This window comes from Shinella sp. HY16 (genome assembly GCF_028534175.1).
Lineage (GTDB): Bacteria > Pseudomonadota > Alphaproteobacteria > Rhizobiales > Rhizobiaceae > Shinella.
The window spans coordinates 3,340,001-3,450,434 of the sequence record NZ_JAHYXL010000001.1 but is presented as its reverse complement, the minus strand read 5'-3'; the positions used below and the strand labels follow the sequence as shown (position 1 = coordinate 3,450,434).

Genomic DNA, 110,434 nt, shown 5'->3' with positions numbered 1-110,434 from the left:
GGCGATGGCCGAATGCCGCTCTGCGAGCGCTGCTTTCACCGCATCGAGGTCGTGTTCGGGCTTCGACAGCGGCAGGCAGGCGGTCTCGTGGCCCAGCGCCGCGAGCTTGCGGGCGGTCCGGGCCGCCGCCTGTTGCGGGCGAAGGACGAGAACGCGCACGGATCAGCCCCAGCTTTCGAAGAAATCCGCTCCCGCCTTGTCGCGGATCGCCTGCCCCGCCGCTTCGCCGAGCCGGCCGGCTTCGGTTGCCAGGCCGCTCGTCTCGATCTCGTGGAACCGGCTGCCGTCAGGCGTCAGGATCATGCCGCGGAACTGGAGATGTTCGCCCTCGACCGTCGCATAGCCGGCAATCGGCGTGCGACAGGAGCCGTCGAGCGTGGCAAGGAAACCGCGTTCGCAGGAGACGGCCGCGCGCGTCGCGCGGTCGTCGATGGCTGCAAGCAGGCTTTCTGTCTGCGCATCGCCGATGCGGCTTTCGATACAGATCGCGCCCTGTGCCGGAGCGGGGGGGAAGGAGACGGGATCGAGGATTTCCGTCGGCACGTCCAGCTTGCCGAGGCGCTTCAGCCCGGCATAGGCGAGCAGCGTTGCGTCCGCCTGGCCTTCGGCGAGCTTGCCGAGGCGGGTATCGACCTGGCCGCGGAAGACGATGACATTGATATCGGGCCGAAGACGGCGGATGAGCGCCTGGCGGCGAAGCGAGGCGGAACCGACGGTCGCGCCCTGCGGCAGGTCGAGGAGGCGGGCGGCGCTGCGGCCGATGAACGCATCGCGCACGTCCTCGCGCGGCAGGAAGGCCGAGAGATGCAAACCCTCCGGCAGCTTCGTCGGCATGTCCTTGGAGGAGTGTACGGCGAAATCGAGCTCGCCGGAGGAAAGCTGCGCCTCGATCTCCTCTGTGAACAGGCCCTTGCCGCCGATCAGCGCCAGCGAACGGTCGGTGATACGGTCGCCCTTCGTTGAAAGCACGACGATCTCGAACATGTCTTCCGGCAGGCCGTGGGCAGCCATCAGGCGTGAGCGGGTCTCGTAGGCTTGGGCGAGCGCCAGCGGGCTACCCCGTGTGCCGATCCTGAAAGGTTTTGTTTGCATCCGCCTTGATCCGTTGTTACCGGGATGTCTCGTAACCGGGTTTCCGGCCCATCGCAATCAATTCCCAAGTGCTACATGTCGTCCCATCTGACCATTCTGGGCATCGAAACGAGCTGCGACGAGACCGCGGCGTCCGTCGTCGTGCGTGATGCCGAAGGCCGGGGCGCGATTCTTGGCGAGGTGGTGCTGAGCCAGCTCGAGGAACACAGCGCCTATGGCGGCGTGGTGCCGGAGATTGCCGCGCGCGCCCATGTGGAAGCGCTGGACAGCCTGATTTCCGAAGCCTTGCTACGGGCCGGCCGCTCGCTCGAGGATGTCGATGCCATTGCCGCGACCAGCGGTCCGGGGCTGATCGGCGGCCTCATCGTCGGGCTGATGACCGGCAAGGCGATCGCCCGGGCGACGGGCAAGCCGCTCTACGCTGTCAACCATCTCGAAGGTCATGCGCTGACGGCGCGGCTGACGGACGGGCTCTCCTTTCCCTATCTCATGCTGCTCGTTTCCGGTGGTCACACGCAGCTCGTGCTGGTGCGCGGCGTCGACGACTACGAGCGCTGGGGCACGACGATCGACGATGCGCTCGGCGAAGCCTTCGACAAGACGGCCAAGCTGCTCGGCCTGCCCTATCCCGGTGGGCCAGCGGTGGAGCGCATGGCGAAGGCGGGCAATCCGGAGCGCTTCACCTTCCCGCGGCCGCTCGTCGGCGAAGCGCGGCTCGATTTTTCCTTTTCCGGCCTCAAGACGGCTGTGCGGCAGGCCGCGCAGTCGATCGAACCGGTGACGGAGCAGGACATCGCCGATATCTGCGCCTCCTTCCAGCGCGCCGTCTCGCGCACGCTGAAGGACCGTATCGGCCGCGGTCTCGAGCGCTTCCGCACGCTGTTTCCGGATGCCGGGGCACCGGCGCTGGTCGTTGCCGGCGGGGTGGCGGCCAATGCAGAGCTGCGTGCGACGCTGCAGGCGCTGTGCGACAAGCAGAAATTCCGCTTCATCGCGCCGCCGCTGGCGCTGTGCACCGACAATGCGTCCATGATCGCCTGGGCGGGGCTGGAGCGTATGGCGGCCGGTTTTCCGCCCGATGACCTTGCTGTTGCGCCGCGTTCGCGCTGGCCGCTTGACCGCGAGGCGGCAACCGTTCTCGGATCCGGCAAACGGGGAGCCAAGGCATGAGCACCAGTCCGAGGATTGCCGTCGTTGGTGCAGGCGCCTTCGGGACGGCGCTGGCGAGCGTGGCCGCGGCAAGCGGCGGTGACGTCACCCTGATCGGCCGCGACAAGGCGGCCGTCGATCTGATGTGCACCTCGCGGCGCAACGAAAAGGCGCTGCCCGGCATCGACCTGCCGCCGGCGCTTTCCTTCAGTGCCGATGCGGAGGCGATCCGCGGTGCGGGTATCGTGCTGTTCGCCATGCCCTCGCAGGCCCAGCGTGATGCGGCGCGGTCCCTTGCGCCCCTGCTTGCGCCGGGTGCGGCTGTGGTGATCTGCGCCAAGGGCATGGAAAAGGGCACCGGGCGGTTGCTGACGGAGGTTCTGGAGGAAGAGCTTCCCGGCCGCGAGATCGCCGTGCTTTCCGGCCCCGGCTTTGCAGCCGACATCGCGAAAGGCCTGCCGACGGCGATGGTGGTCGCCGCGCGTACCGCGGAAACCGGCGCGGCGCTGGCGCAGGCCCTTTCGGGACCGACATTCCGGCTCTACCCTTCGACCGATCGCATCGGCGTTCAGCTCGGCGGTGCGCTGAAGAATGTGCTGGCGATCGCCTGCGGCATCATCGAAGGCGCCGAACTCGGCGATTCGGCACGGGCGGCGCTGATTTCGCGTGGACTTGCGGAGCTGTCCCGCTTCGTCGCGGCCCATGGCGGGGAGGGCATCACGGTCACCGGGCTCTCTGGCCTCGGCGACCTCGTGCTGACGGGAACGAGCCACCAGTCGCGCAATTTGCGTTTCGGCATCGCGCTCGGCCGTCATGGCAACGCCGCCGGCTGGTCGGGCGATCTCGTGGAAGGCGCCTTTGCCGCCTCGGTCGCATCCGGTGTTGCCGCTGAAAAGGGTATCGACATGCCGATCACCGATGCGGTCGCCCGCATCATCGACGGCAGCCTCGACGTGAAGACCGCCATAGGGCAGCTGATGACGCGCCCGATCACCCAGGAATGACAGAGCGGCCAGGAACAGCCCGGAACAGAAAAAGGATCGTTTCATGCATTTCGCATTTCTCTGCCAGGACAAGCCCGGTGCGCTGCAGGTGCGCCTCGATACGCGCCCGGATCACCTCGCCTATCTGAACGGCCTGAATTCCGACGGCAAGCTCGCCTTCGCCGGTCCCTTCCTCGGCGATGATGGCAAGCCGACCGGCAGCCTGGTGGTGGTCAAGGCGGAGACGATCGAAGAGGCCCGGCAGATCGCCGAAAACGATCCCTACGCCAAGGCCGGCCTTTTCGCCTCTGTCGAGGTAAAGGCCTGGAACTGGGTCTTCAACAGTCCGGAGGCCTGATTTTCCATGGCATACTGGCTCTACAAGTCCGAACCCTTCAAATGGTCCTGGCAGATGCAGAAGGATGCCGGTGAGGCGGGCACCGAATGGACGGGCGTACGCAACTATCTCGCGCGCAACCACATGCGGGCGATGACGATCGGCGACAAGGGCTTCTTCTACCACTCCAACGAGGGATTGGAGATCGTCGGCATCACCGAGGTCTGCGCGCTTTCGCATCCCGATTCGACGGCCGGTGAAGATCCGCGCTGGGATTGCGTCGATATCCGCGCCGTGCGCGACATGCCCAAGCCCGTCTCGCTGAAGGACGTCAAGGCCAACCCGAAGCTGGCCAACATGTCGCTCGTCACCTCCATGCGTCTTTCGGTGCAGCCGGTGACCGAGGAAGAGTGGATCGAGGTCTGCCGCATGGGCGGTCTCGACAAGCCGCCGCGCTGATGGTTCGGCCCTTCGCCCGCCACATTGCTTTCCTTAGAGGCCGACGCCGCGGAGCGATGTTTCCGTGAAGACGGATCCCGAGGTCTTCATTCGCGACAACACCGACGTGCTCTCTCCGCCGCATGTGCCGGAGGTGAGGCTGCGGCTTGCCACGGAGGCGCATGACCTCTGGCTGAAGACCGAGGAGGAACTGCAGGAGATCGGCCTGCCGCCGCCCTTCTGGGCGTTCGCCTGGGCGGGCGGACAGGGGCTTGCCCGGCACATTCTGGATCATCCCGCCCTGGTGACCGGAAAATCGGTGCTGGATTTTGCCAGCGGCTCCGGCCTTGTCGGCATCGCGGCGCGGCTCTCCGGTGCCTCATCCGTGCTGGCGGCCGATATCGACCCCTGGAGTGAAGCAGCTGTTCGCCTGAACGCGGTCCTGAATGGTGTCGACCTCATCCACACTGCGGAAAACATGATCGGCCGGGACGAGGGCTGGGACGTCGTGCTGGCCGGCGATGTCTTCTATGACCGCGGTTTTGCGGATGTGCTCATTCCCTGGTTCTCGACGCTAGCGGCACAGGGCGCCATGGTGCTCGTCGGCGACCCCGGCCGGGCCTACTGCCCGCGCGAGCGCATGGAGGCGCTCGCCATCTATACGGTGCCGGTGACACGGGCGCTGGAGGACAGCGAGGTCAAGAAGACGACGGTCTGGCGCTTTGGCGTAATCCCGCAAAAGGCGTAATGCTTTGCCCGGCCTTCAAAGGCCCGGGCGGATGACGCAGACGCCGGCTTCCCACGAGCAGCCGTTCTGGCCTGGCGTCACCACAATGACTTTCGGTCCGTGGCTCTCGGCCAGGGGAGCATCGAACAGGTCGTCATAGTAACGCTCCCGATCGATATAGAAGTAGATACTGTTGCCCTTGTCGCGATAGGCGGAGATGGCGCCGCCGTAGAAATTGCGGTCCTTGCGCCAGTGGCGATCGCGATGCCGCTCGACCCGGCGGTCGTCGCGGTAGCGATCGCGTGGCCGCCATTGGCGGTGCTCACGCCGTTCGATGCTGCGGCCGATGAAGCTGCCTTTCGACCAGTCCGCGTCGGAATTGTCCGACCAGCCGGTATCGGGGGTACGGTCGCGGGCCGCGACGGGCGTCATGCCGCCGGCCGCAAGGGCGACCGCAAGTGCTAGAACTTTGGTCGCATGGGGCGCTGAAAACAGAGTCATTCTGTCGTGCCTTCCGGATTACGCTTAACAGATCCTTAATGGCAAGATGGGGCAGCGCCCGGCAAAAGTCACGGATTTGGTTATGATTTTTCCGGTTATCGTTAATTGGCGGAGCATGTCCCGGAATGGCACAAAAGCGGCAGGCGCTTAATCGATTAAATTCATTTTGCACTGCAAGAAGGCTTGTGGTTCCGCTTTCCGGTGATTAAACGTCGCAATCACTGCATTGTGCACAACATACTGCAATTCCGGAGAAATTCTGTCCAGTTTATGGCTCTCCGGGGTTCCGTGAGGTTCAGATGGCGAATGTCACTCGAAGCCGGCCGCTCTCGCCGCATCTCCAAGTCTACAAGCCGATCCCGACGATGGTCATGTCCATCGTGCATCGCATAACCGGCGCCGCCCTTTACTTCGGCACGGTGCTCGTTGCCTGGTGGCTCATCGCCGCCGCTTCGGGCGAAGCCTATTTCGATTGGGTCAACTGGTTTTTCGGCACGCTGATCGGGCGCCTCGTGCTCTTCGGCTACACCTGGGCGCTGATGCACCACATGCTGGGCGGTCTTCGCCACTTCATGTGGGACATGGGGCGCGGCTATGAAAAACACTTCAATACAAAGCTCGCCATCGCCACCCCGATCGTCTCCGTCGCCCTGACGGTTTTGATCTGGATCGTCGGTTACCTGGCGCGCTGAGGAGAAACCCATGGACATGCGCACTCCCCTCGGCAAGGTTCGTGGTCTCGGCTCGGCCAAGGATGGCACGGAGCATTTCTGGCGCCAGCGCCTGACGGCCGTTGCCAACGTTCCGCTTCTCTTGTTCTTCGTCGGCTTCCTGATCTGCTACAACGGCGCGTCCTATGCGGAAGTCACCGCGGCGCTGTCGAACCCGATCGTCGCCGTGCTCATGGGCCTTGTCGTCGTCTCCGGCCTCATCCACATGAAGCTCGGCATGCAGGTCATCATCGAGGACTACGTGCATGCGGAAGGCGTGAAGATCGCGCTCCTCATGCTCAACACCTTCTTCGCGATCCTGGTCGGCGGGCTCTGTCTTTTCGCCGTCCTCAAGATCGCCTTCGCAGGATAATCCATCATGGCAGCGAACTCCTCCCCGGCGGCCAACGGCAAGGCCTATACTTATGTGGACCACTCCTTCGACGTGATCGTCGTCGGTGCCGGCGGCGCGGGCCTGCGCGCCACGCTCGGCATGGCCGAACAGGGGCTCAAGACCGCCTGCATCACCAAGGTTTTCCCGACACGCTCGCACACGGTCGCTGCCCAGGGCGGCATCGCGGCCTCGCTCAGGAATATGACGCCGGACAGCTGGCAATGGCACCTCTACGACACCGTCAAGGGTTCCGACTGGCTCGGCGACGTCGATGCCATGCAGTATCTCGCCATGGAAGCGCCGAAGGCGGTCTATGAGCTGGAGCACTACGGCGTACCCTTCTCGCGCAATGCGGAAGGAAAAATCTACCAGCGGCCGTTCGGCGGCCACATGCAGAATTACGGCGAAGGCCCGCCGGTGCAGCGCACCTGCGCTGCCGCCGACCGGACCGGCCATGCCATCCTGCACACGCTCTACGGCCAGTCGTTGCGCAACAATGCGGAATTCTTCATCGAGTATTTCGCGCTCGACCTGATCATGTCGGCCGACGGCCGCTGCACCGGCGTCGTCGCCTGGAACCTTGATGACGGCACGATCCACCGTTTCGCTGCCAAGATGGTGGTGCTGGCGACCGGCGGCTACGGTCGCGCCTATTTCTCGGCCACCTCGGCGCACACCTGCACGGGTGACGGCGGCGGCATGATCGCCCGCGCCGGCCTGCCGCTCCAGGACATGGAATTCGTCCAGTTCCACCCGACCGGCATCTATGGCGCCGGCTGCCTTATCACCGAGGGCGCGCGCGGCGAAGGCGGCTATCTCGTCAATTCGGAAGGCGAGCGCTTCATGGAGCGCTATGCGCCGTCGGCCAAGGACCTGGCGTCTCGCGACGTCGTCTCGCGCTGCATGACGATGGAGATCCGCGAAGGCCGCGGCGTCGGCAAGAACAAGGACCACATCTTCCTGCATCTCGACCATCTCGACCCCGCCGTGCTGCACGAGCGCCTGCCGGGCATTTCCGAGAGCGCGAAGATCTTTGCCGGCGTCGATGTGACGCGCGAGCCGATCCCGGTCCTGCCGACCGTGCACTACAACATGGGCGGCATTCCCACGAACTACTGGGGCGAAGTGCTGAACGCCGACAGCCAGAACCCGGAGCGCCTGGCGCCCGGCCTGATGGCGGTGGGCGAGGCCGGCTGCGCCTCGGTGCACGGCGCCAACCGCCTCGGCTCCAATTCGCTGATCGACCTTGTGGTCTTCGGCAGAGCCGCCGCGATCCGCGCCGGTCAGGTGATCGACCGCGCCGCCCCCGTTCCGGCACTCGACATCGCTGCCTGCGACAAGATCATGGACCGCTTCGATCGCCTGCGGAACGCCAATGGCGGCACGCCGACGGCAATCCTGCGCGACAAGATGCAGCGCACCATGCAGGACGACGCGGCCGTGTTCCGCACCCAGGAATCGCTCGAAAGCGGCTGCCGCCGCATGAGCGAGATCTGGAAGGAAATGCCCGACATCAAGGTCACCGACCGCTCGATGATCTGGAACTCCGATCTCGTTGAGACGCTGGAACTGGAAAACCTGATGGCCAACGCCATCACGACCGTCTACGGCGCCGAGGCCCGCAAGGAAAGCCGCGGCTCGCATGCCCGTGAAGACTATGTCGACGGCCCCTTCGCCGGCCGCGACGACGTCAACTGGCGCAAGCACACCCTGGCCTGGGTAAGCGAGGCGGGCGACGTCAAGCTCGACTATCGCCCTGTTCACACCGACCTTATCGCCGACGGCATCGATCCCCAGAAGATCGCGCCCAAGGCCCGCGTCTACTGATCCCGAGGAGAACAGGACATGGTTGAACTCGCTCTCCCGAAAAACTCGCAGATGACCGAAGGCAAGGTCTGGCCGAAGCCGGCCGGCGCCGCGAACACCCGCGAGTTCCGCATCTATCGCTGGAACCCCGACGACGGCAAGAACCCGTCGATCGACACGTTCTACATCGACGTCGACGATTGCGGCCCGATGGTGCTCGACGCGTTGCTCTACATCAAGAACAAGATCGATCCGACGCTGACGCTGCGCCGCTCCTGCCGCGAGGGTATCTGCGGTTCCTGCGCCATGAACATCGACGGCACCAACACGCTCGCCTGCACCAAGGGCATGGACGAGGTGAAGGGTGCGGTGAAGGTCTATCCGCTGCCGCATATGCCGGTCGTAAAAGATCTCGTTCCCGATCTCACCAACTTCTACGCCCAGCACCGTTCGATCGAGCCCTGGCTGAAAACCGTCTCGCCGACGCCGGCCAAGGAATGGAAGCAGAGCCATGAGGACCGCCTCAAGCTCGACGGCCTCTATGAGTGCATTCTCTGCGCCTGCTGCTCGACCTCCTGTCCGAGCTATTGGTGGAACGGCGACCGCTATCTCGGCCCGGCCGTCCTCCTCCAGGCCTATCGCTGGCTGATCGACAGCCGCGACGAAGCCACCGGCGAGCGCCTCGACAATCTGGAAGACCCCTTCCGTCTCTACCGCTGCCACACGATCATGAACTGCGCCCAGGCTTGCCCGAAGGGGTTGAACCCGGCGAAAGCGATCGGTGAAATCAAGAAGATGCTGGTCGAGCGCCGGCTCTGACCCATATGATAGGCATTCACGAAACGTGAGGAGGCGGCTCGACTATTCGGGCCGTTTCGTCTTGATTCGTGCGGGCGATTCACGTTAATTCGGCGGAAATTGCTGCATGGCAGCAGTATCGGGCAGATATCAGGAGTAACGACATGCGGATTCACCATGTGGCAGGCGGGCTGATGATGGCGCTTGCTCTGGCCGGTTGCCAGCGCACGTCGATGGACAGCGTCAACACGCAGCAGAATATTACGCCGCTGCAGGCCCAGCCGATCGGCAGCGTTTCCTCCAGCCAGCTGCCCGACCCGACGACGGACACGTCGCAGTTCCCGGAAAAGCCGACGACCGACACGGCCATGGCGACCGGAACGGGTGTTGCCGGCGGCGCGGCGGATGCGGCAGCTGCGACGGCGCTCGACGTCACCAAGGAATCCATGGTCGGCAACTGGCGTGTGGCAAGCGGCCCGTCTTCCTGCGACATGTTCCTGACGCTCACCAATCTCGGCAGCGGCTCGCGCGGCGGCACGCGTGGTTGCGCCGGCGAGCTGACGACGATGGGCTCCTGGGAAGTTGCCGGCAAGCAGGTCGTGTTGAAGGACCGCAACGGCAATTCCATTGCCCGCCTCTACAAGTCTGCAGACGCTCGCTTTGACGGCACGACCAATTCCGGCCAACCCGTCAGCCTTTCGCGCTGATCCCGTCCTTCCGACACCGACACGGATAAAACCCGCCCATGGGCAAGGACTGGGACAGCGGATCGACACATCCGGACCATGGCGTTTCGGATAGGCTGCAGGCCCTTGTCCAGAGTGGCGAGCTGAAGCCGGACCCGGCGCAGAGGGCCATGGCCGCGCGCTTCGACCGGCTGCTTCTCGACCTGCACGCCCAGCGCCCGGCGCGCAAATCCAGTGCGCTCGGCTGGCTCTTCGCCTCTCGCAAACCCGAAACCGTCAGCGCCCCCAAGGGCCTTTACATCTATGGCGGCGTCGGGCGTGGCAAGACCATGCTGATGGACATGTTCTTCGAGCTGGCGCGGGTGAAGCGCAAGCGTCGGGCGCATTTCCATGAGTTCATGGCCGACGTGCACGATCGCATCCACAAGCACCGCCAGAAGCTGAAGGCCGGGGAGACCAAGCAGGCCGATCCCGTACCGCCGGTGGCCGCAAGCCTCGTCGAGGAGGCGCGGCTGCTCTGCTTCGACGAGTTTTCCGTGACGGATATCGCCGATGCGATGATCCTCTCGCGCCTGTTCGGCGAACTCTTCCAGCGCGGCTGCATCCTGGTGACGACATCGAACGTCGAGCCCGACAATCTCTACAAGGATGGCCTCAATCGCGGCTTGTTCCTGCCCTTCGTCGATCTCCTGAAACAATATGTCGAGATCGTTCCGCTGGATTCGCTGACGGATTACCGGCTGGAAAAGGACAGCGGCCTGCCGGTCTTCCGCTATCCGCTGACGCCGGAAGCCGACATGGCGATGGATGCGGCCTGGCGGCGCGAGGTGGCGGGCAAGCTGGTCGGTGCCGAGACGATCGCCTTCCGCGGCCGCAGTATAACGGTGCCGCAGGCGTCAGCCCGGGCGGCGCGCTTTTCCTTCGCCGATCTCTGCCAGCGTCCGCTGGGGGCCGCCGACTATCTTGAAATCCTGTCGCGCTACGACACGCTGTTCGTCGACCACATCCCCTTGCTCGGCGCCGATAAGCGCAACGAGACCAAGCGCTTCATCAATCTCGTGGACACGGTCTACGACCATCGCGTCCGGCTGTTCGCCTCCGCGGCCGCCGCCCCGGAAGAGCTTCTGGTGACCCGCAAAGGCACCGAAGGTTTTGAATTCGATCGCACCGTCTCGCGCCTCATCGAGATCCGCAGCACGGAATATCTTGCAGATCATACGGCCCGATATGGCGATGACGTGACGAAAGCGTGACAAGAATTCTTACGTTTACGTAAGATTTTTTGCATCTAACCGATTGAAAAATTTCGATACAAAAGTATGTGTTGAATTTTTAACCCGAGGGGCGTAAGCCCTTGCGCCGAAAGGTCCCGCAATTGCGACATTGGGGGCCTGTTGATCGGAGCAAGAGGAAGCTTTTCATGGCCCGCAAGAAGATCGCACTTATTGGTTCTGGAATGATCGGTGGCACGCTGGCGCATCTCGCCGGCCTGAAGGAGCTGGGCGACATCGTCCTCTTCGACATCGCCGACGGCATTCCGCAGGGTAAGGGCCTCGACATTGCCCAGTCCTCGCCGGTCGAAGGCTTCAATGCCTCGCTGACGGGCGCCAGCGACTACGCCGCCATCGAAGGCGCTGATGTCTGCATCGTCACCGCCGGTGTTGCCCGTAAGCCCGGCATGAGCCGCGATGACCTGCTCGGCATCAACCTCAAGGTCATGGAACAGGTCGGCGCGGGCATCAAGAAGTACGCGCCGAACGCCTTCGTCATCTGCATCACCAACCCGCTCGACGCGATGGTCTGGGCGCTGCAGAAGTTTTCGGGCCTGCCGAAGAACATGGTCGTCGGCATGGCCGGCGTGCTGGACTCGGCGCGCTTCCGTCTTTTCCTCTCGGAAGAATTCAAGGTTTCCGTGCAGGACGTCACCGCCTTCGTTCTCGGTGGCCATGGCGACACGATGGTGCCGCTCGCCCGTTACTCCACCGTTGCCGGCATCCCGCTGACCGACCTCGTCAAGATGGGCTGGGTCACCAAGGAGCGCCTCGAAGAGATCATCCAGCGCACCCGTGACGGCGGCGCCGAAATCGTCGGCCTGCTCAAGACCGGCTCGGCCTACTATGCTCCGGCCGCTTCGGCGATCGAGATGGCCGAATCCTTCATCAAGGACAAGAAGCGTGTCCTGCCCGTCGCCGCCCATCTCTCGGGCCAGTACGGCGTCAAGGACATGTATGTCGGCGTTCCCACGGTCATCGGTGCCGGCGGCGTCGAGCGCATCGTCGAAATCGACCTCAACAAGGCCGAACAGGAAGCCTTCGACAAGTCGGTCGCAGCCGTTGCCGGCCTGTGCGAAGCCTGCATCAACATCGCGCCCGCGCTGAAGTAATCCCGGCTCTTTTGTTTCACGCAATTCCAGCAGGTCCTGCTGGAATTGCTCAGACAGGATTTATCCCATGAACATTCATGAATATCAGGCCAAGGCTCTGCTCAAGAGCTTTGGCGCACCGGTCGCCGAAGGCGTCGCGATCTTCTCCGCCGACGAGGCGGAAGCGGCTGCCAAGTCGCTCCCCGGCCCGCTCTACGTGGTCAAGAGCCAGATCCATGCCGGCGGCCGTGGTAAGGGCAAGTTCAAGGAGCTTGGCCCGGACGCCAAGGGCGGCGTTCGCCTCGCTTTCTCGATCGACGAAGCCAAGGCCCACGCCAAGGACATGCTCGGCAACACGCTCGTCACCGCGCAGACCGGCGAAGCCGGCAAGCAGGTGAACCGCCTCTACATCGAGGACGGTGCCGACATCGACCGCGAACTCTATCTCTCGCTGCTCGTCGATCGCTCGGTCGGCCAGGTTGCCTTCGTCGTTTCGACGGAAGGCGGCATGGACATTGAAGCCGTCGCGCATGACACGCCGGAGAAGATCCTCACCGTCGCGATCAACCCGGAAGCCGGTGTCACCGCCGACGATCTGGCAAAGCTCACCTCGGCGCTGAAGCTCGAGGGCGAAGCCAAGGCGGATGCCGAAAAACTCTTCCCGATCCTCTACAAGGCCTTTGTCGAGAAGGACATGAGCCTGCTCGAGATCAACCCGTTGATCGTCATGAAGAACGGCCGCGTGCGCGTTCTCGACGCCAAGGTGTCCTTCGACGGCAACGCGCTGTTCCGCCACGACGACATCAAGGCGCTGCGCGACGAGACCGAAGAAGACGCCAAGGAAATCGAAGCCTCCAAGTGGGACCTCGCTTACGTGGCGCTCGACGGCAACATCGGCTGCATGGTCAACGGTGCCGGTCTTGCCATGGCGACGATGGACATCATCAAGCTCTACGGCAAGGAGCCGGCGAACTTCTGCGACGTCGGCGGCGGCGCCGGCAAGGAGAAGGTCGCGGCCGCCTTCAAGATCATCACGGCCGACCCGAAGGTCGAGGGCATCCTCGTCAACATCTTCGGCGGCATCATGAAGTGCGACGTCATCGCCGAGGGCGTGGTCGCAGCCGTGCAGGAAGTCGGCCTCAAGGTTCCGCTGGTCGTTCGTCTCGAAGGCACGAATGTCGAACTTGGCAAGAAGATCCTGAACGAATCCGGCCTGGCGATCACCGCCGCCGACGATCTGGACGATGCTGCCAAGAAGATCGTCGCCGCGATCAACGGCTAACCTGAAGGACCAGACCTCATGTCGATTCTCGTCAACAAGAACACCAAGGTCCTCGTTCAGGGCCTGACCGGCAAGACCGGGACCTTCCACACCGAACAGGCGCTCGCCTATTACGGCACGCAGATGGTCGGCGGCATCCACCCGAAGAAGGGCGGCGAAACCTGGACCGGCTCGAAGGGCGAAAGCCTGCCGATCTTCGCTTCCGTCGCCGAAGGCCGCGAGAAGACCGGTGCCGATGCATCCGTGATCTACGTTCCGCCGGCAGGCGCCGCGGACGCGATCATCGAGGCGATCGAAGCGGAAATCCCGTTCATCACCTGCATCACCGAAGGTATCCCGGTTGCCGACATGGTGCGCGTCAAGGCTCGCCTCGACCGCTCCTCCTCACGTCTGCTCGGCCCGAACTGCCCCGGCATCCTGACGCCGGAAGAATGCAAGATCGGCATCATGCCGGGCTCGATCTTCCGCAAGGGCTCGGTCGGTATCGTCTCGCGCTCCGGCACGCTGACCTATGAAGCGGTCTTCCAGACCTCCAACGAAGGCCTCGGCCAGACCACGGCCGTCGGCATCGGTGGCGACCCGGTCAAGGGCACGGAATTCATCGACGTGCTGGAGATGTTCCTGGCGGACGACGCCACGACCTCGATTATCATGATCGGCGAAATCGGCGGTTCGGCCGAAGAAGATGCGGCACAGTTCCTCATCGACGAAGCCAAGAAGGGCCGCAAGAAGCCGATGGCCGGCTTCATCGCAGGCCGTACCGCTCCGAAGGGCCGCACCATGGGTCATGCCGGCGCTGTCGTTTCCGGCGGCAAGGGTGACGCGGAATCCAAGATCGCGGCAATGGAGGCAGCGGGCATCCGCGTTTCGCCTTCGCCGGCGCGTCTCGGCAAGACGCTGGTCGAAGTCCTCAAGGGCTGAGAAACGAAACTGGGATTGGCCGGCTGAAAACGCCGGCCGATCCGTCTCTTCCTGGCGCTGGATAGAGCGCTGGGCGGCAAGCCGGGGAAAGCCCGGTCAACACGATCGTTCGGGAGGCGGGCGCGGCGCCCGCAAAACACCATGGCACGACTAGACGCCAACGAACAATTTCTGGCCACGTCCTTCCTCGATGGAGCGAACGCGGCCTATATCGAACAGCTCTACGCCAAGTATGAAGCGAACCCCGCCTCTGTCGGTGAGGAATGGCAGGCCTTTTTCAAGGCCCTCGAAGACCAGCCCTCTGACATCGTGAAGGCCGCCAGGGGCGCCTCGTGGCAGCGCGCCAACTGGCCGATCGCCGCCAATGGCGAACTGGTCTCGGCGCTTGATGGCAACTGGGGCGTCGTCGAGAAGGTTCTTGAAAAGAAGGTGCAGGCGAAGGCCGAGGCCGTTGCCGTGCAGACCGGCACGCCCGTCAACCAGGCGGACGTCAATCAGGCGACGCGCGATTCTGTTCGCGCCATCATGATGATCCGTGCCTACCGCGCCCGTGGTCACCTGCATGCCAAGCTCGACCCGCTCGGCCTTGCGGCGCCGGTTGAGGATTACAACGAGCTCTCGCCGTCGAACTACGGTTTTGAGGAGAAGGATCTCGACCGCAAGATCTTCATCGACAACGTGCTTGGCCTCGAATACGCGACCGTGCGCGAAATGGTCGAAATCCTCGAGCGCACCTATTGCTCGACGATCGGCGTCGAATTCATGCACATCTCCAACCCGGAAGAGAAGGGCTGGATCCAGGAGCGCATCGAAGGTCCGGACAAGGGCGTCGATTTCACGCCGGAAGGCAAGAAGGCGATCCTGCAGAAGCTGATCGAGGCGGAGGGCTTCGAGCAGTTCATCGACGTCAAGTACAAGGGCACCAAGCGCTTCGGCCTCGACGGCGGTGAAGCGCTGATCCCGGCGCTGGAGCAGATCATCAAGCGCGGCGGTCAGCTCGGCTTGAAGGAAATCGTTCTCGGCATGGCGCACCGCGGCCGCCTCAACGTTCTGACGAACGTGATGGCCAAACCCCACCGCGCCGTCTTCCACGAGTTCAAGGGCGGCTCCTACGCGCCCGACGAAGTGGAAGGCTCGGGCGACGTGAAGTATCACCTCGGCGCTTCTTCGGACCGCGAGTTCGACGGCAACAAGGTGCACCTGTCGCTGACCGCCAACCCCTCGCATCTCGAGATCGTCAACCCTGTCGTCATGGGCAAGGCCCGTGCCAAGCAGGACCAGATGGCGAAGGTCTTCGAGGGTGACATCATCCCGCTCTCCGAGCGCGTCCAGGTCATGCCGCTGTTGCTGCACGGCGATGCGGCCTTTGCGGGCCAGGGTGTGACGGCCGAAATCCTCGGTCTGTCGGGCCTGCGCGGCCACCGCGTTGCCGGCACGGTGCACGTCATCATCAACAACCAGATCGGCTTCACCACGAACCCGGCCTTCTCGCGCTCCTCGCCCTATCCGTCGGATGTGGCGAAGATGATCGAGGCGCCGATCTTCCATGTGAACGGCGACGATCCGGAAGCGGTGACCTACGCTGCCAAGATCGCGACCGAATTCCGCATGAAGTTCCACAAGCCGGTCGTGCTGGACATGTTCTGCTACCGTCGCTTCGGCCACAACGAAGGCGACGAGCCGGCGTTCACGCAGCCGAAGATGTACAAGGCGATCCGCGCCCACAAGACCGTGGTCAACCTCTATGGTTCGCGTCTCATTGGCGAAGGCGTGATCAGCGAGGGCGAGTTCGAGAAGATGAAGGCGGATTGGCGCGCCAATCTCGAGCAGGAATTCGAGGCTGGCCAGTCCTACAAGCCGAACAAGGCCGACTGGCTGGACGGCGCCTGGTCGGGCCTGCGCTCGGCCGACAACCAGGACGAACAGCGTCGCGGCAAGACCTCCGTGCCGATGAAGCAGCTCAAGGAGATCGGTCGCAAGATCGCGACGATCCCGGAAGGCTTCAAGGCCCACAAGACCATCCAGCGGTTCATGGACAACCGCATGCAGATGGTCGAGACGGGCGAGGGTATCGACTGGGCGATGGCGGAAGCGCTTGCCTATGGCACGCTCTGCGTCGAGGGCACGAAGATCCGTCTCTCCGGCCAGGATTGCGAACGCGGCACGTTCTCGCAGCGCCACTCGGTTATCTACGATCAGGAGACCGAAGACCGCTACATCCCGCTTGCCAACCTCTCGCCCACGCAGGCGCGCTACGAGGTCATCAACTCGATGCTCTCGGAAGAGGCCGTGCTCGGCTTCGAATACGGCTATTCGCTGGCCCGTCCCAACGCGCTGACGCTCTGGGAGGCCCAGTTCGGCGACTTCGCCAACGGTGCGCAGGTCGTCTTCGACCAGTTCATCTCGTCGGGTGAGCGCAAGTGGCTGCGCATGTCGGGCCTCGTCTGCCTGCTGCCGCACGGCTATGAGGGCCAGGGTCCGGAGCACTCCTCCGCCCGCCTTGAGCGCTGGCTGCAGATGTGCGCCGAAGACAACATGCAGGTCGCCAACGTCACGACGCCGGCGAACTACTTCCACATCCTGCGCCGCCAGGTGAAGCGCGACTTCCGCAAGCCGCTGATCATGATGACGCCGAAATCCCTGCTGCGCCACAAGCGTGCCGTTTCCTCGCTGTCGGAAATGGCGGGCGAGAGCTCGTTCCACCGTCTGCTGTGGGACGACGCCGAGGTGATCAAGGACGGTCCGATCAAGCTGCAGAAGGACGCCAAGATCCGCCGTGTCGTGATGTGCTCGGGCAAGGTCTACTACGACCTTCTGGAAGAGCGCGAAAAGCGCGGTATCGACGACGTTTATCTCCTGCGCCTGGAACAGCTCTATCCGTTCCCGGCCAAGGCGCTGATCAACGAGCTGTCGCGCTTCCGCAATGCCGAGATGGTCTGGTGCCAGGAAGAGCCCAAGAACATGGGTGGCTGGGCCTTCATCGATCCGTATCTCGAATGGGTGCTCGCCCATATCGACGCCAAGTACCAGCGCGTGCGCTACACCGGTCGTCCGGCCGCAGCCTCGCCGGCGACGGGCCTGATGTCGAAGCACATGGCGCAGCTCGCTGCTTTCCTCGAGGACGCGCTGGGCGGTTGATCCGCCCGGCTTCCCAGTAACCACGATAAGAATCACGAACGGAACACACTCATGGCTACCGAAATCCGCGTCCCGACTCTGGGCGAATCCGTCAGCGAAGCGACCGTCGGCACTTGGTTCAAGAAGGTCGGCGACGTCATCAAGGCCGACGAGCCGCTCTGTGAGCTCGAAACCGACAAGGTGACGATCGAAGTGCCGGCGCCGGCCGCCGGCGTCCTGTCGGAAATCACGGCCGCCGCCGGCGAGACCGTCGCCCCGGGTGGTCTGCTTGGCCAGATTTCTGCCAGCGGTTCCGCCGGTGCGAGCGCGCCCGCTGCTGCCGAAAAGGTCGAGAAGGTTGCGGCCGCTCCGGCTGCCGAAACCAAGCCCGCCGCGGCTGCGTCTTCCATGCCGGCTGCACCCTCGGCCGCCAAGCTGCTTGCGGAAAACAACATTTCTGCCGACCAGGTTGATGGTTCCGGCAAGCGTGGCCAGGTGCTGAAGGGCGACGTCATCGCAGCCGTTGCCAAGGGCATTACGGCGTCTACCGCTGCTGCCGCCGAACCGGTCAAGATTGCAGCCCGCGTTCCGTCCTCCGAGGCGGACGCGCCGCGCGAAGAACGCGTGAAGATGACACGTCTGCGCCAGACGATCGCCAAGCGCCTCAAGGATGCGCAGAACACCGCCGCCATGCTGACCACCTACAATGAGGTGGACATGAAGGCCGTGATGGACCTGCGCAATCGCTACAAGGACATTTTCGAGAAGAAGCATGGTGTGAAGCTCGGCTTCATGGGCTTCTTCACGAAGGCCGTCACGCATGCGCTGAAGGAACTGCCGGCCGTCAACGCCGAGATCGACGGCACCGACATCATCTACAAGAACTACTGCCATGTCGGCGTCGCCGTCGGCACGGACAAGGGTCTTGTCGTACCGGTCGTGCGTGATGCCGACCAGATGTCGATCGCCGAGATCGAGAAGGAAATCGGCCGCCTCGGCAAGGCCGCTCGTGACGGTGCGCTTTCCATGGCCGACATGCAGGGTGGTACCTTCACCATCTCGAACGGCGGCGTCTACGGCTCGCTGATGTCCTCGCCGATCCTCAACGCCCCTCAGTCCGGCATTCTCGGCATGCACAAGATCCAGGATCGCCCGGTCGTCGTCGGTGGCCAGATCGTCATCCGTCCGATGATGTATCTCGCGCTCTCCTACGACCACCGCATCGTCGACGGCAAGGAAGCCGTGACCTTCCTGGTGCGCGTCAAGGAAAGCCTGGAAGATCCGGAACGCCTCGTTCTCGATCTGTAATGAGACTGGCGGCGGGTGCTCTCTTCGGGCACCCGCTCCGTGCTCGTCGCCGACCGGCGGCGGGCTTCCCGTGATCGAGCCTGCGCCGGGATGTGCGAGGGGTGATGGAAGCAGCAGCAGCGTCGACGGAAATCTGGGTGCTCGGCTGGAGTGTCGTGCTTCTTATCGTGCACATCCTTGTTCAGGCATTGTCGCTCGATCTCGCCGGTGATCTCAGCGTCAAGTACCTGCTCGGCCCGCGCGACGAACAGCGCACGACGAAGAGCATCATGGCAGGGCGCCTGCTGCGCTCGCTGAACAACATGCTGGAGACCTATCCGGCCTTCATAGCACTGGCGCTTGCGCTGGCCGTGACGGGCAAGACCGGAGGGCTCGGTGCGGCGGGGGCCGTGACCTGGATCCTGGCGCGCCTGGTCTTCACCTTCTTCTATGTTGCGGGCATTCCGATCCTGCGCACGGCTGCCTGGTTCGTCTCGATCATCGGGCTCGTCCTGATGGTCCTGCGCCTGATGCTGTGACAAGCGCGGCCCGATGGCTTTCTCTCCTTCCACTATTCGGATGTCCGGCCGCACGCGTGACGGCGTGCCTGGTTCCTTGCCGCAGTGTGGAAGATCGACAGCGGCCGAACCGCAGGATACCCTCCGGCCAGCGCCCCTGATGCGCATGCAGCAACCCGCGGGTACCGATAGGGCCCTCAACGCACCGGTGACGATCGTATGAGCCAATATCTCCTGGAACTTGCCTCGCTGATGGCGATCTTCGCCTTCGCCATCGTCTCGCCGGGTGCGGATCTCGCCATGGTCATGCGCCAGTCGATCGTGCATGGCCGGCGTGCGGCTGTCGTCACGTCCTTCGGCATCGGCACGTCGCTGATGTTCCACGTCACCTATACGATCCTCGGCCTCGGCCTTATCATTTCCCAGTCGATCTACCTCTTCAACATCGTGAAGTGGTGCGGCGTCGCTTACCTTGTCTATATCGGCATCAAGGCGTTGAGGGCCGGCAAGGCCGACCTTTCCGTGGAAGCGGTGAAGGGTCACGAAGAGGGCAGGGGCGGGCAATCGGCCTTCCGCGCCTTCGGCCTCGGTTTCCTTGCCAATGCGCTGAACCCCAAGCCGGTCTTCTTCTTCCTGTCGATCTTCTCGACGGTCGTCAGCGCCCATACGCCGATCGCGGTAAAATTCGGCTATGGCGTCGTCATGGCCGCCTGCCTCATTGCCTGGTTCGTCGGCGTCTCGCTGTTCATGACGACGCCAAGGATGCGCGCCGCCTTCGCGCGCATGAGCCAATGGATCGACCGGGCGAGCGGCCTCGTCTTCATCGTGCTCGGCATCAAGCTCGCCACGGAAAAGGCTCACTGAGCCATGCGCGCCGCCCTCGTTGTTGCCGGATTGTTTGCCGCGACCGCCGCTTCTGCGGCGGAGTGCCGGCAGGACCGCGCGCTCTATGCGGATCGCGACGGGGGCTATGAGCTGGCATTCGAACCTGTCGGCTCGAATGCGGCGGCGACGAGCCATCATTTCAAGCTGAAGGTTCTGGCAAGCGGCGTGGTGCTTGACGGCGTCGTCATGCCGGGCGAACCCGCCCGCTCGAACGGCATGGCCATGTACAACTGCCCGGAAGGGGACGTCACCGGCGAGGAGATCGCCGCCTGCACGGTGTGGGAAGGCGTGATCTACGCGTTTGACGGCGCGGGTGATGCCGGCCTCCTGCCGGAGGAGGGGGCTGTGGCAGCCGAAAGCCTGCTTCTTTCCGGCTTCGGGCCGTCGGTCCGCTATTCGAAGCTGTGGGATGACGGCAAGGCGAGCGTTGCGCCCTGGGACGTCTTCATACGGAAGGGGTGTGCGGCATGACGGAGGCCCCCGTTCTTCTCGTTACCGGCGGCAGCCGCGGCATCGGTGCCAGTGTCTGCCGCATGGCGGGCGCCGCGGGCTGGCAAGTGGCGGTGAACTATGCCGCCAATCTCGAGGCAGCCGAGGCCGTGGTCGCCGATATCCGGGCGCTTGGCGGCTCGGCGATCCCGGTACAGGGGGATGTCGGCACGGAACTTGGCCTTGCCTCCATCTTCTCCACGATCGACGGCACCTTCGGTCGGCTCGATGGGCTGGTCAACAATGCGGGTATCGTTGCGCTGCCGCAGCGCGTCGACGAGATGTCCGCCGAGCGGCTGGAGCGTATGTTCGCCGTCAATGTGATGGGCTCGATCCGTTGCGCCCAGGAGGCTGTGCGCCGCATGTCGACCCGTCACGGCGGCAAGGGCGGATCGATCGTCAACATCTCCTCCGTCGCTGCGCTGCTCGGTGCGGCCGGGCAATATGTCGATTATGCCGCCAGCAAGGGCGCCATCGAGAGTTTCACCGTCGGCCTCGCGCGCGAGGTCGCGGCGGAGGGCGTACGCGTCAATCTCGTGCGACCCGGCATCATCGACACCGACATCCACGCCTCCGGCGGCCTGCCGGACCGGGCGCGTGACATGGCATCGCTGATCCCGATGCAGCGGCCGGGCACGGCCGATGAAGTCGCTCATTCCATTCTCTATCTTCTCTCCGATGCGGCATCCTATGTGACGGGTGCCGCCCTCAACGTCAGCGGCGGGCGCTAGGCCCCCGCGCAGGAAGGACTTGTCATGGCATATGATCTCATCGTTATCGGTTCCGGCCCCGGCGGCTACGTGTGCGCCATCAAGGCGGCCCAGCTCGGCCTTAAGGTCGCCGTCGTCGAAAAGCGCGCCACCTATGGCGGCACCTGCCTCAATGTCGGCTGCATCCCCTCCAAGGCGCTGCTGCATGCGTCCGAAACCTACAGCCATGCCGCCCACGGCATGGACGCGCTCGGTATCGAGGGCGTCACGCCCACGCTGAACCTCGGCAAGATGATGGCGCACAAGGATGCGACGGTGAAGTCGAATGTCGACGGCGTCGCCTTCCTGTTCAAGAAGAACAAGATCGACGGCATCCAGGGCATCGGCAAGGTGCTCGCCGCGGGCAAGGTTTCCGTCACCAGCGACAAGGGTGAGGAGCAGGTTCTCGAGACGAAGAACATCGTCATCGCCACGGGCTCCGATGTCGCCGGTATTCCGGGCGTTCCGGTCGAGATCGACGAGAAGGTCATCGTCTCCTCCACCGGCGGTATCGCCCTCGACAAGGTGCCGGGTCACCTGATCGTCGTCGGCGGCGGTGTCATCGGCCTCGAGCTCGGCTCCGTCTGGGCTCGCCTCGGCGCCAAGGTCACCGTGGTCGAGTATCTCGACACCATCCTCGGTGGCATGGACGGCGACGTCTCCAAGCAGTTTCAGCGCATGCTGGTCAAGCAGGGCATGGAGTTCAAGCTGGGCGCCAAGGTGACGGGTGTCGAGAAGGCGGTTTCCGGTGCCAAGGTAACCTTCGAACCCGTCAAGGGCGGCGACGCGACCACGATCGAAGCCGATGTCGTGCTGATCGCTACCGGCCGCAAGCCCTATACCGAGGGCCTCGGCCTCAAGGAAGCCGGCGTCGTGCTGGACAACCGCGGCCGTGTCGAGATCGACAACCACTTCCAGACCAATGTTGCCGGCATCTATGCCATCGGTGATGTGGTGCGTGGCCCCATGCTTGCTCACAAGGCGGAAGACGAGGGTGTCGCCGTTGCCGAAATCCTTGCGGGCCAGGCCGGCCATGTGAACTATGACGTCATCCCGGGCGTCGTCTATACCCAGCCGGAAGTCGCCTCCGTCGGCAAGACGGAAGAGGAGCTGAAGGCCGCGGGCATCGCCTACAAGGCCGGCAAGTTCCCCTTCACCGCGAATGGTCGCGCCCGCGCCATGCTGGCGACGGACGGTTTCGTCAAGGTGCTGGCGGACAAGGAGACGGACCGTGTGCTCGGCGTGCACATCGTCGGCTTCGGCGCTGGCGAGATGATCCACGAGGCAGCCGTGCTGATGGAATTCGGCGGCTCCTCGGAAGACCTCGGCCGCACCTGCCACGCGCACCCGACCATGTCGGAAGCCGTCAAGGAAGCAGCGCTCGCAACCTTCTTCAAGCCGATCCACATGTGATCCGGTCAGGCGGCTGCGACAACCGGCCGCCTGTCTTCATCCGGGGAAGCGGGGCACCATGGAAGCCTTAAGGATGGCCTTCATGTCGCCCGTTTCGAGACCCGTCTCGCTTCCACATCCGCTTCTGCCTGCCGCCGACTGGGCGGATCGCTTTACGTTGGGCCTGCCGGTCGAGCACCTCACGGCGCGGGAGGCGGCGCGGCTGGCGCTCGAACATCCTCCCGGCTGGGTGCGCCGCCTCATGGTGCTGCGCAATGCGCTCGTCCGGCCTTTCGGTCTGAAAGGGGCGGCGGAGAGGGTCGCGACGTCGGAGACGGAGATCGGCGGCTTTCCCGTGGTCAGCGCAAGCGACGACCGGGTGGTGCTCGGCTTCGACGACCGGCACCTCGACTTTCGCATCGTCATCGATGTCCGGCAGGATCGGCCGAGCGGCCAGACGCTCAGCGTCATGACGCTCGTCCATCGCAACAATCTCCTCGGCCGGCTCTATCTTGCGGCCGTGATGCCCTTTCACAAACTGATCGTGCGCACGATGCTGGCAGGCATCGGCCGAAGGGTCTCGACCGTCCGGAAGCCCTGAGGCTCAGGGCACCGCCGTGACGGTGAAGCCTTGCTGGCGCAGCAGTTCGACGACCCCTTCCGGGCCGGCGAGGTGCAGCGCACCGACGGCGATGAAGACATTGCCGCCGGCCAGGATCGGCGCGGCGCGCTCTGCCATCGTGCGGTTGCGGTCGATGATGATGCGCTGTTCGAAATCGGCATAGGCCTTGGCGTCCGTATCCGTCTCGGGCGCGGCGGCGCGCATCATCGGCATGATCATGCCGGTATCACCGGAAAGGTAGAGCTGGCTCATCGTCTCGATGACGTCCGTCAGCGTATCGCCGAGTTCCAGCGTCTGGACGAGGCCCTGGACCTGCGGCTCGAGCGGCAGGGAATCGAGGGCGGAAATCTGCTCGACGAGCGTTTCGAGCCCCTTCAGCGTCTTGCCTTCGGTGAGCGCATCCTTGGCGAGGCGCTGGTCGAGGAAGGCCGCGCCTGCTGTCTTGCGGGCGATCTCGCAAGCGGGCAGCGCCACGAAGCTTGCGATCATCCACGGTTTCATGCGGCCAACGGCAGCGAGCGAAAGCCCACGGTTCTTCAGGCCCTCGGCCAGTTTCTCGGCGCCCTCCTTGTCGAGGAAATCGGTGATGGACTTGCCGTCGGTGAACATGGTGAGGTCGGGGCGCGTGAGTATCGCCGCGCCGGCCTTCTTCTCGTCGGCGATCTCGTCCGACTCGACCACGACAGTGGTCGCTGCAGCAAAGGCGGCGCGCGCGGCCTCCGGCATGGCCAGCACGCGCGGATCCGTCACATGCATGGTGCCGAGCAGCCAGGAGCTGGGCTGGCCGTCCTTCTCGATCTTCCAGAAGATGCCCTTGCCGTTTTGCACACCATCGGCTTCGGCGCGCAGTTTGGCGTAGCCTGCCGGATCGTCCTTCTCGAACTTCTCGAGCAGGTTGATGCCGCCGCAGGCCGGCGGTTCTTCCGCACGAGCCGGTGACAGGGCGGCGAGCACGAAGAGAAAGGAGAGCGCGACCAGCACATGGACGACCGCCACGCCCCAGAGGCCGGCTTCGGCCAGCCGGTCGGCAAGCGCCGCGCGCTGTTTGCGAAGAAGGACTGTCATGGTCGAACTCCCTGTCTTTTCGGTGACCCTGAAGCGCGTTGCGATCCTTGAGAATCGCCCCTCGTGCTTTCGACATTGGTTTTACGCATGTCGTTCTCACAATCCCTTAACAGGCCAGCGCCCTTCGACATCGAAGGGGTCTTATGCCCGCGGGTGGGCGCGGTCGTAGATTTCGAGCAGCCGGGCGGAATCGACGCCGGTATAGACCTGCGTGGTGGAAAGGCTGGCATGGCCAAGCAATTCCTGGATGGTGCGCAGATCGCCGCCGCCGGCAAGCAGATGCGTGGCGAAGGAATGGCGCAGCGCGTGCGGCGTCGCGCTGTCCGGCAGGCCGAGCGCGCCGCGCAGCTTCTGCATCTCGCGCTGGAGGATCGCCGGCTGCAGGGGGCCGCCGCGGGCACCGCGGAAGAGCGGACTGCCCTCCGCCAACGAGAAGGGGCAGAGTTTTACATAATCCCTCACGCCGGCAAGGGCCGGTGCGATCAGCGGCACGATGCGGGTCTTGTCGCCCTTGCCGGTGATGCGCAGCGATGTCGGCGTGCCGGCAAAGTCGGCCGGCGTCAGCGACAGCGCCTCGGAGATACGCACGCCGCAGCCGTAGAGGAGCGTCAGCACGGCGGCGTTGCGCAGGCGGATCCATGGTTCCTCCGCCAGCTGCTCGCCAGCATCGACGACGGCGATCGCCTGCCGGTCGGAGAGCGGTTTCGGCAGGGATTTCGGTTGTTTCGGCGAGCGCACGGCCGCGGCGCCGGCGGCGTTGGCAAGCCCCTTGCGCTCCAGATGGCGCAGGAACGAGCGTAGCCCTGCAAGGCCACGGCCGAGCGTGCGGGCGCCTGCGCCGTCGCGGCGGCGGGCGGCGAGAAAACCGCGCAGGTCCGCCGGCCGCAGTTCGCCGATGTCCTTCAGTCGCGCGGGGGCGGCAAGGTGCTGTGTCAGGAAGGCGAGGAATTGCCGGGTGTCACGTTCATAGGCATCCAGCGTGTTGCCGGAAAGCCGCCGCTCCTCCGCGAGCGTGGCAAGCCAGCCCTGGCGCTCGGCCATCAATGTCGGGTCGGCGATGATGAGAAGATCGGTCATGGGCGGCCCCTTGGCGTTTGTCGGAGCATCGGCGATTTCCGCTTAAGGTTTTGCTAACGTTCGCGTCGGGGCTGGGCAAAGCGGTCTGCCTTCCTCTAGACACGGTGGCTGGTATAGAGAGGGTCTTCCTTCATTCCGGGGCCATCATGCTTTTGCGTTCCATGTCCGCCGAAAACTATCGTTCGCTGCGCTCGATCCGCATGGATCTCGGCCGCGTGAACCTGTTCGTCGGTGAAAACGGAGCGGGCAAATCGAATCTCTATCGATCGCTCCAGCTGGTGCAGGCCGCGGTGCGCGGAAACTTCGCCCATGAGATCGCCGCGGAAGGCGGCATGGCCTCGGCGCTCTGGACGGGCCGGCGGCGGGCGAACGAGCCGGTGCGTATCCGCCTCGAAACCGAGCTCCTCGACGAAGAACGGGCGATCACCTTCCGCTACCGTGTCGAGGCCGGTTTGCGCCCGCCGAAAGCCGCGGCGGGTTTCGCCTTCGAGCCGCAGGTGAAGGCGGAGGAGCTGACCATCGAGACCGGCCGTCGGCCGGTGACGGTGATGAAGCGCACCGGGCCGGGCATACTGGTGCGCGACGAGACCGGCCGCATGGTCGAGCATCCCGAGCAGGCACTGACTTCGGAAACGGCCATCGCGCTGCTGGGTGATGCCGGCCATTATCCTGAGATCGGCACCTTCCGCCGTGCCGTCTCGCAATGGCGCTTCTTCCACGGCTTCCGCTCCGATCGGGATTCGGCGCTGCGCCAGCCGTGCCTTGCCGTTACCGCGCCATTGCTCGACCAGGACGGAGCGAACATGGCGGCGGTCTTCGCGACGCTCACCTGGACGCGGGAGGATACGCTCGATCTCGACCGAGCGGTGTCGGACGCCTTCGGCGGGGCGCGGCTTTCCGTACCGGAGCCGGAGGAGTTCGCGTCCTACGGTCTGGTGTTCCCGCAGTTTCCGCAGCGTGTCTTCCAGCCACGCGAGCTTTCCGACGGGCAGATCCGTTTCCTGGCGCTCGCCGCTGCCCTTCTTTCCTATCGTACGCCGCCCTTGATCGCGCTCAACGAGCCGGAGGCAAGTCTCCATCCGGACATGCTGCCGCCGCTGGCCGAAATGATCGCCCGGGCGGCGCAATCGAGCCAAATCTGGATCGTCACCCATTCCGAACGATTGGCGCTGGAGGTGGAGACGCGCTGCGGCGTCCGGGCGAAGCGTGTCATCCGCAATGACGGGGCGACCTGGATCGACGGCATGCGGTTGACCGGCGAAATGGCCGAGGACGACGAATGAGCGGGACGGCGATCTTTGCGGTTTTCTTCGCGCGGCGGTGGGGGCATCTTCGCGAGCGATGAGCAGCGATTCGATCGACCTTTTCGGGGAGAAACTCTTTCCGCGCACGGTGCCCGTGATGGTGCCGGTGCCGACGCCCGCGCCCTATTCCTATTCCGTGCCCGAGGGTATGGCGGTGGAACCGGGTTCTATCGTGCAGGTGCCGCTCGGGCCCCGGCTGGTGCCCGGTGTCGTCTGGGACGGTAGCGATGATGGAAGGGTCGATCCGAAGAAACTGCGGCCGATCGAAAAGGTGTTCGATTGCCCGCCGCTTTCGAAGGAGATGCGCGATTTCCTCGATTGGGTTTCCGCCTATACGGTGACGCCGCCCGGCCTCGTCGCCCGCATGGCGCTGCGCGCGCCGACCGCCTTCGATCCCGAACCCATGATCGAGGGGCTGCGTTTCACGGGCCATCGGCCGGAGCGGCTGACGAGTGCACGCGAGCGCGTGCTCGAGTTGATCGAGGACGGCATACCCTGGACGCGCTCCGGCCTTGCGCATGCCTCCGGCACGTCGACGAGCGTCATCGACGGACTGGTGAAGCAGGGCACCTTCGAGACGGTCTTCCTGCCGCCGCCGCCGGTGGTGGCTCTGCCGGACCCGGACTACGTCGCACCGCGGCTGGAAGGGCCGCAGACGGAGAGCGCTGCGGAACTGGTCGAGAGCGTGCAAAAGGGGGAATTCTCCGTCTCGCTGATCGACGGCATCACCGGCTCGGGCAAGACCGAGGTCTATTTCGAGGCGATCGCCGAGACGCTGCGACGGGGCAAGCAGGTGCTTATCCTGCTGCCGGAAATCGCGTTGACGGCAAGTTTTCTCGAGCGGTTTCATGATCGTTTCGGGGCAAAGCCCGCGGAGTGGCATTCCGATCTCGCCCCGCGCACCCGCGAACGCGTCTGGCGGCAGGTGACGACGGGCGATGTGCGGGTGGTGGCCGGTGCGCGGTCGGCACTGTTCCTGCCCTTTGAAAATCTCGGCCTCATCATCGTCGACGAGGAGCATGACCCGGCCTACAAGCAGGAGGACCGCGTCTTCTATAATGCCCGCGATATGGCGGTGGTCAGGGCGCGCATCGGTGATTTTCCGGTCGTGCTCGTCTCGGCGACGCCTTCGGTCGAAAGTCGCGTCAACAGCGATGTCGGGCGCTACCGCAAACTACATCTGCCGACGCGCTACGGCGATGCGGCGCTGCCGGATCTGCATCTCGTCGACATGCGGCGCCATCCACCGGCACGCGGCGGCTTTCTCTCGCCGGTCATGCTGCGCGGCATCCAGCGCACCATCGAGAAGGAACAGCAGGCGCTGCTCTTTCTCAATCGCCGGGGCTATGCGCCGCTGACGCTTTGCCGGGTCTGCGGTCATCGGTTCCAGTGCCCGCAATGTTCGAGCTGGCTGGTCGAGCACCGGTTCCGCGGGCAGATCCAGTGCCACCATTGCGGCCATGCCGAGCGCACGCCCGAGGCCTGCCCGGAATGCGGCACCTTCGACCACCTTGCCGCCTGCGGGCCGGGAGTGGAGCGTATCGCCGAGGAGGTGGAGCGGCACTTTCCGGAGGCGCGCACCATCGTGCTTTCTTCCGATCTGATGGGTGTAAAGCGGCTCAGGCTGGAGCTGGAGGCGATCGCGCGCGGTGAGGCGGACATCGTCATCGGCACGCAGCTTGTCGCCAAGGGGCACAATTTCCCGCTGATGTCGCTGGTCGGTGTGGTGGATGCGGATCTGGGACTCTCGAACGGCGATCCACGCGCGGCGGAGCGGACCTTCCAGCTCCTCTCGCAGGTGACGGGGCGTGCGGGCCGCTCGGGCCTCAAGAGCCATGGTCTTATCCAGACCTACCAGCCGGCGCATCCCGTCATGCAGGCCATCGTCTCGGGCGACGCGCAGGCCTTTTACGATCGCGAGATCGGCGAACGGGAAAAGGCGCTGTTGCCGCCGTTTGGCCGGCTCGCCTCGGTCATCGTCTCCGCTGACACGCGCGGCGAGGCGGAGGCCCATGCTCGCGGGCTGCGGCAGGCGGCACCGCAGGTCACCGGCATCTCGATCCTCGGCCCTGCGGAGGCGCCGCTGGCGTTGATCCGTGGCCGCCATCGTTTCCGTCTGCTGGTGCATGGGCGGCGCAACAGCGACATGCAGACTTTCCTGCGGACCATGCTCGCCAACGGGCCGAAGGAGCGGGCCTCGCTTCAGGTGCAGCTTGATATCGATCCGCAGAGTTTCCTCTAAGGCCGAGGGTTAACAAAGAGTTGTGCGAATGTTTCCGACACGCTTCTGCCTGTCGGTTGCCTGTGCGATAGAGGGCGACGGGCACTGACGGGAGAAACGCTGCGATGGAATTCTATATCCCCACCGAGACGGGCGAGTTCCTGGCCTTCTGTGCAGCCGCTGTGACCGTGCTCTTCGGCCTTTTCGCTCTGTTCGCGCCGGGTACTGCGTTGAAGCTTGCAGGGCTCCAGATGCGGGATGGAAGCCGCGAGGGATATGCCTTCGCCCGCTCGGCCGGCGGCTTCTACGCGGGGATCGCCATCGTCGCGCTGTTGATGGCGCAGAGCTGGATCTACATGGCGATCGGCGGTGGGTTCGCACTGGCCGCTTTCGGCCGGATTCTCTCGTTGATGTCGGACGGTTCCTTCACAGCCAAGAACCTCCTCGTTCTCGCGGTGCAGGCGGTACTCGCCGCGCTGCCGCTCGGATATGCCTTCGGCTTCCTCTGAGCGCAAAAAGCGGCTTCTTACGCTCAAAGGTGAGAGAACATAGTCCGCGCAGTCAACTTTTGCCCCGACTGTGGCCGACTTATGGCGCATTCCTGCGCCCGGCGTGTTGCGAGTCCCGGTTTCCTATGCTAGACGAACCGCGAAATTCAGAAAAAGCGGGCGCCAAAGCCTGTAGGAACTGAAGATTACCGCAACGATTTCAGGTGGTTAGGACCGTAGCTCAGCTACTGCCCTGCCTCTTGAATGAAAAGAAGAGAAGCTTGTGCCCGTGGCAGACACATCCCAGCTTGTTTCCGGTGTTGCAGAAAGATACGCGTCTTCGCTTTTCGACCTCGCTCAGGAAGCCGGTTCGGCTGACAGTGTCGGTGCCGATCTTGCCCGTTTCCAGGCGATGATCGACGAAAGCGACGACCTGAAGCGGCTGATCGCCAGCCCCGTCTTCTCCGCCGAAGATCAGACCAAGGCCATTGCTGCCGTTGCCGCCAAGGCCGGCATTACGGGCCTCGTGGCAAACTTCCTCAAGGTGGTTGCGTCAAATCGCCGCCTCTTCGCCGTTCCGGGCATGATCAAGGCATACCGCGTCATCGCGGCCCGCGCCCGCGGTGAAATCACGGCCGAGGTCACCTCGGCCCATGCGCTGACCGCAGCGCAGGAAGCAGAATTGAAGGCGGCGCTGAAAGGCGTCACCGGCAAAGACGTGGCGATTGCCGTCACCGTCGATCCGTCCATTCTCGGTGGTCTGGTCGTCAAGGTGGGATCCCGCCAGATCGACACGTCCCTTCGCACCAAACTCTCTACTCTTAAGCTTGCACTGAAAGAGGTCGGCTGATGGATATCCGCGCCGCGGAAATTTCCGCAATTCTCAAAGATCAGATCAAAAACTTCGGCAAAGAGGCGGAAGTCTCGGAAGTCGGCCAGGTGCTCTCCGTCGGTGACGGTATCGCCCGCGTTTACGGCCTCGACAATGTCCAGGCCGGCGAAATGGTCGAGTTTCCCGGCGGCATCCGCGGCATGGCGCTGAACCTGGAAAGCGACAACGTCGGTGTCGTTATCTTCGGTTCCGACCGTGACATCAAGGAAGGCGACACCGTCAAGCGGACCGGCGCCATCGTGGACGTGCCGGTTGGTCCGGAGCTGCTCGGCCGCGTCGTTGACGCGCTTGGCAATCCGATCGACGGCAAGGGCCCGATCAATGCCAAGCAGCGCGCCCGCGTTGACGTCAAGGCTCCGGGCATCATTCCGCGCAAGTCGGTGCATGAGCCGATGTCGACCGGCCTCAAGGCCATCGACGCCCTCATCCCGGTCGGCCGCGGCCAGCGCGAGCTGGTCATCGGCGACCGCCAGACCGGCAAGACCGCCATCATTCTGGACACGATCCTGAACCAGAAGGCGATCCACGACAACGGCCCGGACGGCGACAAGCTGTACTGCGTCTACGTCGCTATCGGCCAGAAGCGCTCGACCGTCGCCCAGTTCGTGAAGGTTCTCGAAGAGCGCGGCGCTCTCCAGTACTCGATCATCGTTGCTGCTACCGCCTCCGACCCGGCGCCGATGCAGTACCTCGCACCGTTCGCCGGCTGCGCGATGGGCGAATACTTCCGCGACAACGGCAAGCACGCCCTCATCGGTTACGACGACCTGTCCAAGCAGGCTGTATCCTATCGCCAGATGTCGCTCCTGCTGCGCCGCCCGCCGGGCCGCGAAGCCTATCCGGGCGACGTCTTCTATCTGCACTCGCGTCTCCTCGAGCGCGCTGCAAAGCTCAACGACGAGATGGGCGCCGGCTCGCTGACGGCTCTGCCGGTCATCGAAACCCAGGGCAACGACGTTTCGGCGTTCATCCCGACCAACGTGATCTCGATCACCGACGGCCAGATCTTCCTTGAAACGGACCTGTTCTACCAGGGTATCCGCCCGGCCGTGAACGTCGGCCTGTCGGTTTCCCGCGTCGGCTCGTCCGCTCAGATCAAGGCGATGAAGCAGGTCGCCGGCTCGATCAAGGGTGAGCTCGCCCAGTACCGCGAAATGGCAGCCTTCGCCCAGTTCGGCTCGGACCTCGACGCCGCAACGCAGCGCCTGCTCAACCGCGGTGCCCGCCTGACCGAACTCCTGAAGCAGCCGCAGTTTTCGCCGCTGAAGACGGAAGAGCAGGTCGTCGTGATCTTCGCAGGCGTCAACGGCTACCTCGACAAGCTGCCGGTCGCCCAGGTCGGCAAGTTCGAGCAGGGCCTGCTCGGCTACATGCGTTCCGAGGGCAAGGCGATCCTCGACACGATCCGCACCGACAAGGCGATCAGCGACGACACCAAGGGCAAGCTCAAGGCTGCTCTCGATGCCTTCGCCAAGAGCTTCGGCTGAGACCTAACGGTTCGAGCCCTGCGCGCCTCCGGCGCGCAGGCAGCCCGGGAACTTTGATTGACGCATGATCCGCTGAGGGAACCTTCTCCCGGATCGTGTTACAGGACGGAAAACGGATGCCTTCACTTAAGGATCTGAAAAACCGGATCGCCTCCGTCAAGGCGACGCAGAAGATCACCAAGGCGATGAAGATGGTCGCCGCGGCAAAGCTTCGGCGTGCCCAGGAAGCGGCCGAGGCCGCCCGGCCCTATTCGCGGCGCATGAGCGCCGTTCTCGCCAACATCGCCCAGGCTGTCGGCCAGGACGATTCGGCGCCGCGCTTGATGACCGGTACGGGCAAGGACCAGGTTCATCTCCTCGTCGTCTGCACGGCCGAACGTGGCCTTTGCGGCGGCTTCAACTCGCAGATCGCGCGTCTGGCGCGTGACCATACCCGCAAGCTTCTGGCGAGCGGCAAGACGGTCAAGATCATCTGCGTCGGCAAGAAGGGTTTCGATATCCTGCGGCGCGAATTCGCCTCGCTGATCATCGACCGTGTGGACTTGCGTGAAGTCAAGAAGATCGGCTTCGCCAATGCAGACCAGATCGGCCACAAGGTCATCGGTCTGTTCGAGCAGGGCGAATTCGACGTCTGCACGCTCTTCTATTCCGAGTTCAAGTCGGTCATCGCGCAGATCCCGACAGCGCTCCAGCTCGTTCCGGCGTCCGCTCCTGCAGTTGCTGCCGAGACGACGGGCGCGACGGCGATCTACGACTACGAGCCGGATGCTGGCGCGATCCTCGGGGATCTCATCCCGCGCAACATTTCCGTCCAGATCTTCCGGGCCCTGCTCGAGAACGTCGCCGGCGAAATGGGTGCCAAGATGAGCGCCATGGACAACGCGACCCGCAATGCTGGTGAGATGATCAACAAGCTGACGCTCAACTACAACCGTCAGCGTCAGGCTCAGATCACCAAGGAACTCATCGAAATCATCTCGGGCGCTGAAGCGCTCTAAGGACCAGGACAAAGAGGGTAAGATACATGGCTAAGGCAGCTACCCCGAAGGAAACCGCCGCAGTAGAAAAGAAGCCGGCAGCTCGCAAGCCGGCAGCAAAGACGGCTGCTGCAACCAAGGCGGCGGCTCCGGTCGCAGCCGGTGCAACCGGTCGCGTTACCCAGGTTATCGGCGCCGTTGTCGACGTCGCCTTCGACGGCGACCTGCCGCTCATCCTGAACGCGCTGGAAACCGACAACAACGGCAACCGCCTCGTTCTCGAAGTCGCCCAGCACCTCGGCGAGAACACGGTTCGCACGATCGCCATGGACTCGACCGAAGGTCTCGTTCGCGGCCAGCCGGTCACCGATACCGGCGCTCCGATCACAGTTCCGGTCGGCGACGAGACGCTCGGCCGCATCATGAACGTCATCGGCGAGCCCGTCGACGAAGCCGGCCCGCTGGTCACCTCCGGCCGCCGCGCCATCCACCAGGACGCACCGGCCTATGTCGAGCAGTCCACGGAAGCGCAGATCCTCGTCACCGGCATCAAGGTCGTCGACCTGCTCGCGCCTTACGCAAAGGGCGGCAAGATCGGCCTCTTCGGCGGCGCAGGCGTCGGCAAGACCGTTCTCATCATGGAACTGATCAACAACGTCGCCAAGGCGCACGGTGGTTATTCGGTGTTCGCAGGCGTGGGTGAACGCACCCGCGAAGGCAACGACCTCTACCACGAAATGATCGAATCCGGCGTGAACAAGCACGGCGGCGGCGAAGGCTCCAAGGCTGCCCTCGTTTACGGCCAGATGAACGAACCGCCGGGCGCCCGCGCTCGCGTCGCCCTGACGGGCCTGACGATCGCCGAAGACTTCCGCGACAAGGGCCAGGACGTTCTGTTCTTCGTCGACAACATCTTCCGCTTCACCCAGGCAGGCTCCGAAGTGTCGGCTCTGCTCGGCCGTATCCCGTCGGCCGTGGGCTACCAGCCGACGCTCGCCACGGACATGGGCCAGATGCAGGAACGCATCACCACCACGACCAAGGGCTCGATCACCTCGGTTCAGGCCATCTACGTTCCCGCCGACGACTTGACCGACCCGGCGCCGGCAACCTCGTTCGCCCACCTGGACGCCACGACGGTTCTGTCCCGTTCGATCGCCGAAAAGGGCATCTACCCGGCCGTCGACCCGCTCGACTCGACCTCGCGCATGCTTGACCCGATCGTTGTCGGCGAAGAGCACTACGAAGTCGCCCGTAAGGTCCAGACGACCCTGCAGCGCTACAAGGCCCTCCAGGACATCATCGCCATCCTCGGCATGGACGAACTGTCGGAAGACGACAAGCTGGCCGTTGCCCGCGCCCGCAAGATCGAGCGCTTCCTGTCCCAGCCGTTCTTCGTCGCCGAAGTCTTCACCGGTTCGCCGGGCAAGCTCGTCGCTCTCGAAGACACGATCAAGGGTTTCAAGGGCCTCGTTAACGGCGAGTACGATCACCTGCCGGAAGCCGCCTTCTACATGGTCGGTTCCATGGAAGAAGCGATCGAGAAGGCCAAGAAGCTGGCTGCTGAAGCCGCTTGATGAACTTAGGGCGCCCGTCAAGGGCGCCCTCTCATATTCCCGCAATTCCGGATGGAAAGCCGTCTCGCGCTTTTCCTGGAATTGCTCTGCTGACCGGATTAGTCAAAAAGAAGTGAATGGTCATGGCCGACAGTTTCAACTTTGAACTCGTTTCTCCCGAGCGCCTGCTGGTTTCCGGCAGTGTGAGCGAAGTCGTCATCCCGGCGACCGAGGGCGAGATGACAGTCATGGCCAACCACGCGCCGACCATGACGACGATCAAGCCGGGTATCGTCACCGTGAAGTTCGCGGACGGCAAGAAGGACCGCTACGTGGTCTTCGGCGGTTTCGCCGACATCATCCCGACCGGGTGCACGCTGCTGGCCGAATCGGCCGTGCATGTCGACGACTTCAAGAGCGACGACATCGTTCGCCGCATCGAAGCTGCGCGTGCCGAGCTTGATCACGCCAAGTCCGACGACCAGAAGTTCGGTATCGAGACCTATCTCGCCGAACTCACCACCCTGCAGGGCATCGTCGTACCGGTCTGATTGCTGTTAGCAGTCCGGCCTACCAAACCCGCCGTTTTGGCGGGTTTTTTGTTGCTCGCGATTTACTGCTTCCGGAGAAGGTCCTCTTTACCTTATCCGCAACATTGCGTACCCGACCGGAACGTCAGGTTGTGGTAGTTTGCTGTTTCTTTACGACGCCGGGCGAGAGTGGCGCGCAAAGCGTGCGCCATGACGGCGGACCAACGCATCAGGACGAGCAGGATGAGCAGCAAGATCGTACCCGTCATCATGGCCGGCGGTAAGGGCACCCGCCTCTGGCCTCTGTCGCGCGCTTCCGCGCCGAAACAGTTCCTCGAATTCCTGGGGGAAACCACGCTCTTCCAGAAGACGCTGGCGCGTGTCGCCGATGCAGGGCTCTATGCGGCGCCGATCGTCGTCACCAACAGCGATTTCCGCTTTCTCGTTGCCGAACAGGCCCGGGCCGCCGGTGTCGCGCTGACCTCGATCCTGCTTGAGCCCGTTGCCCGCAACACGGCGCCGGCGCTTGCGGCGGCCGCGACCTTCATCGCGCGCCTCCACGGCGATGACGCGATCATGCAGGTGCTTGCCTCCGACCACGAGATCGATGCCAACACCACCTATTTCGATTGCATCGCCAAGGCGGCCGCGGCCGCCCAGGCTGGTCGTCTCGTGACCTTCGGTATCACGCCAAGCGAGCCGGCAACCGGCTACGGCTATATCGAGATCGGCGAGGACCTTGGCAACGGCGCCAATGCTGTGCGCCGGTTTGTCGAGAAGCCCAATCATGAGAAGGCGACAGCCATGCTGGCCGCCGGCGGCTATCTCTGGAATTCAGGCATGTTCATGCTGCCGGTCGGGCTTTTCCTGCGCGAGCTTCGTCAATATGCGCCCGAAGTGCTGGACGCTGCGGGTGAGGCCGTCGCCAGGGCACAGCACGACCTCGATTTTGAACGGCTCGACGAGGCAGCGTTTTCGCGGGCCCCCGATATTTCCGTCGATTATGCGATCTTCGAGAAAACGCCGATCGCCGCGGTCGTGCCTTCGCCGATCACCTGGTCCGACCTCGGCAGTTGGGATTCGGTGTGGAAGACCGGCCGACAGGACGAGGCCGGCAACGTTGCCGATGGCAGCACGACGGTGCTCGATACCCGGAATTCGCTGGTCATCTCGCGGGATATCCATGTTGCCGTGCAGGGCCTCGACAATGTCGCGGTCATTGCCAGCGAGGACGCCGTCTATGTCGGCCGCATGGAGGACAGCCAGAATGTCGGCAAGCTGGTGAAGCATCTGGCCAGTCTGCCGAAGACGGCCAAGCTGACCGAGACACACCCGACATCCTACCGGCCCTGGGGCGGCTACACGTCGGTGCTGAACGGCGAGCGTTTCCAGGTCAAGCGCCTGTTCGTGACGCCGGGCAAGCGGCTGTCGCTGCAAAAGCACCATCATCGCTCCGAACACTGGATCGTGGTGCGGGGCACGGCCGAGGTGACGATCGGCGACAGGACGATCCCTTTGCGCGAGAACGAGTCCGTCTACATTCCGCAGGGCGAAGTGCACCGTCTCGCCAATCCGGGAAAAATCCTGCTCGAACTGATCGAAGTGCAGACCGGTTCCTATCTCGGCGAGGATGATATCATCCGCATCGAGGACGAATTCGGGCGGGGGTGACGATCCCTAAACCAGGTCCGCGCCCGCAAGGGTCACCCTGAGGGCGGTCAAGCGGCCGGTGGCGTAGCAGGTCGTATCGATGCAGATGCGGCCCTTGCCGAAGACCGGCTCGCGCCCCGCGGTATGGCCATGGATGACCGTCAGCGGCAGGCCGGGACCTTCGCTGAGGAAGGGTTCGCGGATCCAGATCAGATCGTGGTCTTCCTGGTGGGCGAGTGGGATGCCCGGCATGATCCCCGCATGCACGAAGAGCCGGTCGCCGCTGGCCAATGCGATCGGCAGGTTCTGCAGGAAATCGACATGGTGCTGCGGAACCGCCCGGCGCAGATCTTCGCCGAGTGTGTACATCGCCGCGTCGCGGTCCGGATAATCCGCAAGATCCAGCCCGTAGGAGCGCAGTGTGGCGTCGCCGCCGTAGTCCAGCCAGCGCAGGTGCTGGTGCGGATTGAAGATGAACTTCAGGAATGTGTCGTCATGGTTGCCGCACAGCGCGATGCGCGCGATGCCGTCGCCATGATCGGGCGTTGCCAGATGCTCGACCACCGCCGCGGAAGCCGGGCCGCGGTCGACATAGTCGCCGAGATAGAGGATGAGCGGCTGCTCGGACATCCGGCCCGCGGCGTCGCGGCGAATCCGCTCTTCCAGCGCCAGCAGGGCGTCGAGGGAGCCATGCACGTCACCGATGGCGTAGATCAGCGGCCGTTCGGCGGAAAGGGTGAGGCGCTGACGAAGGATGGGCTGGGCAGGAAGGGTCATAGGCCCGTCATAGCGGGGATGGGTCGGGGAGGGAACCGACAAAGTGGCGCATCAACGTCAGCGCCGCCCGGCCGATGGGCATCGTCCGCGCGCGCGGCATTCCGCGTCCATCCAGATGCCGGCCTTCCGCTGCATGGCGTCTTCCTGGACGCGAACAAGCCGCGGCGTGGCGGCCGAAGCCGCACCGCTCGCGACAAGCGTTTCGGCGAGATCCCTGCCGCCGGCCGAGCAGGTGACGAACGATACGCCGGCAAACCGGATATCTTCCTTGCAGGTCAGGCCCTTGCCGGCAACCAGCCGCTTGAGGGCGATGCGCGCCTTCTGGCCGCAGACGGCGACCGAGCCGTCTGTGTCGCGGCAGAAGCGTTTCGGATCGACGGGCACGGCGTCCGTCAGCACATAGAGCCGCCCGCGGTCCGCAAAGGAGGCGCTGTCGAAGGCTGTGGCGCGGGTGGTTGGATGAAGGCGCAGCGGCACCAGGACCGGCTCGACGGCCAGCCGCTCATAGGCCTGTGTCTTCCGGTCGATGCGCACGGGCTTGTCGGTCCAGATCGGGTCGTCCGAAACCGGGCCGGGTTCGAGGCCGGTGGCATGGGCGGCGGCGACTGCAAGGAGGAGTGCAAAGATCGCGGTCCACCGTCCCGTACCCTTTCTGACCTTTATCGACCTCCTGCGCGTCATAATTTGTCGGGCAGCGGCAGCCAGCGGCCGCGGTCGAAATAATCCGGCAGATAGGATCCGCGGTTTCGCGTGCGGTCCGGCGTGATGATGAAATTGTAACGTGGCGTCTCGCTGAATTCCTTCTTGAGCTGGATGCGGTTGCCGAAGCGGATGATGTCGAACTCCTTGAGGGCCCGGATATCGGCGACGATGTCGGGCGCGTCTTCCCAGCGCAGCTCGTCGAGGAAGACTTCGATCGCCGCGATGACGGCGTCGGTCACGCGGTTCTGTGTCGCGGTGTTCTCGATGTTGAGCTTGATGCGGAAGGAGGAGACGCGGGTTTCCGCATTACCCTTGATCGACAGGAAGGCGGAGGAGGACGGATTCGGGCCGTCGTTTGCATCCACAAATTCGCGATAGGACTGGCATTCCCAGCTCTGCTGGTCGAACAGCCCGGCCTTCCAGCCGGCCGTCTCGAAGCCGCTGCGGCGCAATGCCTCGCAAAGCATTTCCGGTGCCTTGCGGATAGAGCGGACAAACTGGGTCTGCATCGGCGTGACGGGCGTCAGGAGTCGTTCGGAAATGAGGCCCTTGGGGCGCGGCACGCGGTTGCCCTTCAGCTCATAGGGGCGCAGCGCGCGTGTCTGCGGCGTTGCCGTGACGGGAGCGTAGCCGAAGCGGTCGAGCAGCCGGTTGAGATTGCGGTAGTTGTTGGCCAGGAGAACGGTCGCGCCGATCGCTCCGAGCAGCACGATGGCCAAAAGCCCGAAGACAACCAAGCCGGATCTGCCTTGCTTCCGCTCCGTCATGCTGAACCGCGCCGTTGCCCGTGTCGATGCGGTGATGCCGGACCCCTTCACACTGGGCCGGATCCATCGATCTCCCGCTCCTGATAGGCTACTCCCCGGATGCCTGCAAGCGCACGGTCCTATGGTGCGGTGCGGCTGGCAAGCAGGCTTTCGTGCAGCCGGACCGCCTCTGGGGGCGAGGTGCGGAATTTCGGCAGGCCGAGATGATAACCGTAGCCTGTGACGAGGCGCGCGTCCCCAAGCTGCACCAGCGTACCCTCGGCAAGCGGGGCGGCGAGGAGGTCGAGGCTGCCGAGCGCCACGCCGTCGCCGCTGAGGGCTGCATCGATGGCGAGCGCATAGGTGGAAAAGGTGAGGTGCGGCCGCGGCGCCGCCTTGCGAAGCGCCTGTGGCGCGACCCGCTCCAGCCAGGGCCGGAAGGAGATCCAGTTGGCGTTGAAGCGCTCGTAGTCGATGAGATCGAGGGCGGCGAGATCGGTTGGCGTGATTGCAGTGGCATCAAGGCCTTTGCGGGCGATGTAGTCTGGCGCGGCGACAGGGGCGAGCGTTTCGGAGAGCAGTGGCGTCAGCGTCCAGCGGGGGTGCTCACCCGCGCTGTAGAGGATAACGAGATCGTTGTTTTCCGAGGCGAGGTCTGCCGGGCTGTCCGAGGTGACGAGGCGGAGCGCGACGTCGGGATTGTCGCGAGCGAAATCGCGCAGACGCCTGCCGAGCCAGAGATGGGAGACAGATCCGCTGGCGGCGAGCGAGATACTCTGTGCCGCGCCGATGCGGAACGGCTCCAGGCTTTCCTCCAGATAGTCGAGCGAAGCGCGCACGCGCTGGAACAGCTTTTCGCCGCGCGGCGTCAGTGCCAGGTTTTTGCCGCTGCGGGTGAAGAGCTGCGTGCCGAGATGATCCTCCAGTCCCTTGATGCGTCGGCTGACGGCTGCCTGGGTGATGTTCAGTTCCCGCCCGGCGCGTGAAAAATTCATGTGCCGGCAGGCGGCATCGAGGACACGGAAGGCCTCAAGGGGAATATGGGCGAGCAGGGCGTCTTTCATGATCTCATGTTATCAAAAAGGCCGAATAATCCCAGTATTTGAAAATCTGAAATTGTGATGCACGGTTCGGCAAATCCATTCGGGAGGTTCCGTGCGGTTCACAACGTCTTTCGTGCCCGAGATCCGTTTCGGCGAAGGGGTTCATGAAACCATCGCCGCATCCGCGCGTGCACTTGGTGCCCGCGCCGTGCTTGTCGTCATGGACGGGTTTCTTGCTGCCGGCGGGCTCGGTGAGCGGTTGGCCGCCCAGTTTAATGCCGAAGAGGTAACGGTGGAGTTCTTCTGCGGATTTTCCGGCGAGCCGAAGCTGGCTGCCGTCGAGGCCGCCACGGCCGCAGCTCGCGGCAAGGACCTTGTCGTCGGTCTCGGCGGCGGCTCGGCGCTGGATATCGCCAAGATTACCGCCTGTGTGGCGGCGGATGCGCATGGCCCGATGCACTATGCGCTTGCCGCCCATCCGCTGCCTTGCCGGCCGCTGCGCAAGATCCTGGTGCCGACGACGGCGGGCACCGGCTCTGAAACCTCTGCGACGACCATCTTCACCGGGCCGGAAGGCAAGAAACTGTGGATCTGGGGGCCGGAAACCAAGGCGGACCTCGTGCTTCTCGATCCGGCGTTGACCGTAACGCTTCCGCCAAACCTTACCGCCTGGTGCGGTCTCGATGCCTTCGTGCACGCCTTCGAGGCAACGACCAACCGCAACGCCCATGCCGGCGCCGCGCTCTATGCCCACGCCGCTCTCGGTCTCCTCGTGGAGGCGCTGGAAACGGCGGTGAAGAACCCGGCGGACAGGGAGGCACGGGGCAAGGTGCTGCTCGGTGCCTGTTATGCCGGTATCGCGATCGACAATTGCGGTACGGCGATCGCCCATACAATCAGTCACGCGCTTGCGGGGCTTGCGCCGGTGCATCATGGGCTCGCCACGGCGCTCGGCTTCGAGGCGACGCTCGCCTGGCTCGTCGAGGCCGACACGACCGATCTCGCCGCGGCGGCACGGGCTTGTGGCTTGCAGGACGCGGCGATGCTGCCCGGGTTCGTTGCCGACCTGATGGATCGCTGCGGCATCGTCCGCGCCTTGCCGGCCGCCTTTGCGGCCTTCACCGCCGACGACCTTGCCCGTGAAATGCGCGCGCCGGAGAACCAGCCGATGCGTCGCGCGACGATCCGGCCGGTTTCCGATGCCGATATCGATGCCTTCGCCACCATCATGATGGCCCTGCCCCGGGCGCTCTGAGGACGACCATGACCAATCAGCACAGCCGCGCCTATTGGGAAGAACGCCTTGCCGGCCTCTTGCTTGCCCGTGGGCATTTCATCGATGGCAGGGGGCAGCCTGCTGTTTCCGGCCGGACCTTTACCCGAACGCGGCCCATGGACGGTCAGTCCGGCGCTGTGCTGGCGCGCGGCGACGCGGCCGATGTCGACCGTGCTGTTGCCGCTGCCCGCACGGCCTTTGCCAGCGGCGTATGGCGTGGCAAGGAGCCGCTCGAGAAGAAGCGGATCATGCTGCGCTGGGCGGAGCTGATCCGGGTCCACGGCGAAGAGCTGGCGCTTCTCGAAACGCTCGATGTCGGAAAGCCGGTGCAGGCCTCGCTCGGCGTCGACGTGCGCCTCTGCGCCGAGGGCATCCAGTACTACGGCGAGATGATCGACAAGATGTATGATGAGATCGCGCCGACCGGGCCGAAGGCGCGCGCTCTCGTCCGCAAGGTGCCGCTCGGTGTCGTCGCGGCGATCACGCCATGGAACTATCCGATGATCATCGACGCGTGGAAGCTGGGGCCGGCGATCGCCGCCGGCAACTCCGTGGTGCTGAAGCCGGCGGAGCAATCCTCGCTCTCGGCGCTGCGGCTCGCCGAGCTTGCCATCGAGGCGGGCTTGCCTGGGGGCGTCTTCAACGTCGTCACGGGCTTCGGCGAGGAGGTCGGCAAGCCGCTTGCGCTGCACATGGACGTGGACATGGTCGCCTTCACCGGCTCGGCCGAGGTGGGCAAGCTGATCATGGGCTATGCCGCCCAGTCGAACCTCAAGCGCGTGGCGCTGGAGCTCGGCGGCAAGTCGCCGCTCGTCGTCTTCGCCGATGCGGACCTCGACGCGGCGGCGAGTGCGGCCGCCTGGGGGTGCTTCTACAATTCCGGCGAAACCTGTCATGCCGCGACGCGCCTTCTCGTGCAGCGCCCGGTGCAGGACGCACTGATCGAAAAGATCGAGGCCGTGGTGAGGCGCGAGATCGTGCTGGCGCATCCCTTCGAGCCGTCTGCGCAGATCGGAGCCTTGATCGAGGCGGAGCACATGGACAAGGTCCTCGGCCTCGTCGCGGCGGGCGAGAAGGACGGTGGACGCCGCGTCTTCGGTGCGGAGCGGGTGCTGTCCGAGACGGGTGGATACTATGTCTCGCCCGGTGTCATCACGGATGTGACGAACGACATGCGTATCGCCCGGCAGGAGATTTTCGGGCCTGTGCTTGCGGCCATCGCCTTCGACACGGAGGAGGAAGCGCTCGCCATCGCCAATGACACGATCTACGGGCTTGCCGGCGCCGTCTTCACACGCGACATGGACCTGGCGCACCGTTTTTCCGAGGGCATCCATGCCGGAACGGTCTGGATCAACACCTATGACATGTCGAATTTCGCGACGCCCTTCGGCGGCTTCAAGCAGTCGGGCTTCGGCCGGGACCGCTCGGTGCATGCGATCGACAAATATTGTGACTACAAGACGATCTGGCAGCAGTTCGGCTGAGGCTCTTGGTTTGGCAAACGCTCTGGAAGAAGGCTGTGCGCCGTTCCAGGAATTGCTCTCGGGGAGGGGCACATGAGCAAGATCGTTTCCATTGGCATCAGCCATCACCGGCTGCCGCTCGATCCGCCGTTCAAGGCAAGCTGGGACGGGCGCCCGCGCCGGTATTTCGATGTGACGATCGTGCGTGTGCGCGATGAAGACGGCCGCGAAGGGGTCGGCTCGGGTGATCTGATGAAGGGGTTCGAGGGGCATGAGGACCTGTTCATCGGCGAGGATCCGCGCCATCTCGAACGGCACTATGAAGTGCTCTCGCACATCAATTTCCACTATGGCCGCTGCTGGCCGCTCGATCTGGCGCTCTGGGACCTTGCGGGCAAGGTGACGGGCGAGCCGGTCTGGCGCATGCTGGGCGGCCGCGCCGACCGGGTACGGCTCTATGCCTCTTCCGGCGTGCTGCGTGCGCCTTCCGCCATGGCCGACCAGGCCGAGCGCTACCTCGCGGAGGGCTTTCCGGCGATGAAGGTGCGCTTCTCTTCCTCCGCCGGTGGTCGCGATGGCTGGCGGGCGGACGTGAAGGCACTGGAGGCGATCCGTACGCGGGTCGGCGACCGGCTGGAGCTGATGGTCGACTGCAACCAGGGTTGGCGCATGCCCTGGGACACGACGCTCCCCTGGAGCTTCAAGGATGCGCTCGTTGTTGCGCGGGAGCTGGAACGGCTCGGTGTCTACTGGATGGAGGAGCCGCTGCACCGCTCCGACCGCAAGGGCATGAAGGCCTTGAAGGAGGCGACGAGCGTGCGCATCGCGGGCGGGGAAATGACGCGTGAGCTCTATGAGTTCCGCGACATTATCGAGGAGCGGGCCTTTGATGTGATCCAGCCGGACGTGGCGCTGGTCGGCGGCATCACGGGATGCAGGCGGCTTGCCTTCCAGGCGCGCGAGGCGGGTGTCGCCTTTACCCCGCATTCCTGGACGAACGGCATCGGCGTGCTTGCCAATGCGCATCTGACGGCGGGCGCAGGCGATGCTCCCTTTCTCGAATATCCCTATGACGGGCCGGAATGGAGCGAGGCACGCCGCGATTATCCGCTGCGGGCGCCGCTGCAGCACGAGGGGGGATGGCTGGTGCTTGGCGATGCGCCCGGCCTCGGTGTCATCCTCGACGAGGATAGGCTCCGCGCGACGCGGCTCGGCTGAACCGCTTCACTTCGTCTCCCTCGGCATTCAACCCTTGACATCTGTGCCGGGGAGGCCGACTTCACGGGGGACACGGACGCGAAGGAGACGAGCCATGAGCGAGGCAGCCCGCACGACGATCGACCAGGCGGAAGTCGACCGCTTTTCGGCGATGGCGGCTGAATGGTGGGATCCGGCCGGGAAGTTCCGGCCCCTGCACAAGTTCAATCCGGTCCGCCTCACCTATGTCCGCGATCTCGTTTCCGCACAGTTCGGCCGCGACCCCACGGCGCATCGCCCGCTCGAGGGCCTGCGTATACTCGATATCGGCTGCGGCGGCGGCCTGCTCTCCGAGCCGATGGCGCGCATGGGAGCGGATGTGCTCGGTGCGGATGCCTCGGAAAAGAACATCGGCATCGCCAGGGCCCATGCGGCTGGCAGTGGCGTTCCGGTCGACTACCGCGCCGTGACCGCCGAGGCGCTGGCGGAAGCCGGCGAGACCTTCGATGTCGTGCTCAACATGGAAGTGGTGGAACACGTTTCCGACGTCGATTTCTTCCTTACCACCTGCGCCTCCATGGTGCGCCCCGGGGGCATGATGTTCGTCGCCACGATCAACCGCACGCTGAAAGCGGCGGCGCTGGCGATCTTCGCCGCGGAGAACGTGCTACGCTGGCTGCCGCGCGGCACCCATCAATACGAAAAGCTGGTGCGTCCGGAGGAAATCGAAAAGCCGCTGACGGCCTCGGGGCTGACGGTGACGGATCGCACCGGCGTGTTCTTCAATCCACTGTCCAACCAGTGGAACCTGTCGAAGGACATGGATGTGAACTACATGCTGGTGGCACGCCGCGCCTCTGCCTGAAGGCGGAGCGGAGGAAAGTCTTCGGTTCAGGCCTTCAACGTTTTCGCGACGGCCAGCAGGTCCTCCTGCCCGGCCGCATTGCGTGCGGCAATCGCCTTCACGCCTTCCCGGTCGATGCCAATGGCCTTGCCGTCGGGGCAGAAGGGTGTCTTGAAAGTAAAGGCGCGGGGCGTGGGGCCGTGATCGGCAAGATGCTCCAGCCGTTCGGCGCCATCGGCCCAGACCGGCCGGTCGCCTTCCGCCACCCACCAGAGCACGAGGGCGGGCCAGGCCTGCCGCTGGTTCCAGTTGCGGGCGTGTTTCAGGGCATCGGCATGCACGCCATTGTAGCTGAAGGCCATCAGTGCCTCGAGGCTGACCCACAGTGAAAGTGAGGAAGGGGCATCCAAAAAGCCGCTGCCGGCGATAAACCGCGGATAGACCTTTTCGCCCCAGCTTTTCGGCCCCGGCTCGCCGTCATAGCCGGAACGGCCGGCAAATCCTTCCGCCCGGTTCGCGGCCTCGAAATTCAGCGGCTCGCGCAGACGGAAGCCTTCGACGCGCGGGCTTTCGTAGTCGTCGATATGCAGGCCGAAATTGTAGATTGCGAGATGATGGCCGCGCATCAGTTGGTTTCGTCGGGCAGGACGGGAAGGGGCGCGACCTCGACGCCTTCCTCCAGCAACTCGCGCACCTCTTCCGCGGAGGCCCGACCGATCAGACCGCGCTGCTCGGCCTCGCCGTAGTGAATCTTGCGGGCTTCCTCGGGAAAGCGCTCACCGACATCCTCCGAATTGGCGCGGATGGTCGAGACGATTTCGCGAAGCTTGTTCATCATCTCCTTCTGGCCGGCCTGCACCACGAGCTCCTGGCGGCGCTCTTTCTTGCGGGCGGTCGAGACGGAGGGCGCCATCAGGCGCTTGGCGACATGGCTGGAGCCGCAGGTGGGACAGGAGACGAGCGCCTTCTTCTGCTGGCGGTCGAAATCGTCCGCCGAGCCGAACCATCCTTCGAAGGTGTGCCCGTTGTCACAGGAAAGCTCGTAGCGGATCAAGCGGCAACGCCTCCCTTCGCGGGGGCCTTCGCCGCTTCAAGCGTGAAGGTGCGCCCGTTGCGCAGGTTGGGGATCTTGTCATGCGCGGCCTTGACGGCGGCGCTGTCGATCTCGGCAAGCACGATGGCCTCGCCGGTGCCGCCGGCGCAGGCCAGGACGCGACCCCAGGGATCGATGATCATGGAATGGCCGAAGGTCTCGCGACCATCCTCGTGCACGCCGGCCTGTGCGGCGGCGATGATGTAGACGCCGTTTTCGATGGCGCGGGCGCGCAGCAGCGTTTCCCAATGGGCTTCGCCGGTCTGGCGCGTGAAGGCGGCGGGAACCGAGATGATCTCCGCACCGGCCTGGGCCTGCAGCTTGAAGAGCTCAGGGAAACGCACGTCGTAGCAGATGGCGAAGCCGAGCTTTGCGAAGGGAAGCTCGGCCATGCGCGCGACGGAACCCGGGGAATAGACAGCGCTTTCGCGCCAGCTCTCGCCGTTGTCGAGATCGACATCGAACATATGGATCTTGTCGTAGCTGCAGACCTGCCCGCCATCAGGGCCGAACAGGAAGCCGCGATTGGCGACCTTGCCGTCGGCGAGCGCGATGGCGGTGGAGCCGACATGCAGGTGAATGCCGAGTTCAGCGGCAAGCTCGGCTGCAGCGGCGACCACGAGATCATCGGCCTCCATGCGCAGAATGGCGCGCAGTCCCGCGCGGTCGCGCTGGAGTGCGCCGGTCATTTCCGGCGTCTGGACGTAGACGGCGCCCTTGGCGGCCGCCTCGCGCACGAGGCGCCGCATTGCCTCCACGTTGCGGACGGGATCCGTCCCGGAACACATCTGGAGGGCGGCGATCGTGACGGTCATGGGATGCTCCTCAGGCGGCGAGCAGGGCGTCGAGTTCGCCGGCGCGCTCCAGGGCATGCAGGTCGTCACAGCCGCCGACATGGCGTTCGTCGATGAAGATCTGCGGGAAGGTGCTGCGGCCGTTGGCGCGCTTGATCATCTCCTGGCGGATCTCCGGCGCATAGGTCGCGTCGTGCTCCTCGTAGGTCACGCCCTTGGTTTCGAAAAGTTTCTTGGCGGCGCTGCAATAGCCGCAGAACTGACGCGTATAGATGACGACCGAAGCCATATTCTCCTGCTCCAAAGCTTGGAAAACCTTATCTTTCATATAGGTCCGGGAAGCGCCCTTGCAAAGGTCAAAACGGTGATGTCGGCAGCACCCGCCCGTTTCAGCGCGCGCGTGACGGCCGAAACGGTGGCTCCAGTGGTATAGACGTCATCGATGAGCACCACGCGGCGGCCGAACAGCGCCTCGCGGCCTTCGGGCGTAACGGTGAAGGCACCGCGCACGTTCTCCTCGCGGGCGCGGGGCCCGAGGCCGATCTGACGGCGGGTGCGTTTCGTCCGTCGCACGGCATCGATGAGCACGGGCGTGCCGGACAACTCGCCGAGTGCGCGGGCAAGCTCCGACGACTGGTTGAACTTGCGCCAGAGGAGACGGAAGCGATGCAGGGGAACGGGAACGATGGCGTGTGCGGCCTCCACGGTGCCGTCGCCGGCGCGTAGCATCCACCTCGCCATCATCGGCGCGAGATCGGTGCGGTCGCGGTATTTCAGCGCGTGGACGAGTACACGGGCAAGGTCGTCGTAGAGGGCGACGGAGCGCAGCCGGTCGAAGGGCGGCGGGCTGGCGATGGCGTCGGCGCTGAGGATCCCCGGGCCGAGATCGTGGGAGAAGGGAGTGCCGAGCACCTCGCAATAGGGGCGTTCGATCAGGGCGAGCTTCGACCAGCAGTGCGGGCAGAGGCTTGCGCGGCTGCCGAGCAGCACGCCGCAGCCGGCGCAGGCCGGCGGATAGACGAGGTCGAGGGCGCCGTCCGCAAGATCGCGCAGCCGACGGACGAGGGCCAGCCGGAGCGGGACTGCCGGCGTTGTTTCGGCCTCGATTTCGCCCATGCGGTTGACAATAGTCGGTGCAAGCGGCCAAAGCGAATGGAATTGCGAACTGGACCTCTCCCATGGAAACGCTCTTCGACCAATCCCTGATCGACACGAACCGGCGGCGCGCGCTTGCCGGCCAGCCGGCGGATTTCCTGCTCGACGTGGTGGCGCGGGAACTTGCCGAAAGGCTCAGTGTCATCGAGCGCCGGTTCGAGCGGGCGGTCGAGCTGCACGGCCACACGGGGGCTACGGCGCGGGCGATCGTCGCGACGGGTAAAGTGGACGCAATGGAGCGGGTGGAGAGCGATGCACGGTTTGCGGCGCCGGACGAGGCGCTGATGGTCTCCCCGCTCGAAACGGTGCCGCTGGAGCCGCAATCGGCCAACCTCATCGTCTCGCCGCTGGCGCTGCACCTCACCAACGACACACCGGGCGTCTTCGTGCAGATCCGCCGCGCGTTGAAGCCGGACGGGCTGTTTCTTGCGGCCATCCCGGGCAGTGGCACCCTGCAGGAACTGCGCGAGGTGCTGCTTGCGGCGGAAAGCGAAATCATGGGTGGGGCGAGCCCGCGGGTCATTCCCTTCCCGGATGTGCGCGATGTCGGCGCGCTTCTGCAGCGTGGTGGCTTCGCCCTGCCGGTGACGGACCGGGAGACCTATACGGTGCGCTACGACTCGATCTTTCCGCTGATGAAGGACCTGCGGGCCATGGGCATGGCCAATCCACTCGCCGGCCGCAGCCGCCGGCCGCTGACGCGCGGCACGTTCCTGCGCGCGGCGGAGCTTTACGCGGAACGGTTCTCCGATCCGGACGGGCGTATCCGCGCGAGTTTTTCGATCATCTACGTATCGGGCTGGGCACCGCACGAAAGCCAGCAGAAGCCGTTGAAACCCGGTTCTGCGACGATGCGCCTCGCCGATGCTCTGAAGCAAGGCGGTTCTGACTGATCCGGCTAGCCCTTGCCGGCGGAATCCATACTGTTCGAGATCGTGGTGAGGGTGTTCGAGAGGCCGCCGCTGAAGGCTTCGAGACCTGCCAGCAGGCCAATCGAGATTAGCGTCAGCAGGAGCCCGTATTCGATAGCCGTGCCGCCGGCGCGGTCGGAGCAGAATGATCTCAGCAATTTCAGCACCATTCCACTCTCCCGCGCCCGTCGCGCATTTGTATCGCCCGTTCAGCAGCCGTTGCTGACACCGTTACCGTTCACGATGCACACGGCGCCGGGCATTTCCTGCAGGACGCTGCGGCGCACCGTATAGCGTTTTCCACCTTCCGACGGGATCGAGCCCGTCGAGATCATGTCGAATTCATCGGGCACATTCGCCATCATGCGCTTGTCGGTCTTGGCGGACAGGACCGGGGTCAGAACCAGAGCAAGCGCGATGACGGCGGTGCCGAAGAGCAGGGCGAGGTTGAGCGCGCCGGTCCGGCTATCGCCGGCCGGCGTGAAATCCTTCTCCTGAACGGTTTTCCAGAAGTCTTCGTCACGCATCTGAGGGTCTCGTAGGCATTCATTGCAACATTAGGCCCAATCTTTGAACCATGGTGCTAAACGATTGCTTAACGGAGACTGAAAAATACGGGGTAAATCCCTGCCGTTCCGTTCAGAGAAGGTCCATCAGGAAGGGAATGAGGGGCTCGTCGGCCGGCGGCATGGGATAGTCGCGCAGCGCCTTCGGGCGCACCCATTTGATCGCTTGCCCCTCGCGGCCATGGGCGGTGCCCTCGAAACGGCGGCAGATGTAGAGCGGCATCAGGAGATGAAAGTCGTCATAGGTGTGGCTGGCGAAGGTCAGCGGGGCCAGGCAGGCAACCTTCGTGCGGATGCCGAGTTCCTCGTCCAGTTCGCGGATCAACGTCTCCTCCGGCGTCTCGCCGGGTTCTACCTTGCCACCCGGAAATTCCCAGAGACCGGCGAGCGTCTTTCCCTCCGGGCGCTGGGCCAGAAGGATGCGGCCATCAGCGTCGACGAGCGCGCACGCGGCGACGAGCAGAATGCGGCGGGGTTTCGCTTCGATTTCGCTCATGCCGCGGCAGGCCCCCTGTAGCAATACTGGTAGACGTCCTTGAAGCCGGCGCGGCGGTAGAGTGCGATGCCGGCCGCATTGTCGGCCTCGACCTGCACCCAGGCCTGCCGGGCGCCCTTGAGCTTTGCCCAGCGCAGGGCGGCGTGAAGGACGGCAGTGCCGAGGCCGCTGCCGCGCTTCTCCTTTGCGACGCCAAGCTGGAGGACACCGACAAGGTCGTTGTCATGCACGGCGATCGCCACCGCTGCAGGGCCGAAATCGGGCTCCTCGAAGATGAAGAGGCCGGTTTCCGGCTTGATGGCGTTGATAATCTCGGTGAGGCCGGGCTTCAACGCCGGGTCGTCGCCGGCAACGCGGATGCGCGCATCGACGAAACGGCCGACGTCGCGGCTCGGCAGATGGTCGAGGCCTTCGTCGCGCGGAAGGGTCGCAAGGTCCGCCATCATGACGATGGTGCGGCCCGCCTCCGTCCAGCCGGCCTCGTCCATATGGGCGACGAGTTTCGGTGGGGTCAGCGGCGTCTGGCGCACCAGCAGCGGGCGCCCGTAGTCGGAAAACTTCTTTGCCGCCTTCTGGAGGCGGATATCGAGATCGCGGGTGTCGGACGGGTCGAGCGGGTTCACCGAGTTCAGCCGGCGTGAGGGGTGGCCGGCGGTCAGCCGGAACAGCCAGCTTCCATCATAGTGCACAGAGGCGGCCGGCCACGCGCGGAAGCCGACGGCTTCGAGCCGGCGGACTTTTGGCAGATCGCTGGTGTTTTCTTCTGATGGCGTCACGCAAGAAGGCCTTTAGCTGCGGTAGTCGCCGTTGATTTCGACATATTCCTTGGTGAGGTCGCAGGTCCAGACCGTCGCCTTGCCGGTGCCGAGACCGATCTCGACGCGGACGGGGATATCCTGCCGCTCCATGACCGCGGTGGTCGCCTCTTCGGAGTAGGCGGGGTCGCGTTCGCCATCGACGGCGACGCGCACGTCGCCGAACCAGATGGCGAGGCGGTCACGGTCGGCCATCTCGCCGGACTTGCCGACGGCCATGACGATACGGCCCCAGTTGGCATCCTCGCCGGCAACCGCGGTCTTGACCAGCGGCGAATTGGCGATGGAAAGCGCGATGCGCTTGGCTGCCGCGTCGCTTTCGGCGCCCTCGACGGTGACTTCCACCATCTTGCGCGCGCCCTCGCCGTCGCGCACGACCTGGAGCGCCAGGTCGCGCAGGAGGTCGGTGAGCGCCGCACGGAAATCGTCGAGCGCGGCATCGTCAGCGGTGACAGGGGACTGGCCCTCGGCTGCACCGGTTGCAAACAGCATCAGCGTGTCAGAGGTCGAGGTGTCGCTGTCGACGGTGATCGAATTGAAAGTCGGGCCGACACCGCCGGAGAGCAGCGATTGCAGAACCGGTGCCGGGATGTCGGCATCGGTCACGACGAAGGAGAGCATGGTCGCCATGTCGGGCGCGATCATGCCCGCGCCCTTGGCGATGCCGTTGATGCGCACGGTGACGCCACCGAGTTTTGCGGTGCGGGTCGCGACCTTCGGATAGGTGTCCGTCGTCATGATCGCCTTGGCGGCTTCAAACCAGAAATCTTCCGTGCCGGATGCGGCAAGGGTGTCGAGCACACCGGAAAATTTGGCGGCGTCGAGCGGTTCGCCGATCACGCCGGTCGAGGCGAGGAAAACCTCGCCCTCCTGGCAGCCGATCGCCCTTGCGGCGGCTTCCGCTGTCATCCTGGTCGATTCGCGGCCTTTGCGGCCGGTGAAGGCATTGGCATTGCCGGAATTGACCACCACGGCACGGGCGATGCCGCCAGGCAGGTTGGCACGGCAGAAATCGACCGGCGCCGAGGGGCATTTCGAGCGGGTGAAGACGCCCGCGACGGCCGCGGGGCGGTCGAACACCATCATCAGCACGTCTGTCCGGTTCTTGTACTTGATCCCGGCGGCAGCGGTCGCCATGCGCACGCCGCGTACTGGCGGCATTTCGGCATAGGTTTTGGGAGCGAGCGGGGAGATGGAACCGGACATCGTACTTTCCTGTTTCAAGAATGGCCCGACAGTCGCCGGGCCGTTGTCTGTTACTGCTGGCCTTCGGTTGCCGGTGCGGCTTCGCCTTCACCCGCGGCTTCCGGCTTGTTGACCGCGTCATAGGCGGTCTTCAGTGCGGCATCCTGGATGTCGACCGGGGCTGCAGCCTTGGCCTTTTCCAAAAGTTCCAGATACTTGTCGCGCATGACAAGCTGACGAACCTGGCTTTCGACCTGGTCGAGCGCCGGGGGCTGCTGCTTGCGCTTGTCCTCGATCTTGATGATGTGGAAGCCGAACTGGCTCTTCACCGGCTCCTTGGAATAGGCGCCCTTTTCCAGTGCGAAGGCGGCCGCTTCGAATTCCGGAACCATGCGGCCCTTGCCGAAGTAGCCGAGGTCACCGCCTTCGGATTTGTTCGGGTCGGTCGACTTTTCCTTGGCGATTTCGATGAAATCCTTGCCGGCATCGAGATCCTTGATGATGGCCTTGGCCTCTTCCTCGGTCTTGACGAGGATGTGGCGGGCGCGGATTTCATCTTCCGGCTCGATGGCAGCGACTTCCTTGTCGTAGCGGGCCTTCACCTCTTCCGGGGTCACCGCATCGACGACATGCTTCTTGAAATAGGCATTGTGCAGTTCGCGATCGGTGAGGAAGGCGAGGCGCTGCTTGAAGTCGGGCGTATCCTGCAGGCCTTCCTTGCCGGCATCGGCGGCGAGCAGCTTCACGTCGATGATCGAGGAGAGGGCGGCAACGCGCTTCTGTTCGTCCGGCAGGTTGGCAAGCTGCGGGTCTAGGCCGGCAATGGCGAGCTTCAGTTCCGATTCGTGGATCTCGAGCGTGCCGACCTTGGCGATGACTGGATCGGCGGCGGCATCCTGGGCGCGGACGCTGGTGCTTGCGGCGGCAATCGCAATAAGGGCGACTACTGCGAGCTTGCTGTACTTGAACATATTGAAAAAGACCTTTCAAATCCTCGCCGGAATCGGGCCGATATCCGGTGCCAGACGGCTCAACACCACCAGAATGTGGCAGTTGTGCAACCGCCTGAGCCGTTGACATCATTCGACCCCCCTCTTATCTGTCACGCAATCCCGCGTCCAGAACAGTTTCCGGGCGTCTCAAGGCTTTGCGCGCAAATATCGTGCGACCTGTCACGCGCCGGGCGCCCATGAAGAAAGGACCATCCTGATGGTCAGCCTCGGCGGCATAGCCCGCAAGTTGTTCGGTTCCTCGAACGATCGTCGCATCCGCTCTTACAAGCCGCGCGTCGATGCCATCAATGCGCTTGAACCGCAGATGAAGGCGCTCTCAGACGACGCGTTGCGGGCGAAGACCGTGGAATTCCGCGAGCAACTTGCTAGCGGCAAGACGCTCGATGACATTCTGGTGCCGGCCTTTGCGGTTGCCCGCGAGGCGGCCCTTCGTGTTCTTGGCCTGCGTCCCTTCGACGTCCAGCTGATCGGCGGCATGATCCTGCACGAAAAGTCGATCGCCGAGATGAAGACCGGTGAAGGCAAGACGCTGGTGGCGACACTTCCCGTCTACCTCAATGCGCTTGCCGGCAAAGGCGTGCATGTCGTGACGGTCAACGACTACCTCGCGACACGCGACAGTGCGCTGATGGGCAAGATCTACAGCTTTTTGGGGCTTTCCACCGGCGTCATCATGCACGGTCTCGATGATGACCAGCGCCGCACCGCCTATGGCTGCGACATCACCTACGCGACGAACAACGAACTCGGCTTCGACTATCTGCGCGACAACATGAAGTACGAGCGCGGCCAGATGGTGCAGCGCGGCCACTTCTTCGCCATCGTCGATGAAGTGGACTCGATCCTGGTCGACGAAGCACGCACGCCGCTGATCATTTCCGGCCCGCTCGACGACCGGTCCGACCTCTATACGACGATCGATGCCTTCATCCCGATGCTGGACGAGGCGGACTACGAGATCGACGAGAAACAGCGCTCGGCCAACTTTTCCGAAGTCGGCACGGAGAAGCTGGAAAACCTCTTGCGTCAGGCGGGCCTGCTCAAGGGCGAATCGCTCTACGATGTCGAGAACGTCGCGATCGTCCACCACATCAACAACGCGCTGAAGGCCCACAAGCTCTTCACCCGCGACAAGGACTACATCGTTCGCAACGACGAGATCGTCATCATCGACGAGTTCACCGGCCGCATGATGCCGGGCCGCCGCTATTCGGAAGGCCAGCACCAGGCGCTGGAAGCCAAGGAAAAGGTGACGATCCAGCCGGAAAACCAGACGCTGGCTTCGATCACCTTCCAGAATTATTTCCGCATGTACTCCAAGCTCGGCGGCATGACCGGTACGGCTTCGACGGAAGCCGAGGAATTCGGCAACATCTACGGCCTCGACGTCGTGGAAGTGCCGACCAACCTGCCGATCAAGCGTCTGGACGAGGACGACGAGGTCTACCGGACGGTCGAGGAGAAGTACAAGGCGATCATCCAGGAAATCAAGGACGCGCGCGAGAAGGGCCAGCCGGTCCTCGTCGGCACGACCTCGATCGAGAAGTCGGAATATCTTGCCGAACGCCTCAAGATGGCAGGTTTCCAGGATTTCCAGGTGCTGAACGCCCGCTACCACGAGCAGGAAGCCTATATCGTTTCGCAGGCCGGCGTGCCGGGCGCTGTCACGATTGCCACCAACATGGCTGGCCGCGGCACGGACATCCAGCTCGGCGGCAACCTTGAAATGCGCCTCGAGCGTGACCTTGCCGAGATGGAGCCGGGTCCCGAGCGGGATGCCAAGCGTGAGGCGATCATCGCCGAGGTGAAGAAGCTGAAGGAGCAGGCGCTTGCCGGCGGCGGCCTCTATGTTCTCGCCACCGAGCGCCATGAAAGCCGCCGCATCGACAACCAGCTGCGCGGCCGTTCCGGCCGTCAGGGCGACCCGGGCCGTTCGAAATTCTTCCTGTCGCTGCAGGACGACCTGATGCGCATCTTCGGCTCCGAGCGCATGGATTCCATGCTGCAGAAGCTCGGCCTCAAGGAAGGCGAGGCGATCGTCCATCCCTGGATCAACAAGGCTCTGGAGCGTGCGCAGAAGAAGGTCGAGGCGCGCAACTTCGATATCCGCAAGAACCTCCTGAAGTATGACGACGTGCTGAACGACCAGCGCAAGGTCATCTTCGAGCAGCGCATCGAGCTGATGGATGGCGAGAACCTCTCGGAAATCGTTGGCGACATGCGTCACGAAGTGGTCGAAACCCTCGTCCGCCTGCACATTCCGGAAAACGCCTATGCCGAACAGTGGGATGTCGCGGGCCTCAAGAAGGGTGTTCTCGAACAGCTCAACCTCGATCTGCCGATCGACGCCTGGGCAGCCGAGGAAGGCATCGACGAGAAGGACATCCTGGAGCGCCTGCACAAGGCGACCGACCAGGCTGCTACCGACCGTGCGGAGCGCTTCGGCCCCGAGATCATGACCTATGTCGAGCGCTCCGTGCTGCTCCAGACGCTGGACCATCTCTGGCGCGAACACATCGTCAACCTCGACCATCTGCGCTCTGTCATCGGCTTCCGCGGCTATGCCCAGCGCGACCCGCTGCAGGAATACAAGGCCGAGGCTTTCGAACTCTTCCAGGCTCTGCTCGCGAACCTTCGCCAGACCGTGACCGCGCAGCTCATGCGCGTCGAGCTGGTGCGCCAGGCTGCCGACGCCCCGGCGCCGGTGCCGCCGGAGATGGAGGGCCATCATATCGACGGCACGACCGGCGAGGACGACTTCGGCGAAGGCAATGGCGGCGGTTTCATGGCCGTCGGCGTGTCGCCGGAAGATCGTGATCCGGCCGACCCGGCGACCTGGGGCCGCGTGTCGCGCAACGAGGCCTGCCCATGCGGCTCGGGCAAGAAATACAAGCACTGCCACGGCGCTTTCGAGCAGGCCTGACCGGCTGCAGGAGTAAATGGCGCATCGTTCACATGAACCGTTGCCCCACCGTCAAACGTCATCTCCGGGCTCGATCCGAGGATGCCGGAAGAGAGATATGCGGATATTGATCCGCTCCCATTGAATGCCGCCCCCGGGCGGCATTTTCTTTGGTGGGCGCTGCACCGTTCACGGCCGACCCAACCGTTTGTTAACCCTGATCTGACAAGACTGATCCTGGTTCAGTTCTGCGTTGCGTACGGGTTCCTGTGTTGATGGCGGTCATTCAGTCGGCGGAGAAATTGCTGCCATCGGCCCTGCGCGGCAAGGCGGAACCGCTGGTGCGCGCGCTCGGAACGATCCTCGTCAGCGACGACCCTCGCAACCTTGCGCAACGCATGGCGCTCATCACCTTCGCCATTCGCGTGATCAATGCGGCAATCGCCTTCCTTTCGCAGATCATCCTCGCCCGCGTGATGGGCGAGTTCGAATACGGCATCTTTGTCTTTGTCTGGGCACTCGTCGTCATCTTCGGCGACATGTCCTGTCTCGGCATCCACACCACCGTGGTACGCTTCCTGCCCGACTATGCAGGACGCAGCGCGCACGCAGAAATCCGTGGCCTCACCTCGACGGCGCGCGTCTTCGCCATGCTGTCCTCGACGGTGCTGGCGACCATCGGCCTGCTCGTGCTGTGGTTCTTCCATGACAGTTTTGCCGACTACTACGTCGTGCCGCTCTTCGTTGGCCTCTTCTGCATGCCGATGATTGCGCTCGGTGACGTGCTCGACAGCACGGCGCGGGCTCATAGCTGGGCGGTGGTGGCCCTCAGCCCGACCTACATCATCCGCCCGCTGCTGATCCTCGTCTTCATGGTTCTGGCGGTTTTGCTGGACGCGCCCCACACGGCGCTGACCGCCATGGTCGCGGCGCTCGCCGCCACCTATCTTACGACCGTCGTGCAGTTCTTCAACATCCTGCGGCGGCTCAGCAAGCGCTACGTCAAGGGCCCGCGCAAGCTGGAATTCTCCCTCTGGATCAAGGCGGCCTTGCCGATCTTCCTCATCGAGGGGTTCGGCTTCCTTCTGACCAATTCCGACGTCATCGTGGTCGGCCTCTACCTCGATCCGGAAAGTGTCGCCATCTACTTCGCTGCGGCGAAGACCATGGCGCTCGTGCACTTCGTGTTCTTCTCGGTGAAGGCTGCTGCGGCGCCCCGCTTTTCTGCGCTCTTTTCGGCCGGCGACCGGCTGGCATTGGCGCGCTTTGCCGGCGAGACGGTGCGCTGGAGCTTCTGGCCGTCGCTGGCCGTCGGGCTCGGCGTGCTGGCGCTGGGCCATTTCCTCCTGTCCCTGTTCGGTACCGCCTTCACGGCGGGCTATAGTCTGATGTTCATCCTCTTCGTCGGCATTCTCGCCAAGGCGCTGATCGGGCCGGGCGAGGTGCTGCTCACCATGGCAGGCCAGCAGAAACTCTGCGTTCTCGTCTATGCGGTGGCCTTGGCCGCCAACATCAGCTTCAACGTCACCCTCATTCCGCTCTTCGGTCTGACGGGTGCGGCGACGGCCACCGCCGGCGCCATGATCCTCGAGGCGCTGCTGCTGCACCTCGTCGTGCGTAGAAAACTCTCCATCATTCTCTTCGCCTTCGCCAATCCGGTGACGGCAAGCCTTGCCAACGGGGTGGACCGCCATGACCGATAGCCACGGCTTAGACCACACGATCGTGACCGGCCGTGCCCAGGCCGCCATTCCGCCTGCCTTGCCGCATGCGCCGCCGGCGGACCAGCGCTTCCTTGTCGGCCGGCCCGGCCGCTCGCTGGCGCTCTATCCGGCGACAGCCGGCTACGAACTGCAGCAGGAACTCGATTTCCTGTCGAACCGCGTCATGGAGCCGAACGTCTTCTTCACGGGGCGCTTTCTCGCTCCTGCCATGCCGCGCCTTGAGGATCGCACCGTGCGCCTTTCCGTGTTGCGCGACGAGGGCGCCGGGCGCAGCCGCATGCGCTTCCTCATGCCCTTTTCCGTCGAGAAGCCGGGCTTTTCCATCGGCTCGAGCATCCTGCGCGCCTGGGCAAATCCGTTCGGGCCGCTCGGGACGCCCCTCGTCGATGCTGAGGATGCCGCCGAAACGCTGGACAACGTGCTGGAAGCCCTTGGCGGTGCCGGCAGCGGCCTGCCAGGCATCCTCGTCCTGCCGGACCTGCGCCTCAACGGTGCCTTCGCGCAGCTGATGCGTGCCGTCGCCATCGGCCGGAACCTTCCCGTCACCGTCACCGATACCTATCGCCGCCCGATGCTGGAGAGCCTGCTCGACGGTCAGACCTATCTGCAGCAGGCGATCTCGCCGGAGCACTTCCGCGAGTTGCGCCGGCAATGGCGCAAGCTCGATGCGATGGGCGCACTTTTCTACAACGTCGCCCGCCAACCCGCTGACATCCGGTTGCGCATGGAGGAATTCCTGCTGCTCGAAGCCTCGGGCTGGAAGGGGCGCGGCCGCACGGCGATGATCAACGATCGTTACCGTGCCGCCTTTGCCCGCGAGGCGATCAGCAATCTTGCCGAGACCGACGGCGTGCGCATCCACACGCTCGACCTCGACGGCCGGGCCATCGCCTCGATGATCGTCTTCATGATGGGCGGGGAGGCCTATACGTGGAAGACCGCCTATGACGAGGAGTTCGCCAAGTTCTCGCCCGGCAAGCTGCTGGTGGCGGAACTGACGGAGTGGCATCTCGACGACGCCAATATCGCCCGGTCGGATTCCTGCGCGGTGCCGGATCACCCGGTCATGAGCCGCTTCTGGGAAGAGCGAGAGGACATGGGCACGCTCGTCGTCGGCCTGCAGCAGAATCGCGACCGTGACGTGCGCCAGGTGGCGACGCAGCTTCACCTCTATCGCAACACGCGCAATGTCGCGCGGCTGCTCCGCGAGAAGATCCGTGCGCTCGCGCGCCGCTGAGGCCTTTCCGGTCCAGTCGGCGGCTTGCCGTTCCGAGCCTCTGAAAAACTAGGCGGCGAAGGGTGTTTCTTCCGCTGCGCGCTTGCGCAGGATATGGCGGATGACCTTGCCCGAGGTCGTCAGCGGCAGGGCATCGACGAAGTCCACCTCGCGTGGGTATTCGTGCATGGAAAGACGTGATTTCACCCAGTCGCGGATATCGTTTGCAAGGGCGTCCGACGGCGCGTTTCCGGGGCGCAGCATCACATAGGCCTTGACGATTTCCGTGCGCACCGGATCAGGCTTGCCCACGGCAGCAGCGAGCTGCACGGCCGGATGTCCGGCAAGGCAATCCTCGATCTCGCTCGGCCCGATGCGGTAGCCGGAGGAGGTGATGACGTCGTCGTCGCGGCCGAAGAAGGTGACGTAACCCTCTTCGTCCATGCGGCCGAGGTCGCCGGTCGTCATCCAGTCGCCAATGAATTTTTCCGTCGTTGCCTTCTCGTTCTTCCAATAGCCGAGGAACATGACGGGATCGGGTCGCCTTACTGCGACCTGGCCGACGGTGCCGCGCGGCACTTCCCGGCCGTTCGCATCGATGATGGCAACGACATGGCCGGGCACCGGCTTGCCGATCGGCCCGGGTCGCGACACGCCGAGCTTGCCGATCGAGCCGAGCACGATGTTGCACTCCGTCTGGCCGTAGAACTCGTTGACGGTGACGCCGAGCGTGTCGCGCACCCATTCCCAGGTCTCGCGGCCGAGCGATTCACCGGCCGAGCCGATGGTACGCAGGTTCAGCCGGTATTTTTCGCGCGGATTGGCGACTGTTTTCATCAGCCGCAGCGCCGTCGGCGGGATGAACGCATTGCGTACATTCATGTCCTGCATGATGCGGTAGGCCATGTCGGGGTCGAATTTCTGGCCCGGCGAGGAGACGACGGGCACGCCGAGCAGCAGCGCCGGCAGGAGCACGTTGAGAAGTCCGCCTGCCCAGGCCCAGTCCGATGGTGTCCAGATGCGGTCGCCTGGCTGCGGCAGGAACTCGTGATGCATCTGAAAACCCGGCACATGACCGAGCAGCACGCGGTGGCCGTGCAGTGCCCCCTTCGGCGGCCCCGTCGTGCCAGACGTGTAGATCATCATCGCCGGGTCGTCCGGGCCGCTGTCTACGGCTGCGAAAGGGCCGGCATGGCGAGCGATGAGCTCTTCGAACGATTTTGCCGAGGCGTCCTTGCCCGGCTCGGTGGTGATCACCAGATCCAGCGTCGGCAGCTCGGCCCGGATCGGCTTCAGGCGTTCCAGGCCGAAGCGATTGGTGACGATTGCCTTTGCCTCGGCATTCTTCAGACGGAAGGACAGCGCATCGGCGCCGAAGAGAAGGGCAAGCGGCAGGGCGATGGCGCCGAGCTTGTAGATTGCCAGATGCGCTATGACCGTCTCGAAACCCTGCGGCAGCAGGATGGCGACACGATCCCCAACCGTTACCCCTTCTGCCGCTAGGGCGGCGGCAAAGGCGTCCGACTGCTCGGCCAGCTGGCCATAGGTGAGCGCGCGCGGCGGGGCATCGGGCAGGAAATGCTCAAGGCAGACCCGGTCGGGGGCATGCGCCGCCCACGCATTGGAAACCGCGGTGCCTATATTGAAGCGCCCGGGGATCTGCCAGCGGAAATCCCGGTAAAGCGCATCATAGGTCGGTCTCTCGGCGAGCATCCGGCGTCACTCCAGTTTGCTGCATTGCACCTAGCATTCCGGAGGGGCCGCCGGCAATGGCGGCTTTTCGCGTATGTCAGAGCCAGGAGAGGCGGTTGTCCACTTCACGGACCTCCTTGACGGCGGCGGCAATCGCGACGGCCCTGCCCGCCTCTTCCGCGGAGCCGATGCTGCCGGAAAGAATGATGCGCGTGCCCTTGCAGGTCACGGTGACGTCGGAGGCATCCACGTCGCCCGCGATGGACAGTGCGTCCGCTACCGCCGTTTCCAGCCAGGCCGGGTGGGGACCATCGAAATGTTCGGGCGGTTCGCCCTTGAAGGTACCTTCCTTGAAGACCATGTCGCACTCCTCTTGCTCGGCGTCTGCAGGAAAACGCGGGATGAACCTGTTTGTTCTTTGCGGCTGAAGGAAAGATGGGCCTTGCTCGCTATCGGCGGCCTTGCCCCCAAAATGGTTGAGACCCAAGAGCGTGCACATCGCTCTCGGGTCCCCCTCCGCAACCACATCCGGGGGTGTCTGTCGTTGCACGGGGTAAATGCGGTTCTGCAAAATTTGTTCCCGCTAAAAAGCAAATTTTTTGAAGGACTAGATGAAAACCTGATTCTATCGATTGCGCACAACTGACTGTTGAGGGCGGTGGATATCTCGCGCTCCTCGCCGATGCAGGGCGGCAGAACGCCTTCTGCCGGCATTCGTCGGCCGCCTGTTGGTCGAGCCCCCAGGCCAGCACATCCAGCAGCTTGGGGGCGCAGCCGGATTGTGGCTATCGGGCTTTGGCGTAGATCATGAGCGCGAAGCCCGCACCCATGCCGATATAGCAGATCCAGGTCAGGATTTCCTGCCAGCGCTTCGGGCGCAGGCGATCGATCTCCTCCTCGCCCGGCCCGCCATGGCGTGTCTGAAGCCCGAACAGGCCGAGCGTACGATGCGTCGCCTCATGGTCGATCCGGGTGTTTCGTATTGTGCCACCCAGGATGCGCCCCAGGAGGTAGCGCTTCATGCCCGCGACGAATGAGCCGAGGAAGAACGTGTTCAGGGTGAAGGAGAACGCCAGGACGATGGCAAGCCCTATGATGAACAAGGTCCAGTCGCCCATATGCCCTCCATTCCGCGCGGTTGTCGGGCCTGAACGTGCGAAAATCCTCGCGTGTTCCTTCCCGGTTGTCTAAGGAACACGGCTGATCCAGTCGGCCTATTCACTGGCACCAGGTACTTTCTTCCCGGAATAGGAGGCGACCTTGAGCCATGGTGTGTACGCGTATGCGTTGAGGTCATTAGACTTTATCAACGAGACGAAGCAACGTTGCTTGTCGGGGCGTGCCCCGTGTGATTTCCTTCTCCAATCTGAACGGGGAGGGGACGATGCCGGTACCGGACGATCTCGACAACGATCATCACAAGCTCATTTTCACGATTCGCCAGGACATCGCCGTCAATCAGGGGCAGGCAAACCGGCGGCAGGCGGTCAGCAAAAATTTTCACGTCTACCTGGAACTCTATTTTCAAGGGAAACACGATCAGGCCGTGCGCGCCTATTGCGCTTCTAAGCGCATCGAGACCCGCCGGTCTGACGGGTCGCAGGTCGATCCGAGAAATGGCAATTCCGACGATCCCTGCATCTATTACCAAGAACATGCGGCCACCATGGTGAATGAAGTCTGCGGGCAGATGCGGCAGCGCTGGCAACGCAACAACAACAACAATACCGTCTTCATCGCCGGGCATCAGAATATGGCGAACATCCAGGGAAGGCGCATCGACGGATATTCGTATGAGATGTCCTATTGGTACGACTATGGCGACATCTACATCGCCTTCCATTGTTATCCCAACTAGTTGGAGCGGGGGGCTGCATCCGCCAGGGCTCTGAAAGGTACCGGTGGCGGATATCGCCAGACCGACATTCGCAAGGACGGCACGGGCCTGTGGGGCGGTCTGTGATGTTTTCACGGGGATGACGGCGGAGATAAACGGGGAACCGCAAGACGGGCTGGGAATAGAGCGGGCCGATAGCCTGGTTCACCTGTTGAACGCCGAATATAGTGCTACGCACAAGGGGACGACACATTGAGGAACATCATTGCCATCGCCTGCATCTTGATTGCCACCGCGTCACTTGCGAGCTGCGCTGGGCGCCAATGCAGCGATTGGCCGGGGACGTGCATCATTCAATGATGGTAGCCTTAAGGGCACGACATGCTGAGTGGCTAGGCGCGGCGGTGCATGAAAGACTTCTTCAAGTGGATACCTGAGAGCGGCTTGGAGCCGTGGTTTGAAACGGCTCCCTATCAACCCAGGCGCCTGGTGCCGGTTGCTCCTGAGGGGGGCGCCCGCTTGTTGTTCCATGACGTTCGCAGCAGGAGAGGTGCTGAGCTCGTCGTTAGCTCACCGGTCACCGCCAAACGTTCTCCGACGAATCTGTCTTTCTTTTGGTCTTCGTTGTGGCGTCAGTGGAGGCGCGACGGTAAGGCCGGCACTCCAGAGCAAAGTGCGTCACGGGCGATGCAGGGCAATATCTGATCTTATGAGTGCGCACTGCATTGAGCATCTTGTCTTCCTCAACCAGATGCTCATAGGTCTCCATGATTGCATTTTCAGGACGGGCATCAAATTTCATGAATGACAAAACCCGCGATGCCTTAACCGGCATGTACTTCACGGTCGATGATCTCGACGGGACCTATGGTACCGGACAAGTCGTTCGGCTTGCCGCCGATGGCATCTATTTCGTACGCTTTGACGGCAACGAGGTGACCTTGCCCTTGGAACTCGCGTCTCTTGGCGAGATGCTGGAAACAACGGATGAGGGCTACAAACTCTGGCGGTTCTTCGACACAATCGATGAACGAGGAAAATGGATTGAGTGGCTGGACGCGCCGTCGAAGCCGAGAGTGGTTTCGCTTGTGAAGCCCGTTAAAGATTAAGCGGTGAGCTCATAGATGCGAATATCTGGGGCGAGCCGGTTTGTGCGTAGCCCTTAAGTGGACACCTAGCCATCGGCGTTGCACAAAAACGCGGCCATCACGCCACGCTTGCCCTTCAATTTGGAGGCATCCGATACGTCATGCCGCCATGCTTCGCCTTGTACTTGCAGAAGGTCGCATCCGAGATCTCGTGCTTGCGGCATACATCGACCGTCTTCGTGCCCGCCTCCTGCGCCTTCAATATCCCGATGATCTGTTCTTCCGCGAAGCATGAACGCTTCATTCGTTCGTCTCCTCGTTGTGACGAACGAGGCCGCCACAATGCAGCGCTCACGGCCTGCGGAAGGTTGCAGCAACTCGATTGGCGAGGAGTGTCATTGGCATGCTGTCGAAGCCGGCTGATTCGCTCGACGATGAAGACGAAACTGAGAACAAAAGTGTCCAAGAAAATCGGCTGAGAGATTTTCTCGGGTGTTTAGGCCAATTTTATATAGGAAAAACAATGAAAAAAAATGCTTATGGTGCCCCATGCCGGAATCGAACCAGCACTCCTTTCGGAACTCGATTTTGAGTCGAGCGCGTCTACCAGTTCCGCCAATGGGGCACGGCACTTGCAGCCATCGCCGTTTACACGAAGCGCTCGCGGGCGGCAACCGGCAAATCCCCGTATGCGGACGATCACTTGTTTGTGCGGGTGATTTACAAAGCCGCCTCACCTGATAGAACTCGGCGCCGTTTCGCCGGTACCCCGCTGGCCCGATTGGACGACCCTGATGACGGCATCTCTCGACCTTTCCCGCAAGGCATCCGCAGGCCTCCTGACGCTCGGCATGGCGGCGACCGTCGGCGGGGCGCTCGCTTTCGAACATATCGGTGGCTATATTCCCTGTGCGCTCTGCCTGCTGCAGCGTGACCCCTACTACTACGGTATCCCGGTGGCGGTCGCCGCCCTCCTATCGGCCCTCTTCGGTGGCCCAGCCTGGCTGACGCGGCTGCTGCTCGCGATCGCCGGTATCATGATGCTCGTCGGCGCGGGCATGGGTGTCTATCACGCGGGCGTCGAATGGGGATTCTGGGAGGGGCCTGCGACCTGCGCGACCTCCGCGCAGGGCGTTACGCAGAATGCCGGCGATCTCCTCTCCGATCTCAACGCCAAGCACGGGCCGTCCTGCACGGAAGCCTCCTTCCGGCTCCTCGGCCTCTCCTTTGCCGGGTGGAATGTGATCGCAAGCCTCATCCTCGCCGCGATCTCCTTTTCAGGCGTGCGGTCGGCGAAAGCGTGATATACCCGCAGCCCGGGCGCAAATGCCTGTTGGTGCCGCAAAAACGCCAGGCGTTTCTGCGGTTCCGGCATCAGGGCTGCAGTTCGACGTCCCAGTAGAGATAGTCCATCCAGCTTTCGTGCAGATAGTTGGGTGGAAACAGTCGCCCGTTGTTGTGCAGATCCTGAACCGTCGGCTGGTAGGGCTTCTGATGCGGGTGCATGCCCGCCTGCTTCGGCAGCTTGCTGCCTTTTCTCAGATTACACGGGGAGCAGGCCGCGACCACGTTGCACCAGGTCGTCTCGCCGCCATGGGCACGCGGGATGACATGGTCGAAGGTCAGGTCGTCCGGCGACCCGCAGTACTGGCATTCGAACCTGTCGCGCAGGAACACGTTGAACCGGGTGAAGGCCGGATGACGTGACGGCTGCACGTATGTTTTCAGGCACACGACGCTTGGCAGGCGCATCGTGAAACTCGGGGATGACACCGAATGCTCGTATTCGGCGATGATGTTTACGCGGTCAAGAAACACGGCCTTGATCGCGTCCTGCCAGGACCAGAGCGACAAGGGGTAATAACTCAGCGGCCTGTAGTCAGCATTCAGTACAAGGGCTGGCAGGGCCTGTGGTGAAACAGAAATCGTCAAGGGCTTCTCCTGATCGATTCGGCATCTGCCCTTCTATATTAGGCCCGTTGTTACAGCATTGTGAAGCGGGAAAGGAAAAGCGAAAACAAGCAATTTCGCGACGGCTCAGCCTTCGAGCACCGGAGCCGCCTCGCGCCGCATCTCCCGGGAATAATAGGCCCAGAACAGCCGGGCCGAGACGCCGCGCCAGGGCGACCAGCTTTCCGCGATCCGGTCGAGTTCCTGCGGGCTCGGGCGCACCGCGAGGCCGAGCGCATGGGCGACTGCATTCTGCAGAGCGATATCGCCGGAGGGGAAGATATCCGGATGGCCGCCGCAGAAGAGCAGATAGACATCCGCCGTCCAGCGCCCGATGCCCTTGATCGCGGTCAGCTTCCGGGCCGCTGACGTTGCCTCCATATGGCAGATCGCATCGAGGTCGAGTTCGCCGCGATCGACGGCATCAGCGGCGCGGCGCAGTGTCTCCGCCTTGGCGCGCGACAGGCCCACAGTGCGACAGTCCTCGTCGGAAAGGCCGAGGATGTGATGGGGGGTGATGTCGCCGGCCGTTTCCTCGAGCCGGCGCCAGATGGCATCGGCGCTGGCGCGCGAGACCATCTGCGCGACGATGATGCCGGCAAGGCCGCGATAGCCGGGCGAAAGGCGGCGAAGCGGCACGGGGCCGGCCTTGTCGATGACGGTGAAAAGACGTGCATCGAGCAAAGCGAGATCGACGAGACCCGCCGCGACATCCGCATCCGTCCTGATCATGTGCAACTGCATTTTCTTAAGAGGCCTCGATCCTTGCTGCCACCGCGGCCTTGGCGGTTTGGGTCCTCAATTGTCCGCGTAGCCCTGCCGTAGAACGCTGCGCAGCTTTGCCCGGCATGCCTTGGTGGCGTAACGCACTTCTTCGTGCCAGAAGACCCCATGCAAACTGCTTTGTCAAAACGTCGTGTCTTCCGATTTGCGCCGAGCCCGAATGGCCTTCTGCATCTCGGTCATGCGCTGTCGGCGATCCTCAACCATGACCTTGCTGCGGCCTGCGGCGGGCGCTTCCTCCTGCGCATCGAAGACATCGATCCCGCCCGGTCGCGGCCCGAATTCGAGGCGGCGATCTATCGCGATCTCACCTGGCTGGACCTTGACTGGGAAAGGCCGGTGCGGCGCCAGTCGGAGCACCTTGCCTTCTATGGTGAGGCGCTGGAACGGCTGAAGGCCATGGGCGTGCTCTATCCGGGCTTCCTCAGCCGTGGCGAGGTGAAGGCGCGGGTTCTGGCGCAGGAGGCTGCGGGCGGGACATGGCCGCGCGATCCGGACGGTGCGCCGCTCTACCCGACGGACGAGCGTTCGCTCGATCGGGATCAGGCGCTTGGCTGGATTGCGGCGGGTCGCCAGCACGCCTGGAGGCTCGATATGGGCAAGGCGCTGGCGCTCGTGCCGGAGGCGTTGACCTGGTCGGAGGCGGGCGAGGGGCCGGAGGGAGAGACCGGTATCGTTGCGGCGAGACCGGAACGCTGGGGCGATGTCATCCTCTCGCGGCCGGATGCTCCGGCGAGCTACCATCTTGCCGTGGTGCTCGACGATGCGGTGCAGGGTATCACCGACGTGGTGCGCGGGCAGGATCTCTTTCATGCGACGGCGGTGCATCGCCTCCTGCAAAGCCTGCTCGGCCTGCAGGCGCCCTCCTACCGGCATCATGGGCTGGTGCCGGGGCCGGATGGACGGAAACTGTCCAAGAGCAATGAGGATACCGGCCTTGCGGCCTACCGGGAACGGGGCATCTCACCTGCCGGCATTCGCGCCCTGCTCGCGGGCTATGGCTTCGTCCTCCATTGAGTCCTCCTCGGGCTGCCGTGGCTTGCGGACGCCGCGGACCTTGTCGAGGATCAGGTGCTTCACCCGGTATTTCATCAGGGCCGCGTTGATTTCAGCACCGATGATGAAGATCGCCCCGACGATGTAGAGGAAGACCAGCGCGATCATGATCGAGGCGAGACCGGCATAGGTCGAGACGTAATTGGCGAAGGTGGTGAGGTAGGAGGCGAAGGCATAGGCGCCGATGCCCCAGGCGATGAGTGTCACCAGGATGCCGGGCAGCACGTCGGCGATCTTGCGCCGGCCGGCGGGCAGCCACAGATGGGCGATCAGAAGGCCGGAGAGCAGCACCAGGATGGTGCCGAACAGTCCCCAGCTTTCCACCCAGGAATAGACATAGGTGAGCCACGGCAGCCAGTCGCCCGTCGCCCGCACGGCAAGGGGCGCCGCAACGAGCACGATGCTGAGGACCGCCAGCGCCAGCACGCCGGCGATGACGAAGCCGAGACTGGCAAGGCGCGTCACGTACCAGTAGCGCGTCTCGGCCACCCGGTAGGCGCGGTTGAGCGAGACGCGCAGCGCCTCCACGCCGTTCGAGGCGAAGTAGGCGGCGGCGAGCACGGAGACCGTGAGCAGGCCGCCGCGCGGGATCGTGAGCACCGCGACGACCTCGCGTGAGATCGGTGCGGCGATCGATTCCGGCCAGGTATCGAAGATGAGATGCACGGCGGTTTCGGCGAACTGGTCGGCGCCGAGGAAAGAGCCGAGCGCCGTGCCGAAGATCAGGAAGGGGAAGATCGCCAGCAGCGTCGACAGCGCGACATGGCTCGCCATCGCCCAGCCGTCGTCCTCGGAAAAATGCCAGATCGCGTCGAAGACGACCTTGTAGGCAAGACGGATGGCGGTCGGCATCTGCAATCTCAGGTCCTCGCGGCCGTCTTCGGCCGTCTCTCGCATTGTCTGCCCGGGTATAACCCCTTACACCGGGGTCGGTTCAAGGGCGGCCCGGATTCAATGGCTTGCCACGCCGGCGCGGGATGGCGATGGCGGTGCGCTGGTGGTGAATATGGGAAACACGAGCAGATTTGTACAGGAAACCGACATGCCTTCTTCGAATGCGACAACGCCGCCGAGCATCATCGTGACGGGATGCTCCTCGGGCATCGGTGCTTATTGCGCCCGGGCGCTGAAGGCGGAGGGCTGGCGGGTCTTTGCGACGGTACGCCGGCAGGAAGACCTCGCAGGCCTAGAGGCCGACGGCATTGAGGCTCTCCTGATGGACTATACGCAGCCGGAGTCGATCGCTGCGTTCGTCGAAACCGTGCTGGCGCGCACCGGCGGCCGGCTCGACGCGCTCTTCAACAACGGTGCTTATGGTCAGGCCGGTGCCGTCGAGGACCTGCCGGTCGAGGCGCTGCGCCTACAGTTCGAGACCAATGTCTTCGGCTGGCACGATCTGACGCGACGGGTGATTCCCGTCATGCGCGGGCAGGGGGGCGGGCGCATCGTGCAGTGCTCGTCGATCCTCGGCATCGTGCCCTATCGCTGGCGCGGCGCCTACAATGCCTCGAAATTCGCGCTCGAAGCGCTGTCGCTGACGCTGCGTATGGAGCTTGCGGGTTCGGGCGTGCATGTCAGTCTCATTGAGCCGGGGCCGATCACCTCGCGCTTCACGGCCAATGCACTAGTCCACATCGAGCGCAACATCGATCTCGAAAACTCCGTACATGCGGACGAGTATCGCCGCCAGTTGCAGCGGTTGCGCGGCGAGGCAAAGCCGGCACGCGGAAAGCTTGGACCTGAGGCAGTGCATGCCGTGCTGCGCCATGCGCTGACGGCAAAAGCACCGCGGCCGCACTACATCGTGACGACGCCGGCCAAGCAGGGCGCTCTTCTGAAGAAGCTGCTGCCGGCCGCGCTCTTCTACCGGATCATCGGCAGGCTCGGCTGACGCGTCGCGGCGTCGCAGGGGGCTCGCCAGCAAAAAGCGTGCACTTTGTGCGAAATGCCCTATTTGAATAGGGCTGACGGAAATCAAATCGGATCGTTGGCATGTCTTCCTTCCTCACCTTCATGACCCTGCTCGTCATGGGCCTCGTCGCCATCGTGCTGGTGCGCGGTCTCGTCAACATGGCCAAGGGCGGCAGCGGCAACACCTCGAACAAGCTGATGCAGCTTCGCGTGCTCTTGCAGGCGATCGCGATCGTCCTCATCATGCTGACGCTCTGGATCACGGGCGGCGGGCGCTGAGGGGGATCATGGTCAAGCTCAACAAGATCTACACGCGCACGGGCGACGACGGCACGACCGGCCTCGTTGCCGGGCCACGCCGCAAGAAGCACGACTTGCGGGTCGAATCCTATGGCGAGGTTGACGAGGCGAACTCCTGCATCGGCCTCGTGCGCCAGCATCTGGCAGACCATCCGGATCTCGACGCGATGCTGATGCGCATCCAGAACGATCTCTTCGATCTCGGCGCTGACCTTGCGACGCCGGAGACCGGGAAAAAACTCGACTATGAGCCGCTGCGCATCGCGCAGGTGCAGGTGGACCGGCTGGAGACGGAAATCGACCTGCTCAATGCCGATCTCGAGCCGCTGCGCTCCTTCGTCCTGCCGGGCGGCACGCCGGCCGCGGCGGCGCTGCATCTTGCGCGCACCGTCGCGCGGCGGGCCGAACGGCGCGTCGTCGCCCTGCAGGATATCGAGGGCGAGGCGGTCTCGGCCGCGGCTGCAGCCTATATCAACCGGCTCTCCGACTTCCTCTTCGTTGCGGCGCGCTGGGTCAACGAGAAGGGCCGTACGGACATATTGTGGGTTCCGGGCAAGAACAGGTAAGCTCGCTTCCAGCAAGCCTTGGGAAGGGGATCCATGTTCATACCGCTGCATGACGCGAACGCCCTCAAATACATCAAGGTGCAGTATGTCACGATCAGCCTGATCGTGATTAATGTCGTCGTCTGGCTGGTGACGGGGCTTGCCTCCACGCAGGCCTTCTCGGATGCGACGGTCGTCGGCCTCGGTTATATCCCGGCTGTCGTCTTCGATTTCGCCGACCTGGAGGCAAGCCTGGTGCTGGTGCCGGAGGACGCGACCTACATCACCTATGCGTTCCTGCACGGTGATTTCATGCATCTTGCCTCGAACATGCTGTTCCTCTGGGTGTTCGGCGACAATGTCGAGGATGCGCTCGGACACTTCCGCTTCCTGCTCTTCTACCTGCTCTGCGCGGCGGCGGGAGCGCTTGTGCACGGTCTGGTGCAACCGGATTCGGAGGCGCCGCTGATCGGTGCTTCGGGTGCGATATCCGGTGTGGTGGCGGCCTATTTCCTGCTGCATCCGAAAGTGCGCGTCTGGGTGCTCGTGTTCTTCCGTATTCCCCTGCCGCTGCCGGCAGTCATTCCGCTCGCTTTCTGGATCGCCCAGCAGTTTTACATGCTGGTGGTTGACGGCGACAGCGGTGTTTCCTGGGGCGCCCATGTCGGCGGCATCCTCGCCGGCGCGCTTCTGGTGCTCGTGCTGCGGCGGCGGGGTGTGCCGCTGTTCGACCGCACCATCGTCACGCCAAAGGCGGTGCGGCATGTCGAGGCGACGCCCGTTGCTGCCGAGGAAACTGCCGCGCGCCCCTCCGTGCCGCCGACCCATTGGGGACGGTGAGCATGTCGTTCTGAGAAAATTGACGTGAACGTAAAGGCAATTTATAACCCGCCCGTTTTCACGCCGGGAGGGGCCGTGGCGCATTGTAATTGGGAAAAAAACGCGTATCGATGTCGCCAACCGACAATCAGGGCGCCTTTGAAAGGCGCATTTTCCCTCGCGGGCATTTGAAGGAAGGAAGCCATGAAGATCTTGGTCCCTGTAAAGCGGGTCGTTGATTACAACGTGAAGATTCGCGTGAAGTCGGACGGCTCGGGTGTCGAGCTTGCCAATGTGAAGATGTCGATGAACCCGTTCGACGAAATCTCCGTGGAAGAGGCTTTGCGGCTGAAGGAAGCCGGCAAGGCCGAGGAAGTGGTCGTCGTTTCGATCGGCCCGGCCAAGGCCGAGGAAACGCTGCGCACCGCGCTCGCCATGGGCGCGGACCGCGCCGTTCTGGTCGAGACGGAAGATGCCGTCGAGCCGCTCGCCGTCGCCAAGATCCTCAAGGGGGTTGCCGAAGCCGAACAGCCCGGCCTCGTCATCGTCGGCAAGCAGGCGATCGACGACGATTCGAACCAGACTGGCCAGATGCTTTCTGCGCTGCTCGGCTGGGCGCAGGCGACGTTCGCCTCCAAGGTCGAGATCGGCAACGGCTCGGCTCAGGTCACCCGCGAAGTCGACGGCGGCCTGCAGACCATCGACGTGAAGCTTCCGGCGGTCGTGACCACCGACCTTCGCCTCAACGAGCCGCGTTATGCCTCGCTGCCGAACATCATGAAGGCGAAGAAGAAGCCGCTCGACAAGAAGACGCCGGCCGATTTCGGCGTCGATACCGCCCCGCGCCTGAAGGTGCTGAAGACCGAGGAACCGTCGGGCCGCAAGGCCGGCGTCAAGGTCAAGTCGGTCGCCGAGCTGGTCGAGAAGCTCAAGACCGAAGCCGGCGTGCTCTAAAGCAGGAAAGGGAGACACTACCATGGCCATACTTCTTCTGGCAGATCACGACAACGCACACCTTTCCGACCAGACCGCCAAGGCGCTGACAGCAGCCTCCAAGATCGGCTCCGACGTGCATGTGCTCGTCGCCGGTTCCGGCGCCAAGGCTGCGGCCGAACAGGCTGCAAAGCTCTCTGGCGTTTCCAAGGTCCTGCTCGCCGACGACCAGAATCTTGCCAACAACCTGGCAGAGCCGCTGGCAGCGCTCATCGTCTCGCTTGCCGGCAACTATGACGCCATCGTCTCGGCCGCCACCTCGGTCGGCAAGAACGTTTTGCCGCGCGTTGCCGCCCTGCTCGACGTCGCACAGGTCTCCGAGATCGTCGAGGTCGTCTCGTCGGACACGTTCAAGCGTCCGATCTATGCGGGCAATGCCATCCAGACGGTTCAGTCCACCGATGCCAAGAAGGTGATCACTGTCCGCACCGCGTCCTTCGCCGCTGCCGGCGAAGGTGGAAGCGCCTCTGTCGAGACGGTCTCGGCCGCATCGAACCCGGGCCTTTCGACCCACGTCAAGGATGCCCTGTCCTCGTCGGATCGTCCGGAGCTGACCTCGGCCAAGATCATCATCTCGGGCGGGCGTGCGCTCGGTTCGTCGGAAAAGTTCCAGGAAGTCATTCTTCCGGTTGCCGACAAGCTCGGTGCGGCTGTCGGTGCGTCCCGCGCGGCCGTCGATGCGGGCTATGCGCCCAACGACTGGCAGGTCGGGCAGACGGGCAAGGTGGTTGCGCCGCAGCTCTACATCGCCTGCGGCATCTCGGGCGCCATCCAGCACCTTGCCGGCATGAAGGATTCGAAGGTCATCGTCGCCATCAACAAGGACGAGGAAGCGCCGATCTTCCAGGTCGCGGACTACGGCCTCGTCGCCGATCTCTTCGAAGCCCTGCCCGAACTCGAAAAGGCGCTTTGAGCCAGCTTTGACCCGGCTCTTTGCGACGATGATTTCACTGGAAAAATGCGTCGCGGCGCTTTATCACTTCACCGGGCCGGCTTGACCGGCCCGGTGTTTTTTTGCCTGCGCCTAGGGGCGCAGACGGTGTGATGGGGCGATTGGCGCTATGATCAAGAACGTCGGTATTGTCGGTGCGGGCCAGATGGGATGCGGTATCGCGCACGTCTCTGCCATGGCCGGATACAAGGTCCACATCTACGACCTGTCGCCGGAGCGTGTCGAAACCGGGCTTGCCACGATCAACGGCAATCTTGCCCGCCAGGTCTCCTCCGGCAAGATGACCGACGAGGAGCGCAAGGACGCACTCGCCCTGATCAAGGGATCCTCCGATATCAACGACCTCTCCGACGCCGATCTCGTCATCGAGGCGGCGACAGAGGACGAGACCGTCAAGCGCAAGATCTACGGCCAGGTCTGTTCCGTCCTGAAGCCGGAAGCGATCCTCGCCACCAACACCTCTTCGCTGTCGATCACGCGGCTCGCGTCTGCCACCGACCGCCCGGAGCGCTTCATGGGCATCCACTTCATGAACCCGGTTCCGGTCATGAAGCTGGTCGAGCTCGTGCGCGGTATCGCGACCGAAGAGGGCACGTTCTCCGCCGCAAAGGAATTTGTCGCCAAGCTCGACAAGACGATCACCGTCGCGGAGGATTTCCCGGCCTTCATCGTCAACCGCATCCTGTTGCCGATGATCAATGAGGCGATCTATACGCTTTACGAAGGCGTCGGTTCGGTGGAAGCCATCGATACCGCGATGAGGCTCGGCGCCAACCATCCGATGGGTCCGCTGCAGCTTGCCGATTTCATCGGCCTCGACACGTGCCTGTCGATCATGCAGGTACTGCATGACGGCCTCGCCGATTCGAAGTACCGCCCCTGCCCGCTGCTGGTGAAGTATGTCGAGGCCGGCTGGCTCGGCCGCAAGTCCGGACGCGGCTTCTACGATTATCGCGGCGAAGTCCCTGTCCCGACGCGCTGAGCAGCGGGACATTTCCCAAGCTTGCCCTTTCAGGGAAAAATGTTTCGTCTGCCGCAAGTGCTGCGGCAGGCCATACCTCGGATCGGGAGCGGCCGGTCGCTATTGTCTGCCCGAATTCAGGTTCCATTCGGGGTTTTTCAGATGAAACGTTTGCTCCTTCTCGGCGTGGCTCTCCTTGGCCTTGCCGCTCCGTTCTCCGCGCAGGCCGCCGACAAGCTGCTCAACGCCTCCTATGACGTGGCGCGTGAGCTTTTCGCTGCCGAGAACGAAGCCTTCGTGAAGGGGCATCCGGGTGTCACCGTCGACCAGTCGCATGGCGGCACCTCCAAGCAGGCGCGCGCCATCGTCGAAGGTCTGGAGGCGGATGTCGTGACCTTCAACCAGGTGACGGATATCGACTTCCTCGTGAAGAACGGCTTTGTCGCCGAAGGCTGGCAGCAGAAATTCCCGAACAACGCTTCGCCCTTCTACTCTTTCCCGTCCTTCCTCGTTCGCGCCGGCAACCCGAAGAACATCAAGGACTGGTCGGACCTTGCCCGTGACGACGTGAAGGTCATCTTCCCGAACCCGAAGACCTCGGGCAATGCGCGCTACACCTATCTTGCAGCGACCGCCTATGCCAAGGAAGCCTTCAACAACGATCCGGCCAAGGTCGAGGAGTTCGTCACCAAGATCTTCGACAACGTTCCGGTCTTCGACACGGGCGGCCGCGCGGCGACGACGACCTTCGTCGAGCGCGAAATCGGCGATGTCATCATCACCTTCGAGGCGGAAACCAAGTCGATCGCCAAGCAATATGGGGAGGACAAGTTCCAAAGCGTCGTACCCTCCGTCTCGCTGCTTGCCGAGTTCCCGGTCGCCATCGTCGACAAGGTGGCCGACGCCAAGGGCAGCCGTGAGCTTGCAAAGTCCTACCTCGATTTCCTTTATGCGCCAGAGGGCCAGAAGATCGCTGCCGAATTCGGCCATCGCGTCCATGACCAGACGGTCGCTGCCGAGTTCAAGGGCCAGTTCCCGGAAATCCGCCTCGTGAATGTCGATGACGTCTTCGGCGGCTGGAAGAAGATCTCCGAGGAGCACTTCGCCGAAGGCGGCGTGCTGGACAAGATCTACGGCAGCCGTTGATCCATCAACCTTCGTTTTATCGCAACCGGCGGCCGAAAGTCCGCCGGTTGTGGCATGAAAAGTGTTCGCACAAGTCCGGCCGGATGATCGCGCTCCGCACTTTTCCTGGATCAGCTTGAGAAAGGAAGCGCCTCTTGAGACGGCGTGTACTGCCCGGATTGCCGCTCGCGCTCGGCATAACTCTCGTCTATGTGGCGATCATCGTCGTGCTGCCGCTGGCTGCGCTCGTCTTCAAGGCGGCCAGCCTTGGGCCGGAGGACTACTGGCGCATCATCTCGTCGGACCGCGCTTTTGCGAGCTACCGGGTCACGGTGCTCTGCGCGCTGGCAGCAACCGCGTTCAATCTCGTCTTCGGCCTATCGCTCGCCTGGGTGCTGGTGCGTTACCGCTTTCCCGGTCGCCGGCTGGTCGATGCGCTTGTCGATCTGCCGTTCGCGCTGCCCACCGCCGTTGCGGGTATCGCGCTTACCACGCTCTTTGCGACCAACGGCTGGTTCGGCGGACCGCTCTCGCTTCTCGGTATCAAGGTCGCCTATACGCCGCTCGGCATCATCGTCGCCATGAGCTTCACCAGCATTCCCTTCATCGTGCGCACGGTGCAGCCGGTGCTGGAGGAACTGGATCCGGCGCTGGAGGAGGCGGGGCAGACGCTCGGGGCGAGCGACCTGTCGATCTTCACCGGCGTCATCCTGCCGCTCCTCACGCCGGCGCTTCTGGCCGGTGTCTCGCTCTCCTTCGCCCGCAGTCTTGGGGAATTCGGGGCCATTATCTTCATTGCCGGCAACCAGCCGTTCTCAACGGAGATCACCGCGCTGCTCGCCTTCATCCGGCTTGAGGAATACGATTACCCGGCCTCGGCCGCCATCGCCTCCGTCATGCTGCTGACGGCCTTCGTCATGCTGGCGATCACCAACCTCATGCAGGCCCGCGCCCTGCGTTATACGGCAAGGGGCTGACCATGGTGCACCCTGGAAAAGGCACGCCGCCCCGCGTCGGCGACAATCCGGTCTTCCGCCGCTCGCTCCTCGCCTTCGTGCTCGTGCTGGTCGCGCTGATGATCGTCGCGCCGCTCGTCGTCATCGCCGTCGAGGCTTTTTCACGCGGTGTCGGTTATTTTGCCGCCTCGATTGCCGATCCGGACACGCGGCACGCCATCCTGCTGACGGTCGTCACGGCGCTGATCGCGGTGCCGATCAACACGGCTTTCGGCGTTGCGGCGGCATGGGCCATCACCAAGCACGATTTCCGCGGCAAGCGGCTGCTCACTGTCGTTATCGAACTGCCTTTCTCCGTATCGCCCATCGTTGCGGGCGTCTCCTATCTCTTCGTCTATGGTCTGCAGGGCCTGTTCGGACCGGCTCTGCAATCGATGGAGATCAAGATCCTCTTCGCGCTGCCGGGCATCGTGCTGGCCAGCATGTTCGTGACCGCGCCCTTCGTGGCGCGCGAACTGATCCCGCTGATGCAGGCGCAGGGCCGCGACCTAGAGGAGGCGGCGACGTCACTGGGGGCAAGCGGCTGGCGCACATTCTTCTCCGTCACACTGCCGAACATCAAGTGGGCGCTGCTCTACGGTGTCGTGCTTTGCAATTCGCGCGTGATGGGCGAGTTCGGTGCCGTTTCCGTCGTCTCGGGCAACATCCGCGGCCAGACGAACACGCTGCCGCTGCACATCGAGCTGCTCTATCACGACTACAACGCGGCCGGTTCCTTTGCCGCCGCATCCATTCTCGCCGGTCTTGCCATCGTTACGCTTGTCGCCAAGGTGGCGCTGGAGCGGCAGGGCGCAGGCCGCGTGCAGCGCCCCTCTCAGCTGGCCGGCGCCGACAGCATCACCCCGGAGGTAAAACCGTGAAGATCCGCCTTACCAATGTGGTCAAGGAGTTCCAGACCTTTCGCGCCGTGCACGGCGTGTCGCTCGATATCGAAAGCGGGGAGCTGGTGGCATTGCTCGGCCCGTCCGGCTCCGGCAAGACGACGATCCTGCGCATGGTTGCCGGCCTCGAATATGCCGATGGCGGTGCGATCTATTTCGGCGATGAGAATGCGACGGACATTCCGGTGCGCGAGCGCGGCGTCGGTTTCGTCTTCCAGCACTATGCCCTCTTCCCGCATATGACCGTCGGCGAGAACATCGCCTTCGGCATGAAGGTCTCCAAGGTCAAGCGCTCGCCCGACGCGATCGCCAAACGTGTTGCGGAACTGCTCGATCTCGTGCAGCTCGGTGGCCTCAAGGACCGTTTCCCCGGCCAGATCTCCGGTGGCCAGCGCCAGCGTGTGGCGCTCGCCCGGGCGCTCGCCGTCGATCCCCGCGTTTTGCTGCTCGACGAGCCATTTGGTGCGCTTGATGCCAATGTGCGGCGGGACCTGCGCCGCTGGCTTCGGAAAATCCATGACGAACTGGGAATCACCACGCTCTTCGTCACACACGACCAGGAAGAGGCGCTCGACCTTGCCGACCGGGTCGTCATCCTGAACAAGGGCAAGATCGTGCAGGAGGGCACGCCCGAGGCGGTCTGCCGCAACCCGGCCGATGCCTTCGTGATGAATTTCCTCGGCGATGCGAACCGGCTCGATGCGGAGATCCGCGGCGGCAAGGCCTATGTCGGTGACGTGGCCTTCGAGGCGGGCGGTGTGGCCGATGGTAGCGGCCAGATCCTGTTCCGCCCGGCCGACGTCACCTGGCGTGAGGATGGGCAGGGCATCGCTGCGAAGATCGTGCGGGTCATCGACCGGCCGGACTCACGCCGCGTGCTGGCGCTGACGGGCAGTGGTCAGCCGGTCGAGTTCGATACGGCGCCGGAATTCCCGCACCGCAAGGGCGAAGCGGGTTTCCTCGACATCCGCCGGTCGCGCGCCTATCCAGCGGCGTGAGCGAAACCTTCTCGCGATGCCTCAGCTTTTCGGCGCAGCAAGCGCGGCTTTGATCAAGGCCTTGGCGTCGTCGCTGTCCCAGGCGGCGGGGCCGTTCATTGCCGAGATCAAGCAGCCCTTGTCATCCATCAGCAGTGTGACCGGCAGGCCAAAGGCGAGGCCTTCCTTCTTCAGGGTGTTGAACACGCCCATCGAGGCATCACGATAATAGCCGAGGTCGTTGACGCCTGTTTCGGTGAGGAAGGTTTTCGGCTTTTCGTCATCGCCCGTGTCGATGTTGATCGCCACGACCTCGAACTTGTCGCTGCCGAGCTCCTTTTCGAGCGCGTTGAGCGCCGGCATTTCCTCACGGCACGGCACGCACCAGGTGGCCCAGAGGTTGACGAGCAGGGTCTTGCCGGAAAAATCGGCGATCGTCTTCTTCTTGCCGTCGGGGCCGTCGAACACGAGATCGGGCAGCGCGCGATGCTCGTCGACCGTGCGCATGGCGGCGACCTGTCCCTTGGAAAAGGGTGTCAGGGCTTCGGCCTTCGCTGCGGTGGCCGTGCAGGCGGCGGGATCGGCGGAAGCGACCGCGCCATTGCCAGACAGGCTTTCCTTCACGTATATCGCTGCACCACCGGCGAGAAGTCCGGCGAGCCCGGCAATGGCGATCAGTTTTCCTGCCGGCAGGCCGAGTTTCTTCTTCACTGTCATTTCACTCTCCAGGACGGGACCCATGGCTGACGGCACTTCCGAGACGAAATCCTCGAACCAGATGTGGGGCGGCCGTTTCGCCTCGGGACCGGATGCGATCATGGAGGAGATAAATGCCTCCATCGGCTTCGACAAGAAGCTTTACGCTCAGGACATCCGCGGCTCAAAGGCGCATGCCGAAATGCTTAGCCACCAGGGCATCATTTCGGCGGACGATAAGGAAAAGATCGTTCACGGTCTCGACACGATCTTGTCAGAGATCGAAAGCGGCAATTTCGAGTTCTCGCGCCGCCTGGAAGACATTCACATGAATGTCGAGGCGCGGCTGGCGACGCTGATCGGTCCCGCCGCCGGACGCCTCCACACCGCCCGCTCGCGCAACGACCAGGTGGCGCTCGATTTCCGTCTGTGGGTGAAGGAAGAGCTGCAGAAGACGGAGAAGGCGCTGACGGGCCTCATCGCGGCCTTCCTCGACCGTGCCGAGGAGCACGCCGAAACCGTCATGCCCGGCTTCACCCACCTTCAGACCGCCCAACCCGTTACCTTCGGCCATCATTGCATGGCCTATGTCGAGATGTTCGGCCGCGACCGCCAGCGGGTGCGCCACGCCATCGAGCACCTCGATGAAAGCCCGATCGGTGCCGCCGCGCTTGCCGGCACGGGCTACAATATCGACCGACACATGACGGCGAAGGCGCTCGGCTTCCGCGAGCCGACCCGCAATTCCATCGATACCGTGTCGGACCGCGATTTCGCCCTGGAGTTCCTGTCGATTGCGGCGATTGCCGGCGTTCATCTGTCGCGCCTCGCCGAAGAGATCGTCATCTGGTCGACGCCGCAGTTCGGTTTCATCCGCCTGTCGGATGCCTTCTCCACCGGCTCCTCGATCATGCCGCAGAAGAAGAACCCGGATGCCGCCGAGCTGGTGCGTGCCAAGACCGGCCGCATCAACGGTTCGCTGATCGCACTCCTGACCGTCATGAAGGGTCTGCCGCTCGCCTATTCCAAGGACATGCAGGAAGACAAGGAACAGGTCTTCGACGCTGCCGAGAGCATCGAGCTGGCCATTGCCGCGATGACCGGCATGGTGCGCGACATGACCATTCGTACTGACAGGATGAAGGCGGCGGCCGGCTCCGGTTATTCCACTGCCACCGATCTTGCCGACTGGCTGGTGCGGGAAGCGGGACTTCCCTTCCGCGATGCCCATCATGTGACGGGCCGCGCCGTGGCGCTGGCCGAGAGCAAGGGCTGCGACCTTTCCGACCTGTCGCTCGAGGAGCTGCAGGCGATCCATGCCGCCATCACCGCTGACATCTTCAACGTCTTGACGGTCGAGGCCTCGGTCGCCAGCCGCAAGAGTTTTGGCGGCACAGCCCCTCTGGAGGTCCGCAAGCAGATCGCCTGGTGGCGGCAGCGCAACTGATCAGATTGCTTGCAGGACTCATCAGTAGATTAAGGGTGCACAAGGGCGGGCGAATTCGCTAAGGATGATGCCCACCCGATCACCGGCATTTCCAGGGAACGCTTCATGACACGCATCGACATCGGCAGGCTGGCTCTCGCGCTCTGCCTTTCCGCAGCGGTTCTGACCGCCTGTGGCCGCAAGGGCGATCTCGACCTGCCGGGCGGGGCTCAACCGGTCGTGAAGACCGTCGATGGCAAGAAGGTCGAGCAGGTCGAAGACAAGCCTTTCATCCTCGACCCCCTTCTCTAGTTTTGACGCAGTTCCCAACGCAAGGCCGCCGCGCGGTTTTGCCGGAACCGCCCCTGTTTAACGGACGAGACCTGTGAACCATTTCGAGCATCGCGACGGCATCCTCCATGCGGAGGACGTGCCGGTTCCGGAAATCGCCAAGACGGTCGGCACGCCCTTCTACGTCTATTCGACGGCGACGCTGGAGCGTCACTACAAGGTCTTCGCCAAGGCCTTCGACGGTGTCGATGCCATGGTGTGCTACGCTATGAAGGCGAACTCGAACCAGGCGGTGCTGAAAACGCTTGCCCGGCTTGGCGCCGGCATCGACGTGGTCTCGGAAGGCGAACTGCGCCGGGCGCTGGCCGCCGGCGTTCCTGCCTCGCGCATCATGTTCTCCGGCGTCGGCAAGACGCCGCGCGAGATGGATCTGGCGCTTGAGGTCGGCATCTACTGCTTCAACGTCGAATCCGAGCCCGAGCTTGAGGTGCTGAATGCCCGCGCCGTGAAGGCCGGCAAGGTTGCGCACGTCTCCTTCCGCATCAATCCAGACGTCGACGCCCGCACGCATGCCAAGATCTCGACGGGCAAGAAGGAAAACAAGTTCGGCATTTCCTGGGAACGCGCCCGCGCCGTCTATGCCCGCGCCGCCAGCCTGCCGGGCATCAAGGTGACCGGTATCGACATGCATATCGGCAGCCAGATCACCGAGTTGCAACCCTTCGAAGATGCCTTCAAGCTCCTGCGCGAACTCGTCGATACGCTGCGCGCCGACGGACACACGATCGATCACGTCGATGTCGGCGGTGGTCTCGGGATTCCCTACAAGACGGACAATGCGCCGCCGCCGCTTCCGGATGCCTATGCCGAAATCGTCAAGAACCAGCTCAAGGGCCTGAACTGCAAGATCGTGACCGAGCCTGGCCGGTTGATAGTCGGCAATGCCGGCATCCTCGTCACCGAGGTGATCTACGTGAAGGACGGCGGCGAGAAGACTTTCGTCATCGTCGATGCGGCCATGAACGACCTCATCCGCCCGACGCTCTACGAGGCCTGGCACGAGATCCAGCCGGTCGTCATTTCGGCGGCCAGCGCGCCGCGCATCCGGGCGGACGTGGTGGGTCCCGTCTGCGAGACCGGTGACTATCTGGCGCAGGACCGCGAGATGGCGCAGCCGAAGCCCGGCGATCTCATTGCCGTCGGGTCCGCCGGTGCCTATGGCGCCGTGCAGGCGGGCACCTACAACAGCCGTCTGCTGGTACCGGAAGTGCTGGTCAACGGGGCCGAGTTCCATGTCGTGCGGCCACGCCTCAGCTATGACGACCTGATCGGCCTCGATTCGCTTCCGGACTGGCTCGCCTGACCTTCGCAAGTGCTAAACCAGGCTGCGCGCGCGATCACGATTTTGCGTGCGCCCTCGTCTTCGCCACAAAGCATGTTATCTTTTGGCGGTGACAACCTGCAGCGGAGAGCGGCGATCGATGGCGATTGACACGCAAGGACAGCGCGAGACGGAAGCGGCCGGCAACCCGGTGGCCCGACGGCTTGCGGGCAAACGCCTTGCCGCCCAGACCATCCTCTATCTGGAGGCGCTCGCCCCGCGGGTGCTGCCGATCCTGCTTCTCGTCGCGGCGTTTCTCGCGCTGACCTGGTTCGGCTATTTTCGCCATGTTCCCACCTGGCTGCATCTTGCGACGCTGGCCGGCTTCGCGCTTGGTCTTGCCGGTCTGCTCATTCGCCTGCGCGGTATCGGCTGGCCTTCGATTGACAGGGCCTATCGCATGCTGGAGGCGCGCAATGCGCTGGCTCACCAGGCGATCCGGGTGCAGGAAGATCGGCCGGCCGGTGGCGGTGCCGTTGCCGAAGCGCTGTGGCGCGAGCACCAGAGCCGTATGGCACGGATGATCGGCGCGCTCAGGACCGGTGCGCCTGAGCCGGACATTGCCCGTCATGACCGCCATGCCCTGCGCGCCGTGCCGCTGCTCCTTGTCGCCATCGCCTTTGCCTTCTCCTATTCCAATCGCGGTGGTCTTCTGGCGGATGTGGTTACCCTTCGCGCGCCTGCCGAGACCGCGCCGGATGTGCGCATCGACGCCTGGGTGACGCCGCCGGCGCATACGTCGCGTGCACCCATTTTCCTGACCGGCAGCACGCAGGGCCAGCCGGGCGAGGCTGCCAAGGGCGAGATTCGCATTCCGCAGTTCAGCGAATTGACCGTGCGCGTTACGGGTGGCGGCGGCGATGAGCCGGTGAGTTACCAGGTGACGGGCGAGGCCACGGCGACGGCCATACGCCCGGAGGCGGAAAAGCCGAAGGATGAAAAGGCCGAGGGCCCGAAGGCCGAAGCGAAGGTGCCGGTTGCCGCGGCCAATGGCGCCAAGACCATGCGCTACAAAATCCTGAAGGACGGCACGCTCTCGGTCGCCGGCCAGACCTGGGCGTTTGCGGTCATTCCGGACCGCGTGCCGGAAATCGCCTTCGATGGTATTCCGAAAAAGACCGTCGCCTCGGCGCTGGAGATCAGCTTCGTTGCCAAGGACGACTACGGAATCCAGGAGGCTCATGCGGAGATCGTGCCGGTCGAGCAGCCGAAGGATGCACGTCCGCTCTATCCGCTGCCGGAGTACCGCCTCGACCTGCCGCGCCGCGCCGCGCGCGACGCCAAGGGCACGACAAGCCGCAACCTGTCCGAACATCCGCTTTCCGGCAAGCGTGTGAAGATCACGCTTGTTGCCAGGGATGCCGCCGGGCAGGAAGGGCGCAGCCAGCCCGTGGAGATGATCCTGCCGGCCAAGAATTTCTTCGAGCCGCTGGCCGGGGCCGTCGCTGAACAGCGGCAGGTCTTCGCACTTGATGCCAACCAGCTGCCGCATGCCATCGCGCTCAACGAGGCGCTGACGATCCGGCCGGAAGAGACGATCCCCAACCTCACGCATTACCTGCTGCTGCAATCGGCCAATGCGCGCATGAAGCTTTCCCGCACGGACGACCAGATGCGCGAGACGGCGGACTATCTCTGGGAAATCGCTCTTGGCATCGAGGACGGCAACCTGTCTTTGGCTGATCGCCGGCTGCGCGGGGCGCAGAAGGCGCTCTCCGAAGCGCTGGAGCGCAATGCCTCCGACGAGGAGATCGCCGCGCTCATGAAGGAGCTGCGTGAGGCGATGCAGGCCTATATGGAGGAGCTTGCCCGCCAGGCGGCCAAGAATGGCCAGATGCAGCAGAACGCCCAGCAGCAGGGCCAGATCCTGCGGCAGCAGGATTTGCAGCGCATGATGGATCAGATCGAGAATCTGGCCCGGTCCGGCGCGCGTGACCAGGCCCAGCAGATGCTCTCCGAACTGCAGCGCATGATGAACAACCTGCAGGCCGGTCGGCCGCAGCAGGGTCAGCAAGGCCAGCAGAACGACGCGATGCGCCAGCAGATGGACAAGCTCGGCCAGCTGATGCAGCAGCAGCAGAAATTGATGGAGCAGACCTTCCAGTTCGATCAGGCGTTGCGCGACCGCCAGCAGCGGGGCGATCCGATGCCGGGCGAGGGCGAGGAAGGCCAGCAGCAACAGCAGCCGGGCGACAATGGCGCCGGTCAGCAGTCGACCGACCAGATGACGGCCGATCAGCTTCGTGAGGCGCTGAAGAAGCTTCAGGAGCAGCAGGATGGGCTCGGCAAGCAGCTCGGGGAGATCCAGGAGGCGCTGAAGGGCATGGGGCTTGAACCTGGCGAAGGCTTTGGTCAGGCCGGTCGTGAGATGAAGGGTGCTTCCGAAGCGCTGGGCGAGGGGCAGGGCGAATCGGCCGTTGGTAGCCAGGGCCGTGCACTGGAGGCACTCCGCCAGGGCGCGCAGAACATGATGAGCCAGATGCAGGCCATGGGGCAAGGGCAAGGCCAGGGGCCGGGCGAAGGCATACCGCAGGCCGGGCGCAACGGCCGCGACCCGCTGGGCCGAGAGCGCGCACTCAACGGACAGGGCCCCGACTTCGGCGGGCCGACCAAGGTTCCGGAAGAAATCGATATCCAGCGGGCGCGTGAAATTCTGGAAGAGATCCGTCGCCGTCTGGGTACCGGATCTGCGCCCGGTTTTGAACGGGATTATCTGGAGCGGCTGCTCGGAATCCGTTGAGGCGTGGTCAGGCGGCGAGTGCCGTTGCCACGGCGCGGCGGATGTCGGGCAGGCTGAATGGCTTGCTCACCACATCGACGATCTTCGAGGCAAGGTCGTCTGCCCGCTCGCGCTGTTCGGCATAGCCGGTCATCAGCAGGATTTTCAGCGCCGGATGGGCGGCTGACGCCTTGTGGGCGAGTTCGATGCCGTCCATCACAGGCATGCGGATATCGGACAGGAGGAGATCGAAACCGCCATCCGTCAGGGCGTCGAGTCCGGCTGCACCGTCCGGCGCTTCGACGGTCTCGTGGCCGTCCATGCGCAACGCCCGCGCCACGAAGGTGCGGAGCGAATCCTCGTCTTCGGTGATCAGGATCTTGGCCATCGGTTCCCCTTTCGGTCCGTTCATCCGGCCTTGTTCCGAGGGAACGGTAGGCCGGAGCGGTGCGCCGATTCCCGGTGCCGCTCCTTGAGTGAAAAGACCAGACTTTCCTTGTCGATCGGTAAACGGCCGATGGGGGAATCTGCGGTCAGGACAGCCTCAGGCGTCCGCGTCGCCCGTCACGATGCCGACGAAGGGCAGTTCGCGGAAGGCATAGGCGACGTCCATGCCGTAGCCGGCGACGAAATGATCCGGGCATTCGAAACCGACATAATCGGCTTCGAGGTCGGTCTTGCGCTTCTCGCGCTTGTCGAGCAGCACGGCGATGGTGACGTTCTTGGCGCCGCGCTCGTACATCAGTTCCTTGGCGAAGCTGAGCGTGCGGCCGGATTCGAGGATATCGTCGATCAGGAGGATGTCACGGCCGTGTACGTCGCTATCGATGTCCTTGATGACCTTCACGCCCTGCGAAACGGTGCCGGCGCCGTAGCTCGACAGCGTGATGAATTCGACTTCCGGGGCAAGGCCGGCGGCGTGGAGGGCACGGGTGAGGTCGGCGGCGAAGATGAACGAGCCCTTGAGGACGGCGATGACGAGAAGGTCTTTCGTCGGCCCGCTGGCGATATCTGCCGCCAGTTCTTCGTTGCGCTTGGCGATCGTAGCGGCGTCGTAGAGCGTTTCGATCTTCTTTCCGCGGACAATCTGCATCGCGAGGCGGCTCCTTGGTCGTAGGCAGATCCGGCAAACCCGATGGTTTTGCGTGCGGAACTGGGAGAAACAAAGGAGCCGATTAGCACAGTCAGCGAGCGGGCGCACCCTCGGCGGCAAGCGAAACCGAGACTTTCGGTACTTTTCCGCCACTGTGCGGAATGCGCAACGCGAAGGTCTCGCTGGCACCTGGGGCGAGTGCGGCAGTTTCGAGCGAGAGACGGTGGCGGAGCGTCTTGCCAGCGCCTTCGAAGACGATGTCGACCGGCGGGACGGCGGCAGTGGTGTTGCCGCCATTGGTGAGGCGGCCATAGACGGCAAGCACCTTCATGCCGTTGCGGTCGTCGACTGTCGTGATGACGTCGGCTATGCGCAGTGTCTCGCCCGGCTCGTTCTCAGGGAGTGCGGCCTTCAGGGCGGAGAGCCCGCCGGCATAGGCAAAGACGAAGATGAAGGCTGTCGTCACGAGGCCGGCAAAGGCACGGCCTGGAAGAAGCTGCAGGCCAGCCTCGCACAGCCGGGCACTGGCCGTGGCGATGCGGAGCAGCAGGTGATGTAGCTGTTCGGCAGATGGTGCAGGGCGGGCGGCGCGGTGATTGTCATTGCTGGTGCGGGCGGCAGTGCTGCGAATGACGACGAAATCGGCGTCGACCACTTCGAGACGTGCCGGAAACGGCTTTGCATTCCTGCGGGCTGGTGTCTTCGGTTCCGGCGGCAGAAGGTCGATCCGGCCCTTCGCCTCGCGTCTTGCCCTGAAGGCGTTCATCGCGACCTCCTCGTTCCGCCTGCGCCCTTCCGCGCAAAATCATCGGCGAAAAGTCGGGCATTGAATGAAATCCTTACCAAACGTAAACCATACTGGTTAATGCTTCGGAAACCCGACCGTGAAAGAGCCGTTTTCCTGTGCGACCTCGCCAGCGAACCTGCCTCGGCGGGCAAGGGTAACCCGCTTCTAGAACCGGATTGATCATTGATTCACTTCGAGAATGTCGGACTGCGCTATGGGATGGGCCCGGAGATCCTCCGCGACCTGACCTTCGATATTCCGCGCCGGTCTTTCCAGTTTCTCACGGGGCCTTCCGGCGCCGGCAAGACGACGCTGCTGCGTCTTCTCTTCCTCTCCCTGCAGCCGACGCGCGGTATCATTCGCACCTTCGACCGGGAGATTTCCACCATTCCGCGCGACGAGCTGCCGATGTTGCGTCGGCGTATCGGCATCGTCTTTCAGGATTTTCGCCTGCTCGATCATCTCACGACCTATGAGAATGTCGCCCTTCCGCTGCGCGTGCGTGGCAAGGAGGAGGCGAGTTATCGCGCCGACGTGCTGGAACTCTTGAAATGGGTCGGGCTCGGGGAGCGAATCAACGTGCTGCCGCCGGTGTTGTCGGGCGGGGAAAAGCAGCGCGCGGCCATTGCCCGCGCCCTCATCGACCGGCCGGAACTGCTGCTTGCCGACGAGCCGACCGGCAATGTCGATCCGCCGATGGCCCGCCGGCTGCTGAGCCTCTTCCTTGAGTTGAACCGTCTCGGCACCGCCGTGGTGATCGCCACGCACGACCTGTCGCTGATGGACCAGGTGGAGGCTCGGCGTATGATCCTCTCGCAGGGACGGCTCGATATCTATGACTGACGCGCCGCACGGTACCGCCCAGGACGCCCAGCCGGCGCGCCGGCCGGAAATGAAAGTGCGCCCGACGGCACCCATCGTGCCGCAGGCGAACGTGTCCGGCAACGCGCTGATGCTCGTCATCGCCATCATGGCCTTTCTGGCCTGCCTCACCTTTGGCGCGGTCAGCATGGTGCGGGCGACGGCGGCGAGCTGGCAGAGCCAGATCTCCCGCGAGATCACCATCCAGATCAAGCCCGACGACAATCTCGACATGGAGAAGGCGCTGACGGATGCGCGTGACCTCGCGCTGACCTTCTCCGGCACGCGTGACGGCACGATCGTCGACAAGACGGCGACGGCGCGGCTGCTCGAACCCTGGCTTGGGGAAGGGCTGAACATCGACGAACTGCCGGTGCCGCGTCTCGTCATCGTGACCATCGATGAGCAGAGCCCGCCGGATTTCATGGCAATGCGGGCAGCATTGGCGCAGAAGATCCCGACGGCCTTCCTCGACGATCACCGTACCTGGGTCGATCGCCTCGTCGCCATGGCGCGCACGACGGCCTTCATCGGTACCGGCGTGCTGGTGCTGGTCTTTTCCGCCATGGTGTTGACCGTTATCTTCGCAACGCGTGGCGCGCTTTCCGGTAACCGGCACATTGTCGAAGTGCTGCATTTCGTCGGCGCGGAGGCAAGCTTTGTCGCGTCCGAGTTCCAGAAGCATTTCCTGAAGATCAGCCTGAAGGGTTCGGTGGCCGGCGGGTTCCTGGCAGCCTTGTTCTTTGCCGTCGCCGGCTTCTGGCAGGGGCGCTCCATCGCGACCCCCCAGAGCGACCAGGCGACGGCCCTGTTCGGCACCTTCTCCATGGGGTTCACGGGCTATCTCGGCATTGCCGGCACGATTGTCGTCATCGCGCTGCTGACGACGCTGACGGCCCGTTTCACCGTCATGCGGACCATCCACGAGATCGACCAGATCCGTTCCGACCCATCTCGCACCGACCAACTGCCCGACCCATGAGCCGGCCCAGACGAACCGCTGCCGCGAAACGGACCATCGGTTGCCGCAATCACGTTCTATGGACGGAATCATGAACGCGCTTGAACGGGCAAAACCGGGTCTGCCGCAGGGCGTCCGGTCTGAGGGGGAGGGGCGGCGGCGCAAGGGCCCCGTCCGCCTTGCCGTGCGTGCACTGCTCGCACTCATCCTGCTTGCCGCCGCGGCGGGTACCGGCGGCTTCCTCTATTTTGCTGAAACCGTCGCTGCGCTGGAAGCGCCGAGCGATCCGAAGGCCGATGCTATCGTGGTGTTGACCGGCGGCTACCAGCGTATCGACCGGGCAATCGGCCTGCTCAAGCAGGGAGCCGGACAGCGGCTGCTGATCTCCGGCGTCAACCCTGCCACCAGCGGCAACCAGATCCGCAAACTCACCCAGAGCTCGTCGGCGCTTTTCGAATGCTGCGTCGACATGGGCTACGAGGCGGTGGATACGATCGGCAACGCCAACGAGACGGCGCGCTGGATCAGCGATCACCAGTTCCGCCGCGTGCTCGTCGTCACCAACAACTACCATATGCCGCGCAGCCTGCTGGAGTTGAAGGTCATCGATCCCCGAACGGAGTTCATCGCCTATCCCGTCGTCAATTCGGACCTGAAGAACGGCAACTGGTTGCGCCAGCCGGGCATCGTGAAGGCGATGTTGTCGGAGTACCTCAAGTACAGCCTCGCGCATATCCGTGCCTTTGCAGGGGCGGGCAACTGGTCCGGCCTTCGCGGCGACATGGCGGGCCTTTCCGGTGGTTGAGATCGCTGCAACGGGAGTTTCCCCGTCCTTGAATATCGTGTAGGGCGAAGGAACGCGTCCCGCTGACAGGCTGCCCGATGATCGCTTTCCGTTCCGTCCTCTTCAATACCCTCTTCTACCTGAACCTCATCTTACAGATGATCATCATGACGCCGGCCTATTTCCTGCTGCCGCGCAAAAAGGCCTATGGCGTCGCCAAGAACTGGGCGAGGAGCAATCACTGGCTCTTCGACAAGGTCGTCGGTACGACGTTCGAGATCGAAGGATTGGAGAATATCCCGGCCGATGGCGGTTACATCTTCGCACCGAAGCACCAGTCCTTCTGGGATGCCTATGCGCTGCTGCCCTGGCTCGACGATCCCTTCTACATCCTCAAGCGCGAGCTGACCTGGATTCCGCTCTTTGGCTGGTATCTGAAGAAGCAGCGCATGGTGCCGGTCGATCGCAGTGCGCGTGGCAAGGTCATGGCCGCCGTCATGCAGCGCACCAAGGAAGAGATGAATTCCGGCCGCCAGCTCATCATCTATCCGGAAGGCACCCGCCGCCCGCCAGGCGCGACACCGGAATACAAATACGGCATCGCTCGCCTCTACCGGGATCTGCAGGTGCCTGTCGTGCCCGTCGTCATGCATCCGGGCCTGTTCTGGCCGCGCCGCAAGTTCATCCGTTATCCCGGCCACTTCAAGGTGCGTATCCTGCCGGCGATCGCGCCGGGCATGGATCCCGATGCCTTTCTCGCCCATCTCGTCGAGGTGATGGAGACGGCGAGCGACCGGCTGCTGGTGGAAACCGTCGCGGAAAATCCTAACCTGCCTCTGCCGCCGACGGCCGAGCAGCGGCTGGCGGAGCTGAAGGCGCACACCGCCTGATCAGGCGGGGCCTTGCGTGTGGAGGTTTTCCGCGGTGCGGCCGACGTCCTCCAGCCAATGGTCGCGGATACCCATGGCGCGCAGATGCGTCAGCGTGTTGCGCACATAGTCGATGTTGTGGCCGGACTTGCCGATGGCAGCGCTGACGGTCGTCGCCGCCTCCTCGATGGAGAGCGAGCCGGCGAACTGGTGATGGGCACGGTCGCAGATGTAGGCGAGCGTCGAGACGCGCCGGCCGTCGCCCAGCGTCGCGGCAAGCGTGCGCTCCTTGTAGACATGGGTCACCAGTTCCCGCTCGCGCAGGTAGTCGACCACGGCCTCCTGGCTTGCGGGGGCGATGCGGAAGGCAACGCCGCGGCAGGAGCCGCCGCGATCGAGGCCCAGCACGAGGCCGGGCTTGGCCTCGGTACCGCGATGGACCCAGGAGCGCACGCAGAGCGAGCGGCGGAAGCCGAAGAGATGGGCCGGCTGCTGTTCCTCGAATTCGAAGCCCGGATTCCACATCAGCGAACCGTAGCCAAAAACCCAGAATTCGTTCATATCCACCGTCACCTGGACCATCTCTCAAAAAGCCGCCGCAATTGCCGGCTTTGACGCGCTTGCGGGCAAATCATGTCCGCCACCATTGGAGAACAGCATGGCATCGTCAAGCCACGCCGGCACATCCGGCGTCACGCGCAAACTCGTCCGGCTCGCCGTTGCCGTCGTTCTCGTCGTCGCGCTCTATACGGGCGGATGGTTCTACGCCGCAAGCTGGTTGAAGGACACGCTGGATCGGCAGCTCACTGCATCCGCACAGGGCATGCATTCGGCCTCGTGCAGCAACCTTTCCGTCCGCGGCTTCCCATTCCGCATCGGCCTGTTCTGCGACGCGGTCGGTATCGACGATCGCCCGGCGGGTCTTTCGGCGACCTTCGGCGCACTTCGCTCGGCTGCGCAGGTCTATCGCCCCGGCCATGCGGTCGTCGAGCTCGACGGGCCGGCGCAGGTGCGCGTGACGCCCGATCTCGTCTTCGACGCAAACTGGGACCTCATGCGGGCAAGCGGCACTGCCTGGACGAACGGGCTCGATCGCGCCTCGGTCGCATATGACGGGCTGAAGGGCCGGCTCAACGTGCCCTCGGAGGCCGTGTCGCTTGGCGTGACGGCTGCCCACGGCGAAAAGCACATCCGCCAGTCGGGCGGTGCGCTCGATGTCGCCGCCTCCTTCGACGCGCTCTCGCTCGATCTTGGCGACAGGGTGCTGCCGCCGCTTGATGTTGCGGCCGACATGACGATTGCCGATGCGGCGACATGGATTTCCGCCGAAGGGCCGCCGGCTGGTGCGCCGCTCGGCGCGAATGTGGAGCTGCGCCGCCTGTCGCTCGACCTCGGTGACGGCAAGGTGGCGAGCCTTTCCGGCCCGCTCAGGGTGGGCGACGATGGGTATCTCTCGGGTACGCTCGATCTCGACATTGCCGGCATCACGGTCTGGCGCGACCGGATTTCCGAGGCCTTTCCGGAGATCGCGGAAACGGCGACGCAGGTCGCACAGGTGATCGAAGGCCTCTCGAAGGGTGGCGACCGGGCCGTGGTAAAACTCAATGTGCAGGAAGGGACCGTTTATCTTGGCCTCTTCCCGATCGCCTTCATCCCACCGGTCTGACGCCTCGTTCCGGCGGGATCCCGCGGAAAATGCTCAGCCCTTCTTGTCGGCGACCGGCCGGCCGAAGTTCGGTGCGGATGTGTCCTGGCCCGCATCGATGATCGAGCGGCGGATGGCGCGGGTGCGCGTGAACAGGTCGAAGAGCTTTTCGCCGTCGCCCCAGCGAATGGCGCGCTGCAGATAGGCGAGGTCCTCGGAAAAACGCGCCAGCATTTCAAGGATCGCGTCCTTGTTATGCAGGCAGACGTCCCGCCACATGGTCGGATCCGAGGCGGCGAGGCGGGTGAAATCGCGGAAGCCCGAGGCCGAGTATTTGATGACTTCCGATTCCGTCACGGTCTCGAGGTCGTCGGCTGTGCCGACGATGTTGTAGGCTATGATATGCGGCAGGTGCGAGACGATGGCGAGCACCTTGTCGTGATGCTCCGTATCCATCTCATCGACCTTCGAGCCGAGGGCTTCCCAGAAGGCGGCGAGCCGGCGCTTGGCTTCCTTGTCTGTGCCGTGCACGGGCGTGAGGATGCACCAGCGGTTCTGGAAGAGTTCGGCAAAGCCGGCGTCCGGGCCGGAATGCTCGGTGCCTGCCAGCGGGTGGCCGGGGATGAAATGTACGTTCTTCGGCATGTGCGGCAGCATCTGTGCGACGACCGAGGTCTTGGTGGAGCCGACATCGGTGACGATGGCGCCGGACTTCAGGTGAGGAGCGATGTCTTCCGCGACCTTGCCGGAGGCGCCGACGGGCACCGAGACGATGACGAGATCGGCGTCTTCGACGGCTTTGCCGGCGTCGTGGACGTAATCGGTGCCGAGCTCGAGTTCGCGGGCGCGGTCGAGCGTCTCCTGGCTGCGGCTCGAAATGGTGACGGTCTTGGCAAGGCCCTTCGCCTTGACGGCGCGGGCGATGGAAGAGCCGATGAGGCCGATGCCGATCAGCGCGATCTTGTCGAAATGTCCGTCCGTCATGCCCTTCGCCCTTCGTTTCCGCGTGGGCCCGCTCTAGCGGGCGGGCCGGCATTTGTCGAGGGGATCAGCGTTGCGCGCGCTCGCGCGTCGTCGGCACGCCGTGTGGGGCGAGTACGGGCACGAAGACGCGACGTGAGGCGCGTGCGGCAACGGGCAAGCCCTGGTAGAGCCGCTTCTGTGCCTCGACGATGATGACGCCGGAGAACATCGGCCAGAGTGTTCGGCCTAGCCGCTCGAAGGCGCCTCGTAATTTCTGCACGCTGCGCAGTTTGGAAGGCGGAAAGAACAGCGCCTCGGCCGAGGCGCCGGGTGTGAAGTTGGTCTCGCGCAACAGCGCGGTCAGCTGGCGGCGCGAATAGGGCCGGCCGGAGCCGAAGGGCGTGTGCTCCATGCGTGCCCAGACGCCACGCCGGTTCGGCACGACGATGACGAGCCGCCCGCCGGGGGCCAGCACGCGCCAGAGTTCCTTCATCGTCTCGCGCGGGTTTTCCGCAAACTCCAGCGAATGCACCATCAGAACGCGATCGACCGAAGCGTCCGGCAGTGGCAGTTCTTCGTCGAAGACTAGGGCCGTGGAGGAGAGCTCACTCGGCGGCCAGTTCACCGCACCCTGGCCCGCCGGCATGAAGGCGAAGGTGCGCTCCGTATCGGCGCGGAACCGTTCCAGATAGGGCACGGCATAGCCGAGCCCGACCAGCCGTTCGTCTGGCAGGCGCGCCCAGAGCGAAGCGAGTGCCATCGCGATCGAATGATCGGCGAGGCGCCCGAGCGGCGAGTGGTAGAATTCGCGAAGGTCGACAATATCGGCATGCATGACCTGAATGTGCGCGATGGGCCGGTGGACTTCAAGGCCGATTGCCTTACATTCCCGCCGACCGCTCTGCCAATGCGATGAGGAATGCACCATGATCCCGCTGGAAATAGACCTCTTTCCCTGCCGCAGCGACAATTTCGGCGTGCTGCTGCATGATCCGGCAACGGGGGCAACCGCGAGCATCGACGCACCGGAGGAAAAGCCGATCCTCGACGCGCTCGCCCGCCGCGGCTGGGCGCTCAGCCACATTTTTACGACGCACCATCACAACGACCATGTCGAGGCCAATCTTGCGCTGAAGGAGCGTTTCGGTGTGACGATCATCGGTCCGGTGCGCGAGACGATCCCGGGTATCGATCGCAAGGTGGATGGTGGCGACAGCTTTGACTTCGCCGGCCGGCGCGTCGAGGTCATCCTGACGCCGGGGCATACGGCAGGACATATCTGTTTCCATCTGCCGGCGGAAAAGCTGCTCTTTGCGGCTGACACGCTTTTCGCGCTCGGCTGCGGCCGGCTCTTCGAGGGTACGCCGGCGCAGATGTGGGACTCGCTGTCCAAGCTCGCCGTGCTGCCGGACGAGACGACCGTCTATTTCGGCCATGAATACACGCTCTCCAATGCACGTTTTGCCAGGACCGTCGATCCGGACAATGCCGTGCTTGCAAGCCGCGTGGCGGAAATCGAGGCGATCAGGGCGGCTGGCGGCTTTACCGCACCGACGACCATCGGCCTTGAAAAGGCAACCAATCCCTTCCTGAGGGCTGCCGAACCCTCGATCCGCCGCCATCTCGGCATGGCGGAAGCGCGTGACGCCGAGGTCTTTGCGGAAATCCGTGCGCGCAAGGACCGGTTCTGATGACGCCGCAGGATATCATTGCCCGGCTCGGCATGGAGCGCCACCCGGAAGGCGGCTGGTATGTGCAGACCTTTCGCGACACAGCGGGTGGCACGCGCGGGCATTCGACGGCGATCTACTACCTCCTGGAGCGGGGTGAACGCTCGCACTGGCATCGGGTGGTGGATGCGGTCGAGGTCTGGCACCATTATGCCGGTGGGCCCCTGGCGCTTTCGGTGAGCGACGGTATGGAGCGGGCGGAGGCTCAGGTGCTCGGGCCGGATCTTGCTGCCGGTGAGCGGCCGCAGATCATCGTGCCGGCGAACTGGTGGCAATCGGCCGAGCCGCTCGGCGATTGGACGCTGGTTGGCTGCACGGTCTCGCCGGGCTTCCTCTTCTCATCCTTCGAGATGGCGCCTGCCGGCTGGGAGCCGGGTGCCTGATCAGGCCGGGCTTGCTGCGGTCTTGCGGAAGATCATGTCCTTGGCGGCGAGGATGGCACCGCCCGTCACCAGCAGGCAGGCAAGGCCGATGCGCCAGGATGGTTCGGCAAAGCCGCTGAGAATCAGCACGAGCGTCGAGAGCAGCGGTGCGGCATAGCTTGCGGCCCCGAGGATCTGGATGTCGCCGTTCTTGACGCCGAAATCCCAGGCATAGAAGGCCGCGCCGACCGGCAGCAGGCCGAGCCCGGCGATGGCGAGCCATTCGAAGCCTGTCTGCGGCCAGACGGTGGTTTCCAGCATCAGGTGGCAGAGAAGCGAAAGAAGGGCGGTTGCGAGGCAGAAGCCGGTTACCACATCCGTCGAGACCGCCTCGAAGCGGCGGGTGAGCAGCGAGTAGCCCGACCAGGTGAAGGCACAGAGAAAGGCTGCTCCATAGCCGATGAGGTAAGCCTCGTCGAAGGCGAAGCCGTTGCGGCCGACGATGAGCACCGTGCCGCCGAGGCCGAGAAACGCGCCGACGACATGGTTCCACTTCAGCTTTTCACCCGGCAGCAGCGCCGAGCCGACGACGATGAGGAGCGGCCAGAGATAGGCGATGAGGCCGGCTTCCACGGCTGGCGCGTTGCGCAGCGCGGTGAAATACAGAAAGTGATAGCCGAAGAGGCCGAGGATGCCCGTGACCCAGACCTTCGCCGGCTGCCGGAGCAGCCTGGCGCGCTCCGGCCGGGCGATGAGCACGAGGATGCCGGGCAGGCTTCCGATGAGGAAGCAGACGGCCGAGAGCTGGAAAGGTGGCATCTTGCCGGAGGCCGCGGTGAAGAGCGCGAGCAGCGACCACATCAGGATCGCCGAAAAGCCAATCAGGGTTGCACGCGTCTTCAAGGCCGATCACTCCGGTCGTCCGACCGAAGCCATGTGTCAACCGCCGAAGCGCGTGGCCGAGACGGTGACAGGGCCGAGCTTGGTCGGAATCTGCACATAGACCGGAGCATATACCTTCGCTCCCTCGGCCTTGGCAAACCAGATTTCCATCGTCTTCAGCTTGCGCAGATATTCCACGTCGTCACGGCCCTTCTTGTAGCCGGATTTCGGGACGAAGCGGATGCCGCAGACGACGACCTCTCCCTCGAAGCCCTTGGTGGAATAGGGCTTGGTGCCCTTGGAACTCAGCTTCAGGTCGAGGCGGCTCTCGCCGTCGAAAATCGGCAACGTCTTCGGGCAGACACGGCTCCCTTCCGGGATGATGAGGCCAGAGATCGGGTCGAGCACGGCGCGCATGTCGGCGGTGGAGACGGGCACCCAGTTCTTCGGCTTGCGCCGCGGCGGCGTCATGCTGGCGGTGATGACATTGCCGTTGTGGAAGGTCACGTCGATGGCGCGGCTGCGCTTGCCGCTCTTGTAGTTCACCGAATAGTTCGTGGCGTGCAGCCGGCCGCGGCTGACGGTGCCGGAAACCGATGTCGTACCCTTGGTGCTCGAGAAGATATCGGCAAGGCCGGCCGATTGCATGCTGCCGGAAATCGTGTAGCGGTTGCCGTTGAAGGCCGAGCGGAAGGTGGCGGTGGCCACAGGCAGGCCGGACAGGCGGATGCTGTAATCCGTGCGGTGCTCGATTTCCGCCGAGGAAAGCGGCGTCGCGCCACCCGCCAGGGCAACCGACATGACTGCGCCTGCAACCCAAACCCGCCCGTTCATCTTCACGACTCCCATTGAGACGCTCCGCCTAGTCTGCCATTGCGGCGATTCTACGCCGTGGCAAAAGCCCGATCCATTTGCTCTTGCCTGCAAATCATGGCCCTTGGCAACTGAATTCCCGATGAACGGCAGGTTTGGCTTGACGTCGGCGTCGCGTGTGACTATAGAACCGCAACTTTCCAAAAAGGCCAGACGGACTGCGGCCGGTTTCGGTGCCGGAAACGTATTGTCCTGAACCAAGAAAAATAGGTGTACCATGTCCCGTAGTTGCGAATTGACCGGCAAGGGCGTCCAGTCGGGCAACAATGTGAGCCACGCAAACAACAAGACGAAGCGCAAGTTCCTGCCGAACCTGTGCAATGTCACGCTGATTTCCGATGCCCTTGGCCAGCGTTTCCGTCTTCGCGTTTCCGCTGCTGCCCTCCGCTCGGTCGAGCACCGCGGTGGCCTCGACGCCTTCCTTCTGAAGGCTGAAGAGAACGAACTGTCGATGCGCGCTCGTCTGCTGCGCCGCCAGATCGCCAAGAAGACCGCTGCTGCTGCTGTCGCTGCCTGATTTCAGGCCCTAAGCTGCGCTGCTTTTATTGAGGCTTGACCGGGTTCCGGCCAGGCCTCAATGTTGTGTGTGAGCGTGGCGCAAAAAGCGCAATTCCGGACGCAACTCCTGGAATTGCTTCATCCACTCCAGCTGGTGGCATCACCCAGGGTAAAAAAATGCAAGCGAACCGCATTACGATTCTCTATGTCCTCCTGATGACGGCCGTCGTCGTCGCGTCAAACGTGCTCGTGCAGTACCCGCTCTCGGGCGAACTGTTCGGCATCGCCCTCGGCGATCTCCTGACCTATGGCGCCTTCACCTATCCGGTCGCCTTCCTCATCACAGACCTCACCAACCGCCAGTTCGGGCCGCGTGTCGCGCGCCGTGTCGTTGCGGCCGGTTTCCTCGTGGCGGTGGTGTTCTCCTTCGCTGTCGCCTCGCCGCGTATCGCGATCGCGTCCGGCTCGGCTTTCCTGTTCGGCCAGTTGCTCGACATCTCCGTCTTCAACCAGCTCCGCCGGCAGGCCTGGTGGCGCGCGCCGCTGATCGCCTCGCTGATCGGCTCGCTGCTGGATACGATCCTGTTCTTTTCCCTCGCCTTCGCGCCGGCCTTTTCCATCTTCGGTCCGAACGATGCCTTTGCCATCGAATGGGCGCCGGTACTGGGTGTTCTCACCGCGGAAGCTCCGCGCTGGGTATCCTGGGCGTTCGGGGACTTTACGGTAAAGATGCTGGTCGGTATCGCCATGCTGCTGCCCTATGGCGCGCTGATGAGCAGGCTGAAGCCGATGCCGGGTGTCGAAAAGACCACCTGAGACGAGTGGAAATGGTGAATGAAGAAGAGCCGTCCGGCGTTTGCAGGGCGGCTTTTTATTTTTCCGGAAGCAGGCGGAACTCCAGCATCAGGTTGCGCTGGAGAATGGAGTGGTTGTCGTCGGAAACGACGATGATGCGGATGTCGTCATCCGCCATGGCGACGACGTCCAGTCCTTCCATGTTGTCGATCTGGTGGCTGAGATCGACGTCGATCAGCACATCGCCATCGACCACGGCGCGGGGGCGGATCTTTTGACCCTCAATCCGGCGGATGCGCATGCCGATGCCGTCAGAGAGGCGGAAGCGGCGCTCCAGCAACAGGAGGTCGCCATTCGGCAGGAAGGCGCCGTCGGTGATGTCCCACGGGTCGTTGCGGGTGACCGCGAAGATACCGGCGCGCGGGCCGTCGAGTACGGCGGCGAAAACGTTCCCATCGGCGTCGAGGCTGCGTTCCGTGACGGTGACCGGTACCGCACCGAGCGGCCCCGCCTCCGGCGACATTGCCAGCGTTTCCATGCCGCGGTTGCTGCGCAGCTCGCGCAGGGGAATGGGCAGGGCGAGGCGGCGTGCAGGCCTTTCCTCCATGAAGCCCGGATCGGGGTAGGCATCTATCCGGTGGAGGTTCTCGAAGCTCACCAGAACCTCACCCGTGCCGAGGGCAAGGCCTTCGGCGTCCATCTGGTACTTGACGTTCTCGTCCTGGCCCTTGTCGTTGAGCATCGAACGGGCCTTGAGATCGGCAAGACCGCTCAGCCGGCCTTCAGCGTCCCGCTCGATGCGGCCGGTGAGCCAGTGGCCGGTATCAAGCACGGCGACGAAATCCTGGTGGTCGGGGCGAAAGCGGATCGCCGAGACCGCGCCAAGCAGGGGATTGCTGGACGAATAGCTGATGCCGCCGAGGAATTCGAGCTTGCCGAAGGTGCGTTGGTCAGAGCTGAAGGTGAAATGTGTGATGGTGTTGCTGGTGACCGGAAGCTCGACGGCCTCCGCCGTTGCAGCCGTCGGCAACGGCAGCGAAAGCGCGATGGTGGCGGAGAGGAGCTGGAGGCCTCGCAAAAGGCCTCCGTTACGCCGCTGCGCCGCTGCTTCAGCCGGCACGGCGGCGGCCGGCAGGGCGTCGGCTGGTGGCCTCGTCGGCGAAGAGCGAGGCGAGCTGTTCCGTCATGGCGCCAGCCAGTTCGTCGGCATCGACGATCGTCACGGCGCGGCGATAGTAGCGGGTCACGTCGTGGCCGATGCCGATGGCGAGAAGTTCGACCGGCGAACGGGTCTCGATCTGGTCGATGACGGCGCGCAGGTGCCGCTCCAGATAATTGCCGGGGTTCACCGAAAGTGTCGAATCATCGACCGGTGCACCATCCGAGATCATCATCAGGATACGGCGCTGCTCGGGGCGGGCGAGCAGGCGGTCATGTGCCCAGATCAGCGCCTCGCCGTCGATGTTTTCCTTCAGCAGGCCTTCGCGCATCATCAGGCCGAGATTGCGCCTTGCACGGCGCCAGGGGGCGTCGGCGCCCTTGTAGACGATGTGGCGCAGGTCGTTGAGGCGGCCGGGCGATTGCGGCTTGCCGCTGCCGAGCCATTTCTCGCGTGACTGGCCGCCCTTCCACGCCTTGGTGGTGAAGCCGAGGATCTCGACCTTCACGCCGCAGCGCTCCAGCGTGCGGGCCAGGATGTCGGCGCAGGTGGCAGCGACGGTGATCGGCCGGCCGCGCATCGAGCCGGAATTGTCGATGAGGAGCGTCACGACCGTATCGCGGAAGGTGGTGTCCTTCTCACGCTTGAACGAGAGCGGCTGCATCGGATCGATGATGATGCGTTGCAGGCGGGCGCTGTCGAGGTAGCCCTCCTCGAGGTCGAACTCCCAGGCGCGGTTCTGCTGCGCCATCAAGCGGCGCTGCAGGCGGTTGGCGAGGCGGCCGACCGCGCCCTGAAGGTGGGCAAGCTGTTTGTCGAGGAAGGCGCGCAGGCGGTCGAGTTCGGCCTCGTCGCAGAGTTCCTCCGCGGTGATCGTCTCGTCGAATTCCTGTGTGAAGACCGAATAGTCGACCTTCTCGTTGAAGTCGGTAAAGGGATGGTTCGGGCGGCGGACCTCGCCCGGTGTTTCGCTGTCGTCGCCGTCGTCATCGACGAGGTCGTCGTCGGAGATTTCCGCGCCGTCCATCTCGCCTTCGTCCATCTGCTCGTCGGACGTCTCGTTCTCGTCGGCAGGCGCGGCGTCGTCGCCAGCGTCTTCCTGGCTCTCGTTGTCTTCCTGTTCGTCGCTGCGCGGCTGATTCTCGTCCTCGGGCGTCTCCGAATCGTCGGGCTCGGTTTCGTCCTCGCCATACTGTTCTGCGACGTTCATCGAGGCGAGCATATTGCGCACCACGCGGGAAAAGGCCTGCTGGTCGTTGATGGCGGCGGTCAGGCCGTCCATGTCCTTGCCGGCCTTGTCGGTGATGAAGTCGCGCCAGAGGTCCAGCACCTTGCCGGCGGAGGCAGGCGGGGCCTGGCCCGTGAGTTTTTCACGCACAATGAGCGCGACGGCCTCTTCGAGGGGCGCATCCGCCTGACGGGTGATCGCGCCGAAATTCGCCTTGGCGTATTTCTCCGTCAGCATGGTGGTGAGGTTCTGCGCCATGCCCGGCATGCGGTTGGAGCCGATGGCCTCGACGCGCGCCTGTTCGACCGCGTCGAAGATCGCGCGGGCGTCGGCACCCTGCGGCGACATGGTGGCGTGGATGCGAGCGTCGTGGCAGGCCTTGCGCAGCGCCATCGAATCGCCGAGGCCGCGGGTGATCGCGACTTCGGTGGGCGAGGGGCGCTTCGTCAGTTCCGGCAGGCGAATGCGCTCGCCAGTCATTCCGGGCCGCTCGTTGGCGAAGGTGACCTCCACCTCGCCATCGCCGGAGACGGCGCGGACGCAACCGCTCACGGCGCGGCGGAACGGCTCCATGTCGACCACGCCGCCGGGCCTCGGCTTCGAATTGTCTCCGCGAGCTGCCATGCGCTTCTACCGGGCCCTAGGCCGTCGCCTCCAGCACGATGTTTGCGGCACTTTCCTTCAGCTCCACACCGAAGGCGCGCTGATAGAGTTCTGCGACCAGCGTCCGTTCCAGCTCGTCACACTTGTTGAGGAAGGTGACACGGAAGGCGAAGGCGAGATCACCGAAGATCTCGGCGTTTTCACCCCAGGTGATGACCGTACGCGGGCTCATCACGGTCGAGAGGTCGCCGTTGATGAAGGCGGCGCGGGTGAGATCGGCAACGCGAACCATGCGCGAGATCGTGTCACGGCCGTCCTTGCCGGAGGCCAGGCGCTTCACCTTGGCGGCGACGATGCTGACTTCGTGATCGTGCGGCAGGTAGTTCAGCGTGGTGACGATCGACCAGCGGTCCATCTGTGCCTGGTTGATCTGCTGCGTGCCGTGATAGAGGCCCGTCGTATCGCCGAGGCCGACCGTGTTGGCCGTCGCGAACAGGCGGAAGGCGGGGTGCGGGCGGATGACGCGGCTCTGGTCGAGCAGGGTCAGGCGACCGGCGGATTCCAGCACGCGCTGGATGACGAACATCACATCCGGGCGGCCGGCGTCGTATTCGTCGAAGACGAGCGCGACATTGTGCTGGTAGGCCCAGGGCAGGATGCCGTCCTTGAATTCGGTGACCTGCAAACCGTCCTTGACGACGATCGCGTCCTTGCCGACAAGATCGATACGGCTGACATGGCTGTCGAGGTTGACGCGCACGCACGGCCAGTTGAGGCGCGCGGCGACCTGCTCGATATGGGTCGACTTGCCCGTGCCGTGGTAGCCGGAGACCATGACGCGGCGATTGTGCGCGAAGCCCGCGAGAATGGCGAGGGTGGTTTCCCGGTCGAACAGGTAGTCCGGGTCGAGGTCCGGTACGTAAGCGTCCGCCTTGGAGTAGGCCGGGACCTTGAGGTCCGTATCAATGCCGAAAACCTCCCGAACGGATACCGTGGTATCGGGGAGGTTGGAAATATCGAGATCCATCTTGCTCATCACGTCTCCGCGGGCGGTGGGTTTGCCTCCACCCCAATATCCTAGTGCACGCCGACTGCGCCCTTTGCCTGATAGCATCGTGCGAAACCGGGCGATTCCGTCCGGCCGCAAAATGCTCTAGCAGAAGCCGGCCTGCTTTAACAATTGATATGCTTGGATGACCGCGCGAAAACGCTCTTCCGAGCCTCTATCTCCGCCATTTGCATCGGGGTGATGCTTTTTGACAAGGGCTTTGTAGGCGGTCTTGATGTCCTGTGCTGTCGCATCGGCGGAAAGACCGAGTGTATCGTAGGCCTTCGCCTCCAGCGTTTTCAGCTTTCTCGCGCGCGGCTCCATCTGCGGCCGGCGGCCTTTGCCTTCGGGGAAAAAGCCGAAGGGGTCGCGGATGCGCTGATTTGCCCCGGCGGAACCCGAGCGTGCCGTGCCCTGCGCGGGGCCGTTCTTGGCGGCTTTGTTGACGCCGATCGTCCAGGTCGGACGGTGACCGGTGATGGCCTCCTTCTGGTAGCGGGCGATCTCGCCGTCGGAGAGGCCGGAGAAGTAATTGTAACCCTTGTTGTATTCCTTGACGTGCTCGAAGCAGAACATGAAATACTGGCCTTCGGCATTGCGGCCGACGGGCGCGCGATGCACGGCATTCTCTTCGCAGCCATCCCACTGACAGGTCGGCGCGGAACGTTCCGGACGCTCCATGCGCCGCTTCGTGCGGATGCGGTCGAAGTATTTGGAATCGAGTTTCATGGCCCCATTATGGGGCTCAGGATGCCCTGCAACAAGAATTGACAAAGCGGATTGTTGCTGGCTTTGTGGAACCATTTTGTGCATTGCGGCGCACGGTTTCCGCCGCCGAAGGTTTGCCATGTCCATGAAGTCCAGCATCACCGAAAAGCTGACCGCGGCCTTCGCGCCGGAGCGGCTCGATGTCCTCAACGAGAGCCACCTGCATGCCGGCCATCAACCGGATTTCAACGGCGAGGGGGAAACGCATATGCGCGTGCGCATTGTCGCTTCCACCTTTGCCGGCATGAGCCGCGTGGCGCGCCACCGGGCGATCAACGATCTGGTGAAGGCGGAGTTCGATGCGGGCCTGCATGCCCTGGCCGTCGAGGCGGCGGCACCTGGGGAGGCAACCCGCTGGTGATCAGGTCCGCGGCGCTTCCGGCTCGACCGGACGGACGCGCAGTTTGGTGATGCGGTTCTTCACCCGCTTCATGACGATGAAGCGCTTGCCGTAGAAGGTGAAGGCCTGGCGCTCTTCCGGGATCGATTTCGATTCGTGAATGACGAGGCCGGCAATGGTCGTTGCCTCCTCGTCGGGGAGGTTCCAGTCGAAGGCGCGGTTGAGGTCGCGGATCGTCACGCCGCCGTCGACGACGAGCGAACCGTCCGCCTCCTGCCGCACGCCCTGCATGTCGACATCCTTCTCGTCGGAGATATCGCCGACAATTTCCTTCAGAATGTCTTGCAGGGTGACGAGGCCCTGCACCTCGCCATATTCGTCGACCACGGTCGCGAAATGCTCCTTGCGGCGCAGGAATGCGGCAAGCTGCTCCTTGAGCGTCGTTGTGTCGGGCACGAACCAGGGTTTTTGCGCCACCCGGGTGATGTCGAGGTTCTTTGGCTCAATACCCGGCTCCGCCAGCGCGCGCAAAAGATCCTTGGCGTGCACGACGCCGACGATGTTGTCGACGGAGCCCGCCCAGAGCGGCATGCGCGTATAAGGGCTTTCCAGCACGGCCTTGACGATCTCCTCCGGCGGATCGCCGGCGTTCAGCGCCCGCATCGTCGTGCGATGGACCATGATGTCGGAGACCTCGAGCGCATCGAGGTCGAGCATGCCGGAGGATTTTTCCCGGTCGGACTTTGCCGCTGCGCCGTCGCGGGCAGACTGGCCGTTCCGGCGGTCTCCCTCCGCTTCGCGCGCGTCCTGATGTCTGCGCCAGAGCGCGGCGATCGAACGGCGCCAGCGGAAAAGAACCACAACGAGAACAATGAGGCCGAGCAGCAGAATGACCAGCGGCCAGGAGACGGGAGCGAGCGCGGCGGGCGTGTCGCTGTTCATTTCGGCAGCTTTTCCTTGAGGAAAGCGATGACCTCGGATTGCGGCACGTCGTCGGCGACGAAGGACTGGCCGACGCCGCGCGTCAGGATGAAGGTGAGCTTGCCGCCCTTGACCTTCTTGTCCTGGGCGATGGCGTCCATCAGCACGTCCGCCGGCGGCAGGCCGCCCGCGATCTGGTTCATGGCGGTCGGCAGGCCAACGTCGGCGAGATGTGCCTCCACACGCTTGCCGTCGTCGGGGCTGGCAAGGTTCATGCGGGCGGAAAACTGATAGGCGAGCACCATGCCGATCGAGACGCCCTCGCCGTGCACGAGGCGGGCGCTATCGTACTGCGTCGCCGCCTCCAGCGCATGGCCGAAGGTATGGCCGAGATTGAGCAAAGCGCGCTGACCGTTCTCCCGCTCGTCCGCGGCAACGACGTCGGCTTTGGCCTGGCAGCTCGTGGCTATCGCCTCGATGCGGGCCTCGCCGCCGGCAAAGACGGCACGCCAGTTCTTTTCCAGCCAGGCGAAAAAGTCCGGTTTGTCGATCAGGCCGTATTTGGCGACTTCAGCATAGCCGGCGCGGAATTCACGCAGGGACAGCGTATCGAGTACATCCGTATCGGCGAGTACCAGGTCCGGTTGGTGGAAGACGCCGATGAGGTTCTTGCCGTGTGGCGAGTTGATGCCGGTCTTGCCGCCGACGGAGGAATCGACCTGCGCGAGCAGCGAGGTCGGAACCTGAATGAAGCGCGAACCACGGCGCGCGATACCGGCGGCAAAGCCGGTGAGGTCGCCGATGACGCCGCCGCCGAGCGCCACGACCGCGTCGTTGCGCTCGATGCGGGCGGCGAGCACGCTGTCGCAGACGCTGATCAGGTGTTCGAAGCTCTTCGTCTTTTCGCCGGCCGGCAGCACGAGAGAGACGGCCTCGATGCCCTCCGCCTTCAGCGCGGCCATGAAATTGTCGAGATAGAGGGGGGCGACATGCGCGTCTGTGACGACGGCGATCTTGCGGCCCTTGAGGCGGCTGGCGATCTCGCGGCCGGCGGCGGCGATGAGGCCGGGGCCAATCAGGATATCATAGGAACGGTCGCTCAGATCGACCCGGACGGTACGGCGGGCGTTGGCAGGTGCAGTCGCAGTCATTGTCATCTCGTCAGGCTTTCTTGGCAGCGGCGGTGATCGCGGCGAGCACCTCCTCCACCATGGTTTCCTTCTTCACATCACGCGACAGGACCGTGAGATCGGCCTGCGCATAGATCGGATAGCGGGCGTTCATGAGGTTTTCGAGCGTCTGGCGCGGGTTTTCCGTTTTCAGCAGCGGGCGGGTGTCGCGCTTGTTGACGCGCTCCCAGAGGACGTCGAGGTCTGCGTTCAACCAGACCGAGAGTCCGCCACGCTTGATGTGCTTGCGTGTGTTCTCATTGATATAGGCGCCGCCGCCGGTCGATACGACCCGCGGGCCGGAGCGCAGCAGGCGCTTGATGACGCGGGTCTCCAGCGCGCGGAACTCCGCTTCGCCATAGGCCGCGAACAGGTCGGTGATCGACATGCGCGAGACGCGCTCAATCTCATGGTCGCTGTCGATGAAGGGAATGCCGAGCGCTTGCGCGGTCATGCGGCCGATCGCCGACTTGCCGGCGCCCATCAGGCCGATCAGCACGAGGTTACGCTTGCCGAGCACGGCGCGGGCCGCCTCGGCAAGCGTGGGGGCAAGCGTGAGAGGGGGCTGGTCGGTCAGCTCGGTCATTCGCGTTTTCCGGGGTTTCGTCCCTTTCCGTATCGACAAAAGCGCTGAAAGCGTCAAGCCTCGGCGCGGATCCATCGCTTGCGCCGGGCCGCGGCCGGCCTTGCACTCGGCCTATGGTGGGGCGATATAGGGACCATCGTCCCGGAGAGTGCCATGCCGACCCTGTTCCGATTCCTGTTCTTCTGCGCCGTGATCGCCGGCTCGATCTATGGCTCGATGGTGGCGCTGGTGACCTTCGTGGAGCCGACAGAGCGCGAGGTGACGATCCGCATTCCCTCCGAACGGGTGAACTCGCAACAATGAGGGACCCATCCGCCCTACAGGTCGAGTCCTTTCTCGAGATGATGAGCGCCGAGCGCGGTGCGGCGACGAACACGCTGCAATCCTACGAGCGGGACCTGGAGGATGCGCGTTCCTTCCTCAACGAGCGGAGCGTGCGCCTGGTTGAGGCGGCGCCGGATGATTTGCGCGCCTATCTTGCCCATCTCGCCCGGCAGGGCTTTGCGGCGTCCTCTCAGGCCCGCCGGCTCTCGGCGCTGCGGCAGTTCTTCAAGTTTCTTTATGGCGAGGGGCTGCGCGGCGATGACCCGACCGGCATTCTCGACGCACCCCGCAAGGGCCGGTCACTGCCGAAGACGCTGAGCGTCGAGGATGTCGGCCGCCTGATCGCCCGTGCGGAGGTCGAGGCGGCGGAGCCGGGCAACACGCTTCTGCTGCGCCGCCGCATGCATCTTCTGGTGGAGCTTCTCTACGCAACCGGTCTGCGCGTCAGCGAGCTCGTCTCGCTCCCGGCCAGCGTGCTGGCGCAGACCGGTCGCTTCCTCATCGTGAAGGGTAAGGGCAACAAGGAGCGGCTGGTGCCGTTGTCGCGCGCCGCCGTTGCGGCTCTCGAAACCTATCGCGAAGCGCTGGCCGCCGATATCGGCGATGATCCTGCTGCGGGCGTCTTCCTGTTTCCGGCAAAGAGCAAGGAGGGGCATCTTCCGCGCCAGGTGTTTGCCCGCGACCTGAAGGCGCTGGCGGGGCGAGCGGGAATCCGGGCCTCGACGCTCTCGCCACACGTGTTGCGCCATGCTTTCGCCAGCCATCTCCTGCAGAACGGCGCGGACCTGCGTGCGGTGCAGGAACTGCTCGGCCATCAGGACATTTCGACGACACAAATCTATACGCATGTGCTGGAAGAACGGCTCCACCAGCTCGTTCAGACCCATCACCCTCTTGCCAAACAGGCAAAAAAACCGGATTAGGACCCCTCTTCATGCCACTGGCCCTTGGCCGACGGCATCCTGACGCGGTTTGAGCAAACGATCGGAAACGCATCTCATGCACAACTACCTCGATTTCGAAAAGCCCATCTCGGATCTCGAAGGCAAGATCCACGAGCTCCGCAAGCTCGCCGAGGAAGATGAGAGCATCGACACGACGGATGAGGTCGGCCGGCTGGAAGTGCGCGCCCGGGAGGCGATGGCCGATATCTATGCGAAGCTGACGCCCTGGCAGAAGACGCAGGTTGCGCGCCATCCGCAGCGCCCGCATTTCCTCGATTTCGCCGCCCAGCTCTTCGAAGAGTTCACCCCGCTTGCCGGCGACCGCAAGTTCGCCGAGGACGAGGCGATCCAGGCTGGCCTCGGTCGTTTCAACGGTGAGGCCGTCGCCATCATCGGGCAGGAAAAGGGCAACGACACCAAGTCGCGCCTCAAGCACAATTTCGGCAGCGCTCGGCCGGAAGGCTACCGCAAGGCGATCCGCGTCATGGAAATGGCAGACCGCTTTGGCCTGCCGATCATCACGCTGATCGACACGGCGGGTGCCTATCCCGGCATCGGTGCGGAAGAGCGCGGCCAGGCCGAAGCCATCGCCCGCTCCACCGAAATGTGCCTCAATGTCCGCGTGCCGATCGTTTCGGTGGTGCTGGGCGAGGGCGGTTCGGGCGGTGCCATCGCGATCGCCACCGGCGACCGTGTCTATATGCTCGAACATGCGATCTACAGCGTGATTTCGCCGGAAGGCGCTGCCTCCATCCTCTGGCGTGATTCCACGCGGGCCAAGGAAGCGGCCAGCAACATGAAGATCACCGCCGAGGATCTGAAGACCTTCGGCATCATTGACGGGATCATCCAGGAGCCTGTTGGTGGCGCGCACCGCGATCCGCAGGGTGTTATCGCCCGCACCGGTGACGTCATTGCGGCTGCGCTCAAGGATCTTTCGGCGAAGCCGGGCGACCAGCTGCGAAAGGATCGCCGCCAGCGTTACCTCAACATCGGCCGCCAGCTCTGAGCGGATTCTTGCCGATCGGCGGCTTTCGCCCCATCTCGGCCATAATCCTTGTGTCTGAAACGGTGCGGCGTGCCGGCAGCCTCGCAAAAGAATTTCCGGTTAACACTTTATGAAGTATAAGCCGGTTACCACTGCGCGTCCGCCCGCTGGCGCGACGGCTTGCGATCTCGTGATTGTTGACGGACCTCTGGAATGCGCCTGACTGCTCTTGCCGCCGTATCGCTTCTTGCTGTGGCCGCCGCCGGCTGCACCAACGAGACGCTCGACACGTTCGATAAAGTCGACGTCGATATCACCAAGGTTTCCAAGAAGACCGACTACCAGCTTTCGTCGGCGGTGCTCGGCAAGCTTTCCTCGATGAACATCGACCGATCTTCGCCGATGATGCTGCGCATCTTCAAGGAAGAGGGCCGGCTGGAGTTGTGGAAGGCCGACCGCTCGAACCGCTACCAGCTGGTGCGCAACTACAAGATCTGCGCCTGGTCGGGCAAACTCGGGCCGAAGATGAAGGAAGGCGACCGTCAGGCGCCGGAAGGGTTTTATCCGCTTTCCAAGGCGAACATGAACCCGAACTCGAGCTATTTCCTGGCCATCAATACCGGCTTTCCGAATGCCTTTGACCGCGCCAACAAGGCGAGCGGCACGCATTTGATGATCCACGGCGCCTGTTCGTCGTCCGGCTGCTACTCGATGACCGACGAGCAGATGGTCGAGATCTTCGCCTTCGCGCGTGATGCCTTCAATGGCGGACAGTCGACGATCCAGCTCCAGGCGTTCCCGTTCCGCATGACCGCGGAAAACATGGCGCGCCACCGCGACAATCCGAATATCGACTTCTGGAAGATGTTGAAGGTCGGTTACGACCATTTCGAGCTGACCAAGCGTCCGCCGGAGGTCAATGTCTGCGAGAAGAGGTACGTCTTCAACCAGCAGGCCGACAAAGCCTTCTCGCCGGTGGGTGCCTGTCCGGCGATGACGACGCCGGCGAGCCTTGAAGTGGCGCTCGGCAGCTACAACAAGACCTACGCGGCAGCCTATGCCAAGGCCATGCAGAAATATGACGGCACGGTCTGGGTCGAGCCTTCGGAAGCCCAGCGCAAGGCGATCGTCGCCGACCAGCGCAAAGGGCGTGAACTCGCCTATGCGCCGACCGGCAATTCGCTCGATGCCGGCAAGCTGATGACCACCCGCGAAATCGCCGAGCAGAAGCGTAAGGTCGAAGAGGCCGAAAAGCGCAAGGTCGAGGCAGCGGAGCGCGCGGTTCGCGAGGCCGAAGAGGCGAAGCTTGCGGCGGAACAGGCGAAGATCAAGGAAGCGGAAGCCTTCGCTGCCGATGTCGCGGCTGAAAAAGCCGAGAAACAGGCGCGGGGCGCGGGCGCACTACCAGTGCCGGAAGAAAATCCGGGCGTTGCCGCCGTCGAGAAGAAGGACGTAAAACCCTTCTGGAAGTTCTGGAACAACAAGGCCGAGCCGCGCAAGGCTGAGCCTGTTGCCGAGGTGACCGAGCAGAGCCAGCAGGATGCGGGTCGGCAGGCAGTACAGAAGACGGAGAACACCGTCGTCGCGACCACCGGCCAGCCTGTTCAAAAGCTGGTTGCTGGTGCCGATGCGCTGCCGGTGCCGGAAGAAAATCCGAGCGTTCAGGTCGTCGAAAAGGCGGCGGAAAAGCCGTTCTGGAAGTTCTGGCAGAAATGACCGCGCCAGGGACCGGCGTCGATGCCGAGGTCTACGACCTGCGCGGCCTGAAATGCCCACTGCCGGTGATGAAGACGCGCAAACGCCTTTCGACGATGAATGCCGGCAGCGTGCTCTGGGTGGAGACCACCGACCCGCTGGCCGTCATCGACATTCCCCATTTCTGCCACGAGGATGGCCACGCGCTCGAAGCAAGCGAGCGCGTCGAAGCGGGGCATCGTTTCCTGATCCGCAAGAAGGCGTGAACCTGCGGCTTCGTGTTTTTCCGCTCGATTGATCTGGTTTCGAATGACGGGTGCCATTCGCCCGTACATTGTTGGCCGTTCAAGCTGTCCCCGGGTCTTAATGGCTCTCGGCGACTTCCGTCGTTCCGTCGCCGCGCCCGAGCAGGTCGTCGATACGCTTGCGCTCGACCTCGAACTGGGTAAGGGCCTTGCCCTCTAGCGACTTGCCGCCGGGCAGGCGGATCTTCAACGCGTCCACCTTGTTGCCGTTGACGATCATCTCGTAATGCAGGTGCGGGCCGGTCGAAAGACCGGTCGAGCCGACATAGCCGATAACCTGGCCTTGGCGGACCTTGACGCCGGGCTTGATGCCCTTGGCGATGGCGTTCTGGTGATTGTACGACGAGACATAGCCATTGGCATGGCGGATCAGCGTCTGGTTGCCGTAGCCGCCGGAATCCCAGCCTGCCTTCTCGACGACACCGTTGCCGGCCGCGATGATGGGTGTGCCGCGCGGTGCCGACCAGTCGACACCGGTATGCATGCGCGAAAAGCCGAGGATCGGGTGGCGCCGCATACCGAAGCCGGAGCGGAATGTGCCGTTCGGGACCGGGTTGCGCAGCAGGAACTGCCGGATGCTCTTGCCGTTCTCGTCGTAATAGTCGACGGAATCGTCTTCCGGGTTCTGGAAGCGGTAGACGCGGGTTTCCGTGTCGCCGAACTTGGCATCGAGGAAGAGGATTTCCGATTCCTCGGTGGCCGCGCCGTTCTGGTCGGTGACGGAGAAAAAGGCTTCGAGTGAATCCGTCGGTCGCAGCTGCGCCTGGAAATCGACATTGCTGGCAAGGACACGGATGACCTCCGCCGTCATGTCCTTGCCCATGCCGTAGGAAAGCGCGGCGCGATAGATGCCGTCATAGACGCGTGGCAGGTCGCGTCCCGCGATGATGGCGGGCCTGTCGTCGTCGTCGAAGGCGGTGGCGACGGCGTCGAGCACCGGCGGCTCCGTTCCGTTGACGAAGCGGCCTTGGTCGTCAAGCGCGGCGGTCGTCACATGGCGGCCGCGCGAATAGACGCTGGCGCGCACGATGCTGGCTTCCTTGCCCTTCTGCACGATGCAGATGCGCAGCACGTCGCCCTCGGCCAGCTGCTTGCTGCCCAGCGGACTTTCGAGATAGGCGGAAAGGTCTTCGGCCTGGGCCTTCGTGTAGCCGGCGGCCGTCATGATCTCGCCGATATCGGCGGCGCGGCGTACGGGGATGACGTCGTCGGCATATTCGGTGTCGTCGGGCGTCAGCGTATCGAAGGTCGAGACGCTCATGTTCTCTTCGACGATGCGGGCCGTCAGGCCCTGCAGGAGGTCGAGATCGGAGGAGTCCGAGGCGAAGCGCTGCGGATCCACATAGTAGAGGGAGGCGACCTGCGTGCTGCCGTCCGTCAGCACCGAGCCGTTGGTGCGCACATTCTCCTCGACCTCCTCGATCGACATCTGGTCGGCATA

At 63.9% G+C, this 110,434-nt stretch carries 116 protein-coding genes, 1 tRNA gene and 1 pseudogene (2 of these 118 cut by a window edge); 73 read left to right on the top strand and 45 right to left on the bottom strand.

The genetic code is table 11. The features are described 5' to 3' along the window. Positions 1-159, bottom strand: partial view of a uroporphyrinogen-III synthase gene (locus K0P03_RS17030; RefSeq protein WP_272790175.1) — the beginning only. It extends 567 nt beyond the left edge of the window; 159 of the gene's 726 nt are visible here — the first part of the coding sequence; it begins with the start codon at positions 157-159; its stop codon lies beyond the left edge, outside the window. A 3-nt stretch (positions 160-162) separates the two neighbouring features. Then, the gene (gene hemC / locus K0P03_RS17025) at positions 163-1,092 is read right to left on the bottom strand and encodes a hydroxymethylbilane synthase (protein ID WP_272790174.1); all 930 of its coding nucleotides are present in this window, start codon (positions 1,090-1,092) and stop codon (positions 163-165) included. Positions 1,093-1,167: 75 nt separating this feature from the next. Between hemC and tsaD the strand changes: the two genes are divergently transcribed. The 5 genes from tsaD to K0P03_RS17000 all read left to right on the top strand — a co-directional run bounded on the left by tsaD (position 1,168) and on the right by K0P03_RS17000 (position 4,747). Next, positions 1,168-2,262 carry a tRNA (adenosine(37)-N6)-threonylcarbamoyltransferase complex transferase subunit TsaD gene (tsaD, locus tag K0P03_RS17020; RefSeq protein WP_272790173.1) on the top strand — a complete coding sequence of 365 codons (1,095 nt, stop codon included), beginning with the start codon at positions 1,168-1,170 and terminating at the stop codon, positions 2,260-2,262. Further along, positions 2,259-3,245, top strand: coding sequence for an NAD(P)H-dependent glycerol-3-phosphate dehydrogenase (locus K0P03_RS17015; protein ID WP_130517020.1), 987 nt, complete (start codon positions 2,259-2,261; stop codon positions 3,243-3,245). The genes tsaD and K0P03_RS17015 overlap by 4 nt, the downstream gene beginning before the upstream one ends. A gap of 43 nt (positions 3,246-3,288) precedes the next feature. Continuing rightward, complete coding sequence (locus K0P03_RS17010; protein WP_130517018.1) at positions 3,289-3,582, top strand: YciI-like protein; 294 nt, start codon at positions 3,289-3,291, stop codon at positions 3,580-3,582. A gap of 6 nt (positions 3,583-3,588) precedes the next feature. Beyond that, positions 3,589-4,020: an EVE domain-containing protein gene (locus K0P03_RS17005; protein WP_130517016.1), complete on the top strand. Its 432-nt coding sequence runs from the start codon at positions 3,589-3,591 to the stop codon at positions 4,018-4,020. A 64-nt stretch (positions 4,021-4,084) separates the two neighbouring features. Beyond that, the gene (locus tag K0P03_RS17000; RefSeq protein WP_272790172.1) at positions 4,085-4,747 is read left to right on the top strand and encodes a class I SAM-dependent methyltransferase; all 663 of its coding nucleotides are present in this window, start codon (positions 4,085-4,087) and stop codon (positions 4,745-4,747) included. 15 nt (positions 4,748-4,762) lie between these two features. Here the strand turns inward: K0P03_RS17000 and K0P03_RS16995 are convergent, their stop codons facing one another. Then, positions 4,763-5,227 carry a hypothetical protein gene (locus tag K0P03_RS16995; RefSeq protein ID WP_272790171.1) on the bottom strand — a complete coding sequence of 155 codons (465 nt, stop codon included), beginning with the start codon at positions 5,225-5,227 and terminating at the stop codon, positions 4,763-4,765. A gap of 299 nt (positions 5,228-5,526) precedes the next feature. Between K0P03_RS16995 and sdhC the strand changes: the two genes are divergently transcribed. The 17 genes from sdhC (at position 5,527) to K0P03_RS16910 (ending at position 23,224) form a co-directional block, all read left to right on the top strand. Further along, entirely contained in the window at positions 5,527-5,919 is a 393-nt protein-coding gene (gene sdhC / locus K0P03_RS16990) for a succinate dehydrogenase, cytochrome b556 subunit (protein WP_050745541.1), read from the top strand. 10 nt (positions 5,920-5,929) lie between these two features. Next, a complete protein-coding gene (gene sdhD / locus K0P03_RS16985; protein ID WP_023514882.1) occupies positions 5,930-6,310 on the top strand; it encodes a succinate dehydrogenase, hydrophobic membrane anchor protein in 381 nt (126 codons plus the stop codon). A gap of 6 nt (positions 6,311-6,316) precedes the next feature. Next, positions 6,317-8,158, top strand: a complete 1,842-nt coding sequence (gene sdhA, locus K0P03_RS16980; protein WP_023514883.1) for a succinate dehydrogenase flavoprotein subunit — start codon at positions 6,317-6,319, stop codon at positions 8,156-8,158. An 18-nt stretch (positions 8,159-8,176) separates the two neighbouring features. Next, a complete protein-coding gene (locus K0P03_RS16975) occupies positions 8,177-8,956 on the top strand; it encodes a succinate dehydrogenase iron-sulfur subunit (protein WP_023514884.1) in 780 nt (259 codons plus the stop codon). Between the two features lie 143 nt (positions 8,957-9,099). Further along, positions 9,100-9,642, top strand: a complete 543-nt coding sequence (locus K0P03_RS16970; RefSeq protein WP_023514885.1) for an AprI/Inh family metalloprotease inhibitor — start codon at positions 9,100-9,102, stop codon at positions 9,640-9,642. Between the two features lie 38 nt (positions 9,643-9,680). Further along, a complete protein-coding gene (gene zapE / locus K0P03_RS16965) occupies positions 9,681-10,874 on the top strand; it encodes a cell division protein ZapE (RefSeq protein WP_272790170.1) in 1,194 nt (397 codons plus the stop codon). A gap of 167 nt (positions 10,875-11,041) precedes the next feature. Further along, positions 11,042-12,004 (top strand): malate dehydrogenase, encoded by a 963-nt coding sequence (gene mdh / locus K0P03_RS16960; RefSeq protein ID WP_272790169.1) that lies wholly within the window; start codon positions 11,042-11,044, stop codon positions 12,002-12,004. A gap of 67 nt (positions 12,005-12,071) precedes the next feature. Next, positions 12,072-13,265 carry an ADP-forming succinate--CoA ligase subunit beta gene (gene sucC / locus K0P03_RS16955; RefSeq protein WP_023514888.1) on the top strand — a complete coding sequence of 398 codons (1,194 nt, stop codon included), beginning with the start codon at positions 12,072-12,074 and terminating at the stop codon, positions 13,263-13,265. A gap of 18 nt (positions 13,266-13,283) precedes the next feature. Continuing rightward, positions 13,284-14,186: a succinate--CoA ligase subunit alpha gene (sucD, locus tag K0P03_RS16950; protein WP_023514889.1), complete on the top strand. Its 903-nt coding sequence runs from the start codon at positions 13,284-13,286 to the stop codon at positions 14,184-14,186. 141 nt (positions 14,187-14,327) lie between these two features. Next, positions 14,328-17,324 (top strand): 2-oxoglutarate dehydrogenase E1 component, encoded by a 2,997-nt coding sequence (locus K0P03_RS16945; protein WP_050745539.1) that lies wholly within the window; start codon positions 14,328-14,330, stop codon positions 17,322-17,324. A gap of 51 nt (positions 17,325-17,375) precedes the next feature. Further along, positions 17,376-18,611, top strand: a complete 1,236-nt coding sequence (gene odhB / locus K0P03_RS16940) for a 2-oxoglutarate dehydrogenase complex dihydrolipoyllysine-residue succinyltransferase (RefSeq protein WP_272790168.1) — start codon at positions 17,376-17,378, stop codon at positions 18,609-18,611. 104 nt (positions 18,612-18,715) lie between these two features. Further along, positions 18,716-19,129, top strand: a complete 414-nt coding sequence (locus tag K0P03_RS16935) for an MAPEG family protein (protein WP_023513143.1) — start codon at positions 18,716-18,718, stop codon at positions 19,127-19,129. Between the two features lie 198 nt (positions 19,130-19,327). Next, complete coding sequence (locus K0P03_RS16930; protein ID WP_272790167.1) at positions 19,328-19,972, top strand: LysE family translocator; 645 nt, start codon at positions 19,328-19,330, stop codon at positions 19,970-19,972. 3 nt (positions 19,973-19,975) lie between these two features. Beyond that, positions 19,976-20,464 (top strand): hypothetical protein, encoded by a 489-nt coding sequence (locus K0P03_RS16925; RefSeq protein ID WP_272790166.1) that lies wholly within the window; start codon positions 19,976-19,978, stop codon positions 20,462-20,464. Continuing rightward, complete coding sequence (locus tag K0P03_RS16920) at positions 20,461-21,213, top strand: SDR family oxidoreductase (RefSeq protein WP_272790165.1); 753 nt, start codon at positions 20,461-20,463, stop codon at positions 21,211-21,213. The genes K0P03_RS16925 and K0P03_RS16920 overlap by 4 nt, the downstream gene beginning before the upstream one ends. 24 nt (positions 21,214-21,237) lie before the next feature. After that, positions 21,238-22,644, top strand: a complete 1,407-nt coding sequence (gene lpdA, locus K0P03_RS16915) for a dihydrolipoyl dehydrogenase (protein WP_272790164.1) — start codon at positions 21,238-21,240, stop codon at positions 22,642-22,644. 82 nt (positions 22,645-22,726) lie between these two features. Then, positions 22,727-23,224 (top strand): DUF2867 domain-containing protein, encoded by a 498-nt coding sequence (locus K0P03_RS16910; RefSeq protein ID WP_023513148.1) that lies wholly within the window; start codon positions 22,727-22,729, stop codon positions 23,222-23,224. A gap of 3 nt (positions 23,225-23,227) precedes the next feature. On the opposite strand, the gene K0P03_RS16905 is transcribed toward K0P03_RS16910, so the two are convergent. Continuing rightward, positions 23,228-24,310, bottom strand: coding sequence for a TraB/GumN family protein (locus K0P03_RS16905; RefSeq protein WP_272790163.1), 1,083 nt, complete (start codon positions 24,308-24,310; stop codon positions 23,228-23,230). Positions 24,311-24,451: 141 nt separating this feature from the next. Continuing rightward, positions 24,452-25,387: a tyrosine recombinase XerC gene (locus K0P03_RS16900; protein WP_272790162.1), complete on the bottom strand. Its 936-nt coding sequence runs from the start codon at positions 25,385-25,387 to the stop codon at positions 24,452-24,454. A 146-nt stretch (positions 25,388-25,533) separates the two neighbouring features. Here K0P03_RS16900 and K0P03_RS16895 point away from each other — a divergent pair, with 146 nt between their 5' ends. From K0P03_RS16895 to K0P03_RS16855, 9 genes are all read left to right on the top strand, one after another. Further along, entirely contained in the window at positions 25,534-26,670 is a 1,137-nt protein-coding gene (locus tag K0P03_RS16895) for an AAA family ATPase (RefSeq protein WP_272790161.1), read from the top strand. Positions 26,671-26,728: 58 nt separating this feature from the next. Then, positions 26,729-28,933 (top strand): primosomal protein N', encoded by a 2,205-nt coding sequence (locus K0P03_RS16890; protein ID WP_272790160.1) that lies wholly within the window; start codon positions 26,729-26,731, stop codon positions 28,931-28,933. A 104-nt stretch (positions 28,934-29,037) separates the two neighbouring features. After that, entirely contained in the window at positions 29,038-29,421 is a 384-nt protein-coding gene (locus K0P03_RS16885) for an AGROH133_08824 family phage infection protein (protein WP_023513904.1), read from the top strand. A gap of 262 nt (positions 29,422-29,683) precedes the next feature. Beyond that, positions 29,684-30,250: a F0F1 ATP synthase subunit delta gene (locus K0P03_RS16880; RefSeq protein ID WP_272790159.1), complete on the top strand. Its 567-nt coding sequence runs from the start codon at positions 29,684-29,686 to the stop codon at positions 30,248-30,250. Continuing rightward, positions 30,250-31,779 (top strand): F0F1 ATP synthase subunit alpha, encoded by a 1,530-nt coding sequence (atpA, locus tag K0P03_RS16875; RefSeq protein WP_050745531.1) that lies wholly within the window; start codon positions 30,250-30,252, stop codon positions 31,777-31,779. Before K0P03_RS16880 ends, atpA begins: the two co-directional genes overlap by 1 nt. Positions 31,780-31,895: 116 nt before the next feature. Continuing rightward, positions 31,896-32,777, top strand: a complete 882-nt coding sequence (locus K0P03_RS16870; protein ID WP_272790157.1) for a F0F1 ATP synthase subunit gamma — start codon at positions 31,896-31,898, stop codon at positions 32,775-32,777. A 26-nt stretch (positions 32,778-32,803) separates the two neighbouring features. Next, the gene (gene atpD, locus K0P03_RS16865) at positions 32,804-34,333 is read left to right on the top strand and encodes a F0F1 ATP synthase subunit beta (protein ID WP_023516621.1); all 1,530 of its coding nucleotides are present in this window, start codon (positions 32,804-32,806) and stop codon (positions 34,331-34,333) included. Positions 34,334-34,455: 122 nt separating this feature from the next. After that, on the top strand, positions 34,456-34,863 hold the full coding sequence (locus K0P03_RS16860) for a F0F1 ATP synthase subunit epsilon (protein ID WP_050745594.1): 408 nt from the start codon (positions 34,456-34,458) through the stop codon (positions 34,861-34,863). Between the two features lie 222 nt (positions 34,864-35,085). Next, positions 35,086-36,513 carry a mannose-1-phosphate guanylyltransferase/mannose-6-phosphate isomerase gene (locus K0P03_RS16855; RefSeq protein WP_272790156.1) on the top strand — a complete coding sequence of 476 codons (1,428 nt, stop codon included), beginning with the start codon at positions 35,086-35,088 and terminating at the stop codon, positions 36,511-36,513. Between the two features lie 6 nt (positions 36,514-36,519). Here K0P03_RS16855 and K0P03_RS16850 read toward each other — a convergent pair whose 3' ends face one another. The 4 genes from K0P03_RS16850 to K0P03_RS16835 all read right to left on the bottom strand — a co-directional run bounded on the left by K0P03_RS16850 (position 36,520) and on the right by K0P03_RS16835 (position 39,781). Next, positions 36,520-37,269, bottom strand: a complete 750-nt coding sequence (locus K0P03_RS16850) for a metallophosphoesterase (RefSeq protein ID WP_272790155.1) — start codon at positions 37,267-37,269, stop codon at positions 36,520-36,522. A 57-nt stretch (positions 37,270-37,326) separates the two neighbouring features. Next, positions 37,327-37,950, bottom strand: a complete 624-nt coding sequence (locus K0P03_RS16845) for a thermonuclease family protein (RefSeq protein WP_272790154.1) — start codon at positions 37,948-37,950, stop codon at positions 37,327-37,329. After that, positions 37,947-38,708 carry a DUF6030 family protein gene (locus K0P03_RS16840; RefSeq protein ID WP_272790153.1) on the bottom strand — a complete coding sequence of 254 codons (762 nt, stop codon included), beginning with the start codon at positions 38,706-38,708 and terminating at the stop codon, positions 37,947-37,949. The genes K0P03_RS16845 and K0P03_RS16840 overlap by 4 nt, the downstream gene beginning before the upstream one ends. A 149-nt stretch (positions 38,709-38,857) precedes the next feature. Continuing rightward, on the bottom strand, positions 38,858-39,781 hold the full coding sequence (locus K0P03_RS16835) for a LysR substrate-binding domain-containing protein (RefSeq protein WP_272790152.1): 924 nt from the start codon (positions 39,779-39,781) through the stop codon (positions 38,858-38,860). A gap of 91 nt (positions 39,782-39,872) precedes the next feature. On the opposite strand from K0P03_RS16835, the gene K0P03_RS16830 reads away from it, so the two are divergent. The 4 genes from K0P03_RS16830 to ubiG all read left to right on the top strand — a co-directional run bounded on the left by K0P03_RS16830 (position 39,873) and on the right by ubiG (position 44,564). Beyond that, a complete protein-coding gene (locus K0P03_RS16830; protein ID WP_272790151.1) occupies positions 39,873-41,015 on the top strand; it encodes an iron-containing alcohol dehydrogenase in 1,143 nt (380 codons plus the stop codon). A gap of 8 nt (positions 41,016-41,023) precedes the next feature. Beyond that, positions 41,024-42,523 (top strand): aldehyde dehydrogenase family protein, encoded by a 1,500-nt coding sequence (locus tag K0P03_RS16825; RefSeq protein ID WP_272790150.1) that lies wholly within the window; start codon positions 41,024-41,026, stop codon positions 42,521-42,523. A gap of 72 nt (positions 42,524-42,595) precedes the next feature. Then, positions 42,596-43,720, top strand: coding sequence for a mandelate racemase/muconate lactonizing enzyme family protein (locus tag K0P03_RS16820; protein ID WP_272790149.1), 1,125 nt, complete (start codon positions 42,596-42,598; stop codon positions 43,718-43,720). 94 nt (positions 43,721-43,814) lie between these two features. Further along, positions 43,815-44,564, top strand: coding sequence for a bifunctional 2-polyprenyl-6-hydroxyphenol methylase/3-demethylubiquinol 3-O-methyltransferase UbiG (ubiG, locus tag K0P03_RS16815; protein WP_050745524.1), 750 nt, complete (start codon positions 43,815-43,817; stop codon positions 44,562-44,564). A gap of 26 nt (positions 44,565-44,590) precedes the next feature. Here the strand turns inward: ubiG and K0P03_RS16810 are convergent, their stop codons facing one another. Genes K0P03_RS16810 through K0P03_RS16790 form a run of 5 tightly spaced genes read right to left on the bottom strand, consistent with a single transcriptional unit; the run spans position 44,591 to position 47,546 of the window. Continuing rightward, positions 44,591-45,169, bottom strand: coding sequence for a DUF3291 domain-containing protein (locus tag K0P03_RS16810; RefSeq protein ID WP_272790148.1), 579 nt, complete (start codon positions 45,167-45,169; stop codon positions 44,591-44,593). After that, positions 45,169-45,597: a DUF1178 family protein gene (locus tag K0P03_RS16805; RefSeq protein ID WP_023514896.1), complete on the bottom strand. Its 429-nt coding sequence runs from the start codon at positions 45,595-45,597 to the stop codon at positions 45,169-45,171. Before K0P03_RS16805 ends, K0P03_RS16810 begins: the two co-directional genes overlap by 1 nt. Further along, positions 45,594-46,451, bottom strand: a complete 858-nt coding sequence (locus tag K0P03_RS16800) for a carbon-nitrogen hydrolase family protein (protein ID WP_272790147.1) — start codon at positions 46,449-46,451, stop codon at positions 45,594-45,596. Before K0P03_RS16800 ends, K0P03_RS16805 begins: the two co-directional genes overlap by 4 nt. Positions 46,452-46,461: 10 nt before the next feature. Beyond that, positions 46,462-46,719: a glutaredoxin 3 gene (gene grxC, locus K0P03_RS16795; RefSeq protein WP_023514894.1), complete on the bottom strand. Its 258-nt coding sequence runs from the start codon at positions 46,717-46,719 to the stop codon at positions 46,462-46,464. A 35-nt stretch (positions 46,720-46,754) separates the two neighbouring features. Continuing rightward, complete coding sequence (locus tag K0P03_RS16790; RefSeq protein WP_272790146.1) at positions 46,755-47,546, bottom strand: ComF family protein; 792 nt, start codon at positions 47,544-47,546, stop codon at positions 46,755-46,757. A gap of 62 nt (positions 47,547-47,608) precedes the next feature. On the opposite strand from K0P03_RS16790, the gene K0P03_RS16785 reads away from it, so the two are divergent. Further along, positions 47,609-48,478 (top strand): methyltransferase domain-containing protein, encoded by an 870-nt coding sequence (locus tag K0P03_RS16785; RefSeq protein WP_050745518.1) that lies wholly within the window; start codon positions 47,609-47,611, stop codon positions 48,476-48,478. Positions 48,479-48,483: 5 nt separating this feature from the next. Here the strand turns inward: K0P03_RS16785 and K0P03_RS16780 are convergent, their stop codons facing one another. The 6 genes from K0P03_RS16780 to K0P03_RS16755 all read right to left on the bottom strand — a co-directional run bounded on the left by K0P03_RS16780 (position 48,484) and on the right by K0P03_RS16755 (position 52,529). After that, entirely contained in the window at positions 48,484-48,666 is a 183-nt protein-coding gene (locus K0P03_RS16780) for a Flp family type IVb pilin (RefSeq protein ID WP_023514891.1), read from the bottom strand. 39 nt (positions 48,667-48,705) lie between these two features. Beyond that, positions 48,706-49,023 carry a hypothetical protein gene (locus tag K0P03_RS16775; RefSeq protein WP_023514890.1) on the bottom strand — a complete coding sequence of 106 codons (318 nt, stop codon included), beginning with the start codon at positions 49,021-49,023 and terminating at the stop codon, positions 48,706-48,708. A gap of 112 nt (positions 49,024-49,135) precedes the next feature. After that, complete coding sequence (gene mutT, locus K0P03_RS16770) at positions 49,136-49,558, bottom strand: 8-oxo-dGTP diphosphatase MutT (RefSeq protein WP_023515897.1); 423 nt, start codon at positions 49,556-49,558, stop codon at positions 49,136-49,138. Beyond that, the gene (locus K0P03_RS16765) at positions 49,555-50,334 is read right to left on the bottom strand and encodes a GNAT family N-acetyltransferase (RefSeq protein ID WP_023515896.1); all 780 of its coding nucleotides are present in this window, start codon (positions 50,332-50,334) and stop codon (positions 49,555-49,557) included. Before K0P03_RS16765 ends, mutT begins: the two co-directional genes overlap by 4 nt. A gap of 12 nt (positions 50,335-50,346) precedes the next feature. Continuing rightward, positions 50,347-51,579 (bottom strand): bifunctional glutamate N-acetyltransferase/amino-acid acetyltransferase ArgJ, encoded by a 1,233-nt coding sequence (gene argJ, locus K0P03_RS16760; protein ID WP_272790145.1) that lies wholly within the window; start codon positions 51,577-51,579, stop codon positions 50,347-50,349. Between the two features lie 50 nt (positions 51,580-51,629). Continuing rightward, entirely contained in the window at positions 51,630-52,529 is a 900-nt protein-coding gene (locus K0P03_RS16755; RefSeq protein ID WP_272790144.1) for a peptidylprolyl isomerase, read from the bottom strand. A 238-nt stretch (positions 52,530-52,767) separates the two neighbouring features. Between K0P03_RS16755 and secA the strand changes: the two genes are divergently transcribed. The 3 genes from secA to K0P03_RS16740 all read left to right on the top strand — a co-directional run bounded on the left by secA (position 52,768) and on the right by K0P03_RS16740 (position 58,434). After that, positions 52,768-55,494, top strand: a complete 2,727-nt coding sequence (gene secA, locus K0P03_RS16750; protein WP_272790143.1) for a preprotein translocase subunit SecA — start codon at positions 52,768-52,770, stop codon at positions 55,492-55,494. A gap of 254 nt (positions 55,495-55,748) precedes the next feature. Then, the gene (locus tag K0P03_RS16745; RefSeq protein ID WP_023511884.1) at positions 55,749-57,176 is read left to right on the top strand and encodes a lipopolysaccharide biosynthesis protein; all 1,428 of its coding nucleotides are present in this window, start codon (positions 55,749-55,751) and stop codon (positions 57,174-57,176) included. Beyond that, entirely contained in the window at positions 57,166-58,434 is a 1,269-nt protein-coding gene (locus K0P03_RS16740; protein WP_023511885.1) for a GNAT family N-acetyltransferase, read from the top strand. The genes K0P03_RS16745 and K0P03_RS16740 overlap by 11 nt, the downstream gene beginning before the upstream one ends. Before the next feature lie 48 nt (positions 58,435-58,482). Here K0P03_RS16740 and K0P03_RS16735 read toward each other — a convergent pair whose 3' ends face one another. From K0P03_RS16735 to K0P03_RS16725, 3 genes are all read right to left on the bottom strand, one after another. Continuing rightward, complete coding sequence (locus K0P03_RS16735) at positions 58,483-60,126, bottom strand: AMP-binding protein (RefSeq protein WP_272790142.1); 1,644 nt, start codon at positions 60,124-60,126, stop codon at positions 58,483-58,485. A 76-nt stretch (positions 60,127-60,202) separates the two neighbouring features. Further along, positions 60,203-60,466 (bottom strand): BON domain-containing protein, encoded by a 264-nt coding sequence (locus K0P03_RS16730; protein WP_023511887.1) that lies wholly within the window; start codon positions 60,464-60,466, stop codon positions 60,203-60,205. Between the two features lie 424 nt (positions 60,467-60,890). Further along, positions 60,891-61,223, bottom strand: a complete 333-nt coding sequence (locus tag K0P03_RS16725; RefSeq protein WP_024271135.1) for a hypothetical protein — start codon at positions 61,221-61,223, stop codon at positions 60,891-60,893. A 266-nt stretch (positions 61,224-61,489) separates the two neighbouring features. Here K0P03_RS16725 and K0P03_RS16720 point away from each other — a divergent pair, with 266 nt between their 5' ends. Then, positions 61,490-61,963, top strand: coding sequence for a hypothetical protein (locus K0P03_RS16720; protein WP_272790141.1), 474 nt, complete (start codon positions 61,490-61,492; stop codon positions 61,961-61,963). Positions 61,964-62,742: 779 nt separating this feature from the next. Next, positions 62,743-63,051: a hypothetical protein gene (locus K0P03_RS16715; protein ID WP_037408539.1), complete on the top strand. Its 309-nt coding sequence runs from the start codon at positions 62,743-62,745 to the stop codon at positions 63,049-63,051. 113 nt (positions 63,052-63,164) lie between these two features. Here K0P03_RS16715 and K0P03_RS16710 read toward each other — a convergent pair. Further along, a pseudogene (locus tag K0P03_RS16710) lies at positions 63,165-63,334 on the bottom strand (transposase); the annotation flags it as partial. 236 nt (positions 63,335-63,570) lie between these two features. Next, positions 63,571-63,655, bottom strand: a tRNA-Leu gene (locus K0P03_RS16705). Between the two features lie 166 nt (positions 63,656-63,821). Between K0P03_RS16705 and K0P03_RS16700 the strand changes: the two genes are divergently transcribed. Then, on the top strand, positions 63,822-64,334 hold the full coding sequence (locus tag K0P03_RS16700) for a disulfide bond formation protein B (RefSeq protein WP_443020582.1): 513 nt from the start codon (positions 63,822-63,824) through the stop codon (positions 64,332-64,334). Positions 64,335-64,404: 70 nt separating this feature from the next. On the opposite strand, the gene K0P03_RS16695 is transcribed toward K0P03_RS16700, so the two are convergent. Both K0P03_RS16695 and K0P03_RS16690 read right to left on the bottom strand, forming a co-directional pair. After that, the gene (locus K0P03_RS16695; protein ID WP_024271138.1) at positions 64,405-64,962 is read right to left on the bottom strand and encodes an HNH endonuclease; all 558 of its coding nucleotides are present in this window, start codon (positions 64,960-64,962) and stop codon (positions 64,405-64,407) included. Positions 64,963-65,067: 105 nt separating this feature from the next. Continuing rightward, positions 65,068-65,718, bottom strand: a complete 651-nt coding sequence (locus K0P03_RS16690) for a DNA-3-methyladenine glycosylase family protein (protein ID WP_037408559.1) — start codon at positions 65,716-65,718, stop codon at positions 65,068-65,070. Positions 65,719-65,871: 153 nt separating this feature from the next. Here K0P03_RS16690 and gluQRS point away from each other — a divergent pair, with 153 nt between their 5' ends. Beyond that, positions 65,872-66,780 carry a tRNA glutamyl-Q(34) synthetase GluQRS gene (gene gluQRS, locus K0P03_RS16685; RefSeq protein ID WP_272790139.1) on the top strand — a complete coding sequence of 303 codons (909 nt, stop codon included), beginning with the start codon at positions 65,872-65,874 and terminating at the stop codon, positions 66,778-66,780. On the opposite strand, the gene K0P03_RS16680 is transcribed toward gluQRS, so the two are convergent. After that, positions 66,727-67,671 (bottom strand): YihY/virulence factor BrkB family protein, encoded by a 945-nt coding sequence (locus K0P03_RS16680; RefSeq protein ID WP_024271139.1) that lies wholly within the window; start codon positions 67,669-67,671, stop codon positions 66,727-66,729. The genes gluQRS and K0P03_RS16680 overlap by 54 nt on opposite strands. Before the next feature lie 190 nt (positions 67,672-67,861). On the opposite strand from K0P03_RS16680, the gene K0P03_RS16675 reads away from it, so the two are divergent. From K0P03_RS16675 to K0P03_RS16625, 11 genes are all read left to right on the top strand, one after another. Further along, the gene (locus K0P03_RS16675; protein WP_272790138.1) at positions 67,862-68,710 is read left to right on the top strand and encodes an SDR family oxidoreductase; all 849 of its coding nucleotides are present in this window, start codon (positions 67,862-67,864) and stop codon (positions 68,708-68,710) included. 101 nt (positions 68,711-68,811) lie between these two features. Then, positions 68,812-69,009: a twin transmembrane helix small protein gene (locus K0P03_RS16670; protein WP_023514935.1), complete on the top strand. Its 198-nt coding sequence runs from the start codon at positions 68,812-68,814 to the stop codon at positions 69,007-69,009. 8 nt (positions 69,010-69,017) lie between these two features. Beyond that, the gene (locus tag K0P03_RS16665) at positions 69,018-69,596 is read left to right on the top strand and encodes a cob(I)yrinic acid a,c-diamide adenosyltransferase (protein ID WP_023514936.1); all 579 of its coding nucleotides are present in this window, start codon (positions 69,018-69,020) and stop codon (positions 69,594-69,596) included. A 33-nt stretch (positions 69,597-69,629) separates the two neighbouring features. Continuing rightward, the gene (locus tag K0P03_RS16660) at positions 69,630-70,415 is read left to right on the top strand and encodes a rhomboid family intramembrane serine protease (RefSeq protein WP_272790137.1); all 786 of its coding nucleotides are present in this window, start codon (positions 69,630-69,632) and stop codon (positions 70,413-70,415) included. Between the two features lie 183 nt (positions 70,416-70,598). After that, positions 70,599-71,348, top strand: coding sequence for an electron transfer flavoprotein subunit beta/FixA family protein (locus K0P03_RS16655; protein ID WP_023515811.1), 750 nt, complete (start codon positions 70,599-70,601; stop codon positions 71,346-71,348). A gap of 22 nt (positions 71,349-71,370) precedes the next feature. Beyond that, positions 71,371-72,300, top strand: coding sequence for an electron transfer flavoprotein subunit alpha/FixB family protein (locus tag K0P03_RS16650; RefSeq protein ID WP_024271141.1), 930 nt, complete (start codon positions 71,371-71,373; stop codon positions 72,298-72,300). A gap of 148 nt (positions 72,301-72,448) precedes the next feature. Then, positions 72,449-73,321, top strand: a complete 873-nt coding sequence (locus K0P03_RS16645; protein ID WP_023515809.1) for a 3-hydroxybutyryl-CoA dehydrogenase — start codon at positions 72,449-72,451, stop codon at positions 73,319-73,321. A 141-nt stretch (positions 73,322-73,462) separates the two neighbouring features. After that, positions 73,463-74,446 carry a sulfate ABC transporter substrate-binding protein gene (locus K0P03_RS16640; protein WP_050745501.1) on the top strand — a complete coding sequence of 328 codons (984 nt, stop codon included), beginning with the start codon at positions 73,463-73,465 and terminating at the stop codon, positions 74,444-74,446. Between the two features lie 134 nt (positions 74,447-74,580). After that, positions 74,581-75,402, top strand: coding sequence for a sulfate ABC transporter permease subunit CysT (gene cysT / locus K0P03_RS16635; protein ID WP_023515807.1), 822 nt, complete (start codon positions 74,581-74,583; stop codon positions 75,400-75,402). 2 nt (positions 75,403-75,404) lie between these two features. Next, positions 75,405-76,301 carry a sulfate ABC transporter permease subunit CysW gene (gene cysW, locus K0P03_RS16630; protein ID WP_023515806.1) on the top strand — a complete coding sequence of 299 codons (897 nt, stop codon included), beginning with the start codon at positions 75,405-75,407 and terminating at the stop codon, positions 76,299-76,301. Beyond that, the gene (locus tag K0P03_RS16625; protein WP_023515805.1) at positions 76,298-77,320 is read left to right on the top strand and encodes a sulfate/molybdate ABC transporter ATP-binding protein; all 1,023 of its coding nucleotides are present in this window, start codon (positions 76,298-76,300) and stop codon (positions 77,318-77,320) included. Before cysW ends, K0P03_RS16625 begins: the two co-directional genes overlap by 4 nt. Positions 77,321-77,341: 21 nt before the next feature. On the opposite strand, the gene tlpA is transcribed toward K0P03_RS16625, so the two are convergent. After that, entirely contained in the window at positions 77,342-78,016 is a 675-nt protein-coding gene (gene tlpA / locus K0P03_RS16620; protein WP_023513171.1) for a thiol:disulfide interchange protein TlpA, read from the bottom strand. Positions 78,017-78,038: 22 nt separating this feature from the next. Here tlpA and argH point away from each other — a divergent pair, with 22 nt between their 5' ends. The 4 genes from argH to K0P03_RS16600 all read left to right on the top strand — a co-directional run bounded on the left by argH (position 78,039) and on the right by K0P03_RS16600 (position 83,833). Then, positions 78,039-79,442 (top strand): argininosuccinate lyase, encoded by a 1,404-nt coding sequence (gene argH, locus K0P03_RS16615; protein WP_023513172.1) that lies wholly within the window; start codon positions 78,039-78,041, stop codon positions 79,440-79,442. 105 nt (positions 79,443-79,547) lie between these two features. Continuing rightward, positions 79,548-79,733, top strand: a complete 186-nt coding sequence (lptM, locus tag K0P03_RS16610; RefSeq protein ID WP_023513173.1) for an LPS translocon maturation chaperone LptM — start codon at positions 79,548-79,550, stop codon at positions 79,731-79,733. Between the two features lie 73 nt (positions 79,734-79,806). Further along, complete coding sequence (lysA, locus tag K0P03_RS16605) at positions 79,807-81,075, top strand: diaminopimelate decarboxylase (RefSeq protein WP_050745500.1); 1,269 nt, start codon at positions 79,807-79,809, stop codon at positions 81,073-81,075. Positions 81,076-81,193: 118 nt separating this feature from the next. Continuing rightward, positions 81,194-83,833: a TIGR02302 family protein gene (locus tag K0P03_RS16600; protein ID WP_272790136.1), complete on the top strand. Its 2,640-nt coding sequence runs from the start codon at positions 81,194-81,196 to the stop codon at positions 83,831-83,833. A 7-nt stretch (positions 83,834-83,840) separates the two neighbouring features. Here the strand turns inward: K0P03_RS16600 and K0P03_RS16595 are convergent, their stop codons facing one another. The 3 genes from K0P03_RS16595 to K0P03_RS16585 form a co-directional block, all read right to left on the bottom strand. Continuing rightward, the gene (locus K0P03_RS16595; RefSeq protein WP_023513176.1) at positions 83,841-84,200 is read right to left on the bottom strand and encodes a response regulator; all 360 of its coding nucleotides are present in this window, start codon (positions 84,198-84,200) and stop codon (positions 83,841-83,843) included. Positions 84,201-84,356: 156 nt separating this feature from the next. Further along, a complete protein-coding gene (gene hpt, locus K0P03_RS16590; protein ID WP_272790135.1) occupies positions 84,357-84,905 on the bottom strand; it encodes a hypoxanthine phosphoribosyltransferase in 549 nt (182 codons plus the stop codon). Positions 84,906-84,996: 91 nt separating this feature from the next. After that, positions 84,997-85,671 (bottom strand): hypothetical protein, encoded by a 675-nt coding sequence (locus K0P03_RS16585; RefSeq protein WP_023513178.1) that lies wholly within the window; start codon positions 85,669-85,671, stop codon positions 84,997-84,999. A 204-nt stretch (positions 85,672-85,875) separates the two neighbouring features. Here K0P03_RS16585 and ftsE point away from each other — a divergent pair, with 204 nt between their 5' ends. The 4 genes from ftsE to K0P03_RS16565 all read left to right on the top strand — a co-directional run bounded on the left by ftsE (position 85,876) and on the right by K0P03_RS16565 (position 89,188). Further along, positions 85,876-86,535 carry a cell division ATP-binding protein FtsE gene (gene ftsE / locus K0P03_RS16580; protein ID WP_023513179.1) on the top strand — a complete coding sequence of 220 codons (660 nt, stop codon included), beginning with the start codon at positions 85,876-85,878 and terminating at the stop codon, positions 86,533-86,535. Continuing rightward, a complete protein-coding gene (locus K0P03_RS16575) occupies positions 86,528-87,535 on the top strand; it encodes a cell division protein FtsX (RefSeq protein ID WP_272790134.1) in 1,008 nt (335 codons plus the stop codon). Before ftsE ends, K0P03_RS16575 begins: the two co-directional genes overlap by 8 nt. Before the next feature lie 70 nt (positions 87,536-87,605). Next, complete coding sequence (locus K0P03_RS16570) at positions 87,606-88,319, top strand: YdcF family protein (RefSeq protein ID WP_023513181.1); 714 nt, start codon at positions 87,606-87,608, stop codon at positions 88,317-88,319. Positions 88,320-88,396: 77 nt separating this feature from the next. Then, positions 88,397-89,188, top strand: a complete 792-nt coding sequence (locus K0P03_RS16565) for a lysophospholipid acyltransferase family protein (protein WP_272790133.1) — start codon at positions 88,397-88,399, stop codon at positions 89,186-89,188. On the opposite strand, the gene K0P03_RS16560 is transcribed toward K0P03_RS16565, so the two are convergent. Beyond that, the gene (locus K0P03_RS16560; protein ID WP_037405721.1) at positions 89,189-89,740 is read right to left on the bottom strand and encodes a gamma-glutamylcyclotransferase; all 552 of its coding nucleotides are present in this window, start codon (positions 89,738-89,740) and stop codon (positions 89,189-89,191) included. A gap of 85 nt (positions 89,741-89,825) precedes the next feature. On the opposite strand from K0P03_RS16560, the gene K0P03_RS16555 reads away from it, so the two are divergent. Then, entirely contained in the window at positions 89,826-90,833 is a 1,008-nt protein-coding gene (locus K0P03_RS16555) for a DUF2125 domain-containing protein (protein ID WP_272790132.1), read from the top strand. 33 nt (positions 90,834-90,866) lie between these two features. Here the strand turns inward: K0P03_RS16555 and K0P03_RS16550 are convergent, their stop codons facing one another. Next, entirely contained in the window at positions 90,867-91,796 is a 930-nt protein-coding gene (locus K0P03_RS16550) for a prephenate/arogenate dehydrogenase family protein (RefSeq protein ID WP_272790131.1), read from the bottom strand. A 64-nt stretch (positions 91,797-91,860) separates the two neighbouring features. Then, positions 91,861-92,610: a class I SAM-dependent methyltransferase gene (locus tag K0P03_RS16545; RefSeq protein WP_050745588.1), complete on the bottom strand. Its 750-nt coding sequence runs from the start codon at positions 92,608-92,610 to the stop codon at positions 91,861-91,863. A gap of 91 nt (positions 92,611-92,701) precedes the next feature. Here K0P03_RS16545 and gloB point away from each other — a divergent pair, with 91 nt between their 5' ends. Beyond that, positions 92,702-93,466, top strand: a complete 765-nt coding sequence (gloB, locus tag K0P03_RS16540) for a hydroxyacylglutathione hydrolase (RefSeq protein ID WP_130519996.1) — start codon at positions 92,702-92,704, stop codon at positions 93,464-93,466. Then, positions 93,466-93,888 carry a cupin domain-containing protein gene (locus K0P03_RS16535; protein ID WP_023513757.1) on the top strand — a complete coding sequence of 141 codons (423 nt, stop codon included), beginning with the start codon at positions 93,466-93,468 and terminating at the stop codon, positions 93,886-93,888. The genes gloB and K0P03_RS16535 overlap by 1 nt, the downstream gene beginning before the upstream one ends. Here K0P03_RS16535 and yddG read toward each other — a convergent pair whose 3' ends face one another. Then, positions 93,889-94,770: an aromatic amino acid exporter YddG gene (gene yddG, locus K0P03_RS16530; protein WP_272790130.1), complete on the bottom strand. Its 882-nt coding sequence runs from the start codon at positions 94,768-94,770 to the stop codon at positions 93,889-93,891. A 36-nt stretch (positions 94,771-94,806) separates the two neighbouring features. Next, positions 94,807-95,598 (bottom strand): DUF3108 domain-containing protein, encoded by a 792-nt coding sequence (locus K0P03_RS16525; protein ID WP_023513759.1) that lies wholly within the window; start codon positions 95,596-95,598, stop codon positions 94,807-94,809. A 241-nt stretch (positions 95,599-95,839) separates the two neighbouring features. On the opposite strand from K0P03_RS16525, the gene rpmB reads away from it, so the two are divergent. Continuing rightward, positions 95,840-96,139 (top strand): 50S ribosomal protein L28, encoded by a 300-nt coding sequence (gene rpmB, locus K0P03_RS16520; RefSeq protein ID WP_272790129.1) that lies wholly within the window; start codon positions 95,840-95,842, stop codon positions 96,137-96,139. Positions 96,140-96,297: 158 nt separating this feature from the next. Next, positions 96,298-96,936 carry a VUT family protein gene (locus K0P03_RS16515; RefSeq protein WP_023516504.1) on the top strand — a complete coding sequence of 213 codons (639 nt, stop codon included), beginning with the start codon at positions 96,298-96,300 and terminating at the stop codon, positions 96,934-96,936. A 55-nt stretch (positions 96,937-96,991) separates the two neighbouring features. Here K0P03_RS16515 and K0P03_RS16510 read toward each other — a convergent pair whose 3' ends face one another. The 4 genes from K0P03_RS16510 to K0P03_RS16495 form a co-directional block, all read right to left on the bottom strand. After that, on the bottom strand, positions 96,992-97,993 hold the full coding sequence (locus K0P03_RS16510; protein ID WP_272790128.1) for an esterase-like activity of phytase family protein: 1,002 nt from the start codon (positions 97,991-97,993) through the stop codon (positions 96,992-96,994). 31 nt (positions 97,994-98,024) lie between these two features. Continuing rightward, positions 98,025-99,926, bottom strand: a complete 1,902-nt coding sequence (gene cobT / locus K0P03_RS16505; RefSeq protein ID WP_037405711.1) for a cobaltochelatase subunit CobT — start codon at positions 99,924-99,926, stop codon at positions 98,025-98,027. Between the two features lie 16 nt (positions 99,927-99,942). Beyond that, positions 99,943-100,941 (bottom strand): cobaltochelatase subunit CobS, encoded by a 999-nt coding sequence (gene cobS / locus K0P03_RS16500; RefSeq protein ID WP_050745491.1) that lies wholly within the window; start codon positions 100,939-100,941, stop codon positions 99,943-99,945. Between the two features lie 117 nt (positions 100,942-101,058). After that, on the bottom strand, positions 101,059-101,682 hold the full coding sequence (locus K0P03_RS16495) for a J domain-containing protein (RefSeq protein WP_023515281.1): 624 nt from the start codon (positions 101,680-101,682) through the stop codon (positions 101,059-101,061). Positions 101,683-101,800: 118 nt separating this feature from the next. Between K0P03_RS16495 and K0P03_RS16490 the strand changes: the two genes are divergently transcribed. Further along, positions 101,801-102,082: a BolA family protein gene (locus K0P03_RS16490; protein ID WP_272790127.1), complete on the top strand. Its 282-nt coding sequence runs from the start codon at positions 101,801-101,803 to the stop codon at positions 102,080-102,082. Here K0P03_RS16490 and K0P03_RS16485 read toward each other — a convergent pair whose 3' ends face one another. From K0P03_RS16485 to K0P03_RS16475, 3 genes are read right to left on the bottom strand one after another with little or no spacing between them, the layout of a single operon-like run. Beyond that, complete coding sequence (locus K0P03_RS16485; RefSeq protein ID WP_023515283.1) at positions 102,083-103,003, bottom strand: transporter associated domain-containing protein; 921 nt, start codon at positions 103,001-103,003, stop codon at positions 102,083-102,085. Further along, positions 103,000-104,133 carry a 3-dehydroquinate synthase gene (aroB, locus tag K0P03_RS16480; RefSeq protein ID WP_272790126.1) on the bottom strand — a complete coding sequence of 378 codons (1,134 nt, stop codon included), beginning with the start codon at positions 104,131-104,133 and terminating at the stop codon, positions 103,000-103,002. Before aroB ends, K0P03_RS16485 begins: the two co-directional genes overlap by 4 nt. A gap of 10 nt (positions 104,134-104,143) precedes the next feature. Then, entirely contained in the window at positions 104,144-104,737 is a 594-nt protein-coding gene (locus K0P03_RS16475; protein WP_023515285.1) for a shikimate kinase, read from the bottom strand. Positions 104,738-104,890: 153 nt separating this feature from the next. On the opposite strand from K0P03_RS16475, the gene K0P03_RS16470 reads away from it, so the two are divergent. The 5 genes from K0P03_RS16470 to K0P03_RS16450 all read left to right on the top strand — a co-directional run bounded on the left by K0P03_RS16470 (position 104,891) and on the right by K0P03_RS16450 (position 108,954). Beyond that, positions 104,891-105,040, top strand: coding sequence for a hypothetical protein (locus K0P03_RS16470; protein WP_023515286.1), 150 nt, complete (start codon positions 104,891-104,893; stop codon positions 105,038-105,040). Continuing rightward, positions 105,037-105,984 carry a site-specific tyrosine recombinase XerD gene (gene xerD / locus K0P03_RS16465; RefSeq protein WP_272790125.1) on the top strand — a complete coding sequence of 316 codons (948 nt, stop codon included), beginning with the start codon at positions 105,037-105,039 and terminating at the stop codon, positions 105,982-105,984. The genes K0P03_RS16470 and xerD overlap by 4 nt, the downstream gene beginning before the upstream one ends. A gap of 76 nt (positions 105,985-106,060) precedes the next feature. Continuing rightward, positions 106,061-107,014 carry an acetyl-CoA carboxylase carboxyltransferase subunit alpha gene (locus K0P03_RS16460; protein WP_023515288.1) on the top strand — a complete coding sequence of 318 codons (954 nt, stop codon included), beginning with the start codon at positions 106,061-106,063 and terminating at the stop codon, positions 107,012-107,014. 192 nt (positions 107,015-107,206) lie between these two features. Beyond that, the gene (locus tag K0P03_RS16455; RefSeq protein WP_272790124.1) at positions 107,207-108,709 is read left to right on the top strand and encodes a L,D-transpeptidase family protein; all 1,503 of its coding nucleotides are present in this window, start codon (positions 107,207-107,209) and stop codon (positions 108,707-108,709) included. Continuing rightward, positions 108,706-108,954: a sulfurtransferase TusA family protein gene (locus K0P03_RS16450; RefSeq protein WP_050745489.1), complete on the top strand. Its 249-nt coding sequence runs from the start codon at positions 108,706-108,708 to the stop codon at positions 108,952-108,954. Before K0P03_RS16455 ends, K0P03_RS16450 begins: the two co-directional genes overlap by 4 nt. A gap of 97 nt (positions 108,955-109,051) precedes the next feature. Here the strand turns inward: K0P03_RS16450 and K0P03_RS16445 are convergent, their stop codons facing one another. Beyond that, positions 109,052-110,434, bottom strand: partial view of a M23 family metallopeptidase gene (locus tag K0P03_RS16445; RefSeq protein ID WP_037405704.1) — the 3' portion only. 576 nt of this gene lie beyond the right edge of the window; only the last 1,383 of its 1,959 coding nucleotides appear in the window; the start codon falls outside the window, past its right edge — the gene reads right to left on this strand; it ends in the stop codon at positions 109,052-109,054.

Excerpts from the sequence above, each read along its gene's own strand:
- hemC (WP_272790174.1), bottom strand. The coding sequence starts at position 1,092 with ATGCAAACAAAACCTTTCAGGATCGGCACACGGGGTAGCCCGCTGGCG.
- tsaD (WP_272790173.1), top strand. The coding sequence starts at position 1,168 with ATGTCGTCCCATCTGACCATTCTGGGCATCGAAACGAGCTGCGACGAG.
- K0P03_RS17015 (WP_130517020.1), top strand. The coding sequence starts at position 2,259 with ATGAGCACCAGTCCGAGGATTGCCGTCGTTGGTGCAGGCGCCTTCGGG.
- K0P03_RS17010 (WP_130517018.1), top strand. The coding sequence starts at position 3,289 with ATGCATTTCGCATTTCTCTGCCAGGACAAGCCCGGTGCGCTGCAGGTG.
- K0P03_RS17005 (WP_130517016.1), top strand. The coding sequence starts at position 3,589 with ATGGCATACTGGCTCTACAAGTCCGAACCCTTCAAATGGTCCTGGCAG.
- K0P03_RS16995 (WP_272790171.1), bottom strand. The coding sequence starts at position 5,227 with ATGACTCTGTTTTCAGCGCCCCATGCGACCAAAGTTCTAGCACTTGCG.
- sdhC (WP_050745541.1), top strand. The coding sequence starts at position 5,527 with ATGGCGAATGTCACTCGAAGCCGGCCGCTCTCGCCGCATCTCCAAGTC.
- sdhD (WP_023514882.1), top strand. The coding sequence starts at position 5,930 with ATGGACATGCGCACTCCCCTCGGCAAGGTTCGTGGTCTCGGCTCGGCC.
- sdhA (WP_023514883.1), top strand. The coding sequence starts at position 6,317 with ATGGCAGCGAACTCCTCCCCGGCGGCCAACGGCAAGGCCTATACTTAT.
- K0P03_RS16975 (WP_023514884.1), top strand. The coding sequence starts at position 8,177 with ATGGTTGAACTCGCTCTCCCGAAAAACTCGCAGATGACCGAAGGCAAG.
- K0P03_RS16970 (WP_023514885.1), top strand. The coding sequence starts at position 9,100 with ATGCGGATTCACCATGTGGCAGGCGGGCTGATGATGGCGCTTGCTCTG.
- zapE (WP_272790170.1), top strand. The coding sequence starts at position 9,681 with ATGGGCAAGGACTGGGACAGCGGATCGACACATCCGGACCATGGCGTT.
- mdh (WP_272790169.1), top strand. The coding sequence starts at position 11,042 with ATGGCCCGCAAGAAGATCGCACTTATTGGTTCTGGAATGATCGGTGGC.
- sucC (WP_023514888.1), top strand. The coding sequence starts at position 12,072 with ATGAACATTCATGAATATCAGGCCAAGGCTCTGCTCAAGAGCTTTGGC.
- sucD (WP_023514889.1), top strand. The coding sequence starts at position 13,284 with ATGTCGATTCTCGTCAACAAGAACACCAAGGTCCTCGTTCAGGGCCTG.
- K0P03_RS16945 (WP_050745539.1), top strand. The coding sequence starts at position 14,328 with ATGGCACGACTAGACGCCAACGAACAATTTCTGGCCACGTCCTTCCTC.
- odhB (WP_272790168.1), top strand. The coding sequence starts at position 17,376 with ATGGCTACCGAAATCCGCGTCCCGACTCTGGGCGAATCCGTCAGCGAA.
- K0P03_RS16935 (WP_023513143.1), top strand. The coding sequence starts at position 18,716 with ATGGAAGCAGCAGCAGCGTCGACGGAAATCTGGGTGCTCGGCTGGAGT.
- K0P03_RS16930 (WP_272790167.1), top strand. The coding sequence starts at position 19,328 with ATGAGCCAATATCTCCTGGAACTTGCCTCGCTGATGGCGATCTTCGCC.
- K0P03_RS16925 (WP_272790166.1), top strand. The coding sequence starts at position 19,976 with ATGCGCGCCGCCCTCGTTGTTGCCGGATTGTTTGCCGCGACCGCCGCT.
- K0P03_RS16920 (WP_272790165.1), top strand. The coding sequence starts at position 20,461 with ATGACGGAGGCCCCCGTTCTTCTCGTTACCGGCGGCAGCCGCGGCATC.
- lpdA (WP_272790164.1), top strand. The coding sequence starts at position 21,238 with ATGGCATATGATCTCATCGTTATCGGTTCCGGCCCCGGCGGCTACGTG.
- K0P03_RS16910 (WP_023513148.1), top strand. The coding sequence starts at position 22,727 with ATGTCGCCCGTTTCGAGACCCGTCTCGCTTCCACATCCGCTTCTGCCT.
- K0P03_RS16905 (WP_272790163.1), bottom strand. The coding sequence starts at position 24,310 with ATGACAGTCCTTCTTCGCAAACAGCGCGCGGCGCTTGCCGACCGGCTG.
- K0P03_RS16900 (WP_272790162.1), bottom strand. The coding sequence starts at position 25,387 with ATGACCGATCTTCTCATCATCGCCGACCCGACATTGATGGCCGAGCGC.
- K0P03_RS16895 (WP_272790161.1), top strand. The coding sequence starts at position 25,534 with ATGCTTTTGCGTTCCATGTCCGCCGAAAACTATCGTTCGCTGCGCTCG.
- K0P03_RS16890 (WP_272790160.1), top strand. The coding sequence starts at position 26,729 with ATGAGCAGCGATTCGATCGACCTTTTCGGGGAGAAACTCTTTCCGCGC.
- K0P03_RS16885 (WP_023513904.1), top strand. The coding sequence starts at position 29,038 with ATGGAATTCTATATCCCCACCGAGACGGGCGAGTTCCTGGCCTTCTGT.
- atpA (WP_050745531.1), top strand. The coding sequence starts at position 30,250 with ATGGATATCCGCGCCGCGGAAATTTCCGCAATTCTCAAAGATCAGATC.
- K0P03_RS16870 (WP_272790157.1), top strand. The coding sequence starts at position 31,896 with ATGCCTTCACTTAAGGATCTGAAAAACCGGATCGCCTCCGTCAAGGCG.
- atpD (WP_023516621.1), top strand. The coding sequence starts at position 32,804 with ATGGCTAAGGCAGCTACCCCGAAGGAAACCGCCGCAGTAGAAAAGAAG.
- K0P03_RS16860 (WP_050745594.1), top strand. The coding sequence starts at position 34,456 with ATGGCCGACAGTTTCAACTTTGAACTCGTTTCTCCCGAGCGCCTGCTG.
- K0P03_RS16855 (WP_272790156.1), top strand. The coding sequence starts at position 35,086 with ATGAGCAGCAAGATCGTACCCGTCATCATGGCCGGCGGTAAGGGCACC.
- K0P03_RS16850 (WP_272790155.1), bottom strand. The coding sequence starts at position 37,269 with ATGACCCTTCCTGCCCAGCCCATCCTTCGTCAGCGCCTCACCCTTTCC.
- K0P03_RS16845 (WP_272790154.1), bottom strand. The coding sequence starts at position 37,950 with ATGACGCGCAGGAGGTCGATAAAGGTCAGAAAGGGTACGGGACGGTGG.
- K0P03_RS16835 (WP_272790152.1), bottom strand. The coding sequence starts at position 39,781 with ATGAAAGACGCCCTGCTCGCCCATATTCCCCTTGAGGCCTTCCGTGTC.
- K0P03_RS16825 (WP_272790150.1), top strand. The coding sequence starts at position 41,024 with ATGACCAATCAGCACAGCCGCGCCTATTGGGAAGAACGCCTTGCCGGC.
- K0P03_RS16820 (WP_272790149.1), top strand. The coding sequence starts at position 42,596 with ATGAGCAAGATCGTTTCCATTGGCATCAGCCATCACCGGCTGCCGCTC.
- ubiG (WP_050745524.1), top strand. The coding sequence starts at position 43,815 with ATGAGCGAGGCAGCCCGCACGACGATCGACCAGGCGGAAGTCGACCGC.
- K0P03_RS16810 (WP_272790148.1), bottom strand. The coding sequence starts at position 45,169 with ATGCGCGGCCATCATCTCGCAATCTACAATTTCGGCCTGCATATCGAC.
- K0P03_RS16800 (WP_272790147.1), bottom strand. The coding sequence starts at position 46,451 with ATGACCGTCACGATCGCCGCCCTCCAGATGTGTTCCGGGACGGATCCC.
- grxC (WP_023514894.1), bottom strand. The coding sequence starts at position 46,719 with ATGGCTTCGGTCGTCATCTATACGCGTCAGTTCTGCGGCTATTGCAGC.
- K0P03_RS16790 (WP_272790146.1), bottom strand. The coding sequence starts at position 47,546 with ATGGGCGAAATCGAGGCCGAAACAACGCCGGCAGTCCCGCTCCGGCTG.
- K0P03_RS16785 (WP_050745518.1), top strand. The coding sequence starts at position 47,609 with ATGGAAACGCTCTTCGACCAATCCCTGATCGACACGAACCGGCGGCGC.
- K0P03_RS16780 (WP_023514891.1), bottom strand. The coding sequence starts at position 48,666 with ATGGTGCTGAAATTGCTGAGATCATTCTGCTCCGACCGCGCCGGCGGC.
- K0P03_RS16775 (WP_023514890.1), bottom strand. The coding sequence starts at position 49,023 with ATGCGTGACGAAGACTTCTGGAAAACCGTTCAGGAGAAGGATTTCACG.
- mutT (WP_023515897.1), bottom strand. The coding sequence starts at position 49,558 with ATGAGCGAAATCGAAGCGAAACCCCGCCGCATTCTGCTCGTCGCCGCG.
- argJ (WP_272790145.1), bottom strand. The coding sequence starts at position 51,579 with ATGTCCGGTTCCATCTCCCCGCTCGCTCCCAAAACCTATGCCGAAATG.
- K0P03_RS16755 (WP_272790144.1), bottom strand. The coding sequence starts at position 52,529 with ATGTTCAAGTACAGCAAGCTCGCAGTAGTCGCCCTTATTGCGATTGCC.
- secA (WP_272790143.1), top strand. The coding sequence starts at position 52,768 with ATGGTCAGCCTCGGCGGCATAGCCCGCAAGTTGTTCGGTTCCTCGAAC.
- K0P03_RS16745 (WP_023511884.1), top strand. The coding sequence starts at position 55,749 with ATGGCGGTCATTCAGTCGGCGGAGAAATTGCTGCCATCGGCCCTGCGC.
- K0P03_RS16740 (WP_023511885.1), top strand. The coding sequence starts at position 57,166 with ATGACCGATAGCCACGGCTTAGACCACACGATCGTGACCGGCCGTGCC.
- K0P03_RS16735 (WP_272790142.1), bottom strand. The coding sequence starts at position 60,126 with ATGCTCGCCGAGAGACCGACCTATGATGCGCTTTACCGGGATTTCCGC.
- K0P03_RS16730 (WP_023511887.1), bottom strand. The coding sequence starts at position 60,466 with ATGGTCTTCAAGGAAGGTACCTTCAAGGGCGAACCGCCCGAACATTTC.
- K0P03_RS16725 (WP_024271135.1), bottom strand. The coding sequence starts at position 61,223 with ATGGGCGACTGGACCTTGTTCATCATAGGGCTTGCCATCGTCCTGGCG.
- K0P03_RS16720 (WP_272790141.1), top strand. The coding sequence starts at position 61,490 with ATGCCGGTACCGGACGATCTCGACAACGATCATCACAAGCTCATTTTC.
- K0P03_RS16715 (WP_037408539.1), top strand. The coding sequence starts at position 62,743 with ATGAATGACAAAACCCGCGATGCCTTAACCGGCATGTACTTCACGGTC.
- gluQRS (WP_272790139.1), top strand. The coding sequence starts at position 65,872 with ATGCAAACTGCTTTGTCAAAACGTCGTGTCTTCCGATTTGCGCCGAGC.
- K0P03_RS16680 (WP_024271139.1), bottom strand. The coding sequence starts at position 67,671 with ATGCCGACCGCCATCCGTCTTGCCTACAAGGTCGTCTTCGACGCGATC.
- K0P03_RS16675 (WP_272790138.1), top strand. The coding sequence starts at position 67,862 with ATGCCTTCTTCGAATGCGACAACGCCGCCGAGCATCATCGTGACGGGA.
- K0P03_RS16670 (WP_023514935.1), top strand. The coding sequence starts at position 68,812 with ATGTCTTCCTTCCTCACCTTCATGACCCTGCTCGTCATGGGCCTCGTC.
- K0P03_RS16665 (WP_023514936.1), top strand. The coding sequence starts at position 69,018 with ATGGTCAAGCTCAACAAGATCTACACGCGCACGGGCGACGACGGCACG.
- K0P03_RS16660 (WP_272790137.1), top strand. The coding sequence starts at position 69,630 with ATGTTCATACCGCTGCATGACGCGAACGCCCTCAAATACATCAAGGTG.
- K0P03_RS16655 (WP_023515811.1), top strand. The coding sequence starts at position 70,599 with ATGAAGATCTTGGTCCCTGTAAAGCGGGTCGTTGATTACAACGTGAAG.
- K0P03_RS16650 (WP_024271141.1), top strand. The coding sequence starts at position 71,371 with ATGGCCATACTTCTTCTGGCAGATCACGACAACGCACACCTTTCCGAC.
- K0P03_RS16645 (WP_023515809.1), top strand. The coding sequence starts at position 72,449 with ATGATCAAGAACGTCGGTATTGTCGGTGCGGGCCAGATGGGATGCGGT.
- K0P03_RS16640 (WP_050745501.1), top strand. The coding sequence starts at position 73,463 with ATGAAACGTTTGCTCCTTCTCGGCGTGGCTCTCCTTGGCCTTGCCGCT.
- cysW (WP_023515806.1), top strand. The coding sequence starts at position 75,405 with ATGGTGCACCCTGGAAAAGGCACGCCGCCCCGCGTCGGCGACAATCCG.
- tlpA (WP_023513171.1), bottom strand. The coding sequence starts at position 78,016 with ATGACAGTGAAGAAGAAACTCGGCCTGCCGGCAGGAAAACTGATCGCC.
- argH (WP_023513172.1), top strand. The coding sequence starts at position 78,039 with ATGGCTGACGGCACTTCCGAGACGAAATCCTCGAACCAGATGTGGGGC.
- lptM (WP_023513173.1), top strand. The coding sequence starts at position 79,548 with ATGACACGCATCGACATCGGCAGGCTGGCTCTCGCGCTCTGCCTTTCC.
- K0P03_RS16600 (WP_272790136.1), top strand. The coding sequence starts at position 81,194 with ATGGCGATTGACACGCAAGGACAGCGCGAGACGGAAGCGGCCGGCAAC.
- K0P03_RS16595 (WP_023513176.1), bottom strand. The coding sequence starts at position 84,200 with ATGGCCAAGATCCTGATCACCGAAGACGAGGATTCGCTCCGCACCTTC.
- hpt (WP_272790135.1), bottom strand. The coding sequence starts at position 84,905 with ATGCAGATTGTCCGCGGAAAGAAGATCGAAACGCTCTACGACGCCGCT.
- K0P03_RS16585 (WP_023513178.1), bottom strand. The coding sequence starts at position 85,671 with ATGAACGCCTTCAGGGCAAGACGCGAGGCGAAGGGCCGGATCGACCTT.
- K0P03_RS16575 (WP_272790134.1), top strand. The coding sequence starts at position 86,528 with ATGACTGACGCGCCGCACGGTACCGCCCAGGACGCCCAGCCGGCGCGC.
- K0P03_RS16570 (WP_023513181.1), top strand. The coding sequence starts at position 87,606 with ATGAACGCGCTTGAACGGGCAAAACCGGGTCTGCCGCAGGGCGTCCGG.
- K0P03_RS16565 (WP_272790133.1), top strand. The coding sequence starts at position 88,397 with ATGATCGCTTTCCGTTCCGTCCTCTTCAATACCCTCTTCTACCTGAAC.
- K0P03_RS16555 (WP_272790132.1), top strand. The coding sequence starts at position 89,826 with ATGGCATCGTCAAGCCACGCCGGCACATCCGGCGTCACGCGCAAACTC.
- K0P03_RS16550 (WP_272790131.1), bottom strand. The coding sequence starts at position 91,796 with ATGACGGACGGACATTTCGACAAGATCGCGCTGATCGGCATCGGCCTC.
- K0P03_RS16545 (WP_050745588.1), bottom strand. The coding sequence starts at position 92,610 with ATGCATGCCGATATTGTCGACCTTCGCGAATTCTACCACTCGCCGCTC.
- gloB (WP_130519996.1), top strand. The coding sequence starts at position 92,702 with ATGATCCCGCTGGAAATAGACCTCTTTCCCTGCCGCAGCGACAATTTC.
- K0P03_RS16535 (WP_023513757.1), top strand. The coding sequence starts at position 93,466 with ATGACGCCGCAGGATATCATTGCCCGGCTCGGCATGGAGCGCCACCCG.
- K0P03_RS16525 (WP_023513759.1), bottom strand. The coding sequence starts at position 95,598 with ATGGGAGTCGTGAAGATGAACGGGCGGGTTTGGGTTGCAGGCGCAGTC.
- rpmB (WP_272790129.1), top strand. The coding sequence starts at position 95,840 with ATGTCCCGTAGTTGCGAATTGACCGGCAAGGGCGTCCAGTCGGGCAAC.
- K0P03_RS16515 (WP_023516504.1), top strand. The coding sequence starts at position 96,298 with ATGCAAGCGAACCGCATTACGATTCTCTATGTCCTCCTGATGACGGCC.
- cobT (WP_037405711.1), bottom strand. The coding sequence starts at position 99,926 with ATGGCAGCTCGCGGAGACAATTCGAAGCCGAGGCCCGGCGGCGTGGTC.
- cobS (WP_050745491.1), bottom strand. The coding sequence starts at position 100,941 with ATGAGCAAGATGGATCTCGATATTTCCAACCTCCCCGATACCACGGTA.
- K0P03_RS16495 (WP_023515281.1), bottom strand. The coding sequence starts at position 101,682 with ATGAAACTCGATTCCAAATACTTCGACCGCATCCGCACGAAGCGGCGC.
- K0P03_RS16490 (WP_272790127.1), top strand. The coding sequence starts at position 101,801 with ATGTCCATGAAGTCCAGCATCACCGAAAAGCTGACCGCGGCCTTCGCG.
- K0P03_RS16485 (WP_023515283.1), bottom strand. The coding sequence starts at position 103,003 with ATGAACAGCGACACGCCCGCCGCGCTCGCTCCCGTCTCCTGGCCGCTG.
- aroB (WP_272790126.1), bottom strand. The coding sequence starts at position 104,133 with ATGACTGCGACTGCACCTGCCAACGCCCGCCGTACCGTCCGGGTCGAT.
- K0P03_RS16475 (WP_023515285.1), bottom strand. The coding sequence starts at position 104,737 with ATGACCGAGCTGACCGACCAGCCCCCTCTCACGCTTGCCCCCACGCTT.
- K0P03_RS16470 (WP_023515286.1), top strand. The coding sequence starts at position 104,891 with ATGCCGACCCTGTTCCGATTCCTGTTCTTCTGCGCCGTGATCGCCGGC.
- xerD (WP_272790125.1), top strand. The coding sequence starts at position 105,037 with ATGAGGGACCCATCCGCCCTACAGGTCGAGTCCTTTCTCGAGATGATG.
- K0P03_RS16460 (WP_023515288.1), top strand. The coding sequence starts at position 106,061 with ATGCACAACTACCTCGATTTCGAAAAGCCCATCTCGGATCTCGAAGGC.
- K0P03_RS16455 (WP_272790124.1), top strand. The coding sequence starts at position 107,207 with ATGCGCCTGACTGCTCTTGCCGCCGTATCGCTTCTTGCTGTGGCCGCC.
- K0P03_RS16450 (WP_050745489.1), top strand. The coding sequence starts at position 108,706 with ATGACCGCGCCAGGGACCGGCGTCGATGCCGAGGTCTACGACCTGCGC.